Origin of the sequence: Streptomyces coffeae (genome assembly GCF_016741875.1) — a bacterium.
Classification (GTDB): domain Bacteria; phylum Actinomycetota; class Actinomycetes; order Streptomycetales; family Streptomycetaceae; genus Streptomyces; species Streptomyces coffeae.
The window spans coordinates 56,076-171,418 of record NZ_JAERRF010000010.1 but is presented as its reverse complement, the minus strand read 5'-3'; the positions used below and the strand labels follow the sequence as shown (position 1 = coordinate 171,418).

Genomic DNA, 115,343 nt, shown 5'->3' with positions numbered 1-115,343 from the left:
AGCAGGTCGCGTGACGGTGTGTCAGGCGCGGATGATCTGCGGGCCCAGCAGGGAGTAGCGATGTGCCTCGGTCAGCGGGAGCCCGGTGTCCGTCACGATCGCCTCGAAGTCGGACACCTCGGCGAACCGGCAGAAGCTGACGGCGCCGAACTTGGTGTGCACCCCGGAGAAGATCTTCCGCCGGGACACCCGGACCACCTGCGCCTTGACCTCGCTGACGGCCGGATCGGGGGTGGTGAGGCCGTACTGCCGGGAGATGCCGTTGGCGCCGATGAAGGCCAGGTCGATGACAAAGCCGGAGAGCATATGGGTCGCCCAGTGGTCCACGGTGGCCATGGTGCCGCCGCGCACCCGCCCGCCGAGCAGCAGCACGGTGGTGTTCTCCCGCTCGGCGAGGCCACCGGCGGTGGTGAGGGAGGCGGTGATCACCGTGAGCGGACGGTCCTGGGGCAGCGCCTCCGCGATCAGCTGCGGGGTGAACCCCTCGTCCACGAAGACCGTCTCGGCGTCGCCCAGCAGCGCGGCCGCCGCCTCCGCGACCCGCTGCTTCTCGGGGACGTGCATGGTGGTGCGGAAGGCCAGGGTCGTCTCGAATCCCGCGCTCTCCACGGGATAGGCGCCGCCGTGGGTGCGGCGCACCAGACCGTGTCGCTCCAGCACACTCAGATCGCGGCGAACGGTCTCCTTGGAGACACCGAGGTCCGCGGCGAGCTTGCCGACATCGACGGCTCCGGCACGGCGGGCCGTCTCGAGGATCTCCCGACGGCGTTCCTCCGCGTCCATACCGCACCTCTCTGCGTTGCTCTCCTGGCTTGCGTGGAAGTTTTACAAGCCCGTCATCAGGTGGCCAGCCTTAGCGCTGAGGAGATCGTGACCGTATATGCCCGTTTCTTGAACGTTATCTCAGCAGGTCAGTGGGTGTGAAGTGACGAAGGGTGCGGATGGAGGATGGCTGGTTTTTCCTCTCGTGGGCCCGTTTGGTGCCCGTTTGCTCGACGAGGGCCGGAACAGGGGGCCCGATCGGGCGCGGGCGAGGGCGGGTGGATGCCCGTTCGGACACGAGTCAGCCGGGAGCCGAACGCTTCCAGGGTCTCGCCGCCCACGGCTCAGCGGTGGGCGGCCGGAGCCGGAGCCGGGGGTCAGGCGTGCTGTGCCCCGCGTGCCAGCAGCAGTATGGCGTCGACGAGTTCCTCGGCGGGCAGGCCGGTGGCCAGGCTGCGCAGTTGCAGTCCGAAGATCAGCGCGACGGCGCTGCTCGCCAGCCGCTCGGCGTCGGGTACGCCGAGACTGGTGAGGATCCGGGTGGCCAATTGGTCGTATGCGTCGAAGCACTGCGCGGCCGCGGTGCGCAACCGCTCGTCGCGGCCCGCCTGGACATAGAGCTCGAAGGGCGCGATGTGCCTGGTGTCGAACTGTGTACCCCAGGTGACCTCGCCGACCGTGGTGGCGGCCCGATCGGCGTCCATCCCGTCCGTCTGGCACTGGGCGGCGAGCTCGGTGAGGCGCCGGGTCTCCTCCGCGACGAAGTGGAGCAGACTCTCACGCAACATCTCGTGCTGGGTCGTGAAGTGGTAGGTGACCGAGCCGAGGGAGACCTTGGCCTCCTTGGCGATCCGCCGGTTGGTGACCCCGGCAACGCCGTCCTCACCGATGACGCGCAGGACGGCGTCGATGATGCTCTGCCGGGTTCCGGGGGACTTGGACATGGCAGTCATTGTGCCACCGGCGCCCTCCCGGCAGGAAAAGGGCCGGGGGCCGCTCCGGCCGGGGGACCGGCGGGGCCCGCCGGCCGCCCGGTGATGCCGCAGTACGACGCCGCCGAGCAGGTGCGCGTCGGCGCCTCGCGGGGCGCCCTCACCGCCGCGGCCGAAGCGCGTCGGCTCCGGCCGCGGCGGTGTCGTCCTCGACCGCGACCGGCCGCCTCCAGCAGGGGCAACCGCTACCCCGCGGCGCGTCCGCGGTCAGCCCCCGCCGTCTCCCGCAGCGCGCCCTGCGCCCGAGCCCGGCGATATCCGCTGTTGACACGGCCGCCCCGCCCTTCTTACTGTTCGTTCGAACGAACAGTTTTCGAGAGGCTTGTCGCATGCGCATCGAAGGATCGACCATTCTCCTGACCGGGGCCGCGGGCGGCATCGGTCAGACCATCGCCCGCGAACTGGCTGCCAAGGGAGCCAAGTTGGTCCTCTCCGGGCGCCGTGCCGATGCCCTGGCGGCGCTCGCCGACGAGCTCGGTGCCCGAGTGGTCACCGCCGATCTCGCGGACCCGGACCAGGTCGGCCACCTTGCCGAGGCCTGCCCCGACACGGACATTCTGATCGCCAACGCCGCTCTGCCCTCCAACGGCGATCTACTCGACTACACGCCCGAGCAGATCGACCGTGCGCTGACCGTGAACCTGCATGCCCCCGTCATGCTGGCCCGCGCGCTCGCGCCCCGGATGGTCGAGGCGGGTCGGGGCCATATCGTCCTCGTCGGCTCGATCTCCGGGAAGACGGCCACCAAGTACTCCTCGCTCTACTGCGCGGCCAAGTTCGGGCTGCGCGGCTTCGCGCTCGCCTTCCGCCAGGACCTGCACGGTACGGGGGTGGGAGTCTCTCTCGTCCAGCCCAGCGCCGTACGCGACGCAGGTATGTGGGCCGCCACGGGCGTCGCCCCGCCGACCGGTGTGCGCATGGTCTCCCCGGGCCAGGTGTCGGCGGGAGTGATGCGGGCCGTCGAGCGCGATCTCTGCGAAGTCAATGTCGCGCCGGTGGAGTTGAGGGCGCTCAGTGCCATCGCCGGGCAGTTCCCCGGCTTCGCGGAGAAGTTGCAGCGCGGCTCCAGTGCCGAGCGCACCATCAAGGAGGTCGCGGAGGCCCATCGGGACAAGCGGTAGCGGCCTGTGTCTCAGCGGCCTCGCTGCGGTCCGGTGCGGTTCGGGTTGCGCCCCGAAGGGGCGCGGGGCTGTGTCGATGTGCGGCTCCGCCGCGTGGGCGCGACCAGCCACGACGTAGCCGCGGACGCATGACGGCACCTCGCGGCACTTCCCGCGGAGCGCCAGGCGCAGCCGGAGGCCACCGCGGTGGCGATCGGCCGCGGTGGCGATCGGCCACCGCGCCTGAACGCCATCGGAAGCACAGCCGGAGTTCCCGCCGGAACCCGTATCCGGGTCGTCGCGGTCCGGCTCGAGGGCCGCGCTCGTGCGCATCACCCGCCGCCCCGGACCGGACGGCTCCGGCACCGCGCGTTCCGGATCGAGCCGTCCCCGCGGACCGGCCCTAGGAGCGGGGTGCGTCGCGGGTGAGCGCCCCCGAGGCGTCCAGGATCCGGGCCGCGACACTGACCGAGTCCACCAGCGGATGGAGGGCGAGGGCCCGCAGGGCCGCGCCGCGGGCGCTGCCCGCACGGGCGCCCGCTCCGGTCGCCGCCGAAGCCGCCGCCTCGATGGTCGAGCGCTCCACCGCCTTCAGCGAGAGCATCAGCCCCAGCTGGTCCGGGGCCACCGCACCGGTCGCCAGCGGGCGCGCCCCGCCCGCGTCCACCAGACACGGCACCTCCACCACGGCGTCGGCGTCCAGACCCGGGACCGCGGTGCGGTTGCGGACGTTGAGGATCAGGGTGGCCCGCTCGTCGCGGGCGATGGCGCGCATGATGGCCAGCGCGATCCGGTCGTAGCCGCCGCCGTCGAGATCGCAGGTGTCGCGCTGCCAGCCGCCGGAGGCCTCACGGCTCTCCGCCATGTACGTGGCCTCCCGCTCCAGCCGGGTCCGCTCCCAGAGCTCCAGCGCTCCCGCGCCCTCGGTGGCGGCCGACGCGTAGAAGCGCGCCTGCTGTTCCCGGAGGAACTCACCGCGGGTGGCAGGGGCCTGCCGGATCGAGGCCACCGCCTCGCGGTTGAAGTAGTAGTAGTGCAGATATTCGTTGGGCAGGGCGCCCAGCGCCCGCAGCCATTCGGCGCCGAACAGCCTGCCCTCCTCGAAGGACTCCAACAGGCCGGTGTCCGCGAGGAGTTCGGGCATCCGGTCCCGGCCGTCCACCACCACCCGGCGGAGCCAGCCGAGGTGGTTGAGTCCGACGTAGTCGTAGGAGGCCCGATCCGGGTCGGCGCCCAGCGCCCGCGCGGCCCTGCGGCACAGCCCCACCGGGGAATCGCAGATGCCGATCACCCGGTCGCCCAGCACCCGCTGCATCGCCTCGGTGACCATGCCCGCGGGGTTGGTGAAGTTGATGACCCAGGCGTCCGGGGCCACCGCCGCGACCCGCTCGGCGATCCGGACCGCCACCGGCAGGGTGCGCAGCCCGTACAGCACCCCGCCCGCCCCGACGGTCTCCTGGCCGAGCACCCCCTCGGCCAGCGGGATCCGCTCGTCGTGCGCCCGCCCCTCCAGACCGCCGACGCGGATGGCGGAGAACACGAAGTCGGCGCCGCGCAGGGCCTCGTCGAGGTCGGTGGTGGCCCGTACGGCGGGGGCGGTGGCACGGCCCGCCGCCTGCTCGGCCAGGACCGCGCCGATGGCGTCGAGCCGGGTGGCGTCGGTGTCGTACAGCACCAGCTCGGTGCAGCGCCCGGCCGCGTCACCGCTGTCGTCCAGCAGCGCCCGGTACACCAGGGGCATACGGAAACCGCCGCCGCCCAGCACAGTCAGCCTCATACGGTCAGTACCTCCACATCGGCCTCGCGGAACACGGCGAGCGTCGCCGGATCGGATGCCGCGTTGGTGATCAGGGTGTCGATCTGCCGGGGCCCGCAGATCCGGGCGAGACCGGTCTCGCCGGGGAACTTGCCCGTGGTGACCAGCAGCACCACCTCGCGGGTGGCTTCGAGCATGGCCCGCTTCACCGGCACCTCCACATGGGTGCTGTCCAGCACGCTGCCGTCCGGCAGCACCCCGCTCGCACCGAGGAAGAGTCGGCCCACATGCAGCTGGCGGATGTTGGACTCGGTGAGAAACCCCACCATCGACCGGTAGTTGGCGCGCACCTGCCCGCCGAGCAGGATCAACGTCACCCGCGGGTCGTCACGCAGTTCGTCGTAGATCGCGAGGTTGCTGGTCACGATGGTGACCGGCCGTCCGCGCAGCTGCTTGGCGAGCTGGAGGGTGGTGGTGCCGATATCCAGCAGCAGGACATCGCCGTCCGCGACCAGCTCCGCAGCCCGCCGGGCGACGGCCTGCTTCTCGGCCAGGTCGTCGACCTCCACCTCGCTGAACGGGCGCTCCTCGCCCGGGGTGGGGGCGGCCACCGCGCCGCCGTAGACCCGGGTGAGCCGCCCGGCCCGGCCCAGCTCGGTGATGTCCCGCCGGGCGGTGGCCTCGCTGATGCCCAGCCGCGTGGCGATCTCCCCGATGGGGAGCACACCCTCCTCGCCGAGGATGCTCAGCAGCTTCTCGTGGCGGGTCTCTCGCAGCATGGGGGCAACCTACTCCACCTGAGCGAGTTTGCGCGAGTGTGACCGATGTCTTGCATTGAGCGTCAGGCAGGTGCAGGGTGTCGCTCACGTCCATGACACCCCCCGTTCCGAGAAAGGGGCGTTGGTGAGCTCCACGGCCGGAACACCCGATCCGATCCATCCGATCGATCCGCTCGCCGCGCTGCGCGCCCCCACGGACCCCGTGCACGACGTCTATCTGACCGGCACCGTGTTCCTGGACATCATCCTCACCGGGCTCGACCACGCACCCGTGCGCGGCACCGAGAGCTGGGCGCGCGGCATGGGCTCGAGCCCCGGCGGCATCGCCAACATGGCCACTGCCCTGGCCCGGCTCGGACTGCACACCACCCTGGCCGCGGCGTTCGGCACCGATGTCTACGGCGACTACTGCTGGGAGAGCCTGGAGAACGGCGAGGGCGTCGACCTCAGCCCCTCCCGCCGGGTCCCCGGCTGGCACTCCCCGGTCACCGTCTCCATGGCGTACGAGGGCGAACGCACCATGGTGACCCACGAGCACCCGGCCCCACCGCCCGCCGTCCCCGGCACCCCGCCCCGCACCCGCGCCTGTGTGGCCTCCTTCGAGCCGGGACGGCCGGAGGAGTGGGTGGGCCGGGCACACGCCCAGGGCAGCAAGGTCTTCGCCGACGTCGGCTGGGACGACAGCGGACGCTGGGACCTCGCCGCCCTCCCCGATCTGCCGCACGCCCACGCCTTCCTGCCCAACGCGGCCGAGGCCCAGCGCTACACCGACACCGACACCCCCGAGCGGGCGGTGCGCGCCATGGCCGAACGGGTGCCCATCGCCGTGGTCACCAAGGGCCCCGAGGGCGCCGTGGCCGTCGACTCGGTCACCGGGGAGAGCGCCGAGGTGCCGGGGCTCGCCGTGGACGCGCTCGACCCCACCGGCGCCGGTGATGTGTTCGTGGCCGGATTCATGACCGGGACGCTCGCCGGATGGCCGCTCCCCGACCGGCTCGCCTTCGCCAACCTCACCGCCGCCCTGTCGGTCCAGCACTTCGGCGGCTCCCTGGCCGCGCCCGGCTGGCCGGAGGTGGCCGCGTGGTGGAACCGCGCCGAGCGCTCGGCCCGCGGCGGCTCCGCGGATGCCCGCGACCTGGCACACCGCTACGGATTCCTCTCCGGTCTGATACCGGCCCATGTGCGCGACTGGCCACGGCTGAGAGCCCTGCCCACCCTCGGCTTCCGGGGCGCCTGACACCGCCCGCGGATTCCGCTCACTGCTGCGTGAAGGAGATGTCCATGGGAATCCCCGGCTCCGGGGCGCGCCGACGGCACGCCAGAACCGCGCCCACCGTGCTCGCCGCCGCTCTCGTCCTGCTCGCCACGGGCTGTGTGCCCGGGACCGACGGCTCGGGGGCCGCCGGTCCCGGCACCGGGGCGGCCACCGCCGTACCGGATCCGGCGAAGGCCGGGAAGGTCACGCTGACCGTGTGGGACCAGGAGATCCGCGGTGGTACGAACGGCGAACTGACGCAGCTCAACCAGGAGTTCCAGCGGAAATTCCCCCATGTGCGGATCAAGCGGGTGGCGCGCAGCTTCGCCGATCTGAAGACCACGCTCAAGCTGGCCGTCTCCGGGAACAACCCGCCGGATGTCATCCAGGCCAACCAGGGCTATCCCGACATGGTCTCCTTCGTCCGGGCCGGACTGCTCACCCCGCTCGACAACTACGCCGGGATCTACGACTGGAACACCCGCTACCCGAACACCCTGCTCAATCTCAACCGGGTCTCCGCCGACGGCACCGACTTCGGCACCGGGCGGCTGTACGGCATATCCCAGACCGGTGAGTACATCGGCCTCTACTACAACAAGGAGCTGCTGAGGAAGGCGGACCTCCAACCTCCGCGGACCTGGCGGGAGTTCACCGACGGCCTGGCGAAGCTCAAGGACCGCGGCGAACTGCCCGTGCAGTTCGGCAACCTGGACAAGTACCCCGCCATCCACACCTTCGGTGTGCTCCAGGACCAGCTCGACGCCACCGGCACCCGGGACACCGTCCTCGGCCGGGGCGACGGCTTCGGGACCGCCGCCACCAAGGACGCCGCGGCCACCCTCACCGACTGGACGACGCGCGGCTATCTGCCCAAGGGCGCCAACGGCCTCGGCTACGACGACGCGGCCAAGAAGTTCGCCTCCGGCGAGGGCGCCTATCTGCTCACCGGCACCTGGCAGCTGGCCGATCTGAAGAAGACCATGGGCGACACGCTGGGTCTGATGCCACCGCCGCCCGCGAAGGCCGGTGGCGACCCCGTCACCACCGGCGGCCAGGGCCTCGCCTGGTCCATCACCTCCCGCTCCCACCACCCCGAAGTGGCCGCCGCCTACCTGGACTTCATCACCAACGCCCACGCCGCCGACGTCATGACCCGCCACGGTGTGCTGCCCGCCGTACCCGGCAGGGCCGCGGCCGAGGTCGAACCGGACACCGTCGACGGCCAGATGATCGACGGCTGGAAGCGGCTCAGCGCCGCCGACGGCCTCGTGCCGTACCTGGACTACGCCACCCCCACCTTCTACGACACCCTCTCGGCCGCCCTCCAGGGCGTCGTCAGCGGGAAGACCTCACCCGGGAAGCTGGCCACCACGCTCCAGCGGGACTACGGCCGCTTCATCGCGGAACAGCGGAAACGCCACGCGGCGAAGCCGGACCCGGCGGGCACCCGATGAAGGCCCGTCCCGCCGCGCCGAAGAGCGGCTACCGGCGGCGGGCACCCGGTGAGCCCCGCGCCATCGGCTATCTCTACCTCCTGCCCGCCCTCGCGGTGTACGCCGTCTTCCTGCTCTACCCCTTCGGCCAGTCGGTCTGGCTGTCCTTCGTGCACTGGGACGGGCTGACCGTGGCCACCCCGGCCGGGTTCGACAACTACCGCGATCTGTTCAGCGATCCCTCGCTGCGCGCCCCGTTCGCCCACGCCCTGCTGCTGCTCGTGTTCTACTCGGCCCTGCCGGTGGCCATCGGACTGCTGCTGGCCGCGGTGATGTCCCGGGTCCGGGTGCGCGGGATGACCTTCTTCCGCACCGTGCTGTTCCTGCCCCAGGTGCTGGCGCTGATCGTGGTCGGGGTGGCCTGGCGTTCCCTCCTCGCCCCGGACGGACTGCTCAACGACATCCTCCGGGCCGTCGGCCTCGGCTCACTGGCCCGCCCCTGGCTCGGCGACTACACCTGGGCGCTGCCCGCGGTCGGTGTGGTCGGCACCTGGGTCGGCACCGGACTGTGCATGGTCCTCTTCCTCGCCGGGGCCCAGCGGATCCCGCGTGAGCTGTACGAGGCGGCGCGGATGGACGGCGCCGGGCCGGTCCGGGAGTTCCTCACCGTCACCCTGCCCGGCCTCCGGCCGCAGATCGCGGTGGCACTGACCCTGACCATCATCGCGGGGCTGCGCAACTTCGACCTGATCTACATCACCACCAGCGGCGGCCCCGGAAACGCCACGTCCGTACCGGCCTACGAGGTCTACCACCGGGCCTTCGAGACCAACCAGGTCGGCTCGGCCGCCGCCGTCGGAGTGGCCCTCACGGTGCTGATCTTCGTCCTGACCGTCACGGTCTCCCGGCTCGTCGAAGGGCGGCGGTCATGACCACACGTCTGGAACGCGGTGTCACCTACGGCATCCTCACCCTGTTCGCCGTCATCGCGCTCACCCCGGTGATCGGCATCCTCTCCACGGCCTTCGGCTCACAGGACTCCCTGGACACCGGGTTCTCGCTGCCCGAGGACGGACCGCACTGGAGCAACTTCACCGACGCCTGGAGCCGTGGCCACTTCGGCACCTACCTCGGCAACTCGCTGCTGGTCACCGCGGTCGTCGTGGCGGTCACCACGGTGCTGGCCGTCCTGGCCGCGTACGCCTTCGGCGTGATGCGCTTCCCCGGCTCCACCGTGCTGTTCCACCTCTTCGTCATCGGGCTCACCCTGCCGCAGGAGGCCCTGGTCGTCCCGCTCTACTTCGATCTGCGCTGGGCCGGACTCACCGACACCTACTGGGCGTTGATCCTGCCGCAGACGGCGCAGTCCCTGGCCTTCGGCGTGTTCTGGATGCGCACCTACTTCCGGAGCAGTGCACGGGCGGTGATCGAGGCGGCCCGGATCGACGGCGCGGACACCTGGACCACCCTGTGGCGGGTGCTCGTCCCGATGGGCCGCCCGGCGATCTCCACCATGGTGGTCATTACCTTCATGTGGACCTGGAACGAGTTCCTGATGGCACTGGTCATGGTCAGCGACGAGGCCCATCGCACCGTCCCGCTGGGCCTCGCCTTCTTCCAGGGACAGCACAGCTCCGACGCGGCCCTGCTCGCGGCGGCCTCGGTGCTGATCGCGCTGCCGGTGGTGGTGGTCTACGTGGCGCTCCAGCGCCGCTTCATCGAAGGGATGCTCGGCGGCGCCGTCAAGGAGTGAGCCGGCCAGCCGCTCCGCGGGAAGTGCCCCGACCCCACCGGACTTCAGCGAGGCCGCTCAGCCGACTGGCAGTGTGGAAGGCGTACGGCTGACCTCCCGGCCCAGCTTGGACAGCGACCGGGCGAAGGCGGCGGCGTCGTGCACCGCCGCCCCGCCCGTGTCGTTGTTGAAGTACGCGTACACCTCGGCACCGCCCGGCCAGGTCTCGGCCACCCGGTGCGCCCAGGTGCCCAGCGCCTGGGCGCCGTAGCGCGGGGCCGGGTGGGCGCGGCCGCCGTGGAAGCGCAGATAGCCCCACCCGGCGGTGCGCCACAGCGGGGCGGCCGGTCGCGATCCGGCGTCCGCCCAGCACAGCGCGGCGCCGTAGCGCTCCAGCACCGCGCGCACCTCATCGGTCCACCAGGACGTATGGCGCGGTTCGACGGCCACCCGGGTCCCGGCGGGGAAGCAGCCCAGGGCGGTGTCCAGCAGCGCGGGATCGGCGCGCAGGGTGGGCGGGAGCTGGAGCAGGACGGGGCCGAGCCGGTCGCCGAGGCCCTGTGCGTGCGACATCAGCCGCTCCACCGGCTCCCGCGGGTCGCGCAGCCGCTTGATGTGGGTGAGATAGCGGCTGGCCTTGAGCGCCATCACAAACCCGTCGGGGGTGCGGTTCCGCCAGGTGACGAACTGGTCGTGGTCGGGCAGCCGGTAGAAGGCGTTGTTGCTCTCGACAGTGGCGAAGGCACAGGCGTACTCCTCCAGCCACAGCCGCTGTGGGCAGTCGGCCGGATAGAGATCGCCCCGCCAGTCCTTGTACTGCCAGCCTGACGTGCCGATCAGGACGGTCATGCCTCGCCCGGGTGCCAGGCCGGCCACTGCCCCGGCCGGTCGGCCCAGTGGACCTGCTCCGGATCGTCGAAGTCGATGTCCGGGAAGGCCCGGCGGACGGTCGGCTCGAACTCCTCCCGTTCGAGGGGTTCACAGCCGAGGCCGCGCAGCCTCACCCGCCGGTAGCGGGTGTCGGCGTCGAAGGGCTCGACGAAGACGGGGTATCCGGACGCGCCCGGATTCGTCGTGTTCCTCATACCTCCAGGGTGCCTCCGGGGCGCGGAATGCGCCCTGGAAGCCCGCGCGGGCGGTGCCGCCCGTTTGCGGCCCGGGGCAATGTCGGCTTGATTCGAAGGAGAGCCTTTGTGCCGGGGGTGAGCGATGATCTTCAGCGACCGCATGGACGCCGGGCGGCGCCTCGCCGAGGCGCTGCGGCCGCTGCGCGACGAGCGGCCCGTGGTGCTGGGGCTGCCCCGGGGCGGGGTGCCGGTGGCCTTCGAGGTCGCCCAGGCCCTCGGGGCACCGCTGGACGTGATCATCGTCCGTAAGCTCGGCGTCCCCTACCACCGTGAGCTGGGCTTCGGCGCCATCGGCGAGGGCGGTGTGCGGGTGGTGCACCAGGCGATCATCCGGATGAGCCGGGTCGGCGAGGAGGACATCCAGGAGGTGGAGCGGACCGAGCAGGCGGAGCTGGTCCGCCAGGCGCGGCGGTTCCGCCGGGGGCGGCCGCGGATGGCGGTCGAGGGCCGGACGGTGATCATCGTGGACGACGGGATCGCGACCGGCGCCACCGCACGCGCGGCCTGCCGGGTGGCGCGGGCGCAGGGGGCGGCCCGGGTCGTCCTGGCCGTCCCGGTGGCGCCGCCGGACGCGGTCGCGTCACTGCGCGAGGACGCGGACGAGGTGGTGTGCCTGTCCACACCGCCGGAGTTCTCCGCGGTCGGCGAGTGGTACCAGGACTTCTCCCAGACCGGGGACGCCGAGGTCGTGGAGCTGCTGTCCCACTCGACCGGAGAGACGGGGGAGGCGCATCCTGGAGGGTAAGGCAGGAGGTGATCGCGATGGAGACGATCGTGGGATGCGACATACAGATGGAATTCCGTGAGGTCGGCCCGCTGACCGAGGCGGTGGTCCGGCTGAGGATGCACGACGGCACCGAGATGCTGGCCCAGGGCCGCGCCAACCGCAACCCCGACGACCCGGCACAGCCGAGAGTCGGCGAGGAGATCGCGGCGGCGAGGGCACTGAGCAACCTCGCCCACCGGCTGATCGGCAAGGCGGGCGGCGACATCGAGGAAGTCACACACACCAAGGCTCATCTGACGATGTAGGTCCTGTCCTGTCGATCTTCGTGGATCAGCCCGCGGCGTCTGGTGCCGTGGATCGCAAGGCGGAGGGTCGTCCTCGTACTGGGCGTACTCGGAAGATCCCGACAACGCGGCGAGGCGCGGTGCTAGGCGTCGCGGGCCCGCGAAGATCGGCAGGACAGGGCCTGGGCGGGGTCGCGGGGAAGCGGTGCCGTGGGGGATGTGCTGGGTTGCCCGGGCGGTGCACCGCCCGGGCAACCCGCTCAGCATGTGCCGGGCGGCTCAGATGGAGACGCCCTTCGACCGCAGATAGCTCAGCGGATTGACGTCCGAACCGTAGTCGGGACCGGTGCGCACCTCGAAGTGCACATGCGGTCCCGTGCTGTTGCCGGTCGAACCGGAGCTGCCTATCTTCTGGCCGCCCTTGACCGACTGGCCGACGTGGACCGAGAGCGCCGACATGTGCGCGTACTGGCTGTACATGCCGTCGGAGTGGCGCAGGACGACCTGGTAGCCGTACGCCCCGCCCCAGCCCGCCGCGACCACCTCGGCCGGGCCCACCGCTCGTACCTGGGTGCCCACGGGCACGGGGAAGTCGGCGCCGGTGTGGTGGCCGCTGGACCAGCTGCTGCCGGGCACCCCGTAGGCGGTGCCCACCTGGGTGCCGGCGACCGGTGTGGTGAAGGAGGAGGAGCGGGTGGCGGTGTTCTGCCGCCCCTGCCCGGCGCCGGGGCTGGAGGCCCTCTGGGCGTCGGTGCCCGTTTTCGGCTTGGCCTGCGGGGCCCGGCCCTGCCCGCCCTGGGCATCGGTGTCGAGGGTGAGCCGCTGGCCGGGGAGGATCAGATTCGGGTCGTCGCCGATGGTCCGGCGGTTGGCGTCGTAGAGCGCCTCCCAGCCGCCGTCGACGTGCTCGGCACCGGCGATCCGGGAGAGGGTGTCGCCCCCGGCCACGGTGTACGCGTCCGACCGCGGCGCGGCCTTGGTGGTGGCCTTGGGCGCGGCCTTCGGGGCAGCCTCCGGGGTGGCCTTCGGCGTGGACTTGGGCGCCGCCTTCGGGGTCTGTGTTCCGGAGCCGCCGGATCCCCCGGAGCCGGTCGAGACGTCCGGGGCCGGTCCGCCGCGCGTCAGCCCGGCCTTCACCGAGCAGACCGGCCAGGCGGTGGGGCCCTGGCTTGCGAGGACCTTCTCGGCCACCGTGATCTGCTCGGCCTTGGTGGCCAGGTCGGCCCGCGCGGCGTAGGAGCCGCCGCCGTACGCCTGCCAGGTGCTCTGGGAGAACTGGAGACCGCCGTAGTAGCCGTTTCCGGTGTTGATGCTCCAATTGTTGCCGGACTCGCACTCCGCCACTCTGTCCCAGGTGTCGACGGAGGCGGCGTTCGCCTGGCCGACGCCGATGAGCGGCAGGGCCACTCCGGCGCCGCCCGCGGTGAACGCGAGTTGGGCGCGGGAGACGCGGCGAGGCTTAGGCCGGCGGTGACGTCCGCGTGCAGCCATTGAGCTCTTCCTCTCCTACGCCTGCGAGGTGAGCTGTCGGGTTCGGGCTGGAGTTGCCCGGCCGCACGCACGCGGCGCCATGGCCCCGTGGTGCGTCTTCACCCCAAGCCGTACCGCGTGGTCGCGCGGTACGGCGCCTACCTGGTTCCCCCGCTCCTGCCGTGACAGGTCGTCGTGTCACCCCTCAGCCGACGGCAGGACTCGGCGCTCCGGCGAAGGAGGCCCGCGCATGGAATGCGACGAGAGCCGCACAGTAAACACATCGATTTGGTCACGACAAGGTCTCGGGGTGTTGAGCAAGGCACCGGTCTCCGGACCCCACACCCGGGTGTCACTCTGTGCGTCGGGTCTCCTCCGGAGAGCGAGAGCGTTTCTTTCCGAATGGTTGTCAGAAACGTTACGCCACAAAGGAATCCGTTGCCGTCGGTGATCTCTCCCTGGAAATCGATCAGTTGGCGGATTCCTCTGTGACCTGCATCACTACATTTCCGATTCGACCGATTGCGGCGAGGTGTGCGCTATGCGGAATTGCCGGAGGAATGCGGTCAATGTACCGGGTGACATAACGGAGTCAAAGCGGGGAAGGGTGAGCCAAGGGGGATGGACAGGAAGCATCGGGGCACGCGCCCTCGCGGTCGGTGCCCCGCCGATGGCTGACCTGGGGAGGTCACTCATGGCACAACGGCACGGCACGGCAGCACGGCGTACCACCACCCGCTCCCGGCCGCTGGTCTTATCCGCGCTGCTCATCGGCGCGCTGGCCACGGCCACGGGGTGCGGCACCGACTCCGGGGCGGGGGCCTGGACACGCTCCGACACCTCCGGCGCCGCCCACACCTCGGACGCGGCGGATTCCTCGGACACATCGCGCGCATCGGATTCCTCGGACGCGTCCCAGGGCGCCGCCGCCCCGCGTGACCACTCCGCACCGTCCCGCGCCCGGTCCGCCACGGACTCCGCGGCCGCCCCGGCCGTACGCCGCATCTGCTCCACGCAAGCGCTGAAGCTGACCGTGGGCCGCAAGGATGTGGGCGCGGGCAATGTGTATCTGCCGCTGGTCCTGACCAACACCTCGACCTCGGCCTGCACCCTCACCGGATTCCCCGGGGTGTCCCTGCTCGACGCCGACGGCGCCCTCATAGGCGCCCCCGCCGTCCGGCGGGGCCCCTCGCACTCCACCGTCTCCCTGCCGCCGGGCGGCAGGGCCTCCGCGGTCCTGCACACCCTCAACGAGGGCGTGAGCGACACCCCGTGCTGGAAGCCCGCCGCGGCCATCCGGGCCTACCCGCCGGACTCACTCCGGGCCATGAAGACGGCGGCGCACTCCTTCCGCGTCTGCGGAGGGGTCTTCGATGTCGAAGCGGTCCGTTCCGGAGCGGGCACCTGACATCTGACAGCGGCATACCGGACCGATGTCACCTCGCGTAGAGGTGTCCGAAAATCTTGACAAGCCAGGCGCCGACTGGCTGTGTTCACCCTTTCGCAATCAAAATGGGTAGGTCACCATGAGGGGTGCCTCACGTGAGCCGGTGTGTAGCGTCCGGAGGGGGACGGTGTCATGGAGCGAGCCGCGACCGGGGTCGAGACGGAGCTGCTGGACCTTTCGGGAGCGACCCTCGAAGACCTTGACCGGAGCGATGGGCTTTCTTCGGTGACCCAGCGGCTGCTCGACGCGGTCCAATTTCCACCGACCCTGGTGAACTCCTCGACTTCCGGACAGAATTGCGGGAGCAAGGGAACCTCGGAATAGTGCCGCATCCCTCGCTTTCCGGAACAAGGTGGCCATGACGGCTGAGCGTTCCTTTCATCGTCTTTCGGAGCGGTGCTTCACCGAGTTGGGCCGGGGTTCGGGCGGTGTGTCGTCGGTGGCCGAGCTGCGATCCGGGCAGCGCAGCCGGACCATGCTCCTGCTGCGCGCCCTGGTCGGCATCGCCGCCGACCATCCCGCGTTACCGGGCCCACTCCCCGACGCCCGGGAGCCGTGGCGCCTTCTGATCCGGGCGGAGCGTGCGGCCCCGGCGGCCGTGGAGCGGGTATTGCTGCACCCCCAGGCGGGCACCTGGCTCAACCGCTGTCTACGCGGGCTGCGCGGCCGGGAACCGGTGAAAACGCCACTGTGGACCGAAACCGGCTATCTCTATGCCATGGCCGCTTCGGCCGCACTTCTCGCGGGAATCGACTTCCGTACCACGGTGGCGGTGCGCGAGGGCGGGGTGATCCTGCCCGCCCTCGGTTTCGCCTGCCTCCCGGACCGGACGGCGGAAACCGCCGAGGTCGTCCGCACCCCGGAGGGGAAGGCCACGCTGACCGCCGGACCGCATACGGTCCCGCTGCCTTTCGACCTCACCCGGAATGCGCCGGGATGGTACGGCCTCCGGCGATTGCGCGGCGAACACCAGGGGCATATCTGCGAGCCCTTCCTCGACGATGTCGACCCCTATCGCGATTTCCTGCGCACCACCCCGCCGGAAAGACTCACCGACGACGAGTGGAAGCACTGGCAGGGGTGTTTCGACACCGCATGGCGGCTGGTCGCGGAGCAGTCGCAGGTGGACCCCCGGGGGATCGCCGCATGTCTGGGCTCCCTCGTCCCCGTGCCCTACACCGCCCCTCCCGATCTGTTCAGCGCCTCCTCCCCGGAAGCCCGCGGATGTGTGCTGCTCGGCCGCCCCGACGACCCGCTCGCGCTGGCCGCGTCGCTGGTGCACGAGGCGCAGCACATCAAGCTCAGCGCACTGATGGATCTGGTGCCGCTGATCGAAGGGGGCCTGGAGGAGGTCCACTACGCGCCCTGGCGGCTGGACCCCCGACCGCTGCGGGGTCTGCTGCACGGGGTGTACGCGTTCCTCGGTGTCACGGGGTTCTGGCGGGACCGGTGGCAGCTCGCGGAGGCCGGGCCCGCCCGGGACACCGCCGCGTTCGAGTTCGCCCTGCGCCGTGCGCAGACCGCGCGGGGGCTGCGGACACTCCTCGCCCACGCCCGGCTCACACCGCTCGGTGAAAGGTTCCTCCAGCTCGTGGCAGAGCGGCTCGCCGCGTGGTCGGCCGAGCCCGTCCCGTCGCTGCCGCGGCGCTGGGCGGCGGATGTGCTCATCGACGCCGAACTCGTCTACCGGCTGCGCCACCTCAGGCCCGACCCCGCGCAGACCACCCGCTGGGCGCGGGCCTGGCGGGCGGGCAACGCCCCTCCGCGGGATCTGCCCGCCACCGCCGTCCGGCCGGCTCCCACCGGGATCCCGGTGCGCCCCGCGCTCGTCCGCCACCGGCTCATGGACCCGGTGGCGTTCGCCCGCCTCGACGCGGACCGGGACGCAACGCTCCCCGACGGCACCACACCCGCCGGGGCCGATCTCGACTGGGCCGCGGACCGGACCGAGGCCGCGCTGCACGGCTACCGGGCCCGGCTGGCGACGGCCCCGGACGATCTCAGTGCCTGGGCGGGGCTTGCGCTCAGCATGCCGGACGGCACCGCGCGACAGGCGCTGCTGAGCCGCCCGGAGCTGGTGCTCGCCGTCCACCGGGCGTTATACGGCGCGGGGCCGGAGCGGACGCCCGGCCCCGGCCCGGGGCCCGATCCGATCGCCCTCGCGCGGTGGATCGGAACCCATGGCCGCTGAACGCTCCCCGCGGCCGGCTCAGAAGGCCATGGCCTCCACATCGCAGTCCGCGCGGATGCCCCGGGCCGCCGCCACCGTGGCCGGATGGCCGGCGGACAGCACCTGCCGCATCCGGGTGAGCGCGTCATGGTGCAGTTCCTCCGCCGATCTGCCCTCGCCCAGCGCCCGCAGATCACCGGAGAGATTGAGCGCGCAGGCGAGGGTGGTGGGGTGGTCCTCGCCCAGCCGGGTCCGGCAGGCCGCCAGGGTCTCGGTGTCCAGCCGCCTGGCCTCCTCGTAGTCCGCCAGCGTGAAGTGATCGCTGGCGAGGTTGATCGCGCAGGCCAGCGAGACCGGGTGGTCGGCCTCCAGCCGCTCGACGAGCAGCGGCAGCGTCCGCTCGTTCAGCCGGAGCGCCTCCTCCGTCTCGCCCAGCAGCCGCAAGGTGATGGCGAGGTCGAGCGCCGCGCTCAGGGTCACCGGGTGGCGCGGCCCCAGCGCGTCCCGCATGTCCTCCACACACTTCAGGCCGAGTTCGCGGGCGCCGTCGAGATCGGCCGTCTGCCGCAGATCCATCGACAGGTTGAGCGCGGTCGTGGAGATGTTGAGATTGGGCTCGGCGTAGCGCAGCCGGTAGCGCTCCAGAACCTCCTGGCTGATCTCCAGGGCGCCTTCGTGGTCGCCCGCCTTGCGGCGCGCCACGGCGAGATTGCGCAGCGCGTAGACACCGATGGGCGCGTTCTGCGGAAGCACTCTGCGGATCCGCGCGCAGGTCTGCTCCAGCATGCCGCGGGCGGTCATGTAGTCACCGCATTCGCGGACGTCGATGCTGACGTTGGTCTCCAGCAGGATGGCCAGCAGATTGTCCTCGCCGAGGATGACCTCGGCGATGTTGTGGGCGCTCTCGTCCACCTCCCGGGCGCGCGCGTAGTCCCCGGCCGCCCGCAGCCCCAGGGCGTAGTCGTTGGCCGCGGCGATGGTGTACGGGTCCTCCTCGCCGAACAGCCGCCGGGTCCTGCTCCAGCGGTCCCGCTCCAGCTCCAGCGAGCGCGCGAAGTCGCCCTGGAAGCGCGCGTCGCTGGCCACCGCGCCCAGGGTGACGAGGGTGTTCTCGTGGTCGTCGCCCTCGGCGGCGCGCTGGAGCTCCAGGGTGCGGCTGTTGAGCTCCCGCGCCTGCTCGAAGTAGCCGAGGACGGTGAGGACATGACCCAGGGTCCGGGAGACCGCCAGCGACTCCGGGCTGTCCTCGCCGAGCGTCTCGAGCCACTTCTCCCGTACCTGACGGCCCAGTTCGAGCGCGCCCTCGTGGTCTCCCCACACATAGAGGAACCGCACCAGGTTGCGCACCATCTGCCGCACCCATTTGTCGTCGCACTCCATGGCCCGGGAGGCGCGGACATGCGACAGCAGATCGGCGTACCGGCCCCAGTTGGGCGGTGCCACGTCATTGGGGTCGCCGTAGGCGAGCAGCACATGCGCGCTGTGCTTCATATCCGCCTGCTGCTGCGGGGACATCTGGCCGATCAGCACTGCCTGCACCAGCCGGTGCATTTCGATGGTGTTGCTGCGGTGATTGATTTTGATCAGGGCGTAGCGATTGATCTCACGGATGGCATGGCCCAGTTTGATGGGGTCCTGGAGCACCTCCGACAGCTCGGGGGAGAGCGAAACCCCCCGGACCCCGGAGAACAGCCGCCGCGAAATCGGCTCGGGAGCGAAGAAGGAGCACATCTGGAGCAGTTGCAGCGCGCCGGGATGGGTCTCGGCCAGCCGCCGGAGCGACATGTTCCAGGCGGCGGCCACCGGTTCGGGATAGTCGACCGGCACCCCCGCCGCCAGCAGTTCGCTGCGACGGGTGGAGACATCGGACCGCTCGTCCTCGAACACCTGGAGGTACTCATTGACCGGCATGCCGGTCTCGGTCAGCCAGGCCGCCGCCTGCTCGATGGCCAGCGGCAGATCCCCGAGCGCGTCGGCCACCCGGTCCGCCTGGTCCCGCGGCAGCTCCGGACCCCGCCGCAGCAGCAGCTCGATGCTCTCCTCGCGCTCGAAGACATCCACCTCGACAGTGCGGGCGGCCCGCGACCACTGGGCGTTGCGCGAGGTGACCAGGATGCGGCCGGGACCGCCCGCGGGGAAGAACGGCCGGACCGTATCCAGCTCCTCGGCATTGTCGAAGACCAGCAGCCAGTTGCGGCAGGGCCGCCCGGTGCGCAGCGCGTCCAGCACGGTCGGCACGGCCGTGTTGGCCTCCATGCCCGCCTGGAGACCGAGCCGGTCGGCGAGCTGGACCAGCGCCTGGCGGATCTGCTCGGTGCGCTCGGCCGGGATCCACCACACCGCGTCGTAGTCCGCGGCGTGCTGATGGACGTACTCCAGGGCGATCTGGGACTTGCCGACTCCGCCGAGGCCGTGCAGCGCCTCCGGCAGCACGGCCGCCGTGCCCTCACTGCGCAGCCGCTCGTGGAGCACGTCGAGCAGCGTCTGCCGTCCGGTGAAGTTGTTGTTCCGGGGCGGCACATTGCCCCAGATGGACGGGGGATCCCCGGCCCGGCGCTCCTCCACGGCGGGCAGGGACCGAGCAGCGGTCACGGACACAAAACTTCCTCTCAGGTGCTCTCCCGCCGGACCCGGCGCGCGGTGCGACGGCGGGGCGGGTGAATCGTCGGCATGGGAACGCGCGGTGGATCGGGGAGTGGTGGAGTCAGTCACGGCAACCGCCTCAGCCGCATCGGGGACCACATTTTTTCCCCTGCCGGACCTGTCATCAACTGGATCCGGGGGGTGTTCGCCCATAGGGGCGACCGTCTGATGGGCGAGGACAAGAGCGCGAAAAGAGCGCGCGCCTTCGAGATACGGGCCCGACAGCGCCTGGTAGACCTGCTCCTGGAGTCTGAGGTACGGCAGCAGTCGCTCGGTGGTGGGCAGATCCCGCACCGGCTCCGAAGGGTGGTTGAGCAGATCGCGCAGCAGATGCAGCGGCTGCCAGCGCTTTCCCAGCCGGTCCAGAACGCTGCGCAGGATGTACAGCGACTCGTCCCGCATCCCGGCCGACAGCAGCAGCTCCCGTACCCCGCTGTGGAATTCGTAGCCGATGCCCGTCTCGTCCATGGGGTCGGCCGTCCCCACCTTGCGCAGCAGCCCGCCCAGCAGGATCTCCGCCAGATCGCCGGGGCTGCCCTCCGGGTGGTGGATCCCCTGCACAAACTCCATCACCGGAATGTTCAACGGAGCCGCCGCCAGCCGGGACGCCAGCCGGAAGGCGCTGGGCGAGGCCGTCGTACGGAACCGGAAGACCCGGTCCAGGGCGCTCGGTTCCGGTTCGCGCTCCCAGCGCTCGGCCGGTACGCCGGGCAGCAGGGCCAGCGTCTCCTGGCCACGGGCCGAGGGCCGGGCCACCAGCTGCGCCCAGCCGGCCAGCCACCGCGCGTCCAGCTCCAGCACCGGCACCGGCGGCTCGCCCCCGGGCCAGGAGCCGCCATCGGCCGGAGCCCAGGTGGCGTTGGGGGCGCCCGGCCCGGGGGCGCGCACCCGCACCCGCTCCGGCGCCACTCCGGTGTGCGCCCAGCGGCCCTGGTGCAGTACGTGCAGTACGGCCACCGAGGCACTCCGCGCCCAGCGGGCCAGCGCGCGCTGGGCGCTCTCGTCGGCCCAGGCCGCGCCGATGCCGTCGGTGAGCACCAGCACCGCCCGCCGGTCCCGCGGCGACATTCCGGCCACCGGCGAACCCGGCCCCGGACGGTCCCCGCGCCCGGCCGGCCCGCCCTCCCCGTCGTCGGGTAACAGGCGGTCGCTGTCGATCCGGTGCACCCGTACGTCCCGGAAGGCGCCGGTCCGTTGCAACACGGTGACCAGCCGGGTCGCCGTCCGGCGCCAGACCACCATCGATCGTCCGCAGTCCACCACGAGGACCGCGTCCATCCAGCGCTCCCGCACCGGAACGCACTCGGGCACCCACAGCCCCTCGCGCGCCGCACGCTCGGCCGTGGCCTCCTCGTCGACCTCCAGCGCGACCGGGGAGGGCGTGGTGCGCTTGAGGGGGCGCAGCGCCCGGGACAGCGCACGCTCGGCGAGCATCGGTCCGGGGGCGGAGCACCGCGGGGCGGGCAGGACAACATGGGTGGCCAGGGCCGGTTCCGTCGCGGCGGCCGGATGGTCCCCGGCTGCGGCGACCTCGGCGGGCAGGGGGGCGGAGACGGTCAGATCGGGCTCGGGCGCCCGCTCCTCCTCCGGCTCGCGCTCCGACGGCGGTGCACCGGACGGACCGTCATCCGGCGGCGGTGCGTCCGCCTCCGGGGGCCGGGTGAGCGGATCGGGGCCGGCCCGGTCCGGTCCGCGGTCCGTCTCGGCCTTGCAGACGGCCAGCCATACGGCGTCGGCGATCTGCTGCCAGTCCAGGCCCCGTGGGCCGTGCCCGGGGGACCCGCCGCCTGGGTCGTGTGTCATGTCGGGCCCGCTGCGTCCAGCCGGTGCCAGACGGAGTGCAGGAGCTCCTCCCACTCGGGACCGGGCACCTGGGACTGGGACGTCACCAGATACACCGCGTTGAGCAACTGGTCGGCGGCGAGCCCTCCTTCGAGCTCACTGCGCTCCAGGAACATCTGGATGAGCTCCTGGGCGCGCGGATCGTCGGCCCGCCCCAGATGAGCGGCCACGATCGCGGCGAGCCGGTCCGCGTCCGGGTCGGGCAGTCGCAGCTGGAGGCAGCGGCGCAGGAACGCGGGCGGGAACTCCCGCTCACCGTTGCTGGTGATGACCACGACCGGGAAGGCACGGCAGCGCACCCGGCCCGAGGCGATGACGGTACTGCGGTCGGGGTCGTCGGTGAGGACCGATACGGCCGGCCGGCGCCTGCGGACGCGCACCAGCTCGGGGATGGCGTACTCACCGGCCTCGAAGATGTCGAGCAGGTCATTGGGCAGATCGATATCGCTCTTGTCGAATTCGTCGATGAGCAGCACACGGGGGAGGCGGTACGGCAGCATCGCCGTGCCCAGCGGCCCCAGTTGGAGGAAGTCCCCGATGTCCTCGGGGCCCGGCTCCGGGGTGTCCCGCTCCGCCGCCTGTCCGGCCGCGGCCGCGTGCACCCGGCCGACGGCGTCGTAGCCGTACAGCCCGGACCGCAGGGTGGTGCGGGTGGTGATCGGCCAGCGCAGCACCCGGCCGAGGCCCAGTTCCCGGCTGATGCGGTAGGCCAGGGTGGACTTGCCCGTACCGGGGCGCCCGGTCACCAGGAGCGGACGCCTGAGGATGAGCGCCGCGTTGACGACGTCGGCCTCCTCGGCGCCGGCCCGCAGGCCCAGCGGGGTGGCTCCCAGCCGCCGGGCCGCGTCCTGCTCCTCCTCCGGCGGTGCCGGGGGTTCGGTCGGCGCCCCGTCCCGGTCCGCTAACGCGCCCGCGGGCGCCTCGGCGTCCGGAGGGCAGGCCGAGACCCCGCCGAAGGTACGCCAGGGAGGAGGCGGCGGAAGGATCTCTTCCAGGTCGACGTCGTGCAGCGGGCGGCCGGTGCCCTGGTAGATCCACCAGGGGCGTGGCACGCCGGACGGCAGTGGATTCGCGGTGGACCCCGGGTCGTTGTGGACCCGCCCGTTGTGCCGTCGCGCGGACTCCGCCTCGCTCATCGGCTCCCCACCCCCTCGTCCGGCCCCGTCAACCGCCCCACCGGCTCCACGGGACGGGTCGGGTCGTCCCAGACGAGCATCACATGCTGCCCCGGGTGATGCTCCCGCTCCGCGGAGTCGATCGTATGGGCGTCCAGACGTAACTCTGTCACGGCTTCGCGGAGCCGTGCCAGGTTCCCGCTGGCCTCGGCCGGTTTTTGTCTCAGCCAATGGACCAGGTCGGGGGCGCGGGTGTGGCGGCGGTCCCAGGTCACCACGGGGATCCCGGCCCGCCACGCCGCCAGCGCCTCGTTCGTCCCTTCGGGGGTGGCCCCCGGGGGCGAGTTCAGGACCAGCGCGACCACATACGGATCGGCCTTGAGCCGGGCCAGCAGCCCGCCGACGTCCCCCGAGGACGGGCTGTCCGGGTCCGGGCCGTCGATGACCAGCTGCTTGGAACGCAGGGGCTGATCGGCGAAGACCTGCCAGCGCTGCTTCCACGACCGGTGCCAGCGGCGGGTCTGGCAGCGCTCCAGACTCCTTATCACCACGGGGTAGTCCATGCACAGCGGAGTGGCCAGATCGCTGTCCAGCTCCTGGCGCCACAGATGCACCGGAAGGTTCAGGTCATCGGCGCCCAGCATGAACTCCACATGGATGGACCGGGCGTCGTCCCACTCCTCCGCCGCGGCGAACACCAGGTCCTGGACGGCCCGCTCGGCGGTGGCCGAGGTGACCTGGGTGACCGGGCCCCGGGCCGGATGCCAGCCGGTGGGGTCGTACTGGTGCCAGGACGAGAGCTCATAGCGGCCCGGCTCCTCCTGCCGCAGCAGCCGGATCACCAGATAGGCGTCGACCGGCTCGGCCGGGGCGGCATGGCCCACCTGCTGGCGCAGCGATCTCAGCTGCGAGGTCAGGGACAGCTCCCGGGCCCGCTCATCGGCCCACGCACGCAACGCGTCCGCCGTGCGCAACGGCTGTGCGGACGCGGCCAGATACTCCACCAGGGCGAGCCCCGGCGGCAGACTGCCCGGCTGGGCGTTCATCCGGCTCAGCACCTCGAAGGCGTGCCAGGGGCCGGTGACCGGGGGAACGTCCTGGAGCGGGCCCGCCGCCGCCCGGCACAGCTGCCCCAGCTGTCCGATCTCCAGCTCCTCCAGCAGCGACCGCAGCTCCGCGGTGGCGGGCACGGGCAGCGCCGGACGGGCCGTCATCTGCGCCATGACCGCGTCGAGCTGGTGCATCGCGTCCGCGTCCGAGACCAACACCGCCAGCGACGCGCGCAGCGCCCGCATCACCCGCACATTGTCCAGACACTCCCGGGCCAGCTCGACCAGGAAGTAGTCGGTCACCCGGTGGCTGCGGACCGGTACGGCCGATTCCAGTTCCCTGGCGGCCAGTTCCAGACACAGTTCACGGGATTCCGGATTCGTCAGACAGCGGAACTCCTTGAGCGCTGTGACCAGATTGGTGACCGATGCCAGGCTGCCTTCCCCCATGGCCGCCATGCCATGCCCTCCCCTGAGCCCGTATCACCGGTCCCCGCCGCCGGTGATCCCCCGCCGGAGACCCTGTCATATCGCGGGCGCCGCCCGCCCGGACTCCGGACAACTTGTATGCCCTGCACGCCCCGGGCGACACTCCCCGGCGCTCCCGGGTGCGCGCCGAGCGTGCCCGCGTCCGCGCGGTCACGCACGGCCCAGCTCCGCTATGCGCCGGGCCAGTTCGGCCGTCGCCGGGGTGTCCGGCGCGAGCACGGACACCACCTCCACCAGCTCCTTCAGCGCGCCGTATGCCTCACAGGTCCGCAGCAGGGCCAGCGCCTCCGCCCGGCTCGCCGACTGCCGGCCGACCGCGGTGCCGACGGTGGGCAGCTCATCGAGCAGCTGCTGCCAGCGGGCGGGCGAGGTCATCCCGGGAATGTCGAGCAAGGCATCGGCCATGACACCCAATTGATGAATGGTCAGCTTGTGCTGACGGCGCGCGGAGGGTGAGACGGCATGCGCCGCGGGCGCGGGGCGCGCCGCGCCCGCCTCCTCGGGTAGCCGCCCGATCAGCTCGAACGCGAAGGCGGCGGCATTCCGGGACGCCACGGGCTGCCAGCGCTCGTCATGAGCCTCCCCCTTGTCGCCCAGCAGATCCGAGATGCCCCGGATCACCAGGGCGTCCAGATGCTGATTGAGATACGCGCCCGCCAGGAAGCCGAAGCCCTCCATGTCCACCGCGACGGCGTCTCCCGCGGCCGCCGCCAGTCTGCGTCCGGCGTCCGAGCGATGGTGTGCCACCACCCGCCCGCCCGCCGCGATCGGTTTGACATGGGCGCGGGGGAGCGGGGAGCCGTCCGACGGGCGGATCCGCCGCTGCCAGGTGTCGCCCGCGGTGACGATCCGGGCCAACTGCACCAGTCCGTACGCCGACTGGTGGGTTTTCTGCCGGGGCAGAAAACCCTGCTCGGTGTCCTTGCCGGTCTCGTAGTCGTACACCGCGTCGGCGGCCACCACATCGCCCAGCACCACGTCCTTGCGCCCGCCCGCCACCCCGACGAACAGCAGCGCGCGGGGCGCGAACAGCGCCGCGGCCCGCTCGACCGCGGCCGCCGCGCCCGGATTGCCGGGGCCGGTCATATGGGTCGCCACCCGCCGCTCGACGGAACCCTCACGGAAGGAGCCCACCTCGAACAGGGCACCCCGCTCGGCCCGCACCGGGCGCAACTCCTGAAGATGGGCGCACACCGCCCGGTACTCCACCTCCAGCGCGGTGAGTACCACCACATCCGCCCGCGCGGAGCCCCCGTTGTCGCCAGCCGTCACCGTTTCCCCCTCGGCACCGTTGTGACCCGAACCCACCATGCTGCGCCACCGCGGGCCCGGCGTCGATGTACATGTTCACATCACGGACGGTGGAGATCCGCGTACCGCACGATCTCCACGGTGACCACGGCGACCAGCGCCACTTCGGCCACCGACACCGCCAGCAGCCACGGAGGCAGCGGCTCCGATGACCAGCACACGATCAGGGCGGCCATCGGCGCCACCGAGAACAGCAGCAGATCCGCGGCGAGTTGGAGCCGCTTCCGGGAGACCCTGCGGTGGTCGTCGCGATGGGCCGTCTCCCATCCGAACACCCGCGAGGACCCCGGCGCCAGCGCCGCCAGCCGCGGCCCCAGATCCCCGCGCACATAGCGTCCGATGGCCGAGATCTTTTCGTCGTTGACCAGATACGCCCATCCCAGCACCACCGACGCGGGCGGCAGCAGCAGAAGCAGCTCGGGCTGACCGCCGTTCTGGAAGGAGAAGGTGATGATGGCCGCCATCGAGGCGAGCGTGGCGTAGAGCAGATTGTCCCGGAACCCGATCCGCGCCCGCTGCTCCTCCTTCACCTGCTCGTACTCCACGATGAGCAGCTTGTTCGTCAGATTCTCCGCATCGCCGTTCCCGTCCCGCGCCACCGCGCCCCCCTCCGCGCTCCGTCACGAACGATATGCCGTTCGCCGTCCCCGCGGTGGTGGGACGGGCCTTTCAGATCCGGCTGCCCGTCGCGGTGTCCGACGACAGCCGCTGGGCGAGGTAGATGGGGATGACCGACAGCAGGACGAGGACGGCGGCGACGACGTTGACCACCGGGGCCTGCTGGGGGCGGGCCATATTGGAGAAGATCCAGATCGGCAGGGTCTGGATACCGGGGCCCGCGGTGAAGGTCGTCACCACGATCTCGTCGAAGGACAGCGCGAAGGCGAGCAGCCCGCCCGCCACCAGGGCCGAGCGCACCAGCGGGAAGGTGATGTCGACGAAGGCCCGGAAGGTGTTCGCGCCCAGATCCATGGCGGCCTGTTCATAGGATCCGGCCATCCGGCGCAGCCGGGCGATCACATTGTTGAAGACGACCACGATGCAGAAGGTGGCGTGGCCGACCACCACGGTGAACATGCCCAGGCCCACCCCGAGCGGTTCGAGGACCGTACGGAAGGCGGTGTTGAGGGCGACACCGGTGACGATACCGGGCAGCGCGATCGGCAGGACGACCAGGAAGGAGAGGGTCTCCCGGCCGAAGAAGCGGAAGCGCTGCACGGCGAAGGCGATGAGGGTGCCGAGGACCAGGGCGATCGCGGTGGCGCCGAGACCGGCCTTGACCGAGGTCCACAGCGCGTCGCGGGCACCGGTGCTGTGCCAGGCATCGGCCCACCAGTGGAGGGTGAGTCCGGGCGGTGGCCAGCCGGAACTGCGGTCGGGATTGAGGGAGTTGACCAGGACCAGCAGCAGCGGCACATAGATGACCGCGAAGCCGAGCCCGGCGGCGATGCGCAGGGTGATGCGCGCGGGGCGGGAGAGATTCATCGAAGGGCCTTCGGTGTGCGGGCCGTCAGAGGCTGCTGAGGGCACCGGTGCGGCGGACCGCGAGCAGATAGCCCACGATGATCAACACCGGTACGGTGCCCAGCGCCGCGGCGAGCGGCAGATCGAGGGTGATGTTGGAGTAGATGAGATTGCCGATCAGCTGGGTCTTGCCGCCGACGATCTGCACGGCGATGTAGTCGCCGAGGCTGAGCGAGAAGGTGAAGACCGACCCGGCCGCGATGGACGGCAGCAGCATCGGCAGCACCACCGAACGGAAGGTCCGGCCGGTGCGGGCACCGAGGTCGGCGGAGGCGTCCAGCAGATTGTCCGGGAGCTGTTCGAGCCCGGCGTGGATCGGCAGGATCATGTACGGCAGCCACAGATACGTCAGCACCAGGACGGTGGCGGTCAGCCCGTAACCGGGTCCGTCGAGTCCGAGCGGACCGAGCAGCCAGTCCAGCAGACCGCCCTCGGCGAGGATGAGCCGCCAGGCGTACGCCTTGACCAGATAGCTGGCCCACAGCGGGGTGAGGATCGCCACCACCAGCAGGGGCCGCCAGCGGGGCTTGGCGATCCGGGCGGTGTAGAAGGCTACGGGGAAGGCGATCACGGCGCACAGCGCGGTGACCGCCAGCGCCACGCCGACGCTCCGCAGGGCGACCTGGCGGTAGACGTCGCTCTGGAACAGGGTGGTGAAGTTGTCGGTGTTCCAGACCTTCACCACGCTCGAGGTGAAACTGTCCGTCGTCCAGAACGCGGACAGGAACAGCGCGCTGAGCGAGCCGAGATAGGCCAGGACAAGCCAGGTCAGCGGCGCGGTGAGCAGCAGGGACAGCTGGAGCCGGGGACGGCGGTGCAGGGTCCCGGCGAGCCGCCGGACGAATCCGGCGGCCGGCGCGGTCTTGGTCATATCAGGCTCAGCCCTTGATCTCGGTCCAGGCCTGGACCCACTTGGCGTACGGCACGCACTTCGCGTCCTTGCGGCCGTCGAGGCACTGGGCGACCGGAGTGGTCCAGAAGTGGACCCTCTTCCAGTACGGTTCGTCGGCCGCGTGGAAGGTGTCGCAGTGGTTCTTGGCCGCGGTGAGGGCACAGGCTTTCTCGTTGGCCGGGGCCTCGCCGAAGTACTCGGCCACCTGTGCGTTGACCTTGGGGGAGATGATCCAGTCCATCCACTTGTAGGCGCAGTTGGGGTGCTTGGCCTTGGCCGAGATCATCCAGGTGTCGGACCAGCCGGTGGCGCCCTCCTTGGGCAGCACTGCCTTGACCGGGGCTTTCTCGGCCTGGGTGGCGTTGACGATCACCTGCCAGGAGGTGCCGACCACGGAGTTGCCGCTCTTGAAGGCGGAGATCTCCTTGAGGTAGTCGCTCCAGTACTCGCCGATGTTGCGGTTCTGGTCCTTGAGCAGATCCACGGCCGCGTCGAACTGCTTCTGGTCCAGCGCGTAGGGGTTCTTGATGCCCAGCGAGGGCTTGCTCTTCATCAGGTAGAGCGCGGCGTCGGCGATGTAGATCGGTGAGTCGTACGCGGTGACCTTGCCCTTGTGGGCGGACGCCTGGTCGAAGACGGCGGACCAGGAGTCGGGGGCGGGGGAGACCTTCTTGGTGTTGTACATCAGGAGGTTGGCGCCCCGGCCGTGCGGGATGCCGTAGGGGACGCCGTCGACCGAGTTCCAGTCCTTCTTCTTCAGACCGGCGAAGACGTCCTTGTAGTGGGGGACCAGCGTGGTGTTGACGGGTGCGGCGTCACCGGAGGCGATCAGCCGCAGCGAGGCGTCGCCGGAGGCGGAGACCGCGTCGTACTGACCGCTCTTCATCAGGCTGACCATCTCGTCGGAGCTGGCCGCGGTCTTGGAACTGACCTGACAGCCGGTCTGCTTCTCGAAGTCGCTGACCCAGTCGACCTTCGGGTCGTTGCTGCCGTCCTCGACATAGCCGGCCCAGGCGATGAGGTTCACCTTGCCCTCGGTCTTGCCGAGCTGCTTGCGCGGTTTGAGGTCCGGTGGATCGAAGCCGCCGGCCGACGAGGACGTACCGGACGAGCCGCAGGCGGTGGCGAGGAGCAGGACTCCGGCCGCCGCGGCGGCCTTGAGCGAATAGGGCATGTGCACGACAAGTCTCCACAGGGTGGGGGACGACGGAGGGATGAAAGGTGACGCGGGCGGGACGCGCCGGGGGCTCAGTCGGCGTCCGGGACCCGGACGGTGTGGCGCGGCTGCCACTGGAGCCTGACCCGTGAGCCGCGGTACCCCGCGACGTCCTCGGAGGAGGTCTCCAGGTTCTGCTGGAGGGCGGTGAGCCGCCCCCCGGCGTCGAGGTCGACGAGGAAACGGGTCGCGTCCCCGAGATAGACGACCTCGGCGACGGTGCCGACGGCGCCGGCACAGTCCGGCGTACCGCTGTCCCGGTCCTCCTTCAGCACCCGGATCTTCTCCGGGCGGATGCTGAAGGTGCCGGTTTCACCCACCACCTGCTCCGCGGCCGGACCGGTGAGCAGATTGGAGGTGCCGACAAAACCGGCGACGAAGGGGGTGGCGGGGCGTTCGTAGATCTCGGCGGGGGTGCCCACCTGCTCCACCCGGCCCCGGTTGAAGACCGCGATCCGGTCGCTCATGGTCAGCGCCTCGTCCTGGTCGTGGGTGACGAAGACGAAGGTGATGCCCACCTCCCGCTGGAGCTCCTTGAGTTCGATCTGCATCTGCTCGCGCAGCTTGAGGTCGAGGGCGCCCAGCGGTTCGTCGAGCAGCAGCACCCTGGGGCGGCTGACCAGGGCCCGGGCGAGGGCCACTCGCTGCCGCTGGCCTCCGGAGAGCTGGGCGGGCCTGCGGTCGCCGAGTCCTTCGAGCCGGACGTCGGCCAGTGCCTCACGGGCCCGGCGCAGCCGTTCGGCCTTCGGGACTCGTCGGATCTTCAGTCCGTAGGCGACGTTCTGCTCGATCGTCATATGCGGGAAGAGCGCGTAGTCCTGGAAGACGGTGTGCACATCCCGCTCGAACGGGGCGAGCCGGGTGACGTCCCGCCCGGCCAGCTCGATGGTGCCGCCGGTGGGCGGTTCGAAGCCCGCGATCATCCGGAGCACCGTGGTCTTGCCGGATCCGGAGGGCCCCAGCATCGAGAAGAACTCGCCGTCCGATATCTCCAGGTCGACTCCGGCGACCGCCTCCGTCTTCCCGAAGGACTTGCGCAGGCTCTGCAGTCGGATGGCTTTCCCCTCCATGGGCGGGAACCTTTCTGATGCCGCTGGACGTTGGTCCGTAAAACTATGAAGACATAGGTCTAATTACAAGACCCCGTTAAGGTAAAGCCTGAGTCAACGGACAGGGGGTGAGTGTGGTGACGCGAGACTTTGGCGGTGCCCGGCAGGGCGTCTTCGCGCCCGTCGACAGCCAGGCCAGGGTGGACGCTGTGGTGCGACGGCTGGGGGATGCCATAGAGCTCGGACTGCTGGCGGACGGGGAGCAGCTGCCCGGCGAGTCCGATCTCGCGGCGCGGCTCAGTGTCTCCACCGTCACCCTGCGTGAAGCACTCATGGCCCTGCGTCAGCAGGGGTTGGTCACCACCCGCAGGGGCCGCGGCGGGGGCAGCTTCGTCACCGTCCCCGAAGGCCCCGCCGAGGAGCGGCTGCGCGGGCTGCTCCTCGGCTGGAGCACTGAGGAGCTCCGTGACCTCGGCGACCACTGGGCCGCCGTCTCCGGAGCCGCCGCCCGACTGGCCGCCCACCGCACCGAGCCCGGCGATCTGCTCCAACTCAGCCGCTCCGTCGACCAGTTGGCCGAAGCGTCCGACCCCCCGGCGCGCAGCCGGGTGCACGGCCGTTTCCATGTGGAGCTGGCCGCCGCCGCCCAGTCCGCGCGGCTGACCCGCGAGGAGATAGCCATCCAGACGGAAGTGGGCGCGCTGCTCTCCCTGGTGCTCGCGGACGACGAGTATCTGAAGGACGTGTGCGATCGTCACCGCGCTGTGATCTGCGCCCTGCAAGATGATGCGGACGAGCAGGCCAGAGCCCTGGCCGAGGCGTGCGTCCAGCGGTGCATGGCGCGTCTGGTCGAACTCCGCCTCGCCACGCCCGGCTCCGCCGACGGACCCCCTCCCTAGGAGAACACCTATGGGTAGCAGCCCCCGACCCGCGGGTGCCGGGCCGGACCTCCTGGATGACACGGTGACGGCCGCCGATGTGGCGGTCCGGGTCCGCGACACCCTGGAGGGTGTGTTCGACGCCGTCCGCGAGATCCGTGACGACGCGGCCGAGCTGCTCACCTCCGTCTCGGCAAGCGGGCGGCAGCCCGTCACCACCGATCTGGCCGAGCTCCGCCCCGGGCTGCACACCCGGCTCACCCGGCTCGAACTGGTCTCCGGCGCGGGGTTCGTGGCCGCGCCGGAACTGCTCGCCGATGTACCGGCCTGGCTGGAGTGGTGGCAGATCGGCGCGGGCGGCGAGGTGCGCCCGCTGCTGCTCGACCTGGACCCGGAGCACTCGGCGTACTCCGACTACACCCACTGGGACTGGTTCGCACTGGCCCGGGACACCGGCCGCCGCGCGGTCGCCGGACCGTATGTGGACTACCTCTGCTCCGACGAGTACAGCCTCACCCTCTCCGTGCCGGTGACCGTCGATGGCCGTTTCATGGGCGTGGCGGCGGCGGATGTGTATCTCTCGCACTTCGAGGCCGCGGTGATGCCGGTGCTACAGCGGCTGCCCGACCCCGCCTTCCTCGTCAATGCGCGCGGCCGGGTCGCCGCCTCCACCTGCGCCGACTACCTCACCGGCGCGCTCTTCAAGGGCCCGGACTTCGGGGCGGTCCCGGCCGGTCCCGCGGACGGTGTCGAGCACGGCGGACGGCGGCTGCGGCCCTGCGGCGACATTCCGCTCATCCTGGTCACCTAGATTGTGCGTACTGGAAGAACGAACGACAAAGGTGGTCGACCCGATGAGCCTGTACGACATTCCGTTGCGCACCCTGTCCGGCGAGCCCACCACGCTCGGCACGCACCAGGACACCGCGGTGCTGCTGGTCAATGTGGCGTCCAAGTGCGGCCTCACGCCGCAGTACGAGGGTCTGGAGCGGTTGCAGCAGCGCTACGCCGGGCGTGGTTTCACCGTGCTGGGCGTGCCCTGCAACCAGTTCGCGGGGCAGGAACCGGGCACCGGTGAGGAGATCCACACCTTCTGCTCCACGACCTACGGCGTCACCTTCCCGCTGCTGGAGAAGACCGATGTCAACGGCGAGCAGCGGCACCCGCTCTACGCCGAGCTGACCAAGGTCGCGGACGCGGCCGGGGAGGCCGGGGATGTGCAGTGGAACTTCGAGAAGTTCCTGATCTCGCCGAGCGGTGAGGTCGTGGGCCGGTTCCGGCCGCGCACCGAGCCCGAGGCGCCGGAGCTGGTCGCCGCGATCGAGACCCAGCTGCCCGGCTGACCGGCGGAATGCCCGGACGGGGTGGGTGCCGCACACCGGCACCCACCCCGTCGGTGTGTCAGCCCCGCTCGGCGGCGAAGGCGACCAGCCACGCCAGCGGCGCGTTCCAGTTGATGGCCACCTCGTTGGTGGAGTACGAGCCGATGTCATCGACATAGCAGCGGGCGGGCGCACAGCCCCGCAGCTTCTCCTGCGCCACCGGATCCTCCAGGGACTGGTTGGGGCCGCCCGCGAGCGTACCGGCGGGCGGCTCCGGCAGCGCGGCGTCGTAGCTGTGCGCCCAGAAGCGGTGATGCTGGTGGTGTGACGCCCGGGTGCCGTGGCCGGTGATGAACGACTGACCGAGCGCGTTGCGGCCCAGCAGATAGTCGAGCGCCTCGATCGCCCCCGTGCGGTAGCGCCGCTCCCCGGTCAGCGCGTACGCCACGGCGATCACCGTCGCGTTGTTGGCCACCTGGCCGTTGGAGCCCCAGACATAGCCGTCCGCGGGCAGCGGGACGGCGTACCCCTGACGGTCCATCGCCGCCAGACAGTTGTCGGCAGCGGTGACCAACGAGCCGCGGATACGGGCGAGTTCGGCGGCGGGCAGCCCGACCGGGACGGTGGCCAGGGTGATCCGGCCGAGCGCCGCGGTGTCCTGCCAGGAGAAGCCGACCGGGGTGAACACCTCCTCGTCCGCGGTGTGGAAGGGCGAGGCGGTGACCGCGTCCCGGTACTCCGCCTCACCGGTGGTGGCGTACAGCTCGGCCGCGGCCCAGTAGAACTCGTCGCCGACCTCGGTGTCGTCGTACGGCCCGCCGCCGGTGCTGTCCGAAACCGGCGCCCACAGGCCGGGGGTGGCCCGTGCGGCGTTCCAGGCGCGGCGCGCGGAGGCCAGACAGCGGGTGGCGAAGAGCGGGTCGTACGGTGCGAAGACCCGGGCGCACTGCGCGGCGGCCGCGGCCAGGTTGAGGGTGGCCGCCGTCGACGGCGGGTGCAGCTCCCGCGGCTGGGCGTCCTGGTCGGGCCGGGTGGGCAGCGCGGTCCATGCGGCGTCATGGATCTTGTGGAACGCCATCCCCGCCCGCGGCTGTCCCTCCGGGATCTGCATCCGCATCAGGAACTCCAGCTCCCAGCGCGCCTCGTCGAGCACATCGGGCACGCCGTTGCTCCGCTCGGGCAGCCGCAGTGTGCCGTCGCCCAGCGCCGCCTGATGGCCCGCCCGCTGCGCGCGCTCGAAGGAGTTCACCAGCTGCCAGGTGGCGATACCGCCGTTGACCACATACTTGCCCTGGTCCCCGGCGTCGTACCAGCCACCGCGCACATCCCGGACCGCGTCGCACACCCCGCTGACGCACGGTACGGCGGTGTCACCGGTGTTGGGGGCGATCCCGAGGTGTCCGGCCGGCCGTGCGTAGGCCGCCCCGGCGAGTGACGCCTCGATGGGGATCCCGCTGCGCTGCTGGTAGAAGAAGGACATCGCGTCCGCGCGCAACGTGTCGTAGAGGTCGGTGCGGATGGCGAACGGAGGGCTGGTCCGCCCCTCGACGGTGAGGGTGTAGCCGGAGCCCGTGCCCCGGAACGAGGAGAAGTCCACCACATGCGTGGAGTCTCCGGAAGCGGGGTCGGTGCCGCGCGCGGTGGTGGTGCCGGAGGCGGTCAACATGCCGTGGGCGTCGTGGAGTTGCCAGGTTGATCCGGTGGCGCTCGCGCTCACGACGGTGGCGCGTTTGGGGCCGTCGGGCAGATAGCCGAGCTGGTTGACATGGACGGCGGACGGGGAGACGGCCGCGGCGGCGGACCGCGCCCCGGGGGCGGCGGGGGCCGCCGGGGCGGCGGCCAGGACCAGCGTGCCGACGAGCACGACGGCGGCCGTCCGCGCGCCGCGCGGCCGGGGGGAGTGGGACATGGGGACCCTTCTGTCGCGGGCGCGGCCGATGTGCGCACCGCGCTCGTGGGGACACGGGTGTTGGGAGCGCTCCCACGTTATGGGGGCGCGACAGTGCTGGGTAGGCCCGTACGGGCGAACGCGGGCGGCGGCTCCGGCTGTCACATCCGGGCGGCCGCATCCGTCGGACAGATGACGCGCGCGACATCCGCGCGGCATCTGCGACGAGGAGATAGGACCGATGGACCGGCACCACGTTCTGGCGGAGAGCTTCGAGGCCCACCGCGGACGGCTGCGGGCGGTGGCCTACCGCATGCTCGGCTCGCTGAGTGAGGCGGATGACGCGGTCCAGGAGACATGGCTGCGGCTGAGCCGTTCGGACGCCGAGGCGGTACGGAATATGGGGGGCTGGCTGACCACAGTGGTGGGCCGGGTCTGTCCGGACCTGCTGCGTTCGCGTCACCAGCGGCGTGAGGAGCCGCTGGAGGTGCGGGTGCCCGACCCGGAGGACCAGGCGCTGATCGCCGACTCGGTCGGCCTCGCCCTGCTCGTCGTCCTGGAGACACTCGCCCGGGCCGAACGGCTGGCCTTTGTGCTGCACGATCTCTTCGGGGTGCCCTTCGACGAGATCGCGCCGCTCGTCGACCGCAGCCCGGCGGCGGCCGGGCAGCTCGCCAGCCGCGCCCGGCGCCGGGTGCGGGGAGCGGCCCCGGCGCCCGATCCGGACCTCGCTAGGGTCCGTCGTCAAAGGGGGCGTCCGGCCGCGAGCGGCGTCTGGTGCAGGGGGCACCTCCCAGCGGTAGCTGGGGGAAGATCGCAAGGCGGAGGATCGCCCTCGTACCGGGCGTACTCGGGCGACTCCGACAACGCGGCCGGGGGCACCTCCCAGCGGTAGCTGGGGGCGCCGTGCCAGGCGTCGGGAGCAGGGCGGCCCCTGTGACGACGGGCCCTGGACAGCGCGAGGTCGTCGACGCGTTTCTCGCCGCCGCGCGCGCGGGCGACTTCGAGGGGCTGATCGCCCTGCTCGACCCCGAGGTGGTGCTGCGTGCCGACTACGGCGCGGCGTCCGCCCCGGCCTCGCGCGAGGTGCGCGGCGCCACGGCGGTGGCGAACCAGGCGCTCACCTTCTCGCGCGTGGGCGGATCGGGCACGGTGGCCCGGCCCGCCCTGGTGAACGGGGCGGTGGGGGTGGTCAGTTCACGCGCGGGCCGTCCGTTCTCGGTGCTGGGCTTCACGGTCACCGGGGGCGGATCGCCGCGATCGACATCCTGGCCGACCCCGAGCGGCTGAGCACCCTCGATCTGACGGTGCTGGACTGATCGAGCGGGGGCGCGGGCGTGCCGCACCGTCACACGGGCACGGCCACCGGTGTGTCGGCGTCTTTGCCGGTCCGGCCTTTGCGGTACAGGGCCGCCGTCAGCATCACCCCCGCGACGAAGATGCCCGCCGACCACCAGTAGGCGACCTCGTAGCTGTGCAGCTGAGCCCGGGCCGCGGTGACCGGGCCCGGCCGGTGCTCCGCCAGATAGTCGGCCGCGGCGTCGGCGGCCAGGGTGTTGAGCAGGGCGGTGCCGATGGAACCGCCGATCTGCTGCATCGTGTTGACGGCGGCGGAGGCGACCCCGGCGTCGTCCGGGTCGATCCGGTCGGTGGCCATCGCCATCGCCGGGGGCATCACCAGACCGAGCCCGATCCCGGACAGCAGCAGTGGCGGCAGCACGGTCGTGGCGTAGTCGCTGGCCAGGCCGAGGCCGGTCAGCCACACCATGGAGATGGCGGTCAGCCCCATCCCCAGCGGCACCACGGCCTTGGGGCCCAGTCGGGGCACCAGGACACCGGTGGAGAACTGCGCGCTGACCATCAGTCCGCCGATCATCGGCAGGAACGCAAGACCGGTCTGGACGGGGCTGAACCGCAGACCGCCCTGGAGGTAGTAGGTGAGGAACAGGAAGACACCGAACATGCCCGCGCCGGAGAGCCCGATGGCCAGGAAGGAGGCGCCGCGGTCGCGGTCCAGCAGCACCCGGGGCGGCAGCAGCGGATGGGCCGTACGGGTCTGCCGACGGGCGAAGGAAATCAGCAGTACGGTCCCGGCGGTCAGGAATCCCCAGGTGAGCGGGGAGGACCAGGAGTGGCTCTCGGCGTTGGAGAAGCCGTAGACCAGCCCGAAGAGGCCCGCGGAGACAACAACGGTGCCGGGGAGGTCGAGTCGGGGCCGGTCCGCGGGGGCGCCGCGGCGGAGGAACGCCACTCCGCCGGCCAGCGCGAGGGCGGCGAAGCCGAGATTGACGTAGAGGGTCCACCGCCAGCTCAGATGCTCGGTGAGCAGTCCGCCCAGCAGCAGTCCGATACCGCCGCCCGACACGGCGATGGCTCCGTACGCGCCGAACGCCTTCGCCCGCTCCCTGGCGTCGGTGAAGGTGGTGTTGAGCAGTGACAGCGTGGCGGGGGCGAGCAGCGCGGCGAAGAGACCTTGCAGGGCCCGGCCGGTGACCAGCAGTCCGAAGCCGCTTGCCGCCCCCGCCAGCGCCGAGGCCGCGGCGAACCCGGCCACACCGATGAGGAAGACCGCCCTGCGGCCGAAGAGGTCGGCCAGCCGCCCGCCGAGGAGCAGCAGACTGCCGAAGGGCAGGGAGTAGGCGGTGACGATCCACTGGCGGTTGCCGTCGGAGAAGCCGAGGTCGTGCTGTGCCGAGGGCAGGGCGATGTTCACGACGGTGGCGTCGAGGACCACCATCAGCTGAGCGATGCCAATGGCGGCGAGGATCCACCAGCGGTGCCGGACCGCGTCGGCCGGCGGGGAGATCGGAGTGGTCGGGCCGGTCGAGGTGCGGGTGGTGCTCTGGCGCATGGCGGTGCCCTCCGGGCTGGAGGCTGAACGATTCCGCAAGAGTACGAAACCGTTTCGTACTCCATGAAAGTAGCCCGCACTTCATCGAAACGCAAAAGTTTCGGTTACGCGTGTCGAGCGCGGTCATCCGGCGTAGCGCCGCCGCCGTCCGCGGGGCCGCTGCCGGTCAGCGCTTCCGGGGCGGGCGGCCCGGTTCGATCACGGTGACCCCGCCCTTCGCCCCCGCCGCCATCGCGGACAGCGCCTCGGGCACCTCATCCAGGCCGATGACATCGGTGACCAGCAGATCGGGCCGCAGTGATCCGGCCTCCACCATCTCCATCATCGGCCGGTAGGCGTGGGCGGCCATGCCATGGCTGCCGAGCAGGTGCAGTTCGAGCGCGATCACTTGGTCCATGGGGAGCATCGGGGTGCCGGCGGCCGGCGGCAGCAGTCCGACCTGGACATGGCGGCCATGGCGACGGAGGGACTTGATGGACGCGGCACAGGTGCGCGGGGAGCCCAGCGCGTCCAGTGAGACATGGGCCCCGCCCCCCGTCGCGTCCGCGACCGCCTCCGCCACCGACCCCAGGATGGACGCCGCGTCCACGCACACCTCCGCCCCGAACCGCGCGGCCAGGGCGAGTGCACGCGGTGCGATGTCCACCGCCACCACCCGTGCCCCGGCGGCCGCGGCGATCATGACCGCGGACAGCCCCACCCCGCCGCAGCCGTGCACCGCGACCCATTGCCCCGGGGCGACCCGGCCCTGTGTCACCACGGCGCGGAACGCGGTGGCGAAACGGCAGCCGAGGCTCGCGGCCGTGGTGAACGACAGCTCATTGCGGATACCGACCAGATTCACGTCGGCGTTCTCGATCGCCACGAACTCCGCGAAGGACCCCCAGTGGGTGAACCCCGGCTGGGTCTGCCGCTCGCACACCTGCTGGGCGCCCTCCGCGCAGGCGGCACAGCGCCCGCACGCACACACGAAGGGGACGGTGACCCGGTGTCCCGGGCTCCAGTTGAGGACGTCCGGGCCCACCTCCGCCACCACACCCGCCAGTTCATGGCCGGGGACATGCGGCAGCCGTATGTCCGGGTCGTGCCCCATCCAGCCGTGCCAGTCGCTGCGGCACAGCCCGGTCGCCTCGACCCGGATCACCACACCGCTCCGGGAGGGGGCGGGGTCGTCGACGATCCGGACCTCGGGCCTGTGCCCGAAGTCGTCGAACACCACAGCGCGCATCGACCCGCTCCCTCGCTCGAACACCCGGTGGGGGCGCTCGAACCTACACCACAACCGGCGGGTACGAGCGTGCGTGTGCGGTGCCCCACGAGGGCTGCCGCGCGCCGGGGTTGCGCGAAAGGCGGGCGGCTCCCCTCCGCGCACCCGTGGCTCAGCGCTTGTCGCGCTGTCCGTCGGCGAGTTGGCCGGCGGTCCGGTCGGCCCCGGCCCGCCGCTGGGCCCGCTCGGACAGGCTCGGGAACAGTCCGCCGAGGGCGCTGCCGAAGCGCAGCTCCACCGGGGCGACGTTCACTTCGGCCCGGTTGCGCTCGATGGCGCGGATGGTCGCCACCGCCACCTGGCGGGTGGAGACGGTCCGCACCCCGGCGGGCGGAGTGGCGCCGGAGTCGGCGAACATCCCCGCGTCGCCCACGAATCCGGGCTGCACCAGCGACACTCCGACACCCGTCCCGTGCAGGTCCTGCCGCAAGCCGAGCGTGAAGCCGCGCAGCCCGAACTTGGACGCGTTGTAGAGCGCGGCACCGGGGGAGGCGGTACGGCCCGACAGCGAGCCGATCATCACCAGATGGCCGGAGCCCTCGGCCACCATCCTGGGAGCCATCAGCCGGGACAGCAGCAGCGGAGCGCGCAGATTGACATCGAGGGCGCGGTCGATCTGGTCGGTCTCATAGTCGAGGACCTGCCCGCTGGAGGGCAGCGCGGCGTTGGCGATGAGGATCCGGGCGTCCGACGCCTCCTCGGCGAGCCGCTCGAGGTCCTTGCGGTCGGCCAGATCGGCCACCAGCGCCCGCCCCCCGAGCCGGTCGGCCAGCGGCCGCAGCACCTCCTCGCGCCGCCCGGTGAGCAGGAGGTTGGCGCCCTTGGCCGCGAGCGCGCGGGCCAGTGTCTGGCCGATGCCTCCGGTAGCCCCGGTGAGCAGGACGGTCGTACCGCTGATCCGCATGCGATCTCCTCCGGTTACTGACGGGTTCGTCGGGGCACCGTACTGCCCGCCCCCGGTACCCGCGCCACCCGGGGGAGCGAGAGGTCCCCCCCCCGCACCACCCGGCGTGGAGGGATCAGGTGTCGCGGCCGGACGCAACTCCCAGCCCGTACACCCGCCGGGCGTTGTCCGCGGCGAGCAGCGCCGCCACCCGGTGGGCGTCCCGCCGCGACCAGGCTCCCTCCGCCACCCAGCCGTTCACCAGCGCGGCCAGCGCCTCCTGGAACAGCCGGGCCCCCACCACATACAGCTCGGGCAGACCGTAGGCGTCCGTGGAGAACAGCACCTTGCCGAAGGGCGCGAGCTCCAGCATCTCGGCCAGAATGGCACCGGCCCGCGCTCCGGTGTGCGCCAGGGCCAGCCCCACATCGGCGTAGACATGGGGGAAGACGGCGGCCAGATAGCCCGCGCCGCGGTGGTACGGATAGCCGTGCAGCAGGATCAGTGTGCAGCCGGTGGGCCGTACCGCGCGGATGAAGTCGGTCAGCGCGAGCGGATCGCAGCGGTCCAGCCGCAGATCCGGATCCCCGAACCCGGTGTGCAACTGGAGGGGCAGCCCGGTGTGCGCGGCCGACCACAGCAGATGGCGCAGCAGTACGGGATCGGTGACCCGGGCCGCGGCCCCGGGATCGTCGGACCGGTGGGCGAGCCAGCGCTCGGCCGCGGTGTGGACGGCGGCCGGGGCCGGGGGTTCGGGGGCGAAGTCCAGCCCGTAGCGGTACGCGGCCACCGACTTGAACCCCGCGGCCGTACGGGCCGCCTCGCGCACCCCGTCCGCAAGACCGGTCAGAAAGTCGTCCGCGGTCAGCGCGGTGTCGGCGGTCCGCTCCGCCAGGTGCTCCAGGCGGACGATCTCATGGGCCGTACCGCCCGACGCCGTGGCCAGCTCCCGCGGGGTGGTGAGATCCCCGGGCAGCCCCGTGTCCACCAGGAACGCACCGATGCCGGACGCCGTCAGCAGCCGCCGGGTCACCTCCCGCACCCCCAACTCGCGCCGCCGGGCGAGATAGTGGGCGGGCGGACAGTGCGGTTCCAGGCCGAGCAGCGGCGGACACCAGCGGCGCACCGCGAAGCCCAGCTGGCTGTCGAAGAACGTGGTGCCGAGCGCGGCGGGCGCGTCGGACTCGGTCAGGAACGCCTCGAACGCGGCCGAGTCCAGCTCGGAGCGGACCACCCCGTGGCAGTGGTGGTCCACCAGGGGCGGCAGCGGAAGTTCGGCCGGGTCCGGCCTCTCGGCGGCGGGCACGGTTCAGTACCGCCCGCGGGTCGCGGTCGCGATCTCCTGGGGGCTCGCCTTCGCGAACAGCTCGGACTCCGCCCGGCGTACCGCCGCGATGGACTCGAAGAGCGGATCGCCCATCGCCTCCCGGAGCACCGCGGAGTCCTCGAACCGCTCCAGCGCCTCCGGCAGCGAGGTGGGCAGCCGCCGCTCCCGCCCCTGGACCACCGGGTCACCGGACACCGGCGCGGGCAGCGTCAGACCGGCGTCGAGACCGGCCAGCCCGGCGGCGATGACCGAGCCCGTCACCAGATACGGATTGGCCGCCGGGTCAAAGCATTTGACCTCGGCGTTGGCCGCGCCCGGGTCGTCCGGCGCGCCGGTGATGAAGCGCAGTGCGGCCTCCCGGTTCTCCAGCCCCCAGCACTGGTACGCCCCGGCCCAGCGGGAGGGCTCGAGCCGCAGATAGCTCGCGGGGGAGGGGGCGCCGACCGCGAGCAGGGCGGGCAGGGCCCGCAGCACCCCGGCGAGGAACGCCTCGCTCGTGGCCGTCATCCCGTGGGGGCCGTCGCCGTCCCGGCACAGATTGCTGTCGTCCTGCCACAGGCTCAGATGGAGATGGCCGCCGTTGCCCACCCCGCCCGCCTCGACCACCGGACCGAACAGCGGGTGCAGCCCGGCCCGCCCCGACACCGCCCGGATCGTCTCCCGTACCAGGACGGCCAGGTCGGCGGCGCCGACCGGGTCCGCGGGGGCCACGGACACCTCGAACTGCCCCGGGGAGTACTCCGGGTGGAGCTGGAGCACCTCGACCTGCTGGGCGTGCAGGGCGCCGAGCAGATCGGCGAGATATCCGGAGAGGTCGACCACCCGGGCCATCCCGTACGCGGGGCCCGTGGTGGGGTAGAGCGGCTTCTCGTCCGACGGCTCGTCCGAGGTGACGACCCACTCCGTCTCGAACCCCATGCGCAGGGTGAGCCCCCGCTCCCGGGCCCGCTCCGTCATCCGCCGGGCGAACAGCCGCTGGCAGGTGGGGTGCACCGCTCCCGCCTGGTCGTACCGGTCGGCCGGCGCCCAGGCCCAGCCGGGCTGGGCTGCCAGCGGGGTGAGCCGGTCGAGGTCGGGGAAGAGCCGCAGATCGCCGTCGGGGCCGCCGATATGGGGGCTCGTGGTCATGGAGTCGTCCACCAGATAGACGTCGAAGACCGGGGACATCCCGACGCCACGGCGCGCGGCGTGCGGAAGCCGTGCGGTGGGCACGGTCTTCACCCGGGTGAGGCCCGCATTGTCCACCCAGGTCAGCGCGATTCCGCCGACTCCGTCCGCGGCCAGCCGCTCGGCCTCCTGCCGAGCCCGCGCATACGCCCGCTCGCTGTCGCCCGTCACCATGCACTTCCTCCTCTGTCGCCGCCTATGCCCCGAGAGTATTGCCTCGAACCGGTGGTGCGGTGACGGAACGTCCCGATCAGAGAGGGAGGGTGACGGTCAGTCACGTATGGCGACGAGTCGCCTCCGCCGCGACGGCGGCGCTCGGCGCGGCCCGTGCGGTCGCTGTCGGGGCGCGATCCGCCCCGGCCTTCATGGCGCGGTGCCACGGCGGACGCGCCCACGTCCGACGTGGCACCGCGCGGCTGCCCCGCCGCTCCGTGCCGTGATGCGGTGCGTTCCCACCGCGCCTCCGCGGCGTGGGGAATCCGCCGCGGTGACCGCCCCCGCTCGGCCCGGGATTGGCGCATCCGGCCCCGCTTTCGTACAGTTCCGCCGTTACCCAGGGAAAACGGCGATACCAGAAAGCGGCAGCGGCGATGACGGTGACTGACGACGGCCGGGCCGGGACGACGGGTGTCGATCCCATGACAACGGGCGCAACGGGCGTCGATCCCATGACAGCGGAGGCGAGCGAGACGGGACCGGCGGCCGAGGCCGCCGCCGAGGTGCCCGGGATCGATCCCGAGCGGATGGCGATCTGCCTGAGCGTGCTCGCGGAGCTCGACCGGCTGCCGCTCGACCACCCCGACGCCATCGCCGTGCGACGCGCCACCGCCGGGATCTATCGCACCGTGAAGCAGCGCCGCCGCCAGGAGCGGCGGGCCGCGAAGACGGCCAATGACAAGGCCGTGACCGAGGCCACCGCCACCGGGGCCGCCGACCGGATCGACGACGAGACACTCGGCCGGGCCCTCACCAGCTCGGTGACCACGGAGATCGCGGGCATCCTGGAGCGCGCCCGCTCCTGCTACGTGTGCAAGACCCGCTATGTCGAGGTCGACGCGTTCTACCACCAGCTCTGCCGCGAGTGCGCCGCCGAGAACCGGGCCCGCCGGGACGCCCGTACCGATCTCACCGGACGGCGTGCGCTGCTCACCGGCGGCCGCGCGAAGATCGGGATGTATATCGCGCTGCGGCTGCTGCGCGATGGCGCGCACACCACCATCACCACCCGCTTCCCCAACGACGCCATCCGCCGCTTCAAGGCGATGCCCGACAGCGGTGAGTGGCTGCACCGGCTGAAGATCGTCGGCATTGATCTACGGGACCCCGCCCAGGTCATCGGGCTGGCCGACACGGTGAGCGCCGCCGGTCCGCTCGACATCCTGATCAACAACGCCGCGCAGACCGTCCGCCGCACGCCCCAGGCCTACGCGGAGCTGATAGCGGGCGAGTCGGCGCCGCTGCCCGCCGGGGAGCTGCCCGAGGCCACGGTCCTCGGCGCGTTCGGCAGCGGGTCCCAGACGGCGCTGCCGGGACCGCGCCGGCCGCGGGACGGGGCGCTGTCCCCGCAGGACCTCACCGCTCTCGCCCTCACCAGCGGCTCCGCCTCACCCGCCCGGATCGAGGCCGGCACCGCGATCGACGCGGGCGGGCTCATACCGGACCTGGACGCGACCAACACCTGGATCCAGCGGGTCCACGAGGTCGACCCCGTCGAGATGCTCGAAGTACAGCTCTGCAACGAGACGGCGCCCTTCATCCTGGTGAGCCGACTGCGCCCGGCGATGGCCGCCTCGCCCGCCCGGCGCACGTACGTGGTGAACGTGTCCGCGATGGAGGGCAAGTTCGGCCGCGGCTACAAGGGCGCCGGGCATCCGCACACCAATATGGCCAAGGCCGCGCTCAACATGCTCACCCGCACCAGTGCGCGCGAGATGTTCGAGTCCGACGCCATCCTGATGACCAGCGTCGACACCGGCTGGATCACCGATGAGCGGCCGCACCCGGACAAGATGCGGCTGGCCGCCGAGGGCTTCCACGCCCCGCTCGACCTCGTCGACGGCGCGGCTCGGGTCTACGACCCGATCGTCCGGGGTGAGCAGGGCGAGGACCTCTTCGGCTGCTTCCTCAAGGACTACGCGCCGACGACCTGGTAGCCGGTCGTCGGCGCGGCGACGTGCCCCTCACCGGCCCGCCGCCGTCCCCGGACGGCGGCGGAACAGCGCCGTGCAGCGGCGCACCAGCCGGCGGGCGCGGGACCGCAGCGCGGCCCGGGCACGCGCACGGCGGCGTGCGCCGCGGCTGGCGGCCAGCTCCTCGAAGAGCCGCTCGTAGCGCCGGGAGATCGGCGTCGGGTCGTACATCCGCGCGGACTCCAGCGCCGCGGCCCCCATGGCCCGCCGGGCCGGGGCGTCGTCGATCAGCTCCAGCAGGGCAGCGGCGAGCGCGTGCTTGTCCCCGGTCGGCACCAGCCGACCGGTGGCTCCGTCCTGGATGATCTCGGCGGGCCCGAGCGGGCAGTCGGTGCTCACCACCGGCACCCCGCAGCGCATCGCCTCCACGATCGTCATGCCGAACGACTCGGCGTCCGAGGCCACCGCGACCAGCGACGCCCTGGCGAACTCCGCCTCGATCGGGAAGCGCGGCCCCATCAGCTCGGCGCTGCCCGTCAGCCCCTGCCCGCTGATGCGCTCGCGCAGCCGGTCCTTCTCCGCACCGCCGCCGTAGATCCGCAGCCGCCATTCGGGATGCTTGTCCACCACCTCGGCGAAGGCGTCGATCAGCAGGTCGAAGCGTTTGCCGCGGACCAGTCGCCCGGCCGCCGCGATCACCGGCTCGGTGCCCTCGGAGGGCGGGAGGTCCGGTTCCGGGACGCTGTTGGGTATCGCCAGGATCTGAACTCCCGGCAGCGGCATCCGCTTCCGGTAGACCGCGGAGTCGGCCTCGGTCGTGGTGACCACGGCGTCGAGCGTGCGGTAGTGCGGTGCGAGCTCCGCCCGCAGCCGCTTGCTGTGCGCCTCGAACCGCAGATGCTCCTGGGCGATGCGCAGCGCGCCGCGCGGGCCGAAGCGGGCGAGATAGACATTGACGCCCGGCCGGGTGCCCACGATCACATCGGCGCCGCAGCCGCGCAGATACTCGGCCGCCCGCTCGTCGATCAGCCTGCTGTACTGCTCGTAGCGCTTCTCGTGGACCGGGAAGTCCCGGGCCGGCTCGCCGAATCGGGGATCCCGTGCGTCGGCACCGTCCGAGCGCGTGTCCACCAGCGGGATCAGCCGTACCCGGGGGTCCACGGTGAAACGCGGCGTCTCGCGGTGCCGCTGCATCGAGGCGATCTCCACCTCGTGGTGATCGGCCAGCGCCGCGGCGAGATTCAGCGTGGTCCGGATCGTTCCGCCGATCCCGTAGGCGTTGTGCAGCAGGAATACGATCTTCATACGGTGATTTTCTCCGGCCGGTGGCATCGCCGGGGCGGGTTTCCCCCGGAACGTATCCGACACCCTCTCCGGGTTCGGTAAGCCGGTCGCGAGAACAAGGTGAGAGCCGGGTAAGAAGTGCAGCCCGGGAGGGGTGGGCGGATCCGGCGCCCGATGGATCTTGGCAGACTCGGGGAGTGATGAACACCGTGCTGCTCGCCGAGGACGACCGAGCCATCCGCCATGCCCTGGAGCGCGCCCTGACCCTGGAGGGATACCGGGTCACCGCGGTCTCCGACGGCATCGAGGCGCTGGCCGCCGCGCATCGCGAGCATCCGGACGTGATCGTGCTCGATGTGATGATGCCGGGGGTGGACGGACTCCAGGTGTGCCGGGTGCTGCGTGCCGAGGGGGACCGTACACCCATCCTGATGCTCACCGCGAGGGTCGAGACCGCCGATCGGATCGAGGGCCTGGACGCGGGCGCGGACGACTATGTGGCCAAGCCCTTCGAGGTCGAGGAGGTCTTCGCCCGGCTGCGGGCCCTGCTGCGCCGTGCGGCCCCCGCCCCCGTGGAGCCCGGTGAACCGGCCGTCGATGGCGTGGTCGAGGTCGCGGACCTGCGACTTGACCCCTGGGCGCGGCGGGTCTGGCGCGGCGGTACGGAACTGGAGCTGACCCGCACCGAGTTCGACCTGCTGGAACTGCTGGGGCGCAACGCGGGTATCGTCCTGGACCACGCCACCATCTACGCCCGCATCTGGGGCTATGACTTCGGCCCCGGATCGAAGAACCTCGCCGTCTACATCGGCTATCTGCGCCGGAAGGTCGACCAGGACGGCACCGAGCCCCTCATCCACACCGTGCGCGGCGTCGGCTACACCCTGCGGGAGGACTGAGAGCGTGCGCCGTCCCCGCCGGTTCCGCGGTCCGCGACCCAGTCTGCGGACCACCTTCGCGCTGTCCTTCGCGGCCGTCGCCTCCGTGGTCACCCTGCTGGTCGGCGGCCTCAGCTACGACGCCGCGGCCGGTCTGGTGCGGGTGGACCAGCAGTCGGCCTTCGACGACGTCGTGCGCGATCTGCGGACCGAGGTCCAGGGGCAGAAGGTGGTGCTCAGCGAGTACCCCTCCGAGGTGCCGGTCCCCTACGACCTCCGGGGCGAACTGCGCCGGATCAGCCGGATGGACGTCCAGGTGATCAACGGCCGGGGCACCGTCTACGACGCGGGCAAACCCCCGCTGCCGGTCGGCCCCGAGGACCGGGCCACCGCCGCCTCCGGGACGGCCGGGGCCGTGGTGCGGCGCAACGTCGGCATCGGCGACGAGCCGTACCGGATGGCCACCGTGGCCGTCGGCGACGGCACCGGGGCGATCCAGGTGGCCCAGCAGCTCAGTGACACCGAGGACCTGCTCAACGAACTCCAGAAGCGCACCGCGCTGTTCATCGCCGCCGTCATCGCCGCCGCCGGGCTCGCCGGATGGTGGCTGGCGGGACGGATCACCCGGCGGCTGGTGCGGCTGACCCGGGTCGCCGAGAGCGTGGCGGCGACGGGCCGGATGGAGGTGGCGGTACCGGTCACCGGACAGGACGAAGTGGGCCGTCTGGGCCGGTCGTTCGACGGCATGCTGGGACAGCTCGCCCGCTCCAAGGACGACCAGCGGCGGCTGGTCCAGGACGCCGGGCACGAACTGCGCACCCCGCTCACCTCGCTGCGCACCAATGTCTCGCTGCTGCGCCGCTTCGAGGAACTGCCGCCGTCCGCGCGCGAGGACCTGCTCGCCGATCTGGCGGGGGAGACCCGGGAACTGACCGATCTGGTCAATGAACTGGTGGAGCTGGCGGCCGGTCAGAAGGACGACGAACCGCGTACCCCGGTGTCGCTGGAAGCGGTGGCCACCACTGCCGCGACCCTCGCCCGCCGCCGGACCGGCCGCGAGATCACCGTACGGGCACAAGGCGATACCCGGGTCGAGGGCGGCCCGGCCGCCCTGCAACGGGCGATCTCCAACCTGGTGGAGAACGCCGCCAAGTTCGACCAGGAGGGCACCGAACCGGTCGAGGTGGTGGTCACCGGCTGCCGGGTGGAGGTCCGCGACCGCGGCCCCGGAATCGACGAGGAAGACCGCGAGCGGGTCTTCGACCGCTTCTACCGGGCGCCGGGCGCCCGCAGTCTGCCCGGCTCCGGGCTCGGTCTGGCCATTGTGCGCGAGATCGCCCTCGCGCACGGCGGCACGGTCTTCGCCCGGCCGCGGCCGGGCGGTGGTGCGGTGCTGGGCTTCACGGTGGGCGATCGCCCCGTGAAGCCCTGACCCCGTTCAGGTCCCCCGTCGCACCGGTTGTTCCCCCGTTGCCCCCCGCTCCGCTGTCGAGCGCCGCCGCCTTGACCCCCGTCCAGGACACGCGGTGGGCACACGGCTCAGGGTTTGCGGGCCACACCCACCCAGAACGAGACGTCCGCGCTGCTGAGGGCGGGCACCTCACCGTCCGGCTTCCAGCGGTGCGGCTCCTCGACGCCCGGCGCGACGAGCTCAAGCCCCTCGAAGAACCGCTCGACCTCGGCCTTGGACCGCACCTGCGCGGGTATACCGCCCCCGCGATAGATCGCGGCGACCTTCTCCCAGGTCTCCGGGTCGAAGTCCGGGGTGCAGTGCGAGAGCACCAGATAGCTGCCCGAGGGCAGGGCCTCGACGAACTGCCGGACCAGTGCGTACGGCTGGTACTCGTCCGGGACGAAGTGGAACAGCGCGTTGAACGACAGCGCCAGCGGCTGGTTCAGATCGAGCGTCTCGTGCAGTTCGGGTGCTGTGAGGATCCGCTCGGGTTCGCGTACGTCGGCCTGGAGGTAGGCGGTGCGGCCCTCCGGCGTTCCGTGCAGCAGCGCCTGGGCGTACGCCAGCACGATCGGGTCGTTGTCCGCGTACACGATCCGGGCGTCCGGGGCGACGTCCTGCGCGACCTGGTGGAGATTGGGCTCGGTGGGGATCCCGGTGCCGATGTCGAGGAACTGCCGGATCCCGGCCTCTTTCGCGAGCCACCGCGTGGCACGGTGCATAAAGGACCGGTTGGTCCGGGCGCAGGTCTTGATCCCCGGATAGACCGCGATCACATGGGCCGCGGCCTGCTCGTCGACCTCGTAGTGGTCCTTGCCACCGAGGTAGTAGTCGTACATCCGCGCCGAATGCGGCTTGGTCGTGTCGATATTCATTGCGGTGTGTGCGCTCCTGCCCACTGTGATGGATCCGCGCTGCGGATGTCCTCGGTCATGCCGCCCTCCGTTCCGCGCCGTTCCCCTTCGGCGAGGTCAGATTCGGCTCCGGCCGCATCAGCAGGAAGTCCGCTGCACCGGCCTTGGCCCCCTGGATGAACGTTGCGATCTCATGATGGGTGTAGATCAGAGCGGGTCCGTCGGGATCGGTCGACTGGCGCAGCGCCACCCGTCCGTCCTTCAGCTTCAGCGCTTCGACGCAGGCGCCGCCGTTGGGGCCGCTCCAGGGCTTGCGCCAGCCTTCCGCCCCCAGCTGCTTGGCCGGCATGCCGTTGTACACGTTGTCGACGTGTTCCACTGTCAGAGCTCCTTGCGCATCTCACGGAGGAAGCCCTCCGTGCGCCGCGCCGATGTGGCCTGGGTGCCCATACGGTCAAGAGCCTCCAGGTAGGTGGCCACATCCGCGCGTTGGTCGAGATAGCCGGCGCCGGTCAGGGCCTCGGCGTAGACGATGTCCGGAAGTTCCGGGATCTGGAACCGGAAGAGCTGGAAGGGGCCGCCCATGCCCACGTGCGGGCCCGTGGCGAACGGCATCACCTGAAGGGTGACGTTGGGCATCCGGGTGGCCTCGATGAGCCGGTCGATCTGAGCCCGCATCACTTCCGGCCCCCCGATGCCGAGACGGAGCACCGTCTCGTCCATGACGGCCCACAGATGCGGGCCGTCCGGGCGGGTGAGCAGCTCCTGACGCTCCATCCGCAGGGCGACCCGGCGGTCGATCTCCCGCTCGCTGCCGTTCGGAAAGCCGATGCTCAACAGCGCGCGGGCGTAGGACTCGGTCTGGAGCAGACCGGGCACGAAGTGCGGCTCGTACGCGCGGATCCGGCTGGCCGCGCCCTCCAGGCTCACATAGAGGCTGAACCAGTCCGGCAGCACATCGCGGAACCGATGCCACCAGCCGGGTCTGTTGGCGTCCTCGGCGAGAGCGAGGAAGGCATCGATCTCCTCCTGCTCGGCCCCATAGGTCTGCAACAGCTTCTCGACATACGGGAGTTTCAGGCCGACCTCGGCCTTCTCCATCCTGCGGACCGTGGTCTGGTTGACGTGCAGCGCCCTGGCGGCTTCCTCATAGCTGACGTCGGCCTTCTCGCGAAGGTCCCGCAGCCGCATGCCGAGGACCATCTGCCCGACGGTCGGGGCAGACCGCGCTTCACCCACGTCGTACCTCCTCGGACGGTCATTGTCGAGAGTCAGTGTGCCATGTGCGTGATGGGTGGAACAGAGTGCTCTGGCTATTCTGCATTTTGCAGAACGCCTCTTGCCAACTGCTGCTTACAGCCGGAATAGTGGCGTAGCGTCCGGGCCAACAGGGTGGCCCAAAAGCGGACTTGTGCTCTTCTGAGCCCCCCACAGCGAGACGGAAGGCGAATGGCCGTGGCATTGCGTCAACGCCCGACGATGGCCCCCCTCGTGAGCGCCGCGTGCTATGACGCCGCCCTTCGTCAGGAGATCTTCCGGCTGCCCGCCCGTGGCGCCTCCGTCGCCGCCGCCCGTCTCCGGGTCCGCTCCCAACTGCCCGTCTGGGGCTTCCACGAGGACGTCTGTGACGCCGCCGAACTGGTGATGTCCGAGCTGTTCACCAACGCGCTGGTGCACACCGGAAGCGAACAGATCCTGTGCGTGCTGCGCGCCCATGAGCGCCGCTCGCTGTACGTCGAGGTCACCGACCAGGGCGGTGGCCCCCTCGGCCCCACCCCGCGGGACGCGGGTGTGGAGGACGAGAGCGGCCGCGGCCTCGCCCTGGTCCGCGCCCTCACCGACGCCTGGGGCGACCGCCCGGCCGCGGGCGGCGGCCGCGTCGTCTGGGCCCAACTGAGCGCCACCGCGATCTGACGCGCGCCGGCGTCACCTCCCTGTTGCCGGGCCCCGCATGGCCGCCCGCACCTTCCGCCCCGCGCAGCTGTCCGTCCGACCGTTGAGCACGCGGGGCGCGCCACGCGTCCCCGGTAGCTCCGCTGGTCGCGCCGACCCGGGCTCGGGGCTGCCGGGAGCGGCACCCGCGCGCCTTGGGCCCGTAAGACCCGGCAGCGGGCTTCGGAGCCCGTGCACGTGATCGTCGGTGTCTGCCCGTTGGGCGCGCGCATCCGCCCCGCCGGGCCCCGGCAGCCACGCCCCCTCGGCTGCCCCCATCCCACCCGTGCGGCGCGCAGCGCCGTACGGGTTAGCATCGGCGGGTGGTGCAGGCCGTTTCCCGCCGGGTGTTCGTGGCTCTTGCGGCGGTCGGGCTGGTCGGGTGCGAGGATGCCGGGCCGTCCGGCCGGGTCAGGCTGGCCACCGGGCCGCAGGGCGGGCCGTACAAGATCTTCGGCGGTCGGCTGGCGGACGAGGTGCACGCGGCGCATCCGCAGATCGACGTCCGGGTGCTCACCACCGCGGCGAGCGTGGAGAACCTCCGGATGCTCGGCGACGGGCGTGCTGACATGGCGCTCTCCCTCGCGGACAGCGCGGCCGACGCCGCCAAGGGCCGGGGCCCCTTCCGGCAGCCGGTGCCGGTCGCCGCGCTCGCCCGGCTGTACCTCAACTATCTGCATCTGGTGGTGCCCGCGGACTCGTCGATCCGGCGTCCCTCCGACCTCACCGGGCGGACCGTCTCCCTCGGCGCCGCCGAGTCCGGTACCTCGGTGACCGCGGCCCGGGTGCTCGAGACGGCCGGGGTGCGCACCGTCCGGACGGTATGGCTCGGGCTCGGCGAATCCGCCGACGCGCTCGCGGTGGCCGAGGTGGACGCGTTCTTCTGGTCCGGTGGCGCGCCGACCCGGACCATCGCCCAGCTCGCCAAGCGCCGACCCGTGCGGCTCATCCCGCTCGAGGGCCTGGTGGCGCCGCTCCGCCGCAGCCACGGGGCCGTCTACCAGAGCGCGTCCATCCCCGCCGGGATCTACGGGCTGCACGGCCCGACCGCCACCGTGGGCACGCCCAGCTATCTCGTCTGCCGCTCCGATTTCGCGACGGCCACGGCCCGCGCCGTCACCGCCGTGCTGTTCGAGCGGCGGGACCGGCTGCCGGTGCCGGACGCGCCCGGCAGCCGTCTCGACGAGCGGTACGCCATCGGCACCGGCACCGTTCCGCTGCACCGGGGCGCGGCGGCGTACTACCGCGAGGTCTACGGCTGAGGGCGGGGGCCCGGGAGCGGGCCGGGTGCGTCGTCGGGCAGCCGCAGCTCGACCACCAGCCCGTGCGGCTCCGCGGGCCGCAGCACCAGCGTGCAGCCCGCCGCGCGGGCCAGCTCGGCGGCGATCGCCAGCCCCAGACCGCTGCCGGGGATGTTTCCGTGGCCGGGGGAGCGCCAGAAGCGGCCGGACGCCGCCGCCAGGTGCTCCGGTGCGAGCCCGGGGCCGTCGTCGGCGATCCGGAGCGCCCCGGCGTTCAGGGAGACGGTCACGGTGCCGCCCGGCGGTACGAACTTCGCCGCGTTGTCCAGCGCGATGTCGGCGATCCGCCCGGCCGCCGTGGGCAGCGAGGTCTCCTCGCCCGCCGCGCCGCCGTCGATGTCCACCGCGAGCGTCAGCTCCCGCGCCGCGTACACCTCGCGCCAGGTGGTCAGCCGGGTGGCGAGCGCCGCGGGCGCGATCGGTTCGGGCGCCGTGGCGCCCGCTTCCACCCGGGCCAGCTCCAGCAGGTCCTCCAGCAGCTGGGCCAGCCGGTCGACCTCGGCGAGGGCCTCGCCGAACTCCTCGTCGCCGGTCTTCTTCAGATGCGGCTCCAGGTTCTCCAGCCGCAGCGACAGCACGGTCAGCGGGGTGCGCAGCTCGTGCGAGGCGTCCGCGACAAAGGCGCGCTGCCGCTCGAGGGCGGCCGAGACCGCGTCGGCCATGGCGTTGAACCGCAGCTCCAGCAGCCGCAGCTCGGCCGGGCCCCGCTCGACCGCCGCGATCCGGGCGTCCATCCGGCCCTCGGCGATCGCGCGGGTGGTGATATCCAGTTCGGTCACCGGATGGAGGATCCACCGGGCCAGCCGTCGCGCCGCGATCAGCGCGCAGAGCACCGCGACCACCGAGCCCGCCGCCACCGCGGCCCAGACCAGGGTGACGTCCCGCCGGGCCGCGTTCGTGGACGCCCGCATCACCACCACCCCGAAGACCTGGGCGTCCCGGCCGACCGGCTCGGCGACCACCGCCGAATCCGGGCCGAACGGGGTGATCAGCGGCAGGCTGCCCGTGGTGCGGCCGGACATCGCCCGTTCGGCCTGGCCGCGGTCCCAGGCGCCGCCGCCCGCGACTCGCGCGCCGTCCCGGTCGCGGATCTCCACGGCGGTGCCGTACAGCGCGTGGTAGCGGGACACCTCCTGGGCCAGCCCGGCGGTGTCGCCGTCGCGGATCGCCTGGTCGGCCAGTTCCGCGAAGCGGGTGGCGTCCGCTCGCCGCTCCAGCAGCAGCTTCCCGGTGCGGTGCGAGGAGTACGCCAGGGAGAACGGCACCGCGAGCGCCATCACCAGGCAGGCGATCAGGACGGTGTAGACGGTCAGGATCCGGAGGTGCATGTGCCGGTTCCCAGCCGGTAGCCGGTGCCGCGCAGCGTCTCCACCAGCCCCGGGCGGCCGGTCTTGGCGCGGATCCCGGCAATGTGCACATCAAGGGACCGGGACGCGGACAGCAGCAGATCGCCCCACACCTCGTCGAGGATCTCCTCGCGGCTGCGGACCACTCCGGGTTCACGGGCGAGCAGGGCCAGGACGTCGAACTCCCGGCGGGTGAGGGTGACGGGCCTGCCGTCCACCTCCAGCCGCCGGGTGGCCAGATCGATACGGACACCGTCCGCCGCCACCACCGGGCCCGCGGCGGTGAGTGGCCGGGTACCGCGTCGGATCACCGCCTCCATGCGGGCGATCAGCTCGGCGGTGCGGAACGGTTTGACCAGATAGTCGTCGGCCCCGCCGCGCAGCCCCCGCAGCACGTCCCGCTCCTCGGAGCGGGCGGTGACCACGATGACCGGGACGGCGGAGGCGCGGCGCAGCCTGCGCAGCGCCTCCAGTCCGTCCATATCGGGCAGTCCGAGGTCGAGCAGGACGAAGTCGGCTCCGTCCTTGAGTCGCAGTGCGTCATCCGCGCGTCCGGCGCGGACGACCTGGTGGCCCAGACGGGCCAGCGCGGCGGTCAGGGCGGCCGCCAGCCGGTTGTCGTCTTCGACCAGGAGAACGTGCATGGGCGTAAGGGTAAGCGCCGGGCCGGGGGGTCACACAGAGGTTGTCTGTGGCTTCCCGGAGGCGATCGTAGGGTCGTCGGTCCGGCCCCGGGTGAGCATGGTGTCCCGGGTTTCCCGCATGGTCAGGTAGACGATGAGCGAGACAGCGGCACAAGCCGAGACATACCAGTAGAAACCGGACTCCATCCCGCTCTGCTTGAACCACAGCGCCACATACTCCGCGGTGCCCCCGAACATCGCGTTGGCCAGCGCGTACGGCAGGGCCACGCCGAGGGCCCGGACATGGGTGGGGAAGAGCTCGGCCTTCACCACGGCGTTGATGGAGGTGTAGCCGGTGATGATGACCAGCGCCACCAGTGACAGCAGCAGCGCGCCGCCGAAGGTGTCGGTGTGCGACAGCGCGGTCATCAGCGGAACGGTGCCCACCATCGAACCGATCCCAAAACTGATCAGCAGTGGCCGTCGGCCGATCCGGTCCGAGAGCGCCCCGGCCACCGGCTGAAGCAGCATGAACAGAAACAGGGCACAGAAGCTCACCAGCGAGGCGGTGGACTTGCTCAGCCCGGCGGTGTTCGACAGGTACTTGGTGAGATAGGTCGTGTAGGTGTAGTACGCGACCGTGCCACCCATGGTCAGCGCGATGACCAGCGCGGCCTCCTTGCGGTGGCGCAGCAGCTCGCGGATGGTCCCGCGGTGCTCGCTGCTCCGGTGGGTGTCCTCCTCGGCGTACGCGTCGGTCTCCAGCAGATTGCGCCGCAGCCAGAAGACCACGGCCGCGGCCACGGCGCCGACGATGAACGGGATGCGCCAGCCCCAGGAGTTCAGCGCGTCCTCGGACATGGTGCGCTGGAGCACGATCTGGAGGCCGAGGCCGATCAGCTGTCCCATGGTCATCGACACGTACTGGAAGCTGGAGACGAAGCCCCGGCGGCCGGGCTGGGACGCCTCGGTCAGATACGTGGCGCTGGCCGCGTACTCACCGCCGACCGACAGCCCTTGCAGCAGCCGGGCCACCAGCAGCACCCCCGCGCCGAAGTAGCCGACCTGGTCGTAGGTGGGCGCGACAGCGATGAGCAGGGCGCTGGCCGACATCAGCGTCACGGTGAGGGTCAGCGCGGCCTTGCGTCCGCGCCGGTCGGCGAACCGGCCCAGCAGCCAGCCGCCGACGGGGCGCATGAAGAAGCCGACGGCGAAGATGCCGGCGGTGTTGAGGAGTTGGGCGGTCTCATTGCCTTGGGGGAAGAAGGCACCGGCGAAGTAGGTGGCGAAGCTGGCGTAGACGAACCAGTCGAACCACTCGACGAGATTTCCGATCGAACCGCCGATGACGGCACGCCAGGGTGTGCGGGCATGCTGCCGGGGAGCGCTGTCGGACATAGGGCCTCCTGGTGAGCGGTGTCCGGCGGGGCCCGGGGATGGGCGACGCCGCCGCTCGTAGCGTCGGCCGAGGCGGCCGCGGGGTACAGCTCCGGCACCGAGAGCTAACGTCCGGTTAACACTGGGGGCCGCCTCGCCGGAGGGTCCTGGGGCCCGTCTAGCCGCTGCTCCAGCGCTGCCTGGTGTCGGTGGTGAGCGGGGCGTAGGAGAGAAAACCGGCCGCCTTGTCGCTGGGGACGACGGCGTGGTCGGAGGCGAGCTGGGGGCGCAGCCGCCCCCGCTCGTCGAAGAAGAACAGCAGGTCGAGGGTGCGTTCGCAGGTCCGGAGGCCGATGCCCTTGGTGATCCGACCCCGGGTGTCCAGGCAGAAGCCGGGGTTGGCGCTGTTGCGCAGCAGCCCATCCGGGTCGAGCCGCCACTTCTGGGTGGCGGCGCCGGGGCGGCAGGCCCCGGTGATGACGTCGGCACCGTTGAAGAACGCTCCCTGGACATCCAGACACTGTCCCGTCGCCGCGTTGACCACGGTCGTGAAGGGGCCGGTCGGGGTGGGCGAGGGAGGTTCGGCCGTGGCGTCGGACGGGGGAGCCGTCGAGGGTGTCCGGCTGGGGCTCGGCGACGCGGATGCGGACGGGGAGGAGGCCGGGGCCGACGGGAACGGGGTGGCGGTCGCGGCGCCCCGGGCCCGCCCCGCGTCCCCGTTGCCCTGGGTGGCGGCGGCGATCCCGGTGATGGCCGCCACCATGACCACTGCGCTGGACAGGACCAGCGAGGCGGCGCGGGTGAACGGGGGCTGGAACACCCGCCGGGCCGGGGCGGACGGCGGGGCCGCGGACCGCGCCGGCTCCACGGTCCCGGTGGCCACCGGGACCAGGGCGGTGGTGGCGGAAGCCGGGGTGTCCGGGAGATAGCGCTCCGCGGCCCACCCGAGCAGAGCGGCGGCCACCAGCGGGCGGGGTCGCTTCTCCAGCTCGACCAGGCCCGAGAGCACGGCGGCACAGCCGGAACAGTCCGTGAGATGGTCGGGGAGCTCCGTGGTGTGCGGGGTGTCCGCGCGGCGGGCGGCCACCTCCAGGATCCGTCCGAAGCCCCGGCACTCCTCGTCGGCGTCGCGCTCCAGATAGCTGCGCAGACACAGCTCGCGGTAGGTCTCCCGGGCCCGGTCGGTCAGGCGTGGAAGGTCCGCGGGCCGCCGTCCGGTGTACCGGGCCACCGTGGTGTCGGATTCCCCCTCGACCAGGGTGTGCCACAGCAGGGTCCGGGTGGCGGGCGGGAGCGCGGCGAAACCACGCACCAGGGGGAAGCGGTCGGGCTCACTGCCGCTGCCTGCGTCGAGGTGGGCCGCGTACGCGGCATCGAGCCGGTCGCGGGAGCGGCTGGTGGCCCAGTCGGCGGCGGCCTCGTGGACCAGGGTCAGCATCCGGTGGCGCCATGGAGCGCCGGGTTCCTCGGTCTGGAAGATCTGGCGTAACGCCAACGTGAAGGCTCTCGCGGCCAGTTGCTCGGCCGACCACTCGTCACGGGCACAGAGGCGGGCGTAGTCCAGCACCCGGGGCAGATGGCGGCGGCGCAGCTCCTGCGCCGCCGGATGGGGTGAGGGCGCACCGGCCCGGATGAACTCGACGAGCCGGGCGTCGGACAACTCGGCGTAGGCAGGGGGGTGTTCGGATGAGGGCAAGGGGGATCACCGGATGCATCGATCACGGGCAGTGTGGGGGCGCCCTCATCGTGATCGATGGCCACGGTGATCAACAGTGTGTCTGCCGGTAACCTCACGAAATTGCGCGGAACGCAACACAACCGGACCAGACCAACCCCGTGCCGCCTCAGCCGTGCGGCTGGAGCATGGCCTGACCGCAGTCCGGTCGGCCCGCCGACCCGCCCTGCTCACCGGAGGACTGATGGGGGATCCGGTGCGTGAGGCGGAGCGGGACACCGGGAGTGCCGGGCGCCCCGACGGCCCCGATCGCCAGGGCCGGGTCGGCCGTCCCGACCGCTGTGGTGTCCTCGGCCGCCCCGACCGGTTCGGCGGTCCGTACGCCTTCGGTGGTCCCGTCCGTCTCCACCGTGTCCGTCAGCTCGGCTGCCACAGGCTCCCCGGTCACCTCGGACGTACCAACTGCCCCGGTCTGCCCGGCCCGTTCCGCTTCCGCCTCCGCGCCGTGCACCGTCAGCATCACCAGACCGGCGCTCGCGACGACCGCCGCCACCAGGGCCAGCAGGGTGCCCGGCGTACCGAACCGGAAGTGCTCGCCCAGTGCGGTGATGCCCACGGCCGTGGCGACCACCGGATTGACCACGGTCGCCGTCGCCAGCGGCGACGCCAGCCCGGCGCCACGGTAGGACGCCTGGGACAGCAGCACCCCGCCCGACGCCAGCAGACCGATCATGAGGAAGCTGGGCAGGGCGTCGCCCAGTGCGTCCCAATTCCACTCCATCGCAACGTTCTTGGTGAACACCGAGGAGATGCCGAAGGCCGTGCCCGCCGCCGTGGCCAGCAGCACACTGCGGACACCGGGCAGCCTGATCCACCGCGCGGTCCCGGCCAGCAGCGCGATGGCGCCGACCGTCACCACGGTCACGGTGATCCGCTCCTGGTCGGCCAGCGCCTGCGCCCGCGAGGGACCGGTCAGTGAGAGCAGCCCGGCCAGCCCGACGGTCGCCAGCACCGCGCCCCGCCAGCCCGCGGCCCCCACCCGGCGGCGTACGAACAGGGCCGCCATCGGCAACGCGAAGACGATGGTGAGGGCGCCCAGTGGCTGCACCACGCTCAACGGCCCGTAGGCCAGGGCGATCACATGGAGGACCGCACCCGTCCCGTTCAGGGTCACCGCGGCCCACCAACTCCCGCGCCGCAGGGGTGCGGAGGGGTAACGCGGCGTCGTGGCCGCGACATGCTCCTGGAGTATGGCTCCGGCGGCGTAGCACACCGCGGAGGCCAGGGCCAGCAGCACAGACAGCGCAAGGGAGGTCACGTCGTGGCCCCCTGGGCCGATCGGTCGTCGTCCATACCCTCCACCTTGGCGGGTGGAGTCCGCTCCGTCGTCGTCCTAGAGCACCGAATTCCATGTACTACTTGCGTAGTACGGACCGCCACCAGTGGGGGGCTTGCGCGGCCGCCGTGCGGGCCCTTTGGAGGAGTTCGTTCTGCGGTTCGGCGGGGCGGTAGACGGTGAGTGCCCCGGGCCGCTTGTCCAGGAGCAGCGCGTCGGCGGGGGCGGCGGTCACCTCGCCGTCGTAGGCGAGGGAGTTCACATCGTCCAGACCCGACAACCGCAGCGTGCGCATCCGGCTCGTGGAGTAGACGTGGGAGCGTCCCAGGGTGCCGGTGAGCGCGGCGATCAGCAGCCGGGTACGGGCCAGCCGTTGGTCCCCGTCGATCGCCCGGACGTCCAGCAGCCCGTCGTCGAGCTGATCGCGGTAGGCGGGCGCGAACCCGTCGGGGGAGTAGCCGCCGTTGCCGACGAACAGCACCCACAGCCGTCGCTTGTGCCCATTGACCTCGATCTCCATCGGCTCCGCGGTACGCAGTACCCGGGTGAGCGCGACGGCGGCGGCGGGCCATTTGCCCAGCCGGTCCTGGAGGCTCTCCCGGATCCGCACCAGCTCGGGGTAGAAGCCGATGCTGAAGGTGTTGACGAAGTGCTGGCTCTCGCCCTCGCCGGTGAGCGGTGTGGCGCGGGCGAGGTCCACGGCCACGGCGTCGCCCTCGGTCACCGCGTGCGCGGTGTCCTCGAACGCCGGTACCCCCACGTCCAGAGCGAAGTGGTCCAGGGTGCCGCCCGCGAACACCGCCAGGGGCAGTCCGCGCTCGGCGGCGAGCGTGGCCGCCGCGCTGACACTGCCGTCGCCACCGCAGATGCCCAGTGCCCCGGCCCGCTCGGCGGCCCGCCGCCCGGCCTGCTGGAGCAGTGTCAGGAAGTGGTCCTCGGGGCCGCACTCCAGGATCTCGGCGGCGGGCAGCAGCACCCGCAGCTGATCGGCCACGGAGAGCCCGCCCGCCGCGGAGGCCGCGCCCGCCCGCTGGTTGACCAGGAGGACCAGCCCCCCGCCCTTGGGCAGCGCGGGGGCGGAGACCCGGGGCCGGGCCTGCGCCGGGATCTCGGGGCGCGGCGGCCAGTAGCGGCAGGAGAACACGGCGGCGCCGACCCCGATCGCGAGACCCGCCAGCACATCGCTCGGGTAGTGCACGCCCACGTACACCCGGGAGGCGGCGACCGCGGCGGCCAGCGGGGCGACCAGCATGCCGTACCGGGAGGACTCGAGCGCCACTCCGGTGGCGAACGCGGCGGCCGAGGCCGAGTGGCCCGAGGGGAAGGAACTCGTCCACGGCTGCTTGCGCAGCCGCCGCACCAGGGGGACGCTGTCCAGCACCGGACGGCGCCGGTCCACGGTCCACTTGACCACCAGGTTCGAGGCCAGCGATGCCGCGGCGAGCGAGCCGACCCCGCGCAGCGCGGCCCGCCGCGCGGTGCGTCCGCCGACCGCCGCCAGCACACCGGCGGTACCGAACCACAGCCGTCCGTGGTCGGCCGCCCGGCTGAGCCGGGGCAGTGTGGGGTGCGCGCCACGCAGCCGTCCGGCCGCGACCCGGGCGAACAACCGGCGGTCGAGTTCGCTGATGTGTCTCATGCGTCATGGGTATCCCGGAACCGCCGTCGGCACGCGCGATCGGTCTCCGCGCGTGACCGGACCCACCGTCGGGCGGGCTGCCGGGTCCGGCCTACCGGGTCCGGCCGCTGACGATGAGATCGGCGCCGTGTCCGAAGCGGTCCTCGAAGTCGCCGAAGTGCGGAACGGCCGCGGCGAGCGCGGGATAGCGCTCGGCGGTGGCCGCGCTCCGCAGCCGCTCCGGGCTTCCGGTGCGGCCGGCGGCCTGTTCCTCCTGGACCAGACCGAGGGTGAAGTACACCAGCGCCCAGGTCCGCCACGCCGCCTCCGCCGGACTGTGGCCCCCGGCCAGGAACGCGCCCGTCAGCGCGTCGGCGAAGCGGAGGGTGTTGTCCTCGGCCACATCGGTACCGGCCACCACCCGCGCCCCGTCCCGGCGGGCGAGCAGCGCCGCGCGATAGCGGTCGGCCAGGGTGCGGGCCCGCTCCTCCCAGGGCTCCGGAAGCGGGTCGTCCGCACAGCCGTGGAGCATCACGTCGGCCATCAGCTCCAGCAGCCGCGGCTTGCTGGAGGCGTGCCAGTACACGGTGTTGAGCTGGACGCCCAGCCGCTCGGCCACCTTGCGCATCGTGAGCTTGTCCAGCCCTGTCTCGTCCAGCAGCTCCAGCGCCGCCGTCACCACGGCCGTGCGGTCCAGGCCCATGTGCCCCGTCTCCCTCCACTTGCTTCTTGATCCGGGATCAAGTCTACTGAGGAGGCGCTGTTGATCCAGGATCAAGAGCGGTTCTGGCGCACCGGCGTATCAGCCCTGCGATGAGAAGTGACAACAGAACCGAAGGAGACGCTGTGGTGGATCATGTTGTGGTGGTCGGGGCCGGGCCGACCGGACTGCTGCTCGCCACCGAACTACGGCTCGCGGGGGTGCCCGTCACCGTCGTCGAGCGCGCGGCCGAGCGCAGCCCGCACTCCAAGGCGCTCACGCTCCATCCGCGCACGCTGGAAGTGTTCGCCCTGCGCGGGATCGCCGAGCGGTTCACCGCCGAGGGCGCCCCGCTCCCCGTCGCCCACTACGCGGGGCTGCCCACCCGGCTGGACCTCTCCGTGCTCGACACCCGCTTCCCCTACACCCTGATCCTTCCTCAGCTGCGGACCGAACAGCTGCTGGAGGAGCGGCTGCGGGAGCTGGGCGGAGAGGTCAGGTGGAGCCACCGGGTGCTCGCGGTGCGCCAGTACGCTGACGGCGCCGGCGCCGAGGTGGAGGTGGCGGGCCCGGACGGGACCGGCACCCTGCGGGCGGCCTGGGTGGTGGGCTGCGACGGCGCCGGGAGCACGGTGCGATCCTCGGCGGGCATCGACTTCCCCGGCACCCCGACCACCCTCACCGGCTTCCTCGGCGACGTCCTGCTCGACGCGCCGCCGCCGGCGGAGGGCGCGCCCTCGTACGACAACGCCCACGGCGGCATCATGGTCGTCCCGCTGGCGGCCGGATACCACCGCATCGTCGGTTCCACCCGGGGAACCTCCGCCGCTCCCTCCTCGCAGCCCTTCACCCTCGAAGAGTTGCGCACCGCCGTGCGCGAGGTGGCGGGCACCGACTTCGGGATGCATACGCCCCGGTGGCTGTCGCGCTTCGGCAACGCGGCGCGGCAGGCCGCCCGTTACCGCGAAGGGCGGGTGCTGCTCGCCGGGGACGCGGCGCATATGCATATGCCGTTCGGCGGGCAGGGGCTCAACGTGGGTGTCCAGGACGCCTTCAACCTGGGATGGAAACTGGCCTCCGTATGCCATGGCCGCGCCCCCGCCGCGCTGTTGGACACCTACCACGACGAACGGCACCCGGTCGGCGCCGCCCTGCTGGAGAACACCCGGGCCCAGACGGTCATCGGCACCGCCCACACCGCGGACACCCCGGCGCTGCGCAGTGTCCTCAGCGGGATCCTGGCCGACCACCCCGACGTCAACCGGCGGCTGGCCGGGCAGATCTCCGCGCTGGACGTCGCCTATCCCGACCCGGGCGGTGCGTTGCTGGTCGGCGAGCGCGCGCCCGATGTGGGGCTGGACGGGGCGCCCGAGCCGGGTCTGTATCCGCTGCTGGCCGACGGGAGGTTCGTCCTGCTCCACCTCATGGGCACCGCGGCCGGAGCGGACAGCATCGCCACGGCCGCCGCGCTCGCCGGGGGTGAGGACCGGATCCGGACCGTGGCCGCACGCCCGACCACCGTCCACCGGGGCTGGGACGGACTGGCTACCGTCCTGGTGCGGCCGGACGGGCATATCGCCTGGGCGCACCACGCGGTGGACGGCGGCGCGGACGGACCGGAGTGGGCCACAAGGCGCCGCCGCCCGGTGGCCGGGAACGGCGACGGCGGTGCCGCGCCGCTGCCCGGGGCGGCCTGACCTGGCCGGTCCGGCGTGCGTTCGCCCGGCCGTGGCACCGGCGTGCGGTGCCCGGCCGGGCGGTGTAGCGTCCGCCGCACCCGCAGCCGCGGGGGTGGTGCGGTGCGCGGAACGATGTTGTCGATCTTCGCGGCCGGAGCGCGGGGTCGGGCCGCGCGCACGCTCCGCCGAGGGGCCGGCCGGTCGCTGTTGCCCCGGGTCCCCGCCCGGGGGCCCATCACCCGTTCGGCGGTCCGGTGTCCGGTCCCCTGGCATCCAGCTCAGCACGATTGGCATCCCGCGGCCACCGGACGTACGGCCCCTGAGGGGTGGTGTCCATTCCGTGTCCACTCTGTGGAAATCGACGCGCGGAGCGTTCCCTTGCTGGTTAACCTGGCGACAGATCCGGTTCAGCCGACACAGGGAGTGTGCGGTGACCCCCGAACAGACACAGAGCGACGAGTCGCACGCAGGCGATGACGGGCGGTGCGCAGAGCCCTCGGAAGTGGGCAGTTTGGAGGTGTGGGCACGCTCCGCGCCGATCCGCCTCGCCGGTTACGAGGACGACCTGGCCGAGCCGCACATCCTCCAGAGCGTGGATTGAGAGCGCCGCGGTCAATCGCTTCAATGTCGAACATTTCGGACGGCCATCATTCAGCCGAATTCGGCACGGTCGAAGAGGGTGGCTCCATCGAGCCACCCGGCCGAAGGAAGAGCTCACCCTAGTGGTGTAGACCAATGGCGCCACAGGTCACCACAGGGTGTCTGATCCTCACAGGTCTCTCACATCTATGAAGTCGGATCTCGGATGATGTGTCCCAGGACATCGATAATCGGCCACGGTCGGTCCGTCCCACGGCGGGTCATACGGTGATACGGCGGTCCATCCCCCCGGACATGCCGCACTATATGGTCTGCGCGGTTTCGGCTTCGGCCGCGCGGCCGGTGAGGACGGTGATGTCCTCGGCCGGCGATTCGGTACGGCCGTCGGGGAGGGGAGCCCCGACAGCGACCGGGGAGGGGAGCCCCGGCCGCGGCGAAGCCGCTTCTTGGGGATCGCTCATCATTCACTCTGCGTGAACACCTGCCACACCGTGGTCTGTTCACATGTGTCAATCACCGGTCGGCGCCGCGCCCTGCGCGGCTGCCCCTGGGGGGAGTTCACCATGGGTCGGATGACCCGGCCTGCCGCGGTATGCGCCGCGGCGGTCCCGCTGTCCGCAAGGGCACCGGCGATCGGCGCGAGTGCCGCACCGACACCGAGAATCGACCTGCGCGTCCTGGTCCTGGACGACAAAGGCCCGGCCACCGCGGCGATCACCGCCGAACTCAAGGATTCGGGCACGCCCTGCACCACCGTCGATCTGGGCCCGCGACTCGCTGGACGAACTCCTCGCGGACCGAGGTGAGTTGGTGGCCAGGGCCGTCCATCCCGATGAGATCGCCGCCGTGCCGGAGGCGGACGGGCTGACAGGTGATCAGGTTCAGGAGCGGTTCGGGCGCCGGGACACCTTCGAGCTCGCGGCCGAGCTGTACGCCCGGGTGCCGCGCCACTACCCCGAGGCCCCGCCGCGCCCCGACCCGTGGCGTGCGGTGCCCGGCCCGTTCCTGCTGCGCGGCCTGGTGTTCGCCCTGCCCGGACTCGGCTACGCCGTGGGCGCGCCGTTTCTCACCGGCCCGCCCGATGCGCTGGGCCTGCCCGCCGGAAGCGGTGCGCTGACCGCCTCCGCGCTCGTCGGCTGGGCCTGGAACCAGGGCCTCGCCCACCGCGCGTCGCCCGGGGGAGCGCTGGCCTTCGCGGCCGGGCAGTCGGCCTGTCTCGGGGCGGCCACCACCCTGTTGGTGCGGGGCAAGGAACGTCTGCTGCCGCCGGCGCTGCTCCCGACCGCCGTCGGAGCCGCACTCCTCCCCGCCACCGGACTGCCGCCCTGGGTGCGGGCGGTGGCCCTGCTCGCCACGGTCGCCACCGTGCTGCTCGGCCGGATGACCACACACCGCTGACCCGGCGCTGTCCGTCACCGGGCCGCACCGCATCACCGCACCGCAACCGCCATCCCATGTCACCGCACCAGAAGGGGAGTTCCCGCATGTCCGAAACCAGCTCTGCCGCCACCGCGACACCCCCGAACACCGCCGCCCCCGGCACCACCGTCGCCGTCACCGGCGCGGAGGGCTTCATCGGCTCGCATCTCGTCGAGGCGCTGGTGGCCACCGGCCACCGGGTGCGTGCCATGGTCCAGTACAACTCCTTCTCGTCCTTCGGGTGGCTGGAGACGCTGCCCAACGATGTGATGGCCCATGTCGAGGTGGTTCTCGGCGACGTCCGTGACCCGGGCTCGGTGGGCGGTCTCCTCCGGGGCACCGAGGCCGTCTACCACCTCGCCGCCCTGATCGCGATCCCGTACTCCTACCGGGCCCCGCACAGCTATGTCGAAACCAATGTGACCGGCACCCTCAACGTGCTGGAGGCGGTGCGCCACTTGGAGATCCCGCGTCTGGTGCACACCTCCACCAGCGAGATCTACGGCACCGCACAGACCGTCCCGATCACCGAGGACCACCCCGTCAACACCCAGTCCCCGTACGCCGCTTCCAAGGCCGGAGGGGACCGGCTGGCCGACAGCTACCACGCCGGGTTCGGCACCCCCGTGGTCACCCTGCGGCCGTTCAACACCTTCGGTCCGCGCCAGTCGATGCGCGCCGTGATCCCGACGGTCATCGGCCAGGTGGCGGCCGGACAGACCACCATCACCCTGGGCGACCTGCGCCCCACCCGGGACTTCACCTTCGTCAAGGACACCGCGGCGGCCTTCCTCGCCGTCGGCACCGCCCCCGCCGCCGATGTTGTCGGCCGCACCTTCAACGCGGGCACCGGCGGTGAGATCTCCGTCGGCGATCTGGTGGCCCTCGTCGGCAAGCTGATGGACACCCCGCTCGACGTCCGCGAGGACGCCCAGCGGGTACGGCCCGCCGACGCCGAGGTGATGCGGCTGGTGTGCGACGCCTCCCGGCTGCGCGCCGCCACCGGCTGGGCTCCCGCGCACACCCTCGAGGGCGGCCTGGAACACACCATCGCCTTCTTCCGCGACCCGGCCAACCTCGCCCGCTACAAGACGGACCTCTACAACGTCTGATCCGTCACCGCAGGGCCACCACCCAGCCACCCCACCGTCAATCCGGAGAGGAACCCACCCTGCACGCAGTCATCCTGGCCGGCGGCATTGGCGTCCGGCATCGTCCCTACACCACCGCGTTGCCCAAGCCGCTCGTCCCGATCGGCGAACAGCACGCCCTTCTGGAGATCGTGATGCGTCAGCTGTCCGCGGCGGGGTTCACCAGTTGCACCCTGGCCATGGGCCATCTCGGCCACATCATCCGCGCCTACACCGACTACGACCGGGCCAACGCCGAGTTCGACGCCCGCCGCGGCCTGCTGATCAAGGGAGCGTGAGGGCGGGTGCGCATTCTTGTCCTCGGTGCCACCGGTTTCCTGGGCCGGCACACCACCCGTCATCTGCGTACCCTGCCCGGGGTGCGGGTACTGCTCGGTGGCCGTTCGCCGGACGCCGACCTGACCGCCGACCTGGCCACCGCCGATCCGGCCCGGCTGGCCGCGGACCTGTGCGTGGTGCTGCGGGTGTTCAACCCGCTGGGCCCCGGCTCACCGACCGCCGGGCTGCCCGGACGGCTCGCCGCCGAACTGCGCCGGGCGGTGCCCCAAGGCCCGGAGGGCACGGTCCGGGTCGGCGATCTGTCCGCACACCGCGACTTCGTCGACGTACGCGATGTGGCGCGGGCCGCCGGGCTCGCCACCACCCCCGGTGAGCATCCGCGTGTGCTCAACATCGCCAGCGGTACGGCCCGTCCGGTGCGGGCGGTCGCCGAGGGGCTGGTGCGGGTCAGCGGCTTCCGCGGGCGGCTCGAGGAGCGCGACTGGAGTGCGACGGCGGGTCGGACCGCTCGGCCGCCGTCTCCTGGCAACAAGCTGACATCGCCGCTGCCGGGCGGGTCATCGGCTGGCAGCCCCGGCGCACCTTCGCCGATTCACTGGCCGGGCTGTGGGCGGCCGGCGCCAACCCGCCCGCGGTACCCGCGCTGTGACGCGACCCCAACGGCGGCTGCTGGTGCCGCGGCGTGATCCTCAACCTGGCCGACGGGTCGGGCCGCCGCCCCGACCCGGTGTTCGCCCGGACCGCCGCACGGTTGCGCGCGGCGGGTGTGCCGCTGCTCGGCTACGTCGACGCCGCGGCGGAAATCGGCCGGCACCGCCCCTTCAGGACGTGCCCGGCCATGGACCCGACCTGAAGGAGGGAGACCCGACACCTACCAACTGGCGGTTAAGTCAGGTGTTCCCGCACGGTCGGGGCGGACTGGTGCGGCATACGACCTCCATGGCAGGATGACCACGCGGCGTTGTTCGCCTTAACCAACCGTGAGGGCGTGCCGCCGTGAACTGCCACAAAAACAAGGGGGAGCGGATGGCCGTCGGGGCCGACAGGTCACCGGATGACGCCGGCAGTCGGCTGGCGGACCGGCTCAACTACCTGTTCGCGACCATGCACCCGCCGGGTGCCCCCTACACCAACGCCCATGTCGCCGAGGAGATCAGTGGAAGCGAGGAGTACGGCAAGGCGGGTCTGACCGAGCAGTATCTGTCGATGCTGCGCAACGGGAAGCGCACCAACCCCAGCCCGGACCTGCTGCGCGCACTGGCCAAGTTCTTCGCCGTGCCCGTCGGTTATCTGCTCGGCGACCTCTCGCCGTCACAGGCGGAGCGGGTGGAGGAAGAGGTGCGGTTCCTGGTCGCCATGCGCGACAAGCGGGTCCGCGGCATCGCGCTGCGCTCCGTGGGCCTCCCCCCGGAGGTCCAGGACAGCCTCACCGCCATCATCTCGCAGTTCCGGCAGCAGATGAACCTTCCGCCGGAGCCGGGGGGACCGGAGGGGCCCGCCGAACCGGACGGCGAGGCATCCCGTGGTCTGCGGTGAGGTGCGGTCACTGTTCCGCACCTGGTGCCGGACCGGAATCGAGGGTGGTACAGGCATGCGAGTGGGCCGGATACGACGGCGGTGCAAGCAGCTCATCAAGGAGCTCGGGCTGCCCGCCTCGACCGATCTGCCGCGCCTGTGCGCGATCGTGGCCGAGCGGGTCGGACGCCCCGTCCATCTGGTGCCGATGAGCCTGGGCGGTGTGGTCTCCGGTATGACGGCCAGCACCGACGAGGGATTCTGGATCTTCTACGAGCTCCGGACGTCTCCCTGGCACCAGATCCACATCGTGCTGCACGAGATCGGTCATCTGCTGCTGGGACATGACCAGGACCCGGCCGTCACCGAGGACGCGCTGCGCATGTGGGCCCCGTCCGTCGATGTCACCACCGCCATGCGGCGACTCGGCATGACCCCGGGCTTCGCCCGCCACCACTGCTACGACAACCTCACCGAGCGCGAAACCGAAGTCCTGGGCACCTTGCTGATGGAGCGTGTGGTGCCCGGCTCGTACGACCACGGGCTGCCGCTCCGGGGGCGGGCCGCCGAACTGGCCGCCGCCCTCGGCCCGGCGCTGCGCCATGTGCGCGACGCGGACACCACCCGTCCCCCTGGGGACGCTCCCGGCACCGGCGGTGGTGGAGCCCATGTTTGATCTGGTGTACCTGTGCTTCGGCGCCGCCGCATGGGCACTGGCCGGATACAAGGCCCGCGCCTGGTTCCGCGACCGCGGCAATGCCGACCTGGGGCTCGCGTGTCTGATGACCGGCGCCGTGGCCAATGTGTTCCTGCTCTCGGCGCCCAGCGTCTACCGCTGGTTCGACCGGCTGGTGGGCGTGGCCAATCTGGCCATGGTTCTCCTCTACTCCTCGGTGGTGGTGTTCGCCACCGGCGCCCTGGTGCTGCTGCTGCGCTGGACGGGCTCGGCGATCCGGCCGCGCGTCGTGGTGGCCGCCGTGGGCGTGGTGTGGGCGGTGGCGGTCACGGGCTTCGCCGTCGGCCGTCCGGACGCCGTGGAGCACCCCCGGGACTTCAGCACCGCCTATGCCGATGAGCCCGGAGTGGTCCTCTTCCTGGTGCTGTATCTGGCCATTTTCGGAAGCGGACTCGCGGGTCTTGGCGTCCTGTGTCCGCGCTATGCCGCGACCCTGCGCGGCTCCTGGCTCGCCCGGGGCTTGCGGGTGCTCGCCGCCGGGTGCTGGCTGGGCCTGGGGTACTGTGCCTGCAAGCTGATCGGCTTTGTCTTCTCCTGGGCCGGCCGGGAGCTGTACTGGCTCTCCAACGGCGTGGCCCCGCTGACCGCTTCGGTCGCCGCCCTGCTCGTCCTGGCCGGGTTCGCCCTTCCGGCCGGTGGCCCGCGCGCCTCCGCGTGGCGCAGGTTCCGGCGGCTGCGGCCGCTGTGGCGGGAAGTCACCGCCCAGGCGCCCGAAGTGGCCATGGGGCAGCCGCGCTGGACCGCCTGGTGGCCGCTGGCCGATCTGGAGTGGCGGGCCAACCGGCAGATGGCGGAGATCCGTGACGTCCAGCGCGGTGTGCGACGTCATGTGGAGGCCGATGTCCTCGAGATCGCGCGTGTCAAGGCACAGGCCGCACGGTTCGACGATTGGCAACTTGCTGCCGTAGTGGAAGCAGCGGCGCTCCGACGCGGTTTGCTGAATCAAGCACGTGGACACCTCCCGGACGCCGCCGCGGACAGCGTGGTGGTGACGACCCGGACCGAACTGGCCGACGAGCACGAGCACTTGGCCCGAGTCGCCGATGTCTACCGGCTGCCGCTGGTGGACGAGGTGCTCGCGGAGATGGGGGAGGGGACCGCCGCAACGCGGCGGTGACACAGGGGGATCGAAGACGAGGTGGCCCTGGACGGGGGTCGGGGCCGCCCGTGGCGCAGGCGGCGCCGGGAGGATTCAGTCCCGGCGCCGCCTTCCGGCCAGCGCCGCGCCGCACCACACACACCTTCCCCACCGTCTCCCACCGTCCGGATCGCGCCGTGGACTTCGGCCCCGACGGCGCCGTGGCCCCGACCCGGACCGGACGACCTAGGGTCGGGAGACATGACCGCGAACTCCACCCCCCGCGACACCACCGGGCTGCTGACCGATCCGTACCCCACCTGCGCCGCCCTCCGGGAGGAGGGTCCGGTCCACCGGATCACCGGACCCGACGGCAACCCGGCCTGGCTGGTCACCCGCTACGAGGATGTCCGGCGGGCGTTGGCCGACCCCCGGCTCTCCCTGGACAAGAGCAATGGCCTCCCCGGCAACTACCGCGGCTTCTCCCTGCCGCCCGCCCTCGACGCCAACCTCCTCAACATGGACCCGCCGGACCACACCCGGGTCCGCCGTCTGGTGGTGAAGGCATTCACCGCGGGCCGGGTCGAGGCAATGCGGGCTCCGGTACGGCGGCTGGCGGACGGACTGTTGGACGCCATGGAGTCCGTCGGCCGTGCCGATCTGATCGCGGACTACGCCGGGCCGCTCCCCATCGCGGTGATCTGCGATCTCCTCGGTGTTCCCCACAGCGACCGGCAGGACTTCCTCGCCTGGTCGGACGCCCTGATCACCCCCGATCCGAACCGTCCGGAGCAGGCCAAGGAGGCGATCGGCAGCATGCTGCGCTTCTACACCGGACTGATCGCCGCCAAGCGCGAAGAGCCCGGGGACGATCTGCTCTCCGCTGTGATCGCGGTCCGCGACGATGGCGAGGGCGGCCCCGGAGGGACGGACCGGCTCAGCGAGGACGAACTGACCTCACTCGCCTTTCTGCTCCTCTTCGCCGGATACGAAAATGTGGTCCATCTCATCGGGAATTCTGTATCCGGTCTGCTCGACCGCCCCGAACTGCTGCGCGCGCTGCGGGAGAAACCGGATGGGATCCCGGCCGTGATCGAGGAATTCGCCCGCTATGACGGATCGAGTCCGCTCTCGATCCGCCGCTTCCCGCTCGAGGACATCGAGATCGGCGGAGTGACCGTGCCCGCGGGGGAGACGGTGCTGCTCTCCATCGCCTCCGCCAATCGTGATCCTCGCCACTTCGAGGAACCGGACCACTTCAATCCACATGTTGTCCGGTCCGGGCACCTTGCCTTCGGTCACGGCATCCACTATTGCCTCGGTGCCCCGCTGGCCAGGATGGAGGTCGAAGTGGCGCTGGAAGCCCTGTTGAGCCGCTTTCCGGGGGTGCGACTCGATGTTTCGAAGGAGGAGCTGCGGTGGCGACCATCGATTCGTGCGCGTGGCCTGATCTCGCTCCCCATCGCATGGTGATCGGAAAAACGAACACGTTTGTGATGCATAACCCGGTCCCGATGCGGTAAAAAGGTCATCGAGCCCGCCCGGTGTGCATCCCCCGTCGCACCGGGCGGGCCTCGGTTCGCGCGGAGCCGTCCCGCGGTGGAGCTGGATACAGAGAGCAAGCTCACAGTCGATTCCTCTGCTCTGGCTTTAGAAGATCGCACTAGCCTCCTGCGTTATGACGGTCCTGCCTGACGGCCTTCCTCTTGCCGACGAATTCCCGGATGTGACGCGTGACCAATGGCGCCACCTCGTCGAAGGAGTGCTGCGTAAAAGCGGCACCTCGGACGCCGTAGGCGAACAGGCCGAAGCGGCCCTTGCGACCGCACTCGAGGACGGAATCTCCGTCCGCCCGCTCTACACCGCCGAGGACGCCCCGCAGGACGCGGGACTCCCCGGTTTCGCCCCGTTCGTCCGCGGCGGACGGCCCGAGGGCTCCACGGTCTCCGGCTGGGACGTACGCCAGCGCCACGCCCACCCCGACCCGGCCCGCACCAACCAGGCCGTCCTGACCGACCTGGAGAACGGCGTCAGCTCGGTGTGGCTGGCGGTCGGCGAGGACGGAGTGCCCGTCGACGCCCTGCCCCAGGCGCTGAACGGTGTCTATCTCGACCTCGCCCCCGTCGTCCTCGACGCGGGCGCCGACTTCGAGGCCGCCGCCCGCGCCCTGCTGCGGCTCTACGGCGAGCGTGAGGTGCCGTCGCACGCGGCGCTCGGCAACCTCGGCGCCGACCCGCTGGGCCTGGCGGCCCGCACCGGCCGGGACGAGGATCTGCCGGGGCAACTGGCCGCCACCGCCGGGCTGGCGGCCCTCAGCCATCGCGACTACCCCGGTGTCCGGGCCCTCACCGTGGACGGCCTGCCGTACCACGAGGCCGGTGGCTCGGCCGCCCAGGAGCTCGGCTGCTCGCTCGCCGCGGGTGTGGCGTATCTGCGGACGCTGACCGACGCCGGGCTCAGCGCCGAAGCCGCCTGCGGCGAGCTGGAGTTCCGCTACGCCGCCACCGCCGACCAGTTCCTGACCATCGCCAAACTGCGCGCCGCCCGGCGGCTGTGGGCCCGGGTCGCCCAGGTGTGCGGCGCGGCCCCCGAAGCGGGCGCCCAGCGCCAGCACGCGGTGACCTCCCCGGTGATGATGACCCGGCGGGACCCCTGGGTGAACATGCTCCGCACCACCGTGGCGAGCCTGGCCGCCGGGGTCGGCGGCGCCGACGCCGTCACCGTGCTGCCCTTCGACAGCGCCCTCGGCCGGCCCGACGACTTCGCCCTCCGCGTGGCCCGCAACACCTCCACCATCCTGCTCGAGGAGTCGCAGCTCGCCCGGGTGATCGACCCCGGCGGCGGCTCCTGGTACATCGAGCGGCTCACCGACGACGTGGCCCGCGCCGGATGGGCCTGGTTCCAGGAGATCGAGCGCGCCGGCGGCCTCGCCGCCGCCCTCGCCTCCGGCCTGGTGCGCGACCGGCTGGCCGACACCTGGGCCCGCCGCTCCCGCGATCTGGCCCGCCGCAAGGAGCCGATCACCGGCGTCAGCGAGTTCCCGAACCTCGCCGAACAGCCCGTGGAGCGCGAGACCGCGCCCGCGCCGCCCGGCGGCGGACTGCCCCGGGTACGCCGCGACGAGGCGTACGAGGCGCTGCGCGCCCGCTCCGACGCCCACCAGGCCGCCGAGGGCATCCGGCCCCGCGTCTTCCTGGCCGCGCTCGGCCCCGCGGCCGCGCACACCGCGCGCGCCACCTTCGCCGCCAACCTCTTCCAGGCGGGCGGTATCGAGGCGGTCACCGCGACTGGGGAGACGGTCACCGTGACCGCCGGGACCGTGGCCGACGCCTTCGCCGCCAGTGGCGCCCGCGTGGCGTGCCTGTGCTCCAGCGACACGCTGTACGCGGAGGAGGCCACCGGCGTCGCCGAGCGACTGAAGGCCGCCGGCGCACTCCAGGTGTATCTGGCCGGGCGGCCAGGGGATCGACAGGATGAGTACGAGCAGGCCGGAGTGGACGGATTCGTCTTCGCGGGCTGCAACGCGGTCGAGGTTCTCTCCTCGGCCCTGGACACCATGGGGGTGGCGTGATGGCGGGCGGTCCGCAGGACGCCGGAAGGATTCCGGACTTCTCGGGAGTCGAACTCGAGGCGCCCGGTGAGCGGCCCACGGCCACAGCCGCCGACTGGGCCGCCGGCTTGAGCGAGAACGTCGGCAAGGGTGTCGAGGACCTGGTGTGGGACACCCCGGAGGGCATCGGGGTCAAACCGCTCTACACCGCCGAGGACTTGACGGACCTGGACTTCCTGGGCACCTACCCCGGCGCCGCGCCCTATCTGCGCGGCCCGTACCCGACGATGTACGTCAACCAGCCCTGGACGATCCGGCAGTACGCGGGCTTCTCCACCGCCGAGGAGTCCAACGCCTTCTACCGCCGCAACCTCGCGGCCGGCCAGAAGGGCCTGTCGGTGGCGTTCGACCTGCCCACCCACCGCGGCTACGACAGCGACCACCCCCGGGTGACCGGCGACGTCGGCATGGCGGGCGTGGCCATCGACTCCATCTACGACATGCGTCAGCTCTTCGACGGCATCCCGCTGGACCGGATGAGCGTGTCGATGACGATGAACGGCGCGGTGCTGCCGGTGCTCGCGCTGTACATCGTGGCCGCCGAGGAGCAGGGGGTGCCGCCGGAGAAGCTGGCGGGGACCATCCAGAACGACATCCTCAAAGAGTTCATGGTCCGCAACACCTACATCTATCCGCCGCAGCCGTCGATGCGGATCATCTCCGACATCTTCGCGTTCACCTCGCAGAAGATGCCCCGCTACAACTCCATCTCCATCTCCGGCTACCACATCCAGGAGGCCGGGGCCACGGCCGACCTGGAGCTGGCGTACACGCTGGCCGACGGGGTGGAGTATCTGCGCGCCGGACTGGACGCCGGGATGGACGTGGACGCGTTCGCGCCACGGCTGTCGTTCTTCTGGGCCATCGGCATGAACTTCTTCATGGAGATCGCCAAGTTGCGGGCGGCCCGGCTGCTGTGGGCCAAGCTGGTCAAGCAGTTCGACCCCAAGAACCCCAAGTCGCTGAGTCTGCGCACCCATTCGCAGACCTCCGGCTGGTCGCTCACCGCCCAGGACGTGTTCAACAACGTGGCGCGCACCTGTGTCGAGGCGATGGCGGCCACCCAGGGCCACACCCAGTCGCTGCACACCAACGCGCTGGACGAGGCGCTGGCGCTGCCCACCGACTTCTCCGCGCGTATCGCCCGCAACACCCAGATCCTGCTCCAGCAGGAGTCGGGCACCTGCCGGGTGATCGACCCCTGGGGCGGCAGCGCCTACGTCGAGAAGCTCACCCACGATCTGGCGCGGCGGGCCTGGCAGCACATCGAGGAGGTCGAGGCGGCCGGCGGTATGGCCAAGGCCATCGACGCGGGCATCCCCAAGCTGCGTGTGGAGGAGGCCGCGGCCCGCACCCAGGCGCGTATCGACTCCGGCCGCCAGCCGGTGATCGGCGTCAACAAGTACCGGGTGGACAGTGATGAGCAGATCGAGGTCCTCAAGGTCGACAACACCTCGGTGCGCGCCCAGCAGATCGAGAAGCTGCGGCGGCTGCGCGCCGAGCGGGACGAGGCGGTGTGCCAGGACGCGCTGCGACGGCTGACCGCCGCCGCGGAGTCCGGACCGGGCACCGGCCTGGAGGGCAATCTGCTGGCCCTCGCCGTGGACGCGGCCCGCGCCAAGGCCACCGTGGGCGAGATCTCCGACGCACTCGAGAAGGTCTACGGGCGCCACTCCGGCCAGATCCGTACGATCTCCGGTGTGTACCGAGAAGAGGCCGGATTGTCGTCCGGTGTGGACCGTACCCGCGCCCTGGTCGACAGGTTCGAGGAGGCCGAGGGCCGCCGCCCCCGCATCCTGGTCGCCAAGATGGGCCAGGACGGGCACGACCGCGGCCAGAAGGTGATCGCCACAGCCTTCGCCGACCTGGGCTTCGACGTGGACGTCGGCCCGCTGTTCCAGACCCCGGAGGAGGTCGCCCGGCAGGCGGTGGAGGCCGATGTGCACATCGTCGGCGTCTCCTCGCTCGCGGCCGGCCACCTCACCCTGGTGCCCGCGCTGCGCGAGCAGCTGGCCGAGGCGGGGCGCGAGGACATCACCATCGTCGTAGGCGGGGTCATTCCGCCGCAGGACGTCCAGACCCTGCACGAGGCCGGTGCCGCCGCCGTCTTCCTGCCGGGCACGGTCATCCCCGACGCCGCCCACGACTTGGTCAGGTCGCTTGCCGTCGGCCTCGGCCACGAGCTGTAGGCCCATGCGGCCGGCCAAGCGACCGTCCATCGACATCGACACCTACGCCAAGGGTGTGCTCGACGGATCGCGCGCGTACATCGCCCGCGCGATCACCCTCGTCGAGTCCACCCGGCCCGACCACCGCGACCTCGCCCAGCGGCTGCTGATCGAGCTGCTGCCGCACACCGGCGGGGCGCGGCGGGTCGGTATCAGCGGTGTGCCCGGGGTGGGCAAGTCCACCTTCATCGACGCCCTGGGCACCCTGCTCACCGGGCTCGGCCACCGGGTCGCGGTACTCGCCGTCGACCCGTCCTCCAGCCGCACCGGCGGCTCCATCCTGGGCGACAAGACCCGGATGGAGCGGCTGTCCGTCGACCCGAACGCCTTCGTCCGCCCCTCGCCGAGCGCCGGAACGCTCGGCGGGGTCGCCCGCGCCACCCGCGAGTCCATGGTCGTCATGGAGGCCGCGGGCTATGACGTGGTGCTGGTGGAGACCGTCGGGGTGGGCCAGTCCGAGACCGCCGTGGCCAACATGGTCGACTCCTTCCTGCTGCTCTCCCTGGCCCGCACCGGCGACCAGCTCCAGGGCATCAAGAAGGGCGTCCTGGAGCTGGCCGACGTGGTCACCATCAACAAGGCCGACGGACCGCACGCCCGCGACGCCAAGTCCGCGGCCCGGGAACTGGCGGGCGCGCTACGGCTGTTGCAGCCGCCGGACGCCCCCTGGAACCCGCCCGTCCTCACCTGCAGCGCCCGCGAGGGCAGCGGTCTCGACGTGGTGTGGGAGCGCCTGGAGCAGCACCGCCGGGTGCTGGAGGCCACCGGCGCACTGGATACCAAGCGCCGGGACCAGCAGGTCGACTGGACCTGGTCGATGGTGCGCGACCAGCTGCTGGCCCGGCTGCACGCACACTCCGAGGTACGGCGCCTGGGACCGCTGCTGGAACAGCAGGTCCGCGAGGGCACGCTGACGGCGACGCTGGCCGCGGACCGGCTGCTTGAGGCGTTCCGGACGACGGACGACCATTGACCCGTGGACGGCGACGACACTCCTGCGCACGGTGACAGCACAGCGGCGATGCTGCGCGAGGCCGCCGCGGTAGGTCCGTTCTTCGCCCTGCGCACCGGGGGCGCAGGACCGCGCGCCGAGGGGTATGTCCCCCTCGGCGCGGTCTACCGGACCGTCGACGGCCGGGCCGCGCCCCCGCTGCTCGCCCGTATCGACGCCGTCGCCACGACCCTGCGCACCGACGAGCGCCGGGTCGCGGCGTCCCTGGTCTTCCAGGGGCTCGCGGCCCGGCTGTGGTCGCTCGCGCTCGCCCCGGCCGCGCTCCACGGCCGGGTGCCGGAGCTGCGCCCCGACCGTCTGTGGTGGAACCCGGCCCGGATGGCCCCCGACGATCTGTGGCACCCCGACCCCTTGCGCGTCCACGGCGAACCCGCCGGGCTCGCCGGACAGCTGGCGCAGACCGCGTACGTCCATCTGCGGCCGCTGCACCATGCCGTCCGCGCCGCCTGCCCGGTCTCCGGACGGCTGCTGTGGGGCAACGCGGCCTCGGCGCTGGCCGGTTCACTGCGGGTGCTGCACGACTGGTGCCGGGCGCAAGGCCGGGGGGACGCGGCGGACCGCGCCACCGCGCTCGTCCATACCCTGTTCCAGACCCCGCCGCTGAGTGACACCGGCACCCTGACCACCGCGCCGCTCTCCTTCCGCCGCCGCACCTGCTGTCTCTACTACCGGGTGCCGGGTGGTGGGTTGTGCGGCGACTGCGTGCTCCACCGGATCCCTCGCGCCGAACGCGGCGCAGGTCACAGCGGTGGGGGCTGATCCCGCGACGACCCGGTCGGTACGGTGTGCGGGTGCCGATGAACGAGAACCTGTTCTCATCCTGGGCGGCCTGGCGCCGCCGCACCGCGTCCCGCCTGGTGCACCGCGGATCGCGCTGGGTGCGGCAGGCCGGCGCGGTGACCCGGGAGCGCCCCGGCCCTTACCGCTTCGGTGCCATCGGTGTCGGCACCCGGCTGGCCTTCCCCCAGGGCACCGTCTTCGGAGAGCCGTGGATCCACCTCGGCGACCACTGCGTCATCGGCGAGCAGGTGACCCTGACCGCGGGCATGATGCCCGGCCTCGACCTCGGCCCGGATCCCGTACTCCGCCTGGGCAACGGGGTGGTGCTGGGCCGCGGCAGCCATGTGATCGCCTCCCGGACCGTGGAGTTCGGCGACGATGTGTTCTGCGGTCCGTACGTCTACGTGACCAGCGACAACCACTCCTATGACGACCCCGAGCAGCCCATCGGCCGGCAGTGGCCGCGCTCCGCGCCGGTGTCCATCGGCTCCGGAAGCTGGCTGGGCGCCGGGGCGGTGATCCTGCCCGGAGCACGGCTCGGCCGCAATGTGGTGGTGGCCGCGGGCGCGATCGTCCGCGGCGAGGTGCCCGACCACGCGGTGGTCGCCGGAGCGCCCGCCCGGATCATCCGGCGCTGGGCTCCCGACGCGGGCTGGCAGCCGCCGTTGCGGACACCGCCACCGAAGCCCATCCCCGCGGGGATGACGGCCGAGCAGTTGATGGCGCTCGCCGAACTGGAGCCGGACGACGGTCCGGTGCGGGAGCAGGAGGGGGAGCGGCAGCGGCCGGAGCAGGTGCCGGGGCCACGGGTGGCCGACGGCTGACCTGCCCCGGGGCGGGGTGCGTCGTAGCAGCTCAGTAGAGTTCCGCTGTGCGCCGTCCCACCGCACATCGTGCCGTCCGTCCCTCCGAACTCCTCGATCTCTCCGAACGACGTGAGGTAGCGCCGTGAGCCCCGCCCGACCCCCCGTGACCGTCGTCGGCATCGGCGCCGACGGCTGGGACGGCCTCGCGGCCACGGGCCAGGACGCGCTGCGGTCGGCCGAGGTGGTCATCGGCGGCCCCCGTCAGCTGGCGCTGCTGCCCCCGGAGTGCCGCGCCGAGCGGCTGCCCTGGCCGTCGCCGCTGCGCCCCGCCGTCCCCGGGCTGTTCGCCGGACTCACCGGGCGCCAGGTCTGCGTACTGGCCAGCGGCGACCCGATGTTCTTCGGGATCGGCCGCACCCTGGCCGAGGAACTGGGCGCCGAACGGCTGCGGGTGCTGCCTCATCCGTCGTCCGCCTCCTACGCGTGCGCCCGGCTCGGCCGCCCGCTGGAGGAGATCGAGGTGATCAGCCTCGTGGGCCGGCCGTTGGCTGCCCTCGCCAGGTCCCTGTACCCGGGGCAGCGGCTGCTGGTGCTCAGCGCGGGCGCGGACACCCCGGCCGAGGTCGCCGGGCTGCTGCGGGACCGCGGCTTCGGCCCGAGCCGGATGCGGGTGCTGGAACAGCTCGGCGGCGAGCGCGAGCGCACCGTGGACGGCATGGCCGACACCTGGGCCCATCCGCCCGGCGACCCCCTCAACATCATTGCCGTCGACTGCGTCCCGGCGGACGGGACACCACGGCTCCCGGTGACCCCGGGACTGCCGGACGCGGCGTACGAACACGATGGCCAGCTGACGAAGCGTCATGTCCGGGCGGCCACGCTCGCCGCGCTCGCCCCCGCCCCCGGTGAACTGCTGTGGGACATCGGCGGCGGCTCCGGCTCCATCGCCGTGGAGTGGATGCGTGCCCATCGCACCTGCCGGGCGTTCTCCGTCGAACGCGACCCGGTGCGGGCCGAGCGCATCGGGCGCAACGCCGCCGCGCTCGGAGTGCCGGGCCTCGGCGTCATCACCGGCGCGGCACCCGGTGCGCTGGCCGGACTGCCCACCCCCGACGCGGTGTTCATCGGCGGCGGCGCCACCGCGCCCGGACTGCTGGAGACCTGCTGGTCGGCGCTGCCACCGGGCGGGCGGCTCGTCGCCAACACCGTGACGCTCGAATCCGAGGCGCTGCTCGCCGACTGGTACCGCCGCCACGGTGGTGAACTGGTCCGGATCGCCGTCGCCCACGCCGCCCCGGTCGGCGGCTTCACCGGGTGGCGGCAGGCCATGCCGGTCACCCAGTGGTCCGTGGTCAAACCGGTCGGCCGGCCGGCCCCATCCGTTGCAGGAGAGACACGATGACGGTGTATTTCATCGGCGCGGGCCCCGGCGCCGCCGACCTGATCACGGTGCGCGGCGCCCGGACCCTCGCCCGCTGCCGGGTGTGTCTGTACGCGGGCAGCCTCGTACCGCGCGAACTGCTGGCCGAATGCCCGCCGGACGCCCGGCTCGTCGACACCGCACGGCTCGATCTGGACCGGATCACCGCCGAGCTGGTGGCGGCCCATGAGGCGGGCGAGGACGTGGCCCGGCTGCACTCCGGTGATCCGTCGGTGTTCAGCGCCGTGGCCGAGCAGATGCGCCGCCTCGACGCGGCGGGTGTGCCGTACGAGGTGGTGCCCGGTGTTCCCGCCTTCGCGGCGGCCGCCGCCGCGCTGGGGCGCGAGCTGACCGTGCCCACGGTCGGCCAGACCGTCATCCTCACCCGGATCGCCCAGCAGGCCACTCCGATGCCGGACGGGGAGGACCTCGCGACCCTCGGCCGCAGCCGCGCCCTGCTGGTGCTGCACCTCGCCGCCCGTTATGTGGACCGGGTGGTGGCCGAACTCCTTCCGCACTACGGCGCCGACTGCCCGGCGGCGGTGGTCGCCATGGCCAGCCGCCCGGACGAGCTGGTGCTGCGCGGCACGCTGGGTGAGATCGCCGAGCAGGTGAAGGCGGCGGGCGTGGTCCGCACGGCCGTCATCATGGTGGGCCGCACCCTGGGCGCCGAGCAGTTCCGCGACAGCCACCTCTACTCCAGCGAGCGCGAGCGCCCGCACGAGTCGTGCGGCACCGACGCCGGTTGAGACCCGGTGGGGAATCGGTTGAGACCCGGTTGAGGGACGTCGCCGCGGACCGATGAGTTCCGCACGGCCGGGCGGTCTCCCTTTCCGTAGCCTCAAGGCGAGGCGAGGAAGAGGAGCCGGTCCCATGCGTATCGCGATCACCGCATTCATGAGTCTGGACGGCGTCGTACAGGCGCCCGGCGGCCCCGACGAGGACACCGACGGCGGTTTCGCCCACGGCGGCTGGACGCATCCGTACTTCGACGAAGAGGTCGTCGGCGGTGCCTTCGACGAGGCGCTGGGCAAGGCCCAGGCGCTGCTGTTCGGCCGCCGCACCTGGCAGGTGATGGCCGCCGCGTGGCCTGAGCGGGCCGGTGACCCGTTCGCCGACCGGATGAACGCGATTCCGAAGTACGTGGTGTCCACCACGCTCGGGGACCACGAGCTGACGTGGCAGAACACCACCCTTATCCCCGGTGACGAGGCCGTGGCGCGCCTCCGTGAGCTGCGCGCGGCCGAGGGCGGCGATCTGCTGGTGATGGGAAGCTCCGCGCTCGCCCGCACCCTGCTGCGCGAGGACATGGTCGATGAGCTCCGGCTCATGCTCATGCCGGTGATCCTCGGCGGCGGTAAGACGATCTTCCCCGGCGACGGTGCCCGGCGCGGGTTCCAACTGGTCTCCACGGTCACCAGCGCCAAGGGTGTGCAGGTGTGCACCTTCCGGCCCGCCGGCCGATCGGAGTAGCGGCTACTCAGCATCGCGAGAGCGCCCGGGAACGCGCCGACCGACGGCGGTACCGCTCCGGCTCAGCCGTCGCGCGGGCCGCGTTCGGCGGCGCGGCCCACGACCGTGCCCGCGCGGTCGATGCAGATGACGTCCACCGCGACCGGCGCGCCGCGCAGCACGCCGAGCGCGGTGTCGCGGGCCGCCGCGGCCACCAGATCGCCGAGTGGCACAGCGCGCGCCGCGCACAACTGGAGCGCTTCCAGACCGGTGTTGGCCGTGGCCACCGCCGCCGCGAGCTCCTCGTCCGCGCCGCCCCGGCGGGCCAGTTCCGCCAGGAAACCCTTGTCCACCTGGGAGCGTGAGGAGTGCAGATCCAGGTGGCCCGCCGCCAGTTTGGAGAGCTTGGCGAAACCACCCGCGACCGTCAGCCGGTCCACCGGGTGGCGGCGCAGATACTTGAGCACGGCCCCGGCGAAGTCGCCCATGTCCAGCAGCGCGTCCTCCGGCAGCCCGTGCACGGCCACCGCCACCTTCTCCGAGGTCGAGCCGGTGCAGCCGGCCACATGCCGCCGCCCCGCCGCCCTGGCGACATCCACCCCGCGACGGATGCTGTCGATCCACGCGGAGCAGGAGTACGGCACCACGATGCCCGTCGTGCCGAGGATGGACAGACCGCCGAGGATGCCGAGACGGGGATTCCACGTACTGCGGGCGATCTCCTCGCCGTGGTCCACCGAGATCTCCACCTCGACATCGCCCGTCCCGCCGTGGCAGGCCGCGACCGAGGCGATGTGGTCGCGCATCATCTGGCGCGGCACCGGGTTGATGGCCGGTTCGCCGACCTCGAGCGGCAGTCCGGGCCGGGTGACGGTGCCCACTCCCGGACCGGCCCGGAAGACCACACCGGCACCCGGTGGCAGCGCCCGTACCGTGGCCCGGACCAGCGCGCCGTGGGTCACATCGGGATCGTCCCCGGCGTCCTTCACCACCGCGGCCATCGCCCGTCCCCCGGACAACTCCTCGGCCGCCAGCGCGAACGCGGGCCGCTGCCCCTTCGGCAGCTCGATCGTCACCGGGTCCGGGAACTCACCGGTCAGCAGCGCGGTGTACGCGGCCGTGGTGGCCGCCGTCGCACACGCGCCGGTGGTCCAGCCGTGGCGCAGCCCGGTGCGCTCCAGCTGGGCGCTGCGGCCACCGGCCTGCCGGGCCTCAGCCACGGCCCACCCGCCGTGCGTACGATGACGGGCGCAGCCAGGACGGTCGGTACGGCCCCGCGGACGACCGCACGCAGGACGGAAGGCACCCGATGAACAGCGCTCCGGCGCGCCATGTACTCATCCTCGGCGGCACCACCGAGGCCCGCCGCCTCGCCGCCGAGCTGGACCGCGACCCCGCGCTGCGCGTCACCAGCTCCCTCGCCGGGCGGGTCGCCGAGCCGCGGCTGCCCGCGGGACAGGTGCGGATCGGCGGGTTCGGGGGTGCCGAGGGCATGGCCCACTGGCTCCGTGAGCACCAGGTGGACGCGCTCATCGACGCCACCCATCCTTTCGCCGACACCATCAGTCTCAACGCGGCCCGAGCCGCCGCGTCCGTCCATGTTCCCCTGCTCGCGCTGCGCCGTCCCGGCTGGGTGGCGGGCCCGGGGGACCGCTGGCACCCGGCCGTGTCCCTGGCCGAGGCCGCGCGGCTGCTGCCGGGGCTGGGCGAGCGGGTCTTCCTCACCACCGGACGGATGGGCCTTGCCGCCTTCGCCCAGTTGTCCGAGCAGTGGTTCCTGATCCGCTCGGTCGACGCACCGGAGCCGCCGGTCCCGCCGCGCGCGGAGGTGATCCTCGACCGTGGGCCCTTCACGCTCGAGGGCGAGGCGGAGCTGCTGCGCCGCCACCGTATCGACGTCGTGGTGACCAAGGACAGCGGGGGCGGCGCCACCGCCGCCAAGCTCACGGCGGCGCGCGAGGCCGGACTTCCGGTGGTCGTGGTGCGCCGTCCGCCGGCCCCGGAGGGCGTCGCGGTGGCCGGGGCGCCGGACGAGGCCGTCGCCTGGCTGCGTACGACCCTTACCCGGTAGGCCGGGGCCGCCGGTCAGTCCTCCGGGTAGCGCCTCGGGGTCCAGACGAGCTCGGTGCCGTCGCCGCGGCGCACCGTGCGGGTCTGGGACGAGCCGATCAGCAGGATGGTGCGCATGTCCACCTGGGCCGGGTCCAGATCGGCCAGGCGCACGATGCGGACCCGCTCCTGCGGGCCGCCCACGTCCCGGCCCATCACCACCGGCGTGTCGGGCGCGCGGTGCTCCAGGAGGAGTTCGCGCGCCTTGCCGACCTGCCACACCCGGCTGCGCGAGCCGGGGTTGTACAAGGCGAGCACCAGGTCGGCCGCGGCCGCGGCGCGCAGCCGCTCGGCGATGACCTCCCACGGCTTGAGCCGGTCGGACAGGGAGACCACCGCGTAGTCGTGGCCGAGCGGGGCGCCCGCGCGGGCGGCGGCCGCGTGGGCGGCCGTCATCCCAGGGAGCACCCGCACCGGCACCTCGCGGTAGGGGTCCTGGGACGCGGCCTCCAGTACGGCGGTGGCCATGGCGAACACACCGGGGTCGCCGGAGGAGACGACGGCGACCCGCCGCCCGCGCCGGGCCAGCTCCAGGGCGAATTCGGCGCGCTCGGCCTCCACCTTGTTGTCGGAGGCGTGCCGCCGCTGGCCCGGCCGCCGCGGCACCCGGTCCAGATAGGTGGTGTAGCCGACCAGGTCCTCGGCGGCGGCCAGCTCGCCGCGGGCCTCCGGGGTGAGCCAGAGCGGACCGGCCGGGCCGAGGCCGACGACCACGACCTCACCCGGGACCGCCGAGTCCCGTGTGTCCGCCTCGCCCGGTGCCGCCGGTGCCACGCCGACCCGGCTCGGCAGCACCGCCACCGAGAAGTACGGCACCGTCGCGGGGTCGACCTCGGCCAGGGGTGCGGTGCGCTCCGCGTCCATCGTGGCGCGCTCGACGTACCGTGCGTCCGCCAGCCGCCCCGAGCGTTCCAGCGCCCGCCGTACGGTCGGGAAGGTCCGGCCGAGCTTCATCACGGCCGCGGCGTCCGCCGAGGCGAGCCGCGCCGTCAACTCCTCCTCCGGCAGGGTGCCGGGAAGGACCGTCAGCACCTCCTCGCCCTCCACCAGCGGCGCACCGATCCGCGCGGCCGCGGCGCTCACCGAGGTGACCCCGGGGATCACCTCGGTGGGATAGCGGTCGGCCAGCCGCTTGTGCATATGCATGTAGGAGCCGTAGAAGAGCGGATCGCCCTCCGCGAGCACCGCGACCGTGCGCCCCGCGTCCAGATGGGCCGCGAGCCGGGCCGCCGCGTCGGCGTAGAACTCCTCCATCGCGCCCCGGTAGCCGCCGGGGTGGTCGGTGGACTCGGTGGTCACCGGGTAGACCAGCCGCTCCTCGATATGGTCGGGCCGCAGATGCCGCTCGGCGATGGAACGCGCGATGCTCCGGCCGTGCCGGGCGCTGTGGTACGCGATGACATCGGCCTCGGCGATGACCTCCACCGCACGTACCGTCATCAGGGACGGGTCGCCGGGGCCGAGCCCCACACCGTAGAGCCGGCCCTGCTGCTGCTCGCTCACTCTGCCTCGCTCGCTATCGCGTTGACCGCGGCCGCGGCCATGGCGCTGCCACCGCGTCGGCCGCGCACCACCAGATGGTCAAGCGCCGCCGGATGTCCGGCCAGCGCCTCCTTGGACTCGGCCGCGCCGATGAAACCGACCGGCACCCCGATGACGGCGGCCGGGCGCGGCGCGCCCTCCTCGATCATCTCCAGCAGCCGGAAGAGCGCGGTGGGAGCGTTGCCGACCGCCACCACCGAACCCTCCAGCCGGTCCCGCCACAGCTCCAGCGCGGCGGCGCTGCGCGTGGTGCCCATCCGCCGTGCCAGCTCCGGCACATCAGGGTCCGACAGGGTGCACACCACGTCGTTGCCGGCGGGCAGCCGCTTGCGGGTGACACCGCTGGCGACCATCTGCGCATCGCACAGGATGGGCGCGCCGGAGCGCAGCGCGGCGCGGGCGCGGGAGACCACCTCGGGCGAGTACCCGAGGTCCTGGACCAGGTCGACCATGCCGCAGGCGTGGATCATCCGCACCGCGACCTGGCTGACGTCGGCGGGGAGGCCGCCGAGATCCGCCTCGGCGCGGATGGTGGCAAAGGAGGCGCGGTAGATGGCCGCCCCGTCCTTCTCGTAGTCGAACACTGTGCCCTCGATCATCTCGTTCCGCGGGCCGCCGCCACGGCGTCGGCCACCTGCTCTGCTGTCACGTCCACGCCGTCCGGGTCCTCGGACGCCCCCGTCGTGTCCGGTGCGCCCCGTACGGTGATCCGGTAGCCCACGCCGGTCGCCAGCGCGTCCACCCAGCGGCCGCCGGGGTGGCCGCAGCGCCGTTCACAGCCGGAGAAGTACACCGGCAGCGGAACGGTACGGGGCTCGCCGCTCGCCACCGCGCTCGCCACCGTCCGCCCGGCGTCGGCCCGCACATCGGCCAGCGACTTGGCACATCCGGGCAGCCCGGTGCAGGCGCCGACGCCCAGCCAGGGTGAGCGGGGATCGGTCACCAGCCCGGCCGCGGCCAGTTCGGCCGCCGCGGTCCGGCCGTCCTCCGGGGTGAACCCCGGGAGCACCACGCCGCGCCAGGGTGTCACACGCAGTTCGTCCGTCCCGTCCCGGGAGGCGAGCGCGGCGAGCAGCCGCCACTGCGCGGCGCTCATCCGGCCGAGCGGGACGGCCACGGACAGGGTGTGGCGCCCGTCCGGCCCGGCCACCGGTCCGGGTGCGGGCCCGGGTGCGCTGTGCGCCCCCTCCGGTCCGCCTGCGATGTCCGGGTCCGGTCCGAGGGCGATGCCCGCCTCGGCGAGCCGTGCCGCCAATCCCTGGGCCATCACGGCGTGTTGCGGGGGAAGGTCCCGAACCCGCCAGGCCCGGATGCCGCTTTCCTCCGCTCTCGTCAGGAATTCCAGGGCCGCCAGCGCGGCGGCGCGCGGCGCGTCCCCGGCCGCCGTGACCCGCAGGACGGGGCCGGTCGCACCCGCGGATCCGGCCGAGCCCATCCGCAGTACGGCCCCACCGCCGGGTGTTGCGAGCAATGTCACATCGGCGCCCAGGGCGGCCACATCGCCCCGCCCGTCATCCAGCGCGAACAGAAAACGCCCCGACAACCCCGACAACCCCGACAAGCCCGACAACTCACCGGATCCGGCCGTACAGAGCAGGGTGTCCAACTCCCGTGCCCAGGCGGGTACGTCGGCATGTCCGGCGCCGTCCAGGCCGCTCAGCGGTGACGCCACGATGTTGCGCACCCGGTCGTGTGCGTCCGACGGCAGCAGCCCGGCCGTCCGCAACCGGTCCGCCAGCCGTGCCCCGCACCCCTCGGCCAGGCCCCGCAGCTGGAGGTTGCCCCGGGAGGTGAGCTCCACCCGGCCGTCGCCCAGCTCCTCCGCCACCTCCGCCAGCGCCCTCGCCTGACGACCCGTCAACAACCCGCCGGGCAACCGGATACGAGCCAGTGCGCCGTCGTGCGCCGGGTGCAGCCGCAGTGCGCCGGGGCATGCGTCATCGCGCCCGCCGCGATCCACAGCGACCGTCCGGTCCCCGGCGGAGCGGGCCCGGACACCGGCGGCGGGCGTTTGATCCCCAGGCGGGACGGTTGTCGGGGGGAGGGGCATGGCGGCGAGCATACCGACGATTCCCCGGCCCTCTCCGTCCCGTGGCAGGTCAGCAACGCTTACTATGCTCAGCGGCGGGCCATCCCGGCTCGCCGGACGCAACTGACGGCGTCAGGGGAGGAAGCCGGTGCGATTCCGGCGCGGTCCCGCCACTGTGAGCACGGCAGCAGCCGCGCGAGCCAGGAACTCCCGCCGTCTTCAACCCGCCCGGGGCGCGGACCCCGAGGAAGGCGCTGAGCCATGATTCTGCTGCTGTCGACGTCCGACACCGACCTGCTCAGTGCCCGTGCCGCCACGGGCCCGGTGCCGTACCGCCTGGCCAACCCGGCCCGGCTCGCACTCGACGACCTCCCCGGCCTGCTCGAGGGCGTCGACCTCGTCGTCGTACGGCTGCTCGGCGGTCTCCGCGCCTGGCAGGAGGGGCTGGACATGCTGCTCGCGGGCGACCGCCCGGTGGTGGTCCTCACCGGCGAACAGGCCCCGGACGCCCAGCTCATGGAGGCGTCCACGGTCCCGGTCGGTATCGCCGCCGAGGCACACGCCTACCTCGCCCACGGCGGCCCCGGAAACCTGGCCCAGCTGGCCCGCTTCCTCTCCGACACCGTGCTGCTCACCGGCCACGGCTTCGAACCGCCCGCGCCCGCCCCCACCTGGGGCCCGCTGGAGCGCACCGCGCGCACCGGCACCGGCCCCACCGTCGCGGTGCTCTACTACCGCGCCCACCACATGAGCGGCAACACGGCCTTCGTCGAGGCCCTGTGCCGGGCCGTGGAGGACGCCGGAGGCCGACCGCTCCCGCTGTTCGTCGCCTCGCTGCGCGCCCCCGAGCCCGAGCTGATCGAGGCCCTCGGCGCGGCCGACGCGGTCGTCACCACCGTGCTCGCCGCCGGTGGCACCCGGCCCGCCGACGCCTCCGCGGGCGGTGACGACGAGGCATGGGACGCGGGCGCGCTCGCCCGGCTCGACGTCCCCGTGCTCCAGGCGCTGTGCCTGACCGGTTCGCGCACCGCCTGGGAGGAGAACGACGAGGGGCTCTCCCCGCTGGACGCCGCGACCCAGGTCGCCGTCCCCGAGTTCGACGGCCGGCTCATCACCGTGCCGTTCTCCTTCAAGGAGGTGGACGAGGACGGTCTGCCCGTCTACGTCGCCGACCCCGAGCGCGCCGCGCGTGTCGCCGGGATCGCGGTACGACACGCCCGGCTGCGCCACATACCCGCCGCCGACAGGCGCCTCGCGCTGGTGCTCTCCGCCTACCCGACCAAGCACTCCCGGATCGGCAACGCGGTCGGCCTCGACACCCCGGCCAGCGCCGTCGCCCTGCTGCGCCGGCTGCGCGCCGAAGGCTACGACCTCGGCCCCGAGGAGGGCCCGGACGCGGTCCCGGGCCTGGTCTCCGGCGACGGCGACGAACTGATCCGCGCCCTCATCGACGCGGGCGGCCACGACCAGGAGTGGCTGACCGAGGAGCAGCTCGCCGCCAACCCGGTCCGCGTCCCCGCCGCCGACTACCGCCGCTGGTACGCCACCCTGCCCGAGGAACTGCGCGAGGCGGTCGAGGAGCACTGGGGCCCGCCGCCCGGCGAGATGTTCGTCGACACCAGCCGCAACCCGGACGGCGACATCGTCCTGGCCGCGCTGCGCCACGGCAACCTGCTGATCGTCATCCAGCCGCCGCGCGGCTTCGGCGAGAACCCCATCGCCATCTACCACGACCCCGATCTGCCGCCCTCCCACCACTACCTGGCCGCCTACCGCTGGATGGCCACCCCGCAGGCCGACGGCGGCTTCGGCGCCGACGCCATGGTGCACCTGGGCAAGCACGGCAATCTGGAGTGGCTGCCGGGCAAGAACGCGGGCCTGTCCGCCGCCTGCGGTCCCGACGCCGCGCTCGGCGATCTGCCGCTGATCTACCCGTTCCTGGTGAACGACCCGGGCGAGGGCACCCAGGCCAAGCGCCGGGTCCATGCGACCCTGGTCGACCATCTGGTGCCGCCGATGGCCCGCGCCGACTCCTACGGCGACATCGCGCGCCTGGAGCAGCTGCTCGACGAGTACGCCGCCATCTCCTCGATGGACCCGGCCAAACTGCCCGCCATCCGCGCCCAGATCTGGACCCTGATCCAGGCCGCCAGGCTGGACCACGACCTCGGTCTCGAGGACCGCCCCGACGACGACGGCTTCGACGACTTCCTGCTCCATGTCGACGGCTGGCTGTGCGAGGTCAAGGACGCCCAGATCCGTGACGGTCTGCATGTCCTCGGCGCCGCCCCGACCGGCCCGGCACGCGTCAACCTGGTGCTGGCCATCCTGCGCGCCCGTCAGATCTGGGGCGGTACCACCGCGCTCCCCGGACTGCGCGAGGCGCTCGGACTGGACGAGTCGGCCGCCACCCGCACCGGCGCGGACGAGGCCGAGGAGCGCGCCCGCGCCCTGGTCGAGGCGATGGAGGACGCGGACTGGGCCCCGGAGGCGGTCGAGAAGGCCGTCCTCGCCCTGCCCGACGAGCAGCGCGCCGCGGTCACCCCGATCCTCGACTTCGCCGCCCGCGAGGTGGTGCCGCGGCTGGCCGCCACCACCGACGAGATCGACCACGCCGTGCATGCGCTCGGCGGCGGCTTCGTCCCGGCGGGCCCGTCCGGCTCCCCGCTGCGCGGCCTGGTCAATGTGCTGCCGACCGGCCGCAACTTCTACTCCGTCGACCCCAAGGCCGTGCCCAGCCGCCTGGCCTGGGAGACCGGTCAGGCGCTCGCCGACTCGCTCCTGGAGCGCTACCGCGCGGACAACGACGGCCAGTGGCCGACCTCCGTCGGTCTTTCACTGTGGGGCACCAGCGCGATGCGCACCTCCGGCGACGACGTGGCCGAGGCGCTGGCGCTGCTGGGCATCCGCCCGGTGTGGGACGACGCCTCGCGGCGGGTGACCGGGCTCGAGCCCGTCACCCTCGAGCAGCTGGGCCGCCCGCGCATCGATGTCACCCTGCGCATCAGCGGTTTCTTCCGGGACGCCTTCCCGCATGTCGTCGGGCTGCTGGACGACGCCGTACGGCTCGCCGCCTCGCTCGACGAGCCCGACGAGGACAACTACGTACGGGCGCATACCCGGGCCGACCTCGCCGCCCACGGCGACGAGCGCCGCGCCACCACCCGGATCTTCGGCTCCCGCCCCGGCACCTACGGCGCCGGGCTGCTCCAGCTGATCGACAGCCGGGACTGGCGCACCGACGCCGACCTCGCCGAGGTGTACACGGTCTGGGGCGGCTACGCCTACGGGCGCGGTCTCGAGGGGCGTCCGGCCCGCGAGGAGATGGAGAGCGCCTACCGGCGGATCGCGGTCGCGGCGAAGAACACCGACACCCGTGAGCACGACATCGCCGACTCGGACGACTACTTCCAGTACCACGGCGGCATGGTGGCCACCGTGCGCGCGCTGAAGGGCACCGCGCCCGCCGCGTACATCGGCGACTCCACCCGCCCCGAGACGGTCCGCACCCGCACCCTCCACGAGGAGACGTCCCGGGTCTTCCGCGCCCGGGTGGTCAACCCCCGCTGGATCGAGGCGATGCGCCGCCACGGCTACAAGGGCGCGTTCGAGCTGGCCGCGACGGTGGACTACCTCTTCGGCTACGACGCCACCACCGGCGTGGTCGCCGACTGGATGTACGACAAGCTGGCGCAGAGCTATCTGCTCGACCCGGAGAACCGCGCGTTCCTGGAGGAGGCCAACCCCTGGGCGCTGCACGGGATGGCCGAGCGGCTGCTGGAGGCCGAGAGCCGGGGGCTGTGGGCGGAGCCCGACCCGGAGGTGCTGGAGCGGGTACGGGAGCTCTACCTCGAGACCGAGGGCGGGCTCGAGGGCGCCGACGACTGAGCCGTACGCGCCGCCGGGAGGCCGTCGGCGCGGGTGCACGGCGGGGGCCGGTTCACGGGGACCGGCCCCCGCCGCGCTGCGGTGGTCCGGGCGCGGCGCGCCCGGCGTGGCTCAGTTGCCCGACGGCCGGGCGGCCGCGCGGACCCGGTCCGGCCAGGGCGGGCAGTTCACCAACTCGGCCCACTCACGGTCGTAGCGCCCGGGGATCGCGCGGCCCGCGGACGCCCAGCGCTCGACCAGCGCCGCATAGATCGGTACGGATGTTGACTGGTGAACGGTCTGATGAACCGTTCCGCCGCCTTCGGTGCTCCGGTCCAGCGCTCTGCTCGGCTGCGAGAGAGAACGGCGTCGCATCGTCGTCGTCATATTCGGCCAACGCGCCACATCCCGTCAGGTCACTTCCCCGGCGCCGAGCTCACCCGCATCGGCGTGGCTTCGCACACCCGTCCGGCGGTGTCCACATTTCGGTATGACAATGAAAAGCGTTGCCGCCTTCAAAAAGAGAGAATTGATGAGCCATAAACTCTCTTGATAACCGTGTCCATTGCAGCCTTTGGTGAATTCGCCTCCGGGCTGTTTCAATTGCGCTGTCCCGAAGGCGATCCGAGGAGGAGCGGGTGGGCGCTCATACGCATGGGCACGGCGAGGGCCACGACGGGCACGCACATGGGGTGGCGGAGAACGCCGACCGCCGGTGGCTGTCCCTGGCACTGGCGCTGATCACCTCATTCATGCTGGTGGAAGTGGTGATCGGGGTGATAGCGCGCTCGGTGGCGCTGCTCTCCGACGCCGCCCATATGCTCACCGACGCCGCCGCCATCGTGCTCGCGCTCATCGCGATCCGCCTCTCCGCCCGGCCCGCGCGCGGCGGTTACACCTATGGTCTCAAGCGGGCGGAAATCCTTTCCGCGCAGGCGAATGGACTTTCTCTGCTGCTGTTCGGTCTGCTGCTGGGATATGAGGCGGTGGAGCGGCTTGTCGACCCGCCCGAGGTGACCGGCGGGCTCACCCTGATCACCGCACTGGTCGGGGTCGCGGTGAACATCGCGGCGACCTGGTGCATGTCGAAGGCGAACCGCTCCTCGCTCAATGTGGAGGGCGCCTTCCAGCATGTGCTGAACGACCTGTACGCCTTCATCGCCACCGCCATCTCCGGACTTGTCGTGGTGACGACCGGCTTCGCCCGCGCCGACGCGATCGCCGCGCTCGTTGCGATCGCTCTGATGCTCAAGGCCGGGGTGCAGCTGGTACGGGCCTCCGGCCGGGTGCTGCTGGAGGCGGCACCCGCCGGGGTCGAGCCGGACGAGGTGGGCAATCGGCTGGTGTCCCATGACGAAGTGGTCGAGGTGCATGATCTGCACGTCTGGCAGATCACCTCGGGGGAGGTCTCGCTCTCCGCCCATGTGCTGGTGGCACCCCTCGGCGACTGCCACGCGGTGCGCCAGGGTCTCGAAGAGGTGCTGGAGCGGGAGTACGGCATCACCCACACCACCCTCCAGGTCGACCACGCCGACGAGCACACCTCGCCGCCGCAGAGCCTCGGCGGCCACTACGACGCCGGGGCCCCGCGGGCGGAACACTGCCTCACCGCCCACGGCCCGGTGCACCGGGCCGCGCCTGACGACCACTGACCGTACGGGTGGTCAGCGGTGGGGGCGGTCGGCCGGGTCCACGTTCTCCAGCCGGACCGGTGGCAGGAACTCGGTCAGCAGGGTGCGGTGCCACCAAGCCCCACTGGCGTGCCGCTCCTGCCGGGTGGTGAAGCGGTACAGATACAGCTGGGCCCGCACATGCGAGGGCGGGGCGTCGGGGAACGGGCAGACCCGCAGCAGCTTCAGCGTCGCCCGGTCGTTCACCAGCAGCTTGGCCACCAGTGGCGAGAACCACGACCCGGCGTAGGCCGGTGAGATCCCGGCGAACCACATCATCCAGTCCAGCCGCAGATGGTACGGGGCGAACTGGCGTGGCATCCGCCGTACATCGCCTGGTTTGCCGCGGAACTCATACTCCTTCCACACCGTGGCCGGGGTGATCACCCGTTCGTCGGTGCCCTCGATCACCACCTCCTGGCGGCTGCGGTTCACACTGCCGAAGGCCCCGTAGGTGTTGACCAGGTGGAGCGGGTTGAAGGAGTAGTTCATCAGCTGACGGCCGGACAGCAGATTGCGGGCCGGCCAGTAGCTGAGCACCAGCACCAGCGCGGTGGCGGCCAGCACCACCCCCTGGTACCAGACCGGGGGAGCGGCCGGATGGGGCGGCTCGGGCAGCGGAAGCACCCCGGCCGCGAGCCGTCCGTCGACCGCGGACAGCGCCAGCAGGATCGTCAGCCAGTTCAGCCAGGAGAAGTTTCCGGAGGCCACCAGCCACAGCTGGGTCAGCACAATGATTCCGGCGGCCACACTGGCGACCGGCTGCGGGGTGAACAGCGCCACCGGCACCACCAGCTGCGCCACATGGTTGGCCGCCACCTCCGCCCGGTGCAGGGGCTTCGGCAGATGGTGGAAGTACCAGCTCAGCGGCCCGGGCATGGGCTGGGTCTCATGGTGGTAGTACAGACAGGTCAACTGCCGCCAGCACCGGTCGCCCCGGATCTTGATCAGCCCGGCGCCGAACTCCACCCGGAACAGCAGCCAGCGCAGCAGCCACAGGACGAGCACGGGCGGCGCGGTGTCCGCGTTGCCCAGGAAAACGGCGAGGAACCCCGTCTCCAGCAGCAGCGACTCCCAGCCGAAGCCGTACCACACCTGGCCCACGTTGACGATGGACAGATACAGCAGCCACAGCACCAGCCAGGCCGCCATCGCCGCCCCCAGCGGTACCCGGTCCGCGGCCCCGGCCAGCAACGCCGCCGAGAGCGCCACGCCCAGCCAGCCGCAGACGCCGAAGAACCGGTCGGAGTAGTGCAGATGGAAGAGGCTGGGCGACTCCCGGAACGGCACCCGGGCCACGAACCGCGGCACCGGTGTCAGCCCCCGCGCGCCGATCAGCGCACGTCCCTGGCCGACCGCCACCAGAAAGGCGATCAGGTAGACGGCGGCCAGCCCCCGCTGGAAGACCAGACGGCTCAGCCAGTAGCCGGTTGAGGTGAACCACTCCATGGGGGCCGCTCCTCGGGCCTGTCGCTGCCTCGGCCTGTGGGTAGGCCGGTGAGCTCAGCCGGAGGACGGTACCACCGGCCGCCAGGGTGCGAACGGGCTCGCGCCACGTGGCAGCAGCCCCGCCAGCTCCGGGCAGTGCCGAAGGATCACCGAACTCATGCTCCCCTTCTCCACCCAGTCCAGCCCCAGGGGCGTGTACACCTCGGGCCGGAAGTCCGCGGTGAGGAAGCGGTCGCTCTGGATCCGCCGGGTGGCCATGAGCAGGAAGATACGGAACGCGGTGTCGCTGAAGCCGAAGCCCTCGGGCGGGTTCTCCGCGAACAGCCCCACCATGGTGTCGATCTCGTCGACCGAACCGTAGACGTCCTCGAGCCGGGCGGCGGTGTCGGGGTCGGCGGCCAGTTCCCCGAAGGAGCGGATCCGCGGTTTGTGCAGCCCGGCCCGGAAGTCGTTGTAACGCGGCACCCCCCGGCGCCGGGTGCGCACCAGATCGACCACCGACAGATCGATGATCTCGCCGTCCCGCTCGAAGCGGCGCAGCGCGCGGGGGAAGTTGTTGAGGGTGATCGCGCCGGGGTGGGCGATACCGAAGGAGTACAGGGTGCTGGCGAGCCCCGTCTTGCGCAGCACCACCTCCGCCGCCGGGCCCCGCACCTGAGGGAAGTCCAGCGACTCCAGCCGCTGCCCGAAGCGGTGGTCGCAGAGTTCGACGTCGTCCGGGAGCAGCGGATGCATCCGGTAGACGGTCACGAAGTCCTCGGTGAGCGCGTACGGGACACCGTGGTGTTCCGGCACGGTGCGGGGGATACCGCCCAGGGCGTTCGCCTCGACCAGCCACAGCCCGAGTTTGCTCAGCCAGCGGTCGGGCGGGCCCTGCCAGTTGGTCTTCAGGCCGATGTCGATGACCTCGGTGGCGAGGATGGCCGGGGTCCACTCCACGGTATGGATCTTGGCGATGAGCGCGGAGACCACCAGACGGGCGGTGTGGTACACCGCGTCCTCGCTCATCGCCGGGTAGGTGCGGCGCAGCGCCTCGCAGACCGCGTTGTGCTCACGGGCGAAGAGGGTGTGCATGACGCTCAGGCCCAGCCACCAGCTCTGGGTGAAGCCGGTCAGCGGCACCCCGCCCGCGCCGAGCGGCAGATGGCCGTCCTCCAGGCGCAGCGCTGCGCCCCCGCCGGGCTCGCGCAGTGAGGTCGCGGTCCGCTCGTCGCCGCCGTACACCTCCGAGCCGTCCCACCAGTGGGAGGCGGTGTTGGCGAAGAGGATCGGCGGCCGGTCGCCGGGCAGGTCGATGCCCTCGTTCTCGGCGAACCGCATCACCTTCTCGGCCCCTCCGCCGGGGGTGTTGTGCCAGGTGGCGCCCGGTGGCAGCGGGACCTCGACCGTTCTGCCACCGGCCGGACAGCGGCGGTGGTCCACCCAGTCGTGGACCTGGAACTGGATCCACGCGGCGGCCAGGACGTTGAGCGAGGTGGCGGGGATGAAGCGCTCCCGGGCCAGCAGGGTGTCGCTGACGGTGACCGGGTTCGGGACGTCGAACAGATCCGGCCGGTAGACCGGCGGGAGGTTGCGGCCGAAGGCGGCGCCCACCGCGCCCATCCCCGGGGCGGACAGGTCGTTGTACGAGCCGTCGTAGGAGCGCCGGGTGCGCAGCTGCTCATCAAGCTGCGCGGGCGCCGGGTCGGGGCGCGGCGGGGCCTGGCGCATCTCGGGGTCGATGAGGTTGAACCGGCGCAGGGTCTGCCGGAGCGCCACCAGGTTGAGCAGGCCCAGCGGGACCGGCAGCCGGTGCCAGGGCACATAGCGGTTGACCAGTCCGAAGGCCGCCCGCATCGGCACTCCGAGCAGGGTGTTGTGCCATGGCTCGGGGCTGGTGAAGCGCAGTCCGAGGCGGTGTGCGGCGGCGGCCTCGTACGCGGCCTTGCGGGCCCGGTTGAGATTGCCCAGCGGCCGGAACTCCTCGGTGGTGTGCCAGGGGTTGAACGCCAGCTGCTCGACGCGGCGAGCGGCGGAGCGGGCGTCGGCGGAGTCCAGGTCCTGGCGCTCCACGGTCAGCAGGGCGACCGGCACCACGGGGGCGTCGCTCTCCAGCCACTCCACCGATCCGTCCTCGACCGGTGTGCGGCGCTCGTCCCGGTAGCGCTGTACGCACAGCTCGAAGGCGATGTCACCGGTGGCGAGCCGGAGCGCCAGCTCATGGCGGAGATAGTCGGGGTCACCGCGGTCGGGCGGGGGAGCGGGGGTGCCGCCGGGCGCGGGGCGCAGCTGATAGCGGACCGGCCCCGCGTCGCCCCACAGGATCGCGCCCCGGCTCCAGAAGGTCTCCCGGGCCAGTGAGCCGACGGTGTGCCGGGTGGCGGTGCGCACATTGCGGCGCATCCGGTCCGCGGTGCCCCAGCCCACCGCCAGCGGCAGCCGGACGAAGAGCCCGAAGGCCTGCTCGACGCTGCTGGTCGCGCCCGCCATGGCCTTGGCGAACGCCACGAACTCCCGGGCGTCGGCGGCATGGGACACAGGGAAGCTGGTGGCCAGCAGATCGTGGGTCTCCTCGGGCCCGGCCTGCACCCGGACCGCCATCCCGCGCAGATCGGGCGAGGCGTCGGGGCGCTCGGTGCCGCCGGCGTTGGACAGCCGCACCACGGCCGGGTACTCGGCGCCCGGCCGGGCGTAGCCCACGCACAGGTCGGGCGGGAGGTCGTCGTGGAACCGCAGCCGGGCGTTCTCCACGCCGAGCGCCGCCTTGGCGTGGAAGGTGCGCAGCAACTGGGTGGCGCCCGCGGTGTCCCGATGGGTGCGCTGCACCCGCATCAGCTCGTCCGCCAGTTTGTCGAAGAGCACCCGTTCGGCCTCCGGGCTGCCCCCCTCGTACGCCTCGTAGGGCCCGGGTGCCGGGGGTGCCGCCGCGTCGTGCCCGTGACTCCGTACGGACTGCTCCTGCTGTCCGGTGTCGACCATGGGAACCTCTCCGCGCGGGGATGAACACGACATAGGGAACAAAAGGAGACAGTAGGGGAGGGTGCCCGAGGACGCAGCCCGGAGCGGTTGCGAGGGTGGCCGCCTCCGGCGGCGCGACCGACGTGGCCCTGCGGCACACTGGGGGCATGCCGGAACTGCCCGAGGTGGAGGCCCTCGCCGGGATCCTGGCCGAGCGTGCCGTCGGCCGGGAGGTCGACCGTGTGCTCCCCGTCGCGGTGAGCGTGCTCAAGACCTACGATCCGCCGCTGACCGCCCTCGAGGGCCGGACCGTCACGGCGGCGCGGCGCCACGGCAAATTCCTGGACCTGGCCACCGACGGACCCCATCTGGTCGTCCATCTCGCCCGCGCGGGCTGGCTGCGCTGGAAGGACGGCCAGCCCGAGGTCCCGCCGCGCCCCGGCAAGGGCCCGCTGGCGCTGCGGCTGGTCCTGGCCGGTCCGGAGCGCTCCGGCTTCGACCTCACCGAAGCCGGCTCGCGCAAGGGGCTGGCGGTGTACTGCGTACGCTCCCCCGAGGATGTCCCGGGGATCGACCGGCTCGGCCCGGACCCGCTGGACGGCTCCTTCACCCCCGAGGCGTTCGCCGGACTGCTGCGCGGCGTACGCCACCGGATCAAGGGGGTGCTGCGCGATCAGAGCGTCATCGCCGGAATCGGCAACGCCTACTCGGACGAGATCCTGCACGCCGCGAAGATGTCGCCCTACCGGCTGGCCTCCGATCTCGGCGAGGAGGAGATCGCCGCCCTGTACGAGGCGATGGACACCACGCTGCGCTCGGCCGTCGAGCGGTCCCGCGGACTGGCCGCCGGAGACCTCAAGGCGGAGAAGCGCAGCGGGATGCGGGTGCACGGGCGCACCGGCGAGCCGTGCCCGGTGTGCGGGGACACGGTCCGCGAGGTGTCCTTCAAGGACTCCTCGCTCCAGTACTGTCCCACCTGCCAGACCGACGGCAGACCGCTTGCCGACCGCAGAATGTCCCGACTGCTCAAATAGCTCACAAGAGCGGTCAGTTGACAACACCCTCTTGACCCGAGCGAGTCAACCCCGCCATATGGTGGCCATGACCACAGCCCTGATCATCGGTGGCGGCATCGCCGGCACGGTGACCGCGATGGCCCTGCACAAGGCCGGGATCGACGCGGTCGTCCACGAGGCATATCCCCATGTCGCTGACGCCATCGACACGGGTGCGTTCCTCGTCGTCGCGGCCAACGGCCTGGAGGCGCTGCGCACGATCGACGCCCATGGACCCGTGCTGGACCACTCCTTCGCGGTCGGCCATGTCGACTTCATCAGCAACACCGGCAAACGGCTCGGCCGCAAGCCGATGTCCGGCTCGGAGGACGGCGGTCCCGGGGCCCGCACCATCAAACGCGCCACCCTGGTCCGGGTGTTGCGCGAAGAGGCGGTGCGCCGCGGGGTGCGCATCGCGTACGGCAAACGGCTGCTCGCCGCCCACACCAGCCCCGACGGTACGGTCGTCGGCTCCTTCGCCGACGGCGGCCGGGCGGTGGCCGATGTGCTCATCGGCGCCGACGGCATCCACTCCCTGATCCGCCGGACCATCGACGCCGGTTCGCCCCGGCCGCGCTACACCGGGCAGCAGACCGTGTGCGGCTACGCGCGTGACGTCCCCGCGCCCCCGGACCCCGACACCTACACCATGGTCTTCGGCAAACAGGCGTTCTTCGGCTGCACCACCGCGCCGGACGGCGAGATCTGGTGGTTCACCAACGCCCCTGCCTCCGAGCTGCCGCAGGAGGAACTGGCCGCCGTCACTCCCGGGCAGTGGCGCGAACGGCTCACCGGGCTGTTCACGGCGGACCAGACCGCGGCCGCCGGGATCATCGGCGCCACCGGCGAGAACATCATCGCCACCGGCGCCTACGACATCGTCTCCACCCCCACCTGGTCCTCGGACGGAATGGTCATCGTGGGGGACGCGGCACACGCCTGCGCTCCCAACGCCGCACAGGGCGCCTCCCTCGCCATCGAGGACGGGGTGGTGCTCGCCAAGTGCCTGCGCGATCTGCGCCGCCCACGCACCGCCTTCGCCGCCTACGAGGCGCTGCGCCGCGAGCGCGTCGAGAAGGTGGCCCAGTCCAGCGCGGGCATGGCCCGCCGCACCGCCCCCGGCCCGGTCAAACGCGCCCTGCGCGACGCCACACTGCCCCGGCGGCTGGACCGGGCGGGCGGCACCGCCACCACCGACTGGCTGACCGGCTACCGCATCGACTGGGACGAGCCCGTCGACGGCGAGACGGCGGCCCGCAAACGCCGCTGACCCCAGCGCCGCCTCCGGGGGAGTGGCCGGTCATCGTCCCCGCGGCCGGGGCCACCCGCCAGGCAGGTTTGGCCCCGGCCCGCACGGGCACTTGGAACCCTCTGGTTCCGTACGCCCGGGAGTCCCCGTGAGCCCAGTACGCATCGTGATCGTCGGTGCCGGTTTCGCCGGTTACCAGACCGCCCGTACGCTCTCCCGCACCCTGCGCGACGCGGCGGAGATCGTGCTGATCAACCCCAATGACTACTTTCTGTATCTCCCGCTGCTGCCCGAGGTGGCCGCCGGAGTGCTCGAACCCCGACGGGTCTCGGTCTCCCTCACCGGCACCCTGCCGCATGTCCGGCTGATGCTCGGCGAGGTGCACTCGGTCGACCTCGCGGGCCGCCGGGTCGAGTGGGAGGACCCGGAGGGCAACCGCGGCGAGATGGGCTACGACCGGCTCGTCCTCTCCGTCGGCAGCGTCAACAAGCTGCTGCCGATCCCCGGCGTGGCCGAGCACGCCCACGGCTTCCGCGGAATGCCCGAGGCCCTCTATCTGCGCGATCATGTGACCCGCCAGATCGAGATGGCGGGCACCACCGAGGACCCTCGGGAGCGCGCCGCCCGTCGCACCTTCGTGGTGGTCGGCGCCGGTTACACCGGCACCGAGGTGGCCGCCCACGGGGTGCTGTTCACCGACGCGTTGGCCCGGAAGAACACCGCGCTGCGCCATGCGCCCCCGCCCCGCTGGGTGCTGGTCGACATCGCCCCCCGGGTCCTGCCGGAGCTGGACGAGCGGCTGTCCCGCACGGCCGACCGGGTGCTGCGCAAACGCGGGGTCGAGGTCCGCACCCGCACCACCGTCAAGGAGGCCACCTCCGAGGGGGTGCTGCTCGACGACGGCGAGTTCATCAACACCCGCTCCCTGATCTGGTGCGTCGGGGTGCGCCCCGATCCGCTGGTGGAGGACCTGGGTCTGCCCACCGAACGCGGCCGGCTACGGGTGGACCAGTACCTCGCCGTACCCGGCCATCCAGAGGTTCTGGCCTGCGGCGACGCCGCCGCCGTGCCCGATCTGACCCGGCCGGGCCAGTTCACCCCGATGACCGCGCAGCACGCCCAGCGCCAGGGCAGGACCGCGGCCCACAACATCCTGGCCTCCCTCGGCCACGGCACGCCCCTGCCCTACAAACACCACGACCTGGGGTTCACAGTGGACCTCGGCGGAGTGCAGGCGGCCGCCGACCCGCTGCACATCCCGCTGGCCGGGCCGGTCGCCAACGCCGTCACCCGCGGCTACCACCTGATGGCCATGCCCGGCAATCGTGTCCGCGTGGCCGCCGACTGGCTGCTCGACGCGACGCTGCCACGCCAGGCGGTGCAACTCGGAATGGTGCCCTCCTGGGCGGTCCCGCTGGACACCGAGTCCCCCGAGATCGCCCGGACGGCCCGCGCGTCCGGCCGCTGACCGCCCCGACGCCGACAGGGGCCGACAGGGAAGGAGAACCATGCGACACGAACAACTCAGCGAGCTCGGGCAGCAGCTCCGCGTGGACTCGGTGCGTGCCGCGGCGGCCGCCGGATCCGGCCATCCGACGTCCTCGATGTCGGCCGCGGACCTGATGGCCGTCCTCATGGGAAACCATCTGCGCTACGACTTCGAAAAACCCGACCACCCCGGCAATGACCACCTGGTCTTTTCCAAGGGCCATGCCTCCCCGCTGCTGTACTCGGTCTACAAGGCCGCGGGTGCCATCAGCGACGAGGAACTGCTCACCTTCCGCACCCTCGGCAGCAGGTTGGAGGGCCACCCCACACCCCGGCTGCCGTGGGTGGACGTGGCCACCGGCTCCCTGGGGCAGGGACTGCCCTACGGCGTCGGCATGGCGCTGGCCGCCCAACGGCTGGACCATGTGGCCGGCCGGGTCTGGGTGCTCATCGGCGACAGCGAGATGGCCGAGGGGTCGGAGTGGGAGGCGTTCGAGCAAGCCGGATTCGACCGTCTGGAGAACCTCACCGCCGTCATCGACGTCAACCGGCTCGGCCAGCGCGGCCCCACCCGCCACGCATGGGACCTGGACGCCTACGCCCGGCGCATCCGCGCCTTCGACTGGCACACCATCGAGATCGACGGCCATGACATCGCCGCCATCGACCGCGCGTACGGCGAGGCGCTGTCCACCATCGGCCGTCCCACCGCCATCATCGCCCGCACGCTCAAGGGCCGCGGAGTGGCCTCGGTGGAGAACCGGGAGGGGATGCACGGCAAACCACTGAAGGACCCCGAGGAGGCCATCGCCGAACTCGGCGGGATACGGAACCTGGCGGTGCCGGTGCTCGGCCCGCCCACGGTCACGCCCACCCGTCCCACCTCCGAGGGCCCGCTGAGCCTGCCGCGGTTCAACCCCGGCGACACCGTCCCCACCCGGGACGCGTTCGGCGAGGCCGTGGCCGCCGTCGGCACCTCCCGCGGCGATGTGGTGGCGCTCGACGGTGAGGTGGGCGACTCGACGCGGCTGGAGTACTTCCAGAAGGAGCACCCCGAGCGCTACTTCGAGTTCTACATCGCCGAACAGCAGCTGGTGGCCGCCGCCGTCGGGATGCAGACCCGCGGCTGGACCCCGTATGTCGCCACCTTCGCGGCGTTCTTCACCCGTGCCCACGACTTCATCCGCATGGCTGCGATCAGCCGCGCCGACCTCAACCTCATCGGCTCCCACGCCGGGGTGGCCATCGGCGAGGACGGCCCCTCCCAGATGGGCCTGGAAGACCTGGCCGCCCTGCGGGCGGTGCACGGCAGCACGGTGCTCTACCCCTGCGACGCCAACCAGACCGCCCAGCTGACCGCCGCCATGGCACGGGAGCCGGGCATCTGCTATCTGCGCACCACCCGCGGCGGAACGCCCGTCCTCTACCCGCCCACCGAAGAGTTCCCGATCGGCGGCAGCAAGGTCCTGCGTGCCACCGAGGACGACCGCGTCACCCTCGTGGCGGCCGGAGTCACCGTGCCCGAGGCCCTCGCGGCCGCCGACCGGCTCGCCGAGGAGTCCATCCCGGCACGGGTCATCGACCTCTACTCGGTCAAGCCCGTGGACGCCGGGGCGCTGCGCACCGCCGCCGAGGCGACCGGCCGGCTGATCACGGTGGAGGACCACCACCCCGAAGGCGGACTGGGCGACGCGGTCGTGGACGCCTTCACCGACGGCCGCCCGGTACCCCGGCTGGTCCGGCTCGCCGTACGCACGATGCCGGTCTCGGCGACCCCGGCCGAGCAACTGCGCGAGGCCGGAATCGACGCGGACGCCATCGTGGCCGCCGCCCGCGAACTCGTCGGCGGGCCCGCCTGACCCGGTCCCGCCACCTGTTCACCTTCATGTGATCCGCACCACGCGAGACGGGCCCAGGGCGCTGTCGCCCCGGGCCCGTTCCGCTGTGCCCGCCCCGCCTCTCGTACCCCGCGGGACGACTCCCGTACGCTACTGCCCAGTTGTGTACCGGACGTCGACAAGGGGCGGGGACCATGGGGCACTTGGGCAGAGCTGCGGGCGACAGGGCCCGGCGCACGGGCACGGTGGCGGTCGTCGCGGCGGCCGCCGCACTGTGTCTGGCGGCACCGGCGGGCGCGGCGCCTGCCGACACCACGGACGATCCGCCCTACTCCGCCACCACGGCGGTGGGTGTGCACAACGCGTACGAGAAGGACAAGTATCCGTACTTCGCCGACGCGCTCGACTCCGGTGCCTCATTGCTCGAACTCGACGTGTGGACCAACGCGTTCGGCTCCGGCTGGCGGGTCTCGCACAGCAATCCGTTCGGCAACAACAACAACTGCGCCAACGCCGGATCCGCGGCCGACCTGCGCACCAACTCCCGTAACCAGAGCCTGGCCGGATGTCTGGCCGATCTCAAGGCATGGCACGACGCCCACCCGGGACACCGCCCCATCGTCATCAAGACCGAACTGAAGGACGGCTTCAACGGCAAGGGCGGCCGCGGCCCGGCCGAGCTGGACGCCCTGCTGACCAGCACGCTGGGTGACGCCCTGCTGCGCCCCGCCGATGTGACCGGCGGCCACGCCACCCTCGACGAGGCGGTCCGGGCCGACGGCTGGCCCGCCCGCTCCGCTCTCGCGGGCACGTTCGTCTTCGAGCTGATCCCGGGCACGGTCGAGCAGAACAACCCCCTCGACCACCTGTGGACCGACCGTGAGTACGCCACCCACCTCCGCGACCTCGCCGCCGCCGGAAACCTGAAGCAGGCCGCCGCCTTCCCCGCGGTCCTCAACGCCACCGCGGGTGACCCGCGCACCCGTTACACCGACGCCGCGATCCGCCCCTGGTTCGTGTTCTTCGACGGGGACGCGTCCACCTATGTGAGCAGCGGGATCGACACCGCCTGGTACGACGACCGCCACTACCTACTGATCATGACCGACGCGCAGAGCGTGCCCCCGGCCATCGACGGCACCCACCCCACCGAGGAGCAGGCCAAGGCTCGGGTGGCCGAACTCGCCACCCGGCACGCCAGTTTCGCGACCGCCGACTGGTACCCGCTGCCGTCCGTGCTGTCCTCCGTGCTGCCCCGCGGCTGACACCGCGCTGTCGGCACAGCGGCCCGCGGCCGGGCAGATCGCCATCGGTGCGGAGGGAAGGCGTGGTTCCGTAGATCAGTCGACAACCCGGTAGCGGCCCCGTCCGTGCGCTCTCCGCCGTGGCGCCGGGCGGGGCTTCGTCCTGTCTGCGGGCGGCCCCGGATGGCGTTGTAAAGTCGCGGAGTCGGGCTACGGGGTGCACGGTGGAGGGGGGCGGCTTCGTTCGTGTTGAGGGGAGAGACGTATGTCCTGCCACACATACCGGGTGACGGAGCTCGTCGGCTCGTCCACCGACAGCGTCGACGACGCCATCAGGAGCGGCATCGACCGGGCTTCCAAGACTCTCCGAGAACTGGACTGGTTCGAGGTCACGGAGATCCGCGGGCACCTCGAAGGCGGGCGCATCGCGCATTACCAGGTGGGGCTGAAGGTCGGCTTCCGGTTGGAGGACAAGGCCCCCTGACCTGCCTCAAAATCGCTTCTCCCGCCGTGCCGCACCCCGCCGCCGTCCGCGAGTCCGACGGCCGGGGTCCGGCCTCAGGGAACCACCGTCACCGGCCAGCGCCCCGCCTTCACCAGCCGGACCGCGACCGAGCCGACGATACGGTGCCCGGCCTGCTCGGACGCGCCGACGACCACCGCGTCCGCGGTGAGCTCGTCCGCCGCCCGCACCAGACCGCTGTAGGGGTCGCCGGGGAAGGTGTGGAACTCCCAGCGCACCTCGAACACCCCGCGCAGCCGCTCGGCGGCCTCCCTGATCTCCCGGAGCAGCTCCTCGGCGACCTCGCCCGTGGTGTCGGCCACCGCCGCGCCGAGGGCCGCGCCCGCGGGCACCACCGGCTGCACATAGACCACGGCCAGCAGCGCGTTCTGCCGTCTGGCCAGGCCGGCGGCGTACGCCGCGGCGCGCCAGGAGGAATCGGAGCCGTCCACTCCGACCACGATGACCTTCGGCCCGTCGGTGCCACGTTCAAAAGACTCGGGGAGTTTGTCCACCACATCTGCGAGGCTAGCGCCAGGGACGGACCGGCGATCACCGGGCCCGTACCCGGGCACCACCGCACCGCCAAAGCACCATGACCGCCACCGTACGACAGGAGAAACAATGGGCGGCACGCACCGAGGCGAGCTTCTCGCCATCAGTGACCTGCACGTGGCCTACGAGGAGAACCGGGCGATCGTGGAGCGGCTGCGGCCGGGCTCCGAGGACGACTGGCTGATCGTCGCCGGGGATGTCGGCGAGGTGTTCTCCGAGATCGAGGAGACGCTGGGGCTGCTGAGCGAGCGCTTTGCCAAGGTCATCTGGTCGCCGGGAAACCACGAGCTGTGGACCCACCCCAAGGACCCGCTGGAGGCCCGTGGCGTGGCGCGCTATGAGGCGCTGGTGGAGATGTGCCGGGCCAAAGGGATCGTGACGCCCGAGGACCCCTACCCCCTGTGGGAGGGCATCGGCGGACCGCTGACCATCGCCCCGCTGTTCCTGCTCTACGACTACACCTTCCGCCTCGACGGCATCACCACCAAGGAAGCCGCCCTGGCCCACGCCCATGACGCCGGAGTGGTCTGCACCGACGAGCACTTCCTGCACCCCGACCCGTACCCCACCCGCGACGCCTGGTGCCGCGCCCGGGTGGCCGAGACCGAGGCGAAGCTCGCCGCGTGCGACCCCACCGTGCAGACCGTGCTCATCAACCACTGGCCGCTGACCCGGCTGCCCACCCGGGTGCTGCGCTACCCCGACTTCGCCCTGTGGTGCGGCACCGAGCTGACCGCCGACTGGCACGTCCGGTTCCGCGCCGCGACCGTGGTCTACGGCCATCTGCACATCCCCCGCACCACGGTGGAGGACGGGGTGACGTTCCGGGAGGTGTCGGTGGGCTATCCGCGCGAGTGGAAGGCGCACGGCCTGCTGCCCGAGGACCCGCTGCGCCGGGTGCTCCCGGTGCCGGTGCCGTGACGACGGCCCGACGCCCGTTCGGCGCCGGTGTTCTGACGGGCCCGCCGGCGTCTTGACGGACCCGGCGGGCGGCGCCGTACGGTCTCGGCTGTGAACCCTGTGGAGGCGTTCCTTCCCGAGACCTACGCCACCGGCGTCCCCTACGCGCTCTTCCGCGAACTGCGCGCCACCCGCCCCGTCTGCCGGATCGAGGAACCCGCGGTCGGGGCGTGGCCCGCGGGCCCCGGCTTCTGGGCGGTGTTCCGGCATGCCGACGTCAAACAGGTGCTGCGCACGCCGGAGATCTTCTCCTCGTGGCTGGGCGCCACCCAGATCCGTGACCCCGACACCCCGGCCGACCTCGACTTCGTCCGGGCGATGATGCTCAACCAGGATCCGCCCGACCACTCCCGGACCCGGCGGATCGTCGCCGCCGCCCTCACCCCGCGGGCCGTACGCGAGCTGGAGGCGGTCATCGAGGAGCGCGCGGCGGCGCTCATCGACTCCGTGGCCGACCGGGGCGAGGCCGACTTCGTCGAGCTCGCGGCCGATCTGCCGGTGTGGACCCTGGCCCATGTGATGGGCGTCCCCGAGAGCGACCGGCGGCTGCTGTTCGACTGGTCGAACCGGGTCATCGGCTACCAGGACACGGATCTCGCCGGGTCCGGCACCGCGGACCCGGAGGAGCTGAGCCCCATGGGACGCGCCGCCCTCGCCCTCCGGCCCGCCTCAGCGGTCCGCCCGGACGGACGGCCGATGAACCCGCGCTCCCGCGGGGCCCTGGCCGATATGTTCGGCTACGCCCACGCGCTGGCCGAACGCCCCCGGCCCGGCAGTGTGATGGCGCGGATGCGGGAGGGCGGCCTGAGCCGCGAGGAGTTCGAGAACATGTTCTTCCTGCTCGCGGTGGCGGGCAACGAGACGCTGCGCAACGGCATCCCCGGCGGGCTGCTCACCCTTCTCGACCACCCCGACAGCCACCGGCTCCTGCTCGACCGGCCCGAACTCACCGGCCCGGCGGTGGAGGAGATGCTGCGCTGCTGGCCGCCGGTCATCACCTTCCGCCGCACCGCCACCCGCGAGGTGGAACTGGGCGGACAGCTGATCCGGCGCGGTGAGAAGGTCGTGGTCTTCCACGCCTCCGCCAACCGCGACGAGACCGTTTTCCCCGACCCTGACCGCTTCGACCCCACCCGCGCACCCAACGATCACGTCAGCTTCGGCTACGGCCCGCACTTCTGCATGGGAGCGCATCTGGCCCGCGTCCAGATGCGGGCCATGCTGCGCGGCGCCCTCGACCGGCTGCCCGGACTGCGTCTCGCCGGGGAGCCGGTGCGGCTCATCTCCAACTTTCAGAACGGACTCAAACACCTCCCCGTGCGCTGGGAAACAGATCGGTGAACGGGGTGGTCGTGTCGCCGACCGAGCGCCCGAACGGATCGTCGAAGTCCCAGACCAGGAAGAGCAGAAAGACGATCAGGCTGGTGAACATCACGGACAGCATCAACTCCCGTGGTGAGCGGCGGATCTGCAAGGTGAAGATCAGCCCGATGACCAGTGCCGCCCCCAGCGCCAGCCCGATCCAGACCACCGGGGGCATGGTGGGCCCCGCGCTCTGCTGCCGGGCGGTCCGGGCCGCGTCGGCCGCGGCCACCTCGTCCACCATCGGCTGATACGCCTGTGACTGGAGCGCGGTGTGCGGCCGGGCGTGGGTGACCTCGTGCCGCACGGCGTCCAGCAGCGCCGTGCCGCGCTCGGTCAGCTCACCCTTGTCGATCATCACCTGCCACTCCTTGGACACCACATGGTCCACATACGCGTCGATGTCCTCATCGATCCGGTCGCGTACGGACCGCGGGTAGACGCTCGCCCGTGCGCTCACCTCGTGCAGTGCCTGTGCCTCCGTCCGCACCCCGTTCTGGGCGGCGCCGCGCGCCTCCCAGACCCCGGCGATGGCCAGGCCCAGCACGATCGCGTAGACCACGCCGATCATCATGATCATGTAGTCGAGGACATCGGGGGTCTCGCTCGGGTCGTCGTCCCCGCCGAGACGGTGGGCGTTGAGGACGGCGGCCAGCACAACGGCCGTACAGACCCCGGCCATCAGAAGAGTCAGAATCAGCCATTCGGGCATGGGCAACCTCCGGAGCGGGTCGGCAGGGCGGATCAGCCGCGCCGCCCGCCGCGCGAGGCGGAGCGCGAACGCGGGCGGAGAGCGGCGGCCGCGAGCACCGCGGGCGCCGTGAGCAGCAGGGTGAAGGTGACCAACGAGGTCCCGTCGGGGGGCGCTTCGCGGCTGGGCGGGCGATACGCCTGCGCCTGGACCGGGCGCGCCCGCGTCGGGGTGGGCGTCGGCTCGGAGGACGGCGTCGGGGGTTCGCCGGGGGAGGGCTCCGCCGGTCGCGGAGGGGTGGGCCGGGGCGTGGCGGTCCGGCCGGGCGCGGGGCGCTCCGGAGCGGGCGCCGGGGCGGGGGCGTCCGAGGCCCGCGGGGGACTGGGCGTTGGCGTCGGCGTCGGCGTAAGGGTGGGGGTGGGTGTCGGCGTGGGCGTGGGCGTCGGGGTAGGAGTGGGCCTGGGCGTCGGTGTCGGGGTGGGCGTGGGCGTCGGGGTAGGAGTGGGCCTGGGCGTCGGTGTCGGGGTGGGCGTAGGCGTGGGTGTCGGCGTGGGCGTCGGTCCGGGCGTCGGCGTGGGGGTGGGTGTGGGTCTCGGCGTGGGGCAGTGTCCGTACCGGGCGGAGGCGCCGTCCCTCCCGGCCGACGCGATGGCGTACACACAGAATCCGGGGCGGACTTCGACCCGCGCGGCCGCGTACGCCCCCTCGTCCGTCACCCCCGCTCGGACCCGGACGTCGACCGTCCGCCGGGGAGCGGGGGTGACGGACGCGGAGCCGCCGCTTCCACCGGTTCCCTCGGCCGCGGCTGTCGCCCCCGCCGAGGCGCACACCAGGGCCGTGACGAGGACCCCTGAACGCCATGCGCGATGCCATCGGTTCACGAGGAGGATCTTTGGCCGCCCGGACCGGAACCAGCCGTACGGCCCTGTCTTTTCCCCCGAATAGGGGACGTCGTGCGGGAGTTCATCGCGCCGAGGTTGACGTCAGGGGCGGCCAAGCCCCCGACGTACCGGTGTGCGGAGCCCGCGTCTCACAGCTCCTCGAAGCCGCCGTGCCGTCCCGCGCCCGCCGCGAAGCGCGCCGCGCCGTCCAGCCCCTCCGCCAGCGTGGCCCGGCCATGGCGCAGTTCCCGTGCCATTGCCTCCTCCTCCGGCAGTCCCTCCTGCTCGAGCAGCGCGGCGCGGTCGCCGCGCAGACACGTCTGCGGGAAGCGGGCGGTATCGGCGGCCAGCCGCTCCGCCTCCGCGCGGGCCTCTCCCGGTGGCACCAGCCGGTTGGCCAGCCCGATGTCGTACGCCTCCCGGGCCGGCACCGCACGCCCCGTCAGCACCAGGTCCATCGCCCGGCTCGCGCCGATCAGCCGGGGCAGCCGTACGGTGCCGCCGTCGATCAGCGGTACGCCCCAGCGGCGGCAGAACACCCCGAGGACCGCGTCCTCCTCCACCACCCGCAGATCGCACCACAGGGCCAACTCCAGCCCACCCGCGACCGCATGGCCGCTGATCGCCGCGATCACCGGTTTGGACAGCCGCATCCGGGTGGGCCCCATCGGCCCGTCGCCGTCCTCGGCCACGCGGTTGCCGCGCTCGGTGCCGACCGCCTTGAGGTCGGCGCCGGAGCAGAAGGTGCCGCCCTCGCCCCACAGCACCGCGACCCGGGCCCCGGGGTCGGCGTCGAAGGCGCGGAAGGCGTCGGCGAGCGCGGTGGCCGTCGCCCCGTCCACCGCGTTGCGGACCTCGGGGCGGGCGAGCACCACGGTGGTGACCGGGCCCGCCCGCTCGGTACGGACCGCCGCCGTGCCGTCCGCCGATGTCAACGCAGGTCCTTGGGCCGGGCCCGCTCCAGGATCGGTCCGGTGTCGGTCCCCGGCGGCAGGGTGCCGAACGCATGCCCCCAGTCACCGTCCAGCCGCGAGGCGCAGAACGCGTCGGCCACCGCCGGATGGCTGTACCGCACCAGCAGACTGCCCTGGAGCACCAGCGTCATCTGCTCGGCCAGACGGCGCGCCAGCACCTGGGACCGCTGCGGATCGCCGAGCTGCGGCAGCAGCGCGCGCAGCCGGGCCACGGCCGCGTCCAGCCGCGCGTCGGCCCCCGCCGCGGTCTCGACCTCGGCGAGGAAGGCGTCGAGCGCGCCCTCCTCACGGCCGAGCGCACGCAGCACATCGAGTGCGGCCACATTGCCCGAGCCCTCCCAGATGGACAGCAGCGGTGCCTCGCGGTAGAGCCGGGGCATCCCCGAGTCCTCCACATAGCCATTGCCGCCCAGGCACTCCAGGGCCTCCGCGGCATGGGCCGAACCGCGCTTGCACACCCAGTACTTGCTGACCGCGAGCCCGAGCCGGCGCAGCGCCGCCTCCGACGCGTCCCCGGCCTCCGCCCGGTCCAGGGCCGCCGCCAGCCGCATCGCGAGGGTGGTGGCCGCCTCCGACTCCACCGCCAGATCCGCCAGCACATGGCGCATCAGCGGCTGGTCGATCAGCTCGGCGCCGAACACCCGGCGGTGCTCGGTGTGGTGCAGCGCCTGCCGCAGCCCGGCGCGCATGCCCGCCGCCGAGCCGATGACACAGTCCAGCCGGGTCATGTTCACCATCTCGACGATGGTGCGCACCCCGCGGCCCGGTTCGCCGACCCGCCAGGCCACGGCCTGCTCGTACTCGATCTCCGACGAGGCGTTGGAGTGGTTGCCCAGCTTGTTCTTCAGCCGCTGCAACCGCAGCGCGTTACGGGTGCCGTCCGGCAGGACCCGCGGCACCAGGAAGCAGGTCAGCCCCTCGTCGGCCTGGGCCAGCGTCAGGAAGACATCGCTCATCGGCGCGGAGGTGAACCACTTGTGGCCGGTGAGCACATAGGTGCCGTCATCGGTGGGGACGGCCCGGGTGGTGTTGGCGCGGACATCGGAGCCGCCCTGCTTCTCCGTCATCGACATGCCCGCGATCAGGCCCCGCTTGCCGAGCGGCGCACGCAGCCCGAAGTCGTACTCCCGGGCGGCCAGCAGCGGTTCGTACGCGGCGGCCAGCTCCGGTTCGGCGCGCAGCGCCGGGACCGCGGCGTACGTCATGGAGATCGGGCAGCCGTGCCCGGCCTCGGCCTGCGCGAAGGTGTAGAACTTGGCCGCGCGCACCAGATGGGCGCCGGAGCGGCTCTCGCTCCACGCCGCCGCGTGCTGGCCGCTCGCCACGGCCTCCGCCATCAGCTGGTGGTAGGCCGGGTGGTACTCGACCTCGTCGATGCGGTGGCCGTACCGGTCGTGGGTGTGCAGGACCGGCGGGTGCTCCTCGGCCATCCGCGCCCGGTCCTGGACCTCGGCGGAACCGGCCCGTGCGCCCAGCTCCCGGACCTCCGGTTCGCCCCAGGCGCCGCCGTCCCGCCGCAGCGCCTCCAGCAGCGCGGGGTCGTCCGCCGTGGTGAAGCCGACGAGTGGCGGGGCCTGGTTGAGGACTTCGTGCGTCGGGCTCATGGCGGGCAACTCCTCGGTCGCGGCGGTCTCACCGGTCTCACCCGGGCCGGTCTTACACTTCCATCATGCGCGATGAAGAACTGTAATGGATAGGGTGCCCAGCAGCATGGACGACACCGGACCCCTCACGCTGCGGCCGCTGACCGCGCGCTCGATCGTGCTCAGCACCCTGCTCGGCCATCATCCGCCCCGGCTGCCCGCCCGCACCCTGGTGCGCGTCGGCGCGCTCTTCGGCACCGCCGAGGGCACCGTCCGGGTCGCGCTCACCCGCATGGTCGCCGCCGGTGACCTGGAACAGCGCGACGGGGACTACAGCCTCACCGACCGGCTGCTGGCCCGCCAGGCCCGCCAGGACGACAGCCGCGCCCCCCGCGTCCGGCGCTGGGACGGCGGCTGGGAGATCGCCGTCGTCACCTCCGACCGGCGCGCGGCCGCCGAGCGTGCCGCGCTGCGCCAGACCATGGCCACCCTTCGGCTGGCCGAGCTCCGCGAGGGCACCTGGCTGCGCCCCGCCAATCTGGTGCGCCCCCGGCCGGCCGTCGCCGCCGGGCAGTGCAGCTGGTTCACCGGCGCACCACAGGACGATCCGGCCGCGCTCGCGGCGCGGCTGTGGGACCTGGACGGCTGGGCCCGCCAGGCCCGGCTGCTGGGGGAAGCGCTGGACCGCGCGGAGGGCCCTGCCCAGCGCTTCACCGTCGCCGCCGCCGCGCTGCGGCATCTGCTCGCCGACCCCGTGCTGCCCGCCCGGCTGCTGCCCGAGGACTGGCCGGGCACGGGGCTGCGGCGCCGCTACGACGCGTTCGAGCGCGAGTTCCGCACCCTGCTCTCCCAGCACACCGGCGGCTGAGCGGGGCGCCGGTGCGGGCGGGCGGTACGGTCACCCCGAGTCACGCACCACCAGCTCGGTCGGCAGGATGAGTGCGGGTTCGACACGCTCCCCGGCCGCCAGCCGCAGCACCTGAGCCGCCAGCCTGCGGCCGATCTCGGCGATGGGCTGGCGCACCGTGGTCAGCGGTGGCTCGGTGTAGCGGGCGGGCTCGATGTCGTCGAAACCCACCACGGCCACATCGTCCGGCACCCGCCGCCCGGCCTGCCGCAACGTCCGCAGCGCCCCGATGGCCATCAGGTCCGATGCCACGAACACCGCGTCCAGCCCCGGCTGCCGCTCCAGCAGCTCCCGCATCGCCACCGCGCCCGACTCCCGGGTGAAGTCGCCGACCGCCACCGACGGCTCCTGGCCTGTGTCCCGCAGCGCCGCGCGATAGCCCGCCAGCCGGTCGATCCCGGCCACCATGTCCTGCGGCCCCGCCACGGTGCCGATCCGGGTACGGCCGGAGGCGGCCAGATGCCGGACGGCGCCCGCCGTGCCCGCCGCGTTGTCGACCCCGACGTACGGCAGCGCCGTCGCGCCCAGCGCCCGCTCGTTGCAGACCACCGGGATCCCCATCCGGGCCAGGGCGGCGGGCAGCGGATCGGCGCCGTGAATGGACGCCATCATGACGCCGTCGACATGGCGCGCCAGCGCGAACCGCTCGATCCGGTCCCGGCTGGCGGCGGAGCGGGCCATCATCAGCACCAGCTGCTTGTCGGCCGCCTCCAGCTCCTGGCTCACCCCGCGCACCACACCGGGGAAGAACTGGTCGTCGGAGAAGACCCGGCCCGGCTCCTCCGGCAGCACCAGCGCGAAGGAGTCCGTGCGCTGGGTGACCAGGCTGCGCGCCGCCTGGTTGGGGATGTAGCCGAGCTCCTGGATGGCCCGCAGCACCGCCTCCCGGCTGTCCTCCCCCACCGTGGTGGAGCCGTTGACAACACGGGACACGGTCGCGCGGGAGACACCCGCCTGCCGCGCTACGTTCTCCAGGGTGGGCCGGGGCCGGTGCATCTGTGGCATCCCTCGCTGTTCACTGGGTTCGCTCGCCGGTGGTCGCTCCAGCATGGATCAGATACCCGAGCGGGGAACACTCTTCGGCGCGGTCGGACCCCACGGCGTGCCGTCCGCCGCGCCGTTCAGCCCGCCAGGACGCGGGCGCGGCAGACGGACGGCGTGCCCCACGCGGAGCGCAGCGCGCGGGCTCTGCGGATCCACAGCGACAGGTCGAACTCGTCCGTGTAGCCGATCGCGCCGTGCAGTTGGAGGGCGGCCCGGGCCGCCGCGTAACCCGCCTCGCCCGCGGCCACCTTGGCGGCGGCGACCTCGGCGCGGGTGCTCGCGGCGCCCGACGCGAGCGCCACCGCCGCCCCGTACAGCAGCGGCCGGGCGAACTCCAGCCCGATGAGCACATCCGCCAGCCGGTGCTTCACCGCCTGGAACGAACCGACCGCACGGCCGAACTGACGCCGCGCCTTCACATACGCCACCGTCCGCTCCAGGAGCGCCAGTCCGGTGCCGAGGGACTGCGCGGCCGTGGCGAACGCGGCCCAGTCCGCCGCCCGTTCGGCGGCTTCGGCCACCGCCGGGCCGCCGGCCAGCAGCTCACCGCCGGACAGCGGCCGGGCCAGCCGCCGGGCCGGGTCGAACGAGGGCTGTACGGGGCCGTGCCCCGGGGCGAGCCACAACTCCTCGCCCTCGACGGCGAATACGGCGTCGGCGGCGTCCGCGTCCAGCGCGTACGGCCCGCCGTCGGCCGCCGCCAGCGTGACCAGGGCCTGCCCGGAGGCGATCCGGGGCAGCCAGCGCCGGGCGGCCGGGGCGGCGGTGGCCGCGAGCAGGACCGCCACCGCGGCGGTCTCGGCCAGCGGGCCCGGTACCGCGTGCCGCCCCGACTCCACGTACGCCACGGCCAGTTCCACCGGCAGCGGTCCGACACCGTCGTAGGTCTCGGGGACGGCCAGTGCGGTCACCCCGACCCCGCCGAGCCGCTCCCACAACGCTCGCCCCGGCCCGTGGTCCCCCTGTGCCCACGCCCGGACCGCCTCTGCCGTACGAGCCCCACCGAGCATCCGGTCCACGCTGCGCCCGAACTCACCCTGCGCCCGGTCCAGCAGGAATTCCATCCACGTACTCCTCTCCGACATGCCTGTCCCTGCCCCAAGCCCCCCACAGGTGGCCCACGTCGCGTTCACCCTGGGTCCAGGGACGGATGCCCTGGTTCGGGAAGGGGCGGGGTGGGGGAGAGGGCACCCTCAGCGCCGTTCCCTCGGCAGCCCCAGCAGCCGTTCGGCGATCAGATCGCGCTGGATCTCATTGGTGCCCGCGTAGATCGGCCCCGCCAGGGCGAAGGTGTAGCCATCCGCCCAGCCGCCGTCCCCGGCCGCCTCGGCCGCGCCGTCGGCCAGTTCGCCGACCGGGCCGAGCAGGTCCAGGGCCGTTTCGTGGAGGGCGATGTCCAGCTCGGACCAGAAGACCTTGTTGAGGCTCGACTCGGCCCCGGTGGCCGCCCCCGCGCTCCCCGCCTCTGGCCGCGCCGCGCTCGCGTACGCGAACAGCTCGTACGCGCGAGCGCCGATCACCGCGTCGGCGACCCGGTCCCGCAGCCCGGCGTCATCGCGCCCGGCGTCATCACACCCGGCGTCATCGCCCGCACCGCGATCCGCCGCCCGCTCGCGCCACAGCGCGACCAGCCGCCGGGCCGCCGCCGTGAAGCGGCCCGGGCTGCGCAGGGTCAGCCCGCGCTCGTTGCCCGCCGTGCTCATCGCCACCCGCCAGCCCTGTCCCGGCTCGCCGATGACGTCCTCGTCGGGCACGAACACCTCGTCGAGGAAGAGCTCGGCGAAGGCGGGCTTGCCGTCCAGGCGGCCGATCGGACGGACGGTCACGCCCGGTGCGCCGAGCGGGAACATCAGATACGTCAGCCCGCGGTGCGGCGGCGCGCCCTCCTCCCGGTGGCTGCGGAAGAGCCCGAAGGCACGGTCGGCGAAGGCCGCCCGGGACGACCAGGTCTTCTGGCCGGTCAGCAGCCAGCCGCCGTCCGCCCGGCGGGCCGTGGAGCGCAGTGAGGCCAGGTCCGAGCCGGACTCCGGCTCGGACCACGCCTGCGCCCAGATCACCTCGCCGCGCGCCATCGGCGGCAGGACCCGGGCGCGCTGCGCCGCGGTGCCGTGTGCGAAGAGGGTGGGGGCCAGCAGGCTGATCCCGTTCTGGCTCACCCGGCCCGGCGCGCCCGCCGCGTAGTACTCCTCCTCGAACAGCAGCCACTCCACCAGCGACGCCCCCCGGCCGCCGTACTCCTCGGGCCAGGTCACCGCCGACCAGCGGCCCTCGGCGAGCGTCCGCTCCCAGGCGCGGTGGGCGGCGAACCCCTCGGCGGTCTCCAGGGACGGCAGCGGGACGGCGGGGATATGCGCCGCGAGCCAGCGGCGGGCCTCGTCCCGGAACGCCCGCTGCCGCTCGGTGAGTTCGAGGTCCACCCGTGCCGCCTCCGTTCGCGCCTCGGTGCGCACGCGTTCCCTAACAAGTGTTTGGTAGGTTACCGTGGCAGGGTGATGGACAACAAGGCGCCGTATGTCCCCGGCCACGGCCTGCTCACCGGCCGCACGGCCGTCATCACCGCCGCCGCGGGCTCCGGTATCGGCGGGGCCACCGCCCGCCGCTTCCTGGAGGAGGGCGCGCGGATCGTGGTCGGCGATGCCCATGAGCGCAGGCTCAAGGAGACGGCCGCCGCCCTCGCCGCCGAGTTCGGTACCGACCGGGTCGCCGGGCTGGTCTGCGATGTGACCGACGAGGACCAGGTGGCGGCGCTCTACGACCTCGCCGAGGAGCGCCACGGACGGCTGGACGCGGTGGTCAACAACGCCGGTCTCGGCGGCACCGCCCTGCTGACCGAGATGACCGACGCCCAGTGGGACCGGGTCATCGACGTCACGCTGAACGGCACCTTCCGCTGCACCCGCGCCGCCCTGCGCCGGATGAAGGCGGACGGACACGGCGGAGTTGTTGTCAACAACGCGTCGGTCGTCGGCTGGCGCGCCCAGGCCGGACAGGCCCACTACGCGGCGGCCAAGGCGGGCGTCATGGCGCTCACCCGCTGCGCCGCCGTCGAGGCCGCCGGATACGGGGTGCGGGTGAACGCGGTCTCGCCGAGCCTGGCCATGCATCCGCACCTGGTGAAGGTGACCACCCCCGAACTGCTGGCCGAGCTGACCGAACGGGAGGCGTTCGGCCGGTACGCCGAGCCCTGGGAGGTGGCCAACGTGATCGTCTTCCTGGCCAGCGGCTACTCCTCGTACATGACCGGGGAGACGGTGTCCGTCAGCAGCCAGCACGCATGAGGCGACAATGACCCCGTGCCGAACTCCAGCCAGAACCGCACCCCGAACAGCGAGAAGAAGACGACCGTGAGCCCGTCCCCCGAACGACGCAGCGAACTGCTCACCACG

General features: G+C 72.3%; 95 protein-coding genes, 5 pseudogenes and 2 riboswitches (1 of these 102 only partly in view). Of the genes and pseudogenes, 53 read left to right on the top strand and 47 right to left on the bottom strand.

Annotation, left to right across the window (positions count from 1 at the left end; genetic code table 11):
- Positions 1-21 precede the first annotated feature (21 nt).
- Both JK363_RS19365 and JK363_RS19360 read right to left on the bottom strand, forming a co-directional pair.
- On the bottom strand, positions 22-783 hold the full coding sequence (locus JK363_RS19365; RefSeq protein WP_201876188.1) for a DeoR/GlpR family DNA-binding transcription regulator: 762 nt from the start codon (positions 781-783) through the stop codon (positions 22-24).
- A gap of 356 nt (positions 784-1,139) precedes the next feature.
- Entirely contained in the window at positions 1,140-1,706 is a 567-nt protein-coding gene (locus tag JK363_RS19360; RefSeq protein WP_201876187.1) for a TetR/AcrR family transcriptional regulator, read from the bottom strand.
- 377 nt (positions 1,707-2,083) lie between these two features.
- Between JK363_RS19360 and JK363_RS19355 the strand changes: the two genes are divergently transcribed.
- Positions 2,084-2,875 carry an SDR family NAD(P)-dependent oxidoreductase gene (locus tag JK363_RS19355; RefSeq protein ID WP_201876186.1) on the top strand — a complete coding sequence of 264 codons (792 nt, stop codon included), beginning with the start codon at positions 2,084-2,086 and terminating at the stop codon, positions 2,873-2,875.
- Between the two features lie 382 nt (positions 2,876-3,257).
- On the opposite strand, the gene JK363_RS19350 is transcribed toward JK363_RS19355, so the two are convergent.
- Entirely contained in the window at positions 3,258-4,631 is a 1,374-nt protein-coding gene (locus JK363_RS19350; protein ID WP_201876185.1) for a 6-phospho-beta-glucosidase, read from the bottom strand.
- Positions 4,628-5,389, bottom strand: a complete 762-nt coding sequence (locus JK363_RS19345) for a DeoR/GlpR family DNA-binding transcription regulator (protein WP_201876184.1) — start codon at positions 5,387-5,389, stop codon at positions 4,628-4,630. Before JK363_RS19345 ends, JK363_RS19350 begins: the two co-directional genes overlap by 4 nt.
- A 124-nt stretch (positions 5,390-5,513) precedes the next feature.
- Between JK363_RS19345 and JK363_RS19340 the strand changes: the two genes are divergently transcribed.
- From JK363_RS19340 to JK363_RS19325, 4 genes are read left to right on the top strand one after another with little or no spacing between them, the layout of a single operon-like run.
- Positions 5,514-6,626, top strand: a complete 1,113-nt coding sequence (locus JK363_RS19340) for a carbohydrate kinase family protein (RefSeq protein WP_201876183.1) — start codon at positions 5,514-5,516, stop codon at positions 6,624-6,626.
- A 44-nt stretch (positions 6,627-6,670) separates the two neighbouring features.
- The gene (locus JK363_RS19335) at positions 6,671-8,101 is read left to right on the top strand and encodes an extracellular solute-binding protein (RefSeq protein WP_201876182.1); all 1,431 of its coding nucleotides are present in this window, start codon (positions 6,671-6,673) and stop codon (positions 8,099-8,101) included.
- Entirely contained in the window at positions 8,098-9,012 is a 915-nt protein-coding gene (locus JK363_RS19330; RefSeq protein ID WP_201876181.1) for a carbohydrate ABC transporter permease, read from the top strand. Before JK363_RS19335 ends, JK363_RS19330 begins: the two co-directional genes overlap by 4 nt.
- Entirely contained in the window at positions 9,009-9,833 is an 825-nt protein-coding gene (locus JK363_RS19325; protein WP_201876180.1) for a carbohydrate ABC transporter permease, read from the top strand. Before JK363_RS19330 ends, JK363_RS19325 begins: the two co-directional genes overlap by 4 nt.
- Before the next feature lie 57 nt (positions 9,834-9,890).
- Here the strand turns inward: JK363_RS19325 and JK363_RS19320 are convergent, their stop codons facing one another.
- Entirely contained in the window at positions 9,891-10,661 is a 771-nt protein-coding gene (locus tag JK363_RS19320; RefSeq protein WP_201876179.1) for a DUF72 domain-containing protein, read from the bottom strand.
- The gene (locus tag JK363_RS19315; RefSeq protein WP_201876178.1) at positions 10,658-10,897 is read right to left on the bottom strand and encodes a hypothetical protein; all 240 of its coding nucleotides are present in this window, start codon (positions 10,895-10,897) and stop codon (positions 10,658-10,660) included. The genes JK363_RS19320 and JK363_RS19315 overlap by 4 nt, the downstream gene beginning before the upstream one ends.
- Before the next feature lie 124 nt (positions 10,898-11,021).
- Here JK363_RS19315 and JK363_RS19310 point away from each other — a divergent pair.
- Positions 11,022-11,675: pseudogene (locus tag JK363_RS19310) on the top strand (phosphoribosyltransferase); the annotation flags it as partial.
- Between the two features lie 26 nt (positions 11,676-11,701).
- A complete protein-coding gene (locus JK363_RS19305) occupies positions 11,702-11,971 on the top strand; it encodes a DUF1876 domain-containing protein (protein WP_201876176.1) in 270 nt (89 codons plus the stop codon).
- A 258-nt stretch (positions 11,972-12,229) separates the two neighbouring features.
- Here JK363_RS19305 and JK363_RS19300 read toward each other — a convergent pair whose 3' ends face one another.
- Positions 12,230-13,441 carry a transglycosylase family protein gene (locus JK363_RS19300; RefSeq protein WP_201876175.1) on the bottom strand — a complete coding sequence of 404 codons (1,212 nt, stop codon included), beginning with the start codon at positions 13,439-13,441 and terminating at the stop codon, positions 12,230-12,232.
- Between the two features lie 5 nt (positions 13,442-13,446).
- Positions 13,447-13,623, bottom strand: a riboswitch (cyclic di-AMP (ydaO/yuaA leader).
- 491 nt (positions 13,624-14,114) lie between these two features.
- On the opposite strand from JK363_RS19300, the gene JK363_RS19295 reads away from it, so the two are divergent.
- Positions 14,115-14,828: a DUF4232 domain-containing protein gene (locus JK363_RS19295; RefSeq protein ID WP_201876174.1), complete on the top strand. Its 714-nt coding sequence runs from the start codon at positions 14,115-14,117 to the stop codon at positions 14,826-14,828.
- Between the two features lie 397 nt (positions 14,829-15,225).
- On the top strand, positions 15,226-17,058 hold the full coding sequence (locus JK363_RS19290; RefSeq protein WP_201876173.1) for an HEXXH motif domain-containing protein: 1,833 nt from the start codon (positions 15,226-15,228) through the stop codon (positions 17,056-17,058).
- 18 nt (positions 17,059-17,076) lie between these two features.
- Here the strand turns inward: JK363_RS19290 and fxsT are convergent, their stop codons facing one another.
- The 9 genes from fxsT to JK363_RS19245 all read right to left on the bottom strand — a co-directional run bounded on the left by fxsT (position 17,077) and on the right by JK363_RS19245 (position 30,188).
- Positions 17,077-21,483 carry an FxSxx-COOH system tetratricopeptide repeat protein gene (gene fxsT / locus JK363_RS19285; protein ID WP_201876172.1) on the bottom strand — a complete coding sequence of 1,469 codons (4,407 nt, stop codon included), beginning with the start codon at positions 21,481-21,483 and terminating at the stop codon, positions 17,077-17,079.
- Positions 21,480-22,658: an AAA family ATPase gene (locus JK363_RS19280; protein WP_201876171.1), complete on the bottom strand. Its 1,179-nt coding sequence runs from the start codon at positions 22,656-22,658 to the stop codon at positions 21,480-21,482. The genes fxsT and JK363_RS19280 overlap by 4 nt, the downstream gene beginning before the upstream one ends.
- Complete coding sequence (locus JK363_RS19275) at positions 22,655-24,145, bottom strand: VMAP-C domain-containing protein (protein ID WP_201876170.1); 1,491 nt, start codon at positions 24,143-24,145, stop codon at positions 22,655-22,657. The genes JK363_RS19280 and JK363_RS19275 overlap by 4 nt, the downstream gene beginning before the upstream one ends.
- A 180-nt stretch (positions 24,146-24,325) precedes the next feature.
- Complete coding sequence (locus JK363_RS19270) at positions 24,326-25,447, bottom strand: phosphorylase family protein (RefSeq protein WP_201876169.1); 1,122 nt, start codon at positions 25,445-25,447, stop codon at positions 24,326-24,328.
- Between the two features lie 80 nt (positions 25,448-25,527).
- Positions 25,528-26,085 carry a hypothetical protein gene (locus tag JK363_RS19265; protein ID WP_201876168.1) on the bottom strand — a complete coding sequence of 186 codons (558 nt, stop codon included), beginning with the start codon at positions 26,083-26,085 and terminating at the stop codon, positions 25,528-25,530.
- 70 nt (positions 26,086-26,155) lie between these two features.
- Positions 26,156-26,971, bottom strand: a complete 816-nt coding sequence (locus JK363_RS19260; RefSeq protein ID WP_201876167.1) for an ABC transporter permease — start codon at positions 26,969-26,971, stop codon at positions 26,156-26,158.
- 25 nt (positions 26,972-26,996) lie between these two features.
- Complete coding sequence (locus tag JK363_RS19255; protein WP_201876166.1) at positions 26,997-27,881, bottom strand: ABC transporter permease; 885 nt, start codon at positions 27,879-27,881, stop codon at positions 26,997-26,999.
- A 7-nt stretch (positions 27,882-27,888) separates the two neighbouring features.
- Positions 27,889-29,076: an ABC transporter substrate-binding protein gene (locus tag JK363_RS19250; RefSeq protein WP_201876330.1), complete on the bottom strand. Its 1,188-nt coding sequence runs from the start codon at positions 29,074-29,076 to the stop codon at positions 27,889-27,891.
- 74 nt (positions 29,077-29,150) lie between these two features.
- Positions 29,151-30,188 (bottom strand): ABC transporter ATP-binding protein, encoded by a 1,038-nt coding sequence (locus tag JK363_RS19245; RefSeq protein ID WP_201876165.1) that lies wholly within the window; start codon positions 30,186-30,188, stop codon positions 29,151-29,153.
- Between the two features lie 116 nt (positions 30,189-30,304).
- Here JK363_RS19245 and JK363_RS19240 point away from each other — a divergent pair, with 116 nt between their 5' ends.
- Genes JK363_RS19240 through JK363_RS19230 form a run of 3 tightly spaced genes read left to right on the top strand, consistent with a single transcriptional unit; the run spans position 30,305 to position 32,388 of the window.
- Positions 30,305-31,066 (top strand): FadR/GntR family transcriptional regulator, encoded by a 762-nt coding sequence (locus tag JK363_RS19240; RefSeq protein WP_307821787.1) that lies wholly within the window; start codon positions 30,305-30,307, stop codon positions 31,064-31,066.
- 10 nt (positions 31,067-31,076) lie between these two features.
- Complete coding sequence (locus JK363_RS19235; RefSeq protein ID WP_236075936.1) at positions 31,077-31,856, top strand: PDC sensor domain-containing protein; 780 nt, start codon at positions 31,077-31,079, stop codon at positions 31,854-31,856.
- 43 nt (positions 31,857-31,899) lie between these two features.
- Entirely contained in the window at positions 31,900-32,388 is a 489-nt protein-coding gene (locus tag JK363_RS19230) for a glutathione peroxidase (protein ID WP_201876163.1), read from the top strand.
- A 58-nt stretch (positions 32,389-32,446) separates the two neighbouring features.
- Here JK363_RS19230 and JK363_RS19225 read toward each other — a convergent pair whose 3' ends face one another.
- Entirely contained in the window at positions 32,447-34,276 is a 1,830-nt protein-coding gene (locus JK363_RS19225) for a glycoside hydrolase family 9 protein (protein ID WP_201876162.1), read from the bottom strand.
- Positions 34,277-34,496: 220 nt separating this feature from the next.
- On the opposite strand from JK363_RS19225, the pseudogene JK363_RS19220 reads away from it, so the two are divergent.
- Together JK363_RS19220 and JK363_RS19215 are read left to right on the top strand one after the other, a co-directional pair.
- Positions 34,497-34,997, top strand: a pseudogene (locus tag JK363_RS19220) (sigma-70 family RNA polymerase sigma factor); the annotation flags it as partial.
- 212 nt (positions 34,998-35,209) lie between these two features.
- Positions 35,210-35,574: pseudogene (locus JK363_RS19215) on the top strand (sigma-70 family RNA polymerase sigma factor family protein); the annotation flags it as partial.
- Positions 35,575-35,603: 29 nt separating this feature from the next.
- Here JK363_RS19215 and JK363_RS19210 read toward each other — a convergent pair.
- From JK363_RS19210 to JK363_RS19190, 5 genes are all read right to left on the bottom strand, one after another.
- Positions 35,604-37,106: an MFS transporter gene (locus JK363_RS19210; RefSeq protein WP_201876159.1), complete on the bottom strand. Its 1,503-nt coding sequence runs from the start codon at positions 37,104-37,106 to the stop codon at positions 35,604-35,606.
- Between the two features lie 166 nt (positions 37,107-37,272).
- A complete protein-coding gene (locus tag JK363_RS19205; protein ID WP_201876158.1) occupies positions 37,273-38,334 on the bottom strand; it encodes a zinc-binding dehydrogenase in 1,062 nt (353 codons plus the stop codon).
- A 151-nt stretch (positions 38,335-38,485) separates the two neighbouring features.
- The gene (locus JK363_RS19200) at positions 38,486-39,277 is read right to left on the bottom strand and encodes an SDR family NAD(P)-dependent oxidoreductase (protein WP_201876157.1); all 792 of its coding nucleotides are present in this window, start codon (positions 39,275-39,277) and stop codon (positions 38,486-38,488) included.
- 115 nt (positions 39,278-39,392) lie between these two features.
- Positions 39,393-40,562, bottom strand: a complete 1,170-nt coding sequence (locus JK363_RS19195; protein WP_201876156.1) for an amidohydrolase family protein — start codon at positions 40,560-40,562, stop codon at positions 39,393-39,395.
- A gap of 3 nt (positions 40,563-40,565) precedes the next feature.
- Complete coding sequence (locus JK363_RS19190; RefSeq protein WP_201876155.1) at positions 40,566-41,924, bottom strand: type I glutamate--ammonia ligase; 1,359 nt, start codon at positions 41,922-41,924, stop codon at positions 40,566-40,568.
- Positions 41,925-42,418: 494 nt separating this feature from the next.
- Here JK363_RS19190 and JK363_RS19185 point away from each other — a divergent pair, with 494 nt between their 5' ends.
- Positions 42,419-43,903, top strand: coding sequence for an SDR family NAD(P)-dependent oxidoreductase (locus JK363_RS19185; protein ID WP_201876328.1), 1,485 nt, complete (start codon positions 42,419-42,421; stop codon positions 43,901-43,903).
- A gap of 27 nt (positions 43,904-43,930) precedes the next feature.
- Here JK363_RS19185 and JK363_RS19180 read toward each other — a convergent pair whose 3' ends face one another.
- Positions 43,931-45,184, bottom strand: a complete 1,254-nt coding sequence (locus tag JK363_RS19180) for a glycosyltransferase (RefSeq protein ID WP_201876154.1) — start codon at positions 45,182-45,184, stop codon at positions 43,931-43,933.
- Between the two features lie 176 nt (positions 45,185-45,360).
- Here JK363_RS19180 and JK363_RS19175 point away from each other — a divergent pair, with 176 nt between their 5' ends.
- Positions 45,361-46,062 (top strand): response regulator transcription factor, encoded by a 702-nt coding sequence (locus tag JK363_RS19175; protein ID WP_201876153.1) that lies wholly within the window; start codon positions 45,361-45,363, stop codon positions 46,060-46,062.
- 4 nt (positions 46,063-46,066) lie between these two features.
- A complete protein-coding gene (locus JK363_RS19170; protein ID WP_201876152.1) occupies positions 46,067-47,473 on the top strand; it encodes a sensor histidine kinase in 1,407 nt (468 codons plus the stop codon).
- A gap of 107 nt (positions 47,474-47,580) precedes the next feature.
- Here JK363_RS19170 and JK363_RS19165 read toward each other — a convergent pair whose 3' ends face one another.
- From JK363_RS19165 to JK363_RS19155, 3 genes are read right to left on the bottom strand one after another with little or no spacing between them, the layout of a single operon-like run.
- On the bottom strand, positions 47,581-48,369 hold the full coding sequence (locus tag JK363_RS19165; protein WP_201876151.1) for an SAM-dependent methyltransferase: 789 nt from the start codon (positions 48,367-48,369) through the stop codon (positions 47,581-47,583).
- Between the two features lie 55 nt (positions 48,370-48,424).
- Positions 48,425-48,697, bottom strand: coding sequence for a DUF397 domain-containing protein (locus JK363_RS19160; RefSeq protein ID WP_201876327.1), 273 nt, complete (start codon positions 48,695-48,697; stop codon positions 48,425-48,427).
- A 32-nt stretch (positions 48,698-48,729) separates the two neighbouring features.
- On the bottom strand, positions 48,730-49,587 hold the full coding sequence (locus tag JK363_RS19155; RefSeq protein ID WP_201876150.1) for a Sco1979 family transcriptional regulator: 858 nt from the start codon (positions 49,585-49,587) through the stop codon (positions 48,730-48,732).
- Between the two features lie 240 nt (positions 49,588-49,827).
- On the opposite strand from JK363_RS19155, the gene JK363_RS19150 reads away from it, so the two are divergent.
- On the top strand, positions 49,828-50,262 hold the full coding sequence (locus tag JK363_RS19150; RefSeq protein WP_236075935.1) for an ATP-binding protein: 435 nt from the start codon (positions 49,828-49,830) through the stop codon (positions 50,260-50,262).
- A gap of 341 nt (positions 50,263-50,603) precedes the next feature.
- Positions 50,604-51,542 carry a TAXI family TRAP transporter solute-binding subunit gene (locus tag JK363_RS19145; protein WP_307821786.1) on the top strand — a complete coding sequence of 313 codons (939 nt, stop codon included), beginning with the start codon at positions 50,604-50,606 and terminating at the stop codon, positions 51,540-51,542.
- Here JK363_RS19145 and JK363_RS19140 read toward each other — a convergent pair.
- From JK363_RS19140 to JK363_RS19110, 7 genes are all read right to left on the bottom strand, one after another.
- Positions 51,533-52,909, bottom strand: a complete 1,377-nt coding sequence (locus JK363_RS19140) for a sensor histidine kinase (protein ID WP_201876148.1) — start codon at positions 52,907-52,909, stop codon at positions 51,533-51,535. The genes JK363_RS19145 and JK363_RS19140 overlap by 10 nt on opposite strands.
- Positions 52,891-53,571 carry a response regulator transcription factor gene (locus JK363_RS19135; RefSeq protein WP_201876147.1) on the bottom strand — a complete coding sequence of 227 codons (681 nt, stop codon included), beginning with the start codon at positions 53,569-53,571 and terminating at the stop codon, positions 52,891-52,893. Before JK363_RS19135 ends, JK363_RS19140 begins: the two co-directional genes overlap by 19 nt.
- Before the next feature lie 30 nt (positions 53,572-53,601).
- Positions 53,602-54,948, bottom strand: coding sequence for an MFS transporter (locus tag JK363_RS19130; RefSeq protein WP_201876146.1), 1,347 nt, complete (start codon positions 54,946-54,948; stop codon positions 53,602-53,604).
- Between the two features lie 157 nt (positions 54,949-55,105).
- A complete protein-coding gene (locus JK363_RS19125) occupies positions 55,106-56,623 on the bottom strand; it encodes a ricin-type beta-trefoil lectin domain protein (protein WP_201876145.1) in 1,518 nt (505 codons plus the stop codon).
- A gap of 148 nt (positions 56,624-56,771) precedes the next feature.
- Complete coding sequence (locus JK363_RS19120; RefSeq protein ID WP_201876144.1) at positions 56,772-57,920, bottom strand: DMT family transporter; 1,149 nt, start codon at positions 57,918-57,920, stop codon at positions 56,772-56,774.
- A gap of 97 nt (positions 57,921-58,017) precedes the next feature.
- Complete coding sequence (locus JK363_RS19115) at positions 58,018-59,577, bottom strand: bifunctional phosphatase PAP2/diacylglycerol kinase family protein (RefSeq protein ID WP_201876143.1); 1,560 nt, start codon at positions 59,575-59,577, stop codon at positions 58,018-58,020.
- Between the two features lie 91 nt (positions 59,578-59,668).
- The gene (locus JK363_RS19110) at positions 59,669-60,259 is read right to left on the bottom strand and encodes a TetR/AcrR family transcriptional regulator C-terminal domain-containing protein (protein WP_201876142.1); all 591 of its coding nucleotides are present in this window, start codon (positions 60,257-60,259) and stop codon (positions 59,669-59,671) included.
- 143 nt (positions 60,260-60,402) lie between these two features.
- Here JK363_RS19110 and JK363_RS19105 point away from each other — a divergent pair, with 143 nt between their 5' ends.
- From JK363_RS19105 to JK363_RS19010, 20 genes and pseudogenes are all read left to right on the top strand, one after another.
- Positions 60,403-61,953, top strand: a complete 1,551-nt coding sequence (locus JK363_RS19105; protein WP_307821785.1) for an FAD-dependent monooxygenase — start codon at positions 60,403-60,405, stop codon at positions 61,951-61,953.
- Between the two features lie 412 nt (positions 61,954-62,365).
- On the top strand, positions 62,366-62,536 hold the full coding sequence (locus JK363_RS19100) for a hypothetical protein (RefSeq protein WP_201876140.1): 171 nt from the start codon (positions 62,366-62,368) through the stop codon (positions 62,534-62,536).
- A gap of 571 nt (positions 62,537-63,107) precedes the next feature.
- Positions 63,108-63,341, top strand: coding sequence for a hypothetical protein (locus JK363_RS19095; protein ID WP_201876349.1), 234 nt, complete (start codon positions 63,108-63,110; stop codon positions 63,339-63,341).
- A 4-nt stretch (positions 63,342-63,345) separates the two neighbouring features.
- Positions 63,346-63,933, top strand: a complete 588-nt coding sequence (locus JK363_RS19090) for a hypothetical protein (RefSeq protein WP_201876139.1) — start codon at positions 63,346-63,348, stop codon at positions 63,931-63,933.
- A gap of 86 nt (positions 63,934-64,019) precedes the next feature.
- A complete protein-coding gene (locus JK363_RS19085; RefSeq protein WP_201876138.1) occupies positions 64,020-65,066 on the top strand; it encodes a GDP-mannose 4,6-dehydratase in 1,047 nt (348 codons plus the stop codon).
- A gap of 59 nt (positions 65,067-65,125) precedes the next feature.
- Positions 65,126-65,317 (top strand): annotated as a pseudogene (locus JK363_RS19080) (sugar phosphate nucleotidyltransferase); the annotation flags it as partial.
- A gap of 72 nt (positions 65,318-65,389) precedes the next feature.
- Positions 65,390-66,033 (top strand): annotated as a pseudogene (locus JK363_RS19075) (NAD-dependent epimerase/dehydratase family protein).
- 33 nt (positions 66,034-66,066) lie between these two features.
- Entirely contained in the window at positions 66,067-66,237 is a 171-nt protein-coding gene (locus JK363_RS19070; protein ID WP_201876137.1) for a hypothetical protein, read from the top strand.
- A gap of 173 nt (positions 66,238-66,410) precedes the next feature.
- Positions 66,411-66,920 (top strand): helix-turn-helix domain-containing protein, encoded by a 510-nt coding sequence (locus tag JK363_RS19065; protein WP_201876325.1) that lies wholly within the window; start codon positions 66,411-66,413, stop codon positions 66,918-66,920.
- Positions 66,921-66,975: 55 nt separating this feature from the next.
- Entirely contained in the window at positions 66,976-67,575 is a 600-nt protein-coding gene (locus tag JK363_RS19060; protein ID WP_236075934.1) for a hypothetical protein, read from the top strand.
- Positions 67,568-68,752: an MAB_1171c family putative transporter gene (locus JK363_RS19055; protein WP_201876135.1), complete on the top strand. Its 1,185-nt coding sequence runs from the start codon at positions 67,568-67,570 to the stop codon at positions 68,750-68,752. The genes JK363_RS19060 and JK363_RS19055 overlap by 8 nt, the downstream gene beginning before the upstream one ends.
- A 222-nt stretch (positions 68,753-68,974) precedes the next feature.
- Positions 68,975-70,186: a cytochrome P450 family protein gene (locus tag JK363_RS19050; RefSeq protein ID WP_201876134.1), complete on the top strand. Its 1,212-nt coding sequence runs from the start codon at positions 68,975-68,977 to the stop codon at positions 70,184-70,186.
- Positions 70,187-70,391: 205 nt separating this feature from the next.
- Positions 70,392-72,284 (top strand): methylmalonyl-CoA mutase small subunit, encoded by a 1,893-nt coding sequence (gene mutA / locus JK363_RS19045; protein WP_201876133.1) that lies wholly within the window; start codon positions 70,392-70,394, stop codon positions 72,282-72,284.
- Positions 72,284-74,512 (top strand): methylmalonyl-CoA mutase, encoded by a 2,229-nt coding sequence (gene scpA / locus JK363_RS19040; protein ID WP_201876132.1) that lies wholly within the window; start codon positions 72,284-72,286, stop codon positions 74,510-74,512. The genes mutA and scpA overlap by 1 nt, the downstream gene beginning before the upstream one ends.
- Positions 74,513-74,516: 4 nt before the next feature.
- Complete coding sequence (gene meaB / locus JK363_RS19035) at positions 74,517-75,524, top strand: methylmalonyl Co-A mutase-associated GTPase MeaB (protein ID WP_201876131.1); 1,008 nt, start codon at positions 74,517-74,519, stop codon at positions 75,522-75,524.
- A 3-nt stretch (positions 75,525-75,527) separates the two neighbouring features.
- The gene (locus tag JK363_RS19030; RefSeq protein WP_307821784.1) at positions 75,528-76,322 is read left to right on the top strand and encodes a (2Fe-2S)-binding protein; all 795 of its coding nucleotides are present in this window, start codon (positions 75,528-75,530) and stop codon (positions 76,320-76,322) included.
- A gap of 32 nt (positions 76,323-76,354) precedes the next feature.
- On the top strand, positions 76,355-77,167 hold the full coding sequence (locus JK363_RS19025) for an acyltransferase (protein ID WP_307821783.1): 813 nt from the start codon (positions 76,355-76,357) through the stop codon (positions 77,165-77,167).
- A 124-nt stretch (positions 77,168-77,291) separates the two neighbouring features.
- The gene (gene cbiE, locus JK363_RS19020) at positions 77,292-78,551 is read left to right on the top strand and encodes a precorrin-6y C5,15-methyltransferase (decarboxylating) subunit CbiE (protein WP_201876130.1); all 1,260 of its coding nucleotides are present in this window, start codon (positions 77,292-77,294) and stop codon (positions 78,549-78,551) included.
- A complete protein-coding gene (gene cobM, locus JK363_RS19015; RefSeq protein ID WP_201876129.1) occupies positions 78,548-79,318 on the top strand; it encodes a precorrin-4 C(11)-methyltransferase in 771 nt (256 codons plus the stop codon). The genes cbiE and cobM overlap by 4 nt, the downstream gene beginning before the upstream one ends.
- 124 nt (positions 79,319-79,442) lie before the next feature.
- Positions 79,443-80,042 (top strand): dihydrofolate reductase family protein, encoded by a 600-nt coding sequence (locus JK363_RS19010; protein WP_201876128.1) that lies wholly within the window; start codon positions 79,443-79,445, stop codon positions 80,040-80,042.
- A gap of 62 nt (positions 80,043-80,104) precedes the next feature.
- Here the strand turns inward: JK363_RS19010 and JK363_RS19005 are convergent, their stop codons facing one another.
- Positions 80,105-81,241 carry a cobalt-precorrin-5B (C(1))-methyltransferase gene (locus tag JK363_RS19005; protein WP_201876127.1) on the bottom strand — a complete coding sequence of 379 codons (1,137 nt, stop codon included), beginning with the start codon at positions 81,239-81,241 and terminating at the stop codon, positions 80,105-80,107.
- Between the two features lie 89 nt (positions 81,242-81,330).
- On the opposite strand from JK363_RS19005, the gene JK363_RS19000 reads away from it, so the two are divergent.
- Complete coding sequence (locus tag JK363_RS19000) at positions 81,331-82,092, top strand: cobalt-precorrin-6A reductase (RefSeq protein ID WP_201876126.1); 762 nt, start codon at positions 81,331-81,333, stop codon at positions 82,090-82,092.
- Positions 82,093-82,106: 14 nt separating this feature from the next.
- Here JK363_RS19000 and JK363_RS18995 read toward each other — a convergent pair whose 3' ends face one another.
- From JK363_RS18995 to cobG, 3 genes are read right to left on the bottom strand one after another with little or no spacing between them, the layout of a single operon-like run.
- The gene (locus JK363_RS18995; RefSeq protein ID WP_201876125.1) at positions 82,107-83,633 is read right to left on the bottom strand and encodes a precorrin-2 C(20)-methyltransferase; all 1,527 of its coding nucleotides are present in this window, start codon (positions 83,631-83,633) and stop codon (positions 82,107-82,109) included.
- Positions 83,630-84,271, bottom strand: coding sequence for a precorrin-8X methylmutase (locus JK363_RS18990; RefSeq protein WP_201876124.1), 642 nt, complete (start codon positions 84,269-84,271; stop codon positions 83,630-83,632). Before JK363_RS18990 ends, JK363_RS18995 begins: the two co-directional genes overlap by 4 nt.
- Complete coding sequence (gene cobG / locus JK363_RS18985) at positions 84,268-85,722, bottom strand: precorrin-3B synthase (RefSeq protein WP_236075933.1); 1,455 nt, start codon at positions 85,720-85,722, stop codon at positions 84,268-84,270. The genes JK363_RS18990 and cobG overlap by 4 nt, the downstream gene beginning before the upstream one ends.
- Positions 85,723-85,839: 117 nt before the next feature.
- Positions 85,840-85,911: riboswitch (cobalamin riboswitch) on the top strand.
- Positions 85,912-85,962: 51 nt separating this feature from the next.
- On the opposite strand from cobG, the gene cobN reads away from it, so the two are divergent.
- Positions 85,963-89,589, top strand: coding sequence for a cobaltochelatase subunit CobN (gene cobN, locus JK363_RS18980; protein WP_201876122.1), 3,627 nt, complete (start codon positions 85,963-85,965; stop codon positions 89,587-89,589).
- A 111-nt stretch (positions 89,590-89,700) separates the two neighbouring features.
- On the opposite strand, the gene JK363_RS18975 is transcribed toward cobN, so the two are convergent.
- Entirely contained in the window at positions 89,701-89,943 is a 243-nt protein-coding gene (locus tag JK363_RS18975) for a hypothetical protein (protein WP_201876121.1), read from the bottom strand.
- Positions 89,944-90,206: 263 nt separating this feature from the next.
- Here JK363_RS18975 and JK363_RS18970 point away from each other — a divergent pair, with 263 nt between their 5' ends.
- Positions 90,207-91,220, top strand: a complete 1,014-nt coding sequence (locus tag JK363_RS18970) for a cation diffusion facilitator family transporter (RefSeq protein WP_307821782.1) — start codon at positions 90,207-90,209, stop codon at positions 91,218-91,220.
- A gap of 12 nt (positions 91,221-91,232) precedes the next feature.
- On the opposite strand, the gene JK363_RS18965 is transcribed toward JK363_RS18970, so the two are convergent.
- Both JK363_RS18965 and JK363_RS18960 read right to left on the bottom strand, forming a co-directional pair.
- On the bottom strand, positions 91,233-92,687 hold the full coding sequence (locus tag JK363_RS18965; protein ID WP_201876120.1) for a lipase maturation factor family protein: 1,455 nt from the start codon (positions 92,685-92,687) through the stop codon (positions 91,233-91,235).
- Between the two features lie 54 nt (positions 92,688-92,741).
- Positions 92,742-95,645, bottom strand: coding sequence for a peroxidase family protein (locus JK363_RS18960; RefSeq protein ID WP_201876119.1), 2,904 nt, complete (start codon positions 95,643-95,645; stop codon positions 92,742-92,744).
- Positions 95,646-95,791: 146 nt separating this feature from the next.
- On the opposite strand from JK363_RS18960, the gene JK363_RS18955 reads away from it, so the two are divergent.
- From JK363_RS18955 to JK363_RS18930, 6 genes are all read left to right on the top strand, one after another.
- Positions 95,792-96,658 (top strand): Fpg/Nei family DNA glycosylase, encoded by an 867-nt coding sequence (locus JK363_RS18955; RefSeq protein ID WP_201876118.1) that lies wholly within the window; start codon positions 95,792-95,794, stop codon positions 96,656-96,658.
- A gap of 67 nt (positions 96,659-96,725) precedes the next feature.
- Positions 96,726-97,949, top strand: coding sequence for an FAD-dependent monooxygenase (locus tag JK363_RS18950; RefSeq protein WP_201876117.1), 1,224 nt, complete (start codon positions 96,726-96,728; stop codon positions 97,947-97,949).
- A 127-nt stretch (positions 97,950-98,076) separates the two neighbouring features.
- A complete protein-coding gene (locus tag JK363_RS18945; protein ID WP_201876116.1) occupies positions 98,077-99,396 on the top strand; it encodes an NAD(P)/FAD-dependent oxidoreductase in 1,320 nt (439 codons plus the stop codon).
- Positions 99,397-99,436: 40 nt separating this feature from the next.
- Positions 99,437-101,275, top strand: a complete 1,839-nt coding sequence (locus JK363_RS18940; protein ID WP_201876115.1) for a transketolase — start codon at positions 99,437-99,439, stop codon at positions 101,273-101,275.
- A 182-nt stretch (positions 101,276-101,457) separates the two neighbouring features.
- On the top strand, positions 101,458-102,519 hold the full coding sequence (locus JK363_RS18935; RefSeq protein ID WP_372444807.1) for a phosphatidylinositol-specific phospholipase C domain-containing protein: 1,062 nt from the start codon (positions 101,458-101,460) through the stop codon (positions 102,517-102,519).
- Between the two features lie 244 nt (positions 102,520-102,763).
- On the top strand, positions 102,764-102,982 hold the full coding sequence (locus JK363_RS18930; RefSeq protein ID WP_201876113.1) for a dodecin: 219 nt from the start codon (positions 102,764-102,766) through the stop codon (positions 102,980-102,982).
- 74 nt (positions 102,983-103,056) lie between these two features.
- Here JK363_RS18930 and JK363_RS18925 read toward each other — a convergent pair whose 3' ends face one another.
- Entirely contained in the window at positions 103,057-103,518 is a 462-nt protein-coding gene (locus JK363_RS18925; RefSeq protein WP_201876112.1) for a universal stress protein, read from the bottom strand.
- Positions 103,519-103,624: 106 nt separating this feature from the next.
- Here JK363_RS18925 and JK363_RS18920 point away from each other — a divergent pair, with 106 nt between their 5' ends.
- Together JK363_RS18920 and JK363_RS18915 are read left to right on the top strand one after the other, a co-directional pair.
- Positions 103,625-104,476, top strand: a complete 852-nt coding sequence (locus tag JK363_RS18920) for a metallophosphoesterase family protein (RefSeq protein ID WP_201876111.1) — start codon at positions 103,625-103,627, stop codon at positions 104,474-104,476.
- A gap of 90 nt (positions 104,477-104,566) precedes the next feature.
- A complete protein-coding gene (locus JK363_RS18915; RefSeq protein ID WP_201876110.1) occupies positions 104,567-105,856 on the top strand; it encodes a cytochrome P450 in 1,290 nt (429 codons plus the stop codon).
- On the opposite strand, the gene JK363_RS18910 is transcribed toward JK363_RS18915, so the two are convergent.
- From JK363_RS18910 to JK363_RS18900, 3 genes are all read right to left on the bottom strand, one after another.
- A complete protein-coding gene (locus tag JK363_RS18910; RefSeq protein WP_201876321.1) occupies positions 105,819-106,589 on the bottom strand; it encodes a bestrophin-like domain in 771 nt (256 codons plus the stop codon). The genes JK363_RS18915 and JK363_RS18910 overlap by 38 nt on opposite strands.
- A 1,009-nt stretch (positions 106,590-107,598) precedes the next feature.
- On the bottom strand, positions 107,599-108,384 hold the full coding sequence (locus JK363_RS18905) for a crotonase/enoyl-CoA hydratase family protein (protein WP_201876109.1): 786 nt from the start codon (positions 108,382-108,384) through the stop codon (positions 107,599-107,601).
- Positions 108,381-110,027 (bottom strand): acyl-CoA dehydrogenase family protein, encoded by a 1,647-nt coding sequence (locus JK363_RS18900; protein ID WP_201876108.1) that lies wholly within the window; start codon positions 110,025-110,027, stop codon positions 108,381-108,383. Before JK363_RS18900 ends, JK363_RS18905 begins: the two co-directional genes overlap by 4 nt.
- A gap of 106 nt (positions 110,028-110,133) precedes the next feature.
- Here JK363_RS18900 and JK363_RS18895 point away from each other — a divergent pair, with 106 nt between their 5' ends.
- Entirely contained in the window at positions 110,134-110,874 is a 741-nt protein-coding gene (locus JK363_RS18895; RefSeq protein ID WP_201876320.1) for a PaaX family transcriptional regulator C-terminal domain-containing protein, read from the top strand.
- A 30-nt stretch (positions 110,875-110,904) separates the two neighbouring features.
- Here the strand turns inward: JK363_RS18895 and JK363_RS18890 are convergent, their stop codons facing one another.
- From JK363_RS18890 to JK363_RS18880, 3 genes are all read right to left on the bottom strand, one after another.
- Positions 110,905-111,909, bottom strand: coding sequence for a LacI family DNA-binding transcriptional regulator (locus JK363_RS18890; protein WP_201876107.1), 1,005 nt, complete (start codon positions 111,907-111,909; stop codon positions 110,905-110,907).
- A gap of 125 nt (positions 111,910-112,034) precedes the next feature.
- Positions 112,035-113,021 carry an acyl-CoA dehydrogenase family protein gene (locus JK363_RS18885; RefSeq protein ID WP_201876106.1) on the bottom strand — a complete coding sequence of 329 codons (987 nt, stop codon included), beginning with the start codon at positions 113,019-113,021 and terminating at the stop codon, positions 112,035-112,037.
- A 129-nt stretch (positions 113,022-113,150) separates the two neighbouring features.
- On the bottom strand, positions 113,151-114,374 hold the full coding sequence (locus JK363_RS18880) for an acyl-CoA dehydrogenase family protein (RefSeq protein WP_201876319.1): 1,224 nt from the start codon (positions 114,372-114,374) through the stop codon (positions 113,151-113,153).
- Between the two features lie 75 nt (positions 114,375-114,449).
- Here JK363_RS18880 and JK363_RS18875 point away from each other — a divergent pair, with 75 nt between their 5' ends.
- Positions 114,450-115,235, top strand: a complete 786-nt coding sequence (locus JK363_RS18875; RefSeq protein WP_201876318.1) for an SDR family oxidoreductase — start codon at positions 114,450-114,452, stop codon at positions 115,233-115,235.
- 15 nt (positions 115,236-115,250) lie between these two features.
- Positions 115,251-115,343 carry the 5' portion of a TetR/AcrR family transcriptional regulator gene (locus JK363_RS18870; RefSeq protein WP_307821781.1) on the top strand. The gene runs 546 nt beyond the window's last position, so only the first 93 of its 639 coding nucleotides appear in the window; the start codon lies at positions 115,251-115,253; its stop codon lies off the right edge, out of view.

Excerpts from the sequence above, each read along its gene's own strand:
- JK363_RS19365 (WP_201876188.1), bottom strand. The coding sequence starts at position 783 with ATGGACGCGGAGGAACGCCGTCGGGAGATCCTCGAGACGGCCCGCCGT.
- JK363_RS19360 (WP_201876187.1), bottom strand. The coding sequence starts at position 1,706 with ATGTCCAAGTCCCCCGGAACCCGGCAGAGCATCATCGACGCCGTCCTG.
- JK363_RS19355 (WP_201876186.1), top strand. The coding sequence starts at position 2,084 with ATGCGCATCGAAGGATCGACCATTCTCCTGACCGGGGCCGCGGGCGGC.
- JK363_RS19350 (WP_201876185.1), bottom strand. The coding sequence starts at position 4,631 with ATGAGGCTGACTGTGCTGGGCGGCGGCGGTTTCCGTATGCCCCTGGTG.
- JK363_RS19345 (WP_201876184.1), bottom strand. The coding sequence starts at position 5,389 with ATGCTGCGAGAGACCCGCCACGAGAAGCTGCTGAGCATCCTCGGCGAG.
- JK363_RS19335 (WP_201876182.1), top strand. The coding sequence starts at position 6,671 with ATGGGAATCCCCGGCTCCGGGGCGCGCCGACGGCACGCCAGAACCGCG.
- JK363_RS19330 (WP_201876181.1), top strand. The coding sequence starts at position 8,098 with ATGAAGGCCCGTCCCGCCGCGCCGAAGAGCGGCTACCGGCGGCGGGCA.
- JK363_RS19325 (WP_201876180.1), top strand. The coding sequence starts at position 9,009 with ATGACCACACGTCTGGAACGCGGTGTCACCTACGGCATCCTCACCCTG.
- JK363_RS19320 (WP_201876179.1), bottom strand. The coding sequence starts at position 10,661 with ATGACCGTCCTGATCGGCACGTCAGGCTGGCAGTACAAGGACTGGCGG.
- JK363_RS19315 (WP_201876178.1), bottom strand. The coding sequence starts at position 10,897 with ATGAGGAACACGACGAATCCGGGCGCGTCCGGATACCCCGTCTTCGTC.
- JK363_RS19305 (WP_201876176.1), top strand. The coding sequence starts at position 11,702 with ATGGAGACGATCGTGGGATGCGACATACAGATGGAATTCCGTGAGGTC.
- JK363_RS19300 (WP_201876175.1), bottom strand. The coding sequence starts at position 13,441 with ATGGCTGCACGCGGACGTCACCGCCGGCCTAAGCCTCGCCGCGTCTCC.
- JK363_RS19295 (WP_201876174.1), top strand. The coding sequence starts at position 14,115 with ATGGCACAACGGCACGGCACGGCAGCACGGCGTACCACCACCCGCTCC.
- JK363_RS19290 (WP_201876173.1), top strand. The coding sequence starts at position 15,226 with ATGACGGCTGAGCGTTCCTTTCATCGTCTTTCGGAGCGGTGCTTCACC.
- fxsT (WP_201876172.1), bottom strand. The coding sequence starts at position 21,483 with ATGACACACGACCCAGGCGGCGGGTCCCCCGGGCACGGCCCACGGGGC.
- JK363_RS19280 (WP_201876171.1), bottom strand. The coding sequence starts at position 22,658 with ATGAGCGAGGCGGAGTCCGCGCGACGGCACAACGGGCGGGTCCACAAC.
- JK363_RS19275 (WP_201876170.1), bottom strand. The coding sequence starts at position 24,145 with ATGGCGGCCATGGGGGAAGGCAGCCTGGCATCGGTCACCAATCTGGTC.
- JK363_RS19260 (WP_201876167.1), bottom strand. The coding sequence starts at position 26,971 with ATGAATCTCTCCCGCCCCGCGCGCATCACCCTGCGCATCGCCGCCGGG.
- JK363_RS19255 (WP_201876166.1), bottom strand. The coding sequence starts at position 27,881 with ATGACCAAGACCGCGCCGGCCGCCGGATTCGTCCGGCGGCTCGCCGGG.
- JK363_RS19250 (WP_201876330.1), bottom strand. The coding sequence starts at position 29,076 with ATGCCCTATTCGCTCAAGGCCGCCGCGGCGGCCGGAGTCCTGCTCCTC.
- JK363_RS19245 (WP_201876165.1), bottom strand. The coding sequence starts at position 30,188 with ATGGAGGGGAAAGCCATCCGACTGCAGAGCCTGCGCAAGTCCTTCGGG.
- JK363_RS19235 (WP_236075936.1), top strand. The coding sequence starts at position 31,077 with ATGGGTAGCAGCCCCCGACCCGCGGGTGCCGGGCCGGACCTCCTGGAT.
- JK363_RS19230 (WP_201876163.1), top strand. The coding sequence starts at position 31,900 with ATGAGCCTGTACGACATTCCGTTGCGCACCCTGTCCGGCGAGCCCACC.
- JK363_RS19225 (WP_201876162.1), bottom strand. The coding sequence starts at position 34,276 with ATGTCCCACTCCCCCCGGCCGCGCGGCGCGCGGACGGCCGCCGTCGTG.
- JK363_RS19210 (WP_201876159.1), bottom strand. The coding sequence starts at position 37,106 with ATGCGCCAGAGCACCACCCGCACCTCGACCGGCCCGACCACTCCGATC.
- JK363_RS19205 (WP_201876158.1), bottom strand. The coding sequence starts at position 38,334 with ATGCGCGCTGTGGTGTTCGACGACTTCGGGCACAGGCCCGAGGTCCGG.
- JK363_RS19200 (WP_201876157.1), bottom strand. The coding sequence starts at position 39,277 with ATGCGGATCAGCGGTACGACCGTCCTGCTCACCGGGGCTACCGGAGGC.
- JK363_RS19190 (WP_201876155.1), bottom strand. The coding sequence starts at position 41,924 with ATGGTGACGGGCGACAGCGAGCGGGCGTATGCGCGGGCTCGGCAGGAG.
- JK363_RS19185 (WP_201876328.1), top strand. The coding sequence starts at position 42,419 with ATGACAGCGGAGGCGAGCGAGACGGGACCGGCGGCCGAGGCCGCCGCC.
- JK363_RS19180 (WP_201876154.1), bottom strand. The coding sequence starts at position 45,184 with ATGAAGATCGTATTCCTGCTGCACAACGCCTACGGGATCGGCGGAACG.
- JK363_RS19165 (WP_201876151.1), bottom strand. The coding sequence starts at position 48,369 with ATGAATATCGACACGACCAAGCCGCATTCGGCGCGGATGTACGACTAC.
- JK363_RS19160 (WP_201876327.1), bottom strand. The coding sequence starts at position 48,697 with ATGCCGGCCAAGCAGCTGGGGGCGGAAGGCTGGCGCAAGCCCTGGAGC.
- JK363_RS19150 (WP_236075935.1), top strand. The coding sequence starts at position 49,828 with ATGGCCCCCCTCGTGAGCGCCGCGTGCTATGACGCCGCCCTTCGTCAG.
- JK363_RS19140 (WP_201876148.1), bottom strand. The coding sequence starts at position 52,909 with ATGCACCTCCGGATCCTGACCGTCTACACCGTCCTGATCGCCTGCCTG.
- JK363_RS19135 (WP_201876147.1), bottom strand. The coding sequence starts at position 53,571 with ATGCACGTTCTCCTGGTCGAAGACGACAACCGGCTGGCGGCCGCCCTG.
- JK363_RS19130 (WP_201876146.1), bottom strand. The coding sequence starts at position 54,948 with ATGTCCGACAGCGCTCCCCGGCAGCATGCCCGCACACCCTGGCGTGCC.
- JK363_RS19115 (WP_201876143.1), bottom strand. The coding sequence starts at position 59,577 with ATGAGACACATCAGCGAACTCGACCGCCGGTTGTTCGCCCGGGTCGCG.
- JK363_RS19110 (WP_201876142.1), bottom strand. The coding sequence starts at position 60,259 with ATGGGCCTGGACCGCACGGCCGTGGTGACGGCGGCGCTGGAGCTGCTG.
- JK363_RS19095 (WP_201876349.1), top strand. The coding sequence starts at position 63,108 with ATGACCCGGCCTGCCGCGGTATGCGCCGCGGCGGTCCCGCTGTCCGCA.
- JK363_RS19085 (WP_201876138.1), top strand. The coding sequence starts at position 64,020 with ATGTCCGAAACCAGCTCTGCCGCCACCGCGACACCCCCGAACACCGCC.
- JK363_RS19065 (WP_201876325.1), top strand. The coding sequence starts at position 66,411 with ATGGCCGTCGGGGCCGACAGGTCACCGGATGACGCCGGCAGTCGGCTG.
- JK363_RS19060 (WP_236075934.1), top strand. The coding sequence starts at position 66,976 with ATGCGAGTGGGCCGGATACGACGGCGGTGCAAGCAGCTCATCAAGGAG.
- JK363_RS19055 (WP_201876135.1), top strand. The coding sequence starts at position 67,568 with ATGTTTGATCTGGTGTACCTGTGCTTCGGCGCCGCCGCATGGGCACTG.
- JK363_RS19050 (WP_201876134.1), top strand. The coding sequence starts at position 68,975 with ATGACCGCGAACTCCACCCCCCGCGACACCACCGGGCTGCTGACCGAT.
- mutA (WP_201876133.1), top strand. The coding sequence starts at position 70,392 with ATGACGGTCCTGCCTGACGGCCTTCCTCTTGCCGACGAATTCCCGGAT.
- scpA (WP_201876132.1), top strand. The coding sequence starts at position 72,284 with ATGGCGGGCGGTCCGCAGGACGCCGGAAGGATTCCGGACTTCTCGGGA.
- meaB (WP_201876131.1), top strand. The coding sequence starts at position 74,517 with ATGCGGCCGGCCAAGCGACCGTCCATCGACATCGACACCTACGCCAAG.
- cobM (WP_201876129.1), top strand. The coding sequence starts at position 78,548 with ATGACGGTGTATTTCATCGGCGCGGGCCCCGGCGCCGCCGACCTGATC.
- JK363_RS19010 (WP_201876128.1), top strand. The coding sequence starts at position 79,443 with ATGCGTATCGCGATCACCGCATTCATGAGTCTGGACGGCGTCGTACAG.
- JK363_RS19000 (WP_201876126.1), top strand. The coding sequence starts at position 81,331 with ATGAACAGCGCTCCGGCGCGCCATGTACTCATCCTCGGCGGCACCACC.
- JK363_RS18990 (WP_201876124.1), bottom strand. The coding sequence starts at position 84,271 with ATGATCGAGGGCACAGTGTTCGACTACGAGAAGGACGGGGCGGCCATC.
- cobG (WP_236075933.1), bottom strand. The coding sequence starts at position 85,722 with ATGCCCCTCCCCCCGACAACCGTCCCGCCTGGGGATCAAACGCCCGCC.
- cobN (WP_201876122.1), top strand. The coding sequence starts at position 85,963 with ATGATTCTGCTGCTGTCGACGTCCGACACCGACCTGCTCAGTGCCCGT.
- JK363_RS18975 (WP_201876121.1), bottom strand. The coding sequence starts at position 89,943 with ATGCGACGCCGTTCTCTCTCGCAGCCGAGCAGAGCGCTGGACCGGAGC.
- JK363_RS18965 (WP_201876120.1), bottom strand. The coding sequence starts at position 92,687 with ATGGAGTGGTTCACCTCAACCGGCTACTGGCTGAGCCGTCTGGTCTTC.
- JK363_RS18960 (WP_201876119.1), bottom strand. The coding sequence starts at position 95,645 with ATGGTCGACACCGGACAGCAGGAGCAGTCCGTACGGAGTCACGGGCAC.
- JK363_RS18955 (WP_201876118.1), top strand. The coding sequence starts at position 95,792 with ATGCCGGAACTGCCCGAGGTGGAGGCCCTCGCCGGGATCCTGGCCGAG.
- JK363_RS18950 (WP_201876117.1), top strand. The coding sequence starts at position 96,726 with ATGACCACAGCCCTGATCATCGGTGGCGGCATCGCCGGCACGGTGACC.
- JK363_RS18940 (WP_201876115.1), top strand. The coding sequence starts at position 99,437 with ATGCGACACGAACAACTCAGCGAGCTCGGGCAGCAGCTCCGCGTGGAC.
- JK363_RS18930 (WP_201876113.1), top strand. The coding sequence starts at position 102,764 with ATGTCCTGCCACACATACCGGGTGACGGAGCTCGTCGGCTCGTCCACC.
- JK363_RS18920 (WP_201876111.1), top strand. The coding sequence starts at position 103,625 with ATGGGCGGCACGCACCGAGGCGAGCTTCTCGCCATCAGTGACCTGCAC.
- JK363_RS18910 (WP_201876321.1), bottom strand. The coding sequence starts at position 106,589 with ATGCCCGAATGGCTGATTCTGACTCTTCTGATGGCCGGGGTCTGTACG.
- JK363_RS18900 (WP_201876108.1), bottom strand. The coding sequence starts at position 110,027 with ATGAGCCCGACGCACGAAGTCCTCAACCAGGCCCCGCCACTCGTCGGC.
- JK363_RS18895 (WP_201876320.1), top strand. The coding sequence starts at position 110,134 with ATGGACGACACCGGACCCCTCACGCTGCGGCCGCTGACCGCGCGCTCG.
- JK363_RS18890 (WP_201876107.1), bottom strand. The coding sequence starts at position 111,909 with ATGCACCGGCCCCGGCCCACCCTGGAGAACGTAGCGCGGCAGGCGGGT.
- JK363_RS18885 (WP_201876106.1), bottom strand. The coding sequence starts at position 113,021 with ATGGAATTCCTGCTGGACCGGGCGCAGGGTGAGTTCGGGCGCAGCGTG.
- JK363_RS18875 (WP_201876318.1), top strand. The coding sequence starts at position 114,450 with ATGGACAACAAGGCGCCGTATGTCCCCGGCCACGGCCTGCTCACCGGC.